This window comes from Haloprofundus salinisoli (assembly GCF_020097815.1).
GTDB lineage: Archaea > Halobacteriota > Halobacteria > Halobacteriales > Haloferacaceae > Haloprofundus > Haloprofundus salinisoli.
The window spans coordinates 1751351-1862667 of sequence record NZ_CP083663.1 but is presented as its reverse complement, the minus strand read 5'-3'; the positions used below and the strand labels follow the sequence as shown (position 1 = coordinate 1862667).

General features: G+C 61.5%; 109 protein-coding genes and 1 tRNA gene (2 of these 110 running past the window's edge). 39 read left to right on the top strand and 71 right to left on the bottom strand.

Annotated features, from left to right (window positions below):
* Positions 1 to 598, bottom strand: the 5' portion of a protein-coding gene (locus tag LAQ73_RS09850; RefSeq protein ID WP_224268116.1) for an archaeosine biosynthesis radical SAM protein RaSEA. It extends 473 nt beyond the left edge of the window; 598 of the gene's 1071 nt are visible here — the first part of the coding sequence; it begins with the start codon at positions 596 to 598; its stop codon lies off the left edge, out of view.
* Positions 599 to 1102: 504 nt separating this feature from the next.
* Here LAQ73_RS09850 and LAQ73_RS09845 point away from each other — a divergent pair.
* Entirely contained in the window at positions 1103 to 2293 is a 1191-nt protein-coding gene (locus LAQ73_RS09845; protein ID WP_224268115.1) for an Ig-like domain-containing protein, read from the top strand.
* A gap of 40 nt (positions 2294 to 2333) precedes the next feature.
* Here the strand turns inward: LAQ73_RS09845 and LAQ73_RS09840 are convergent, their stop codons facing one another.
* Positions 2334 to 2780, bottom strand: coding sequence for a VanZ family protein (locus LAQ73_RS09840; protein ID WP_224268114.1), 447 nt, complete (start codon positions 2778 to 2780; stop codon positions 2334 to 2336).
* A 177-nt stretch (positions 2781 to 2957) separates the two neighbouring features.
* On the opposite strand from LAQ73_RS09840, the gene LAQ73_RS09835 reads away from it, so the two are divergent.
* From LAQ73_RS09835 to LAQ73_RS09825, 3 genes are all read left to right on the top strand, one after another.
* The gene (locus tag LAQ73_RS09835) at positions 2958 to 4889 is read left to right on the top strand and encodes an aldehyde ferredoxin oxidoreductase family protein (protein WP_224268113.1); all 1932 of its coding nucleotides are present in this window, start codon (positions 2958 to 2960) and stop codon (positions 4887 to 4889) included.
* Positions 4890 to 4940: 51 nt separating this feature from the next.
* Positions 4941 to 5174 carry a hypothetical protein gene (locus tag LAQ73_RS09830; RefSeq protein WP_224268112.1) on the top strand — a complete coding sequence of 78 codons (234 nt, stop codon included), beginning with the start codon at positions 4941 to 4943 and terminating at the stop codon, positions 5172 to 5174.
* 80 nt (positions 5175 to 5254) lie between these two features.
* The gene (locus LAQ73_RS09825) at positions 5255 to 5509 is read left to right on the top strand and encodes a DUF8066 domain-containing protein (RefSeq protein ID WP_224268111.1); all 255 of its coding nucleotides are present in this window, start codon (positions 5255 to 5257) and stop codon (positions 5507 to 5509) included.
* Positions 5510 to 5513: 4 nt separating this feature from the next.
* Here LAQ73_RS09825 and LAQ73_RS09820 read toward each other — a convergent pair whose 3' ends face one another.
* Positions 5514 to 5966, bottom strand: coding sequence for an SRPBCC domain-containing protein (locus LAQ73_RS09820; RefSeq protein ID WP_224268110.1), 453 nt, complete (start codon positions 5964 to 5966; stop codon positions 5514 to 5516).
* 161 nt (positions 5967 to 6127) lie between these two features.
* On the opposite strand from LAQ73_RS09820, the gene LAQ73_RS09815 reads away from it, so the two are divergent.
* The gene (locus LAQ73_RS09815; RefSeq protein WP_224268109.1) at positions 6128 to 6766 is read left to right on the top strand and encodes a class I SAM-dependent methyltransferase; all 639 of its coding nucleotides are present in this window, start codon (positions 6128 to 6130) and stop codon (positions 6764 to 6766) included.
* 104 nt (positions 6767 to 6870) lie between these two features.
* On the opposite strand, the gene LAQ73_RS09810 is transcribed toward LAQ73_RS09815, so the two are convergent.
* Positions 6871 to 7236 carry an AzlD domain-containing protein gene (locus tag LAQ73_RS09810; protein WP_224268108.1) on the bottom strand — a complete coding sequence of 122 codons (366 nt, stop codon included), beginning with the start codon at positions 7234 to 7236 and terminating at the stop codon, positions 6871 to 6873.
* Entirely contained in the window at positions 7233 to 7931 is a 699-nt protein-coding gene (locus LAQ73_RS09805) for an AzlC family ABC transporter permease (protein WP_224268107.1), read from the bottom strand. The genes LAQ73_RS09810 and LAQ73_RS09805 overlap by 4 nt, the downstream gene beginning before the upstream one ends.
* 133 nt (positions 7932 to 8064) lie before the next feature.
* On the opposite strand from LAQ73_RS09805, the gene LAQ73_RS09800 reads away from it, so the two are divergent.
* Positions 8065 to 9891: a S9 family peptidase gene (locus LAQ73_RS09800; protein ID WP_224268106.1), complete on the top strand. Its 1827-nt coding sequence runs from the start codon at positions 8065 to 8067 to the stop codon at positions 9889 to 9891.
* A gap of 18 nt (positions 9892 to 9909) precedes the next feature.
* Here LAQ73_RS09800 and LAQ73_RS09795 read toward each other — a convergent pair whose 3' ends face one another.
* The 4 genes from LAQ73_RS09795 to LAQ73_RS09780 all read right to left on the bottom strand — a co-directional run bounded on the left by LAQ73_RS09795 (position 9910) and on the right by LAQ73_RS09780 (position 11232).
* Positions 9910 to 10341 (bottom strand): DUF8048 family protein, encoded by a 432-nt coding sequence (locus LAQ73_RS09795; RefSeq protein WP_224268105.1) that lies wholly within the window; start codon positions 10339 to 10341, stop codon positions 9910 to 9912.
* A gap of 1 nt (position 10342) precedes the next feature.
* Positions 10343 to 10621 (bottom strand): MoaD-like domain-containing protein, encoded by a 279-nt coding sequence (locus tag LAQ73_RS09790; protein ID WP_224268104.1) that lies wholly within the window; start codon positions 10619 to 10621, stop codon positions 10343 to 10345.
* Position 10622: 1 nt separating this feature from the next.
* Positions 10623 to 10901, bottom strand: a complete 279-nt coding sequence (locus tag LAQ73_RS09785) for a ubiquitin-like small modifier protein 1 (protein ID WP_224268103.1) — start codon at positions 10899 to 10901, stop codon at positions 10623 to 10625.
* A gap of 127 nt (positions 10902 to 11028) precedes the next feature.
* Positions 11029 to 11232, bottom strand: coding sequence for a hypothetical protein (locus tag LAQ73_RS09780; RefSeq protein WP_224268102.1), 204 nt, complete (start codon positions 11230 to 11232; stop codon positions 11029 to 11031).
* Positions 11233 to 11375: 143 nt separating this feature from the next.
* Between LAQ73_RS09780 and LAQ73_RS09775 the strand changes: the two genes are divergently transcribed.
* Positions 11376 to 11777 carry a hypothetical protein gene (locus LAQ73_RS09775; protein WP_224268101.1) on the top strand — a complete coding sequence of 134 codons (402 nt, stop codon included), beginning with the start codon at positions 11376 to 11378 and terminating at the stop codon, positions 11775 to 11777.
* An 84-nt stretch (positions 11778 to 11861) separates the two neighbouring features.
* Entirely contained in the window at positions 11862 to 12080 is a 219-nt protein-coding gene (locus LAQ73_RS09770; protein WP_224268100.1) for a hypothetical protein, read from the top strand.
* Positions 12081 to 12299: 219 nt separating this feature from the next.
* Here LAQ73_RS09770 and LAQ73_RS09765 read toward each other — a convergent pair whose 3' ends face one another.
* The 5 genes from LAQ73_RS09765 to LAQ73_RS09745 form a co-directional block, all read right to left on the bottom strand.
* Positions 12300 to 13304, bottom strand: a complete 1005-nt coding sequence (locus LAQ73_RS09765; protein WP_224268099.1) for a cytochrome b/b6 domain-containing protein — start codon at positions 13302 to 13304, stop codon at positions 12300 to 12302.
* Positions 13301 to 13738 (bottom strand): hypothetical protein, encoded by a 438-nt coding sequence (locus tag LAQ73_RS09760; protein ID WP_224268098.1) that lies wholly within the window; start codon positions 13736 to 13738, stop codon positions 13301 to 13303. The genes LAQ73_RS09765 and LAQ73_RS09760 overlap by 4 nt, the downstream gene beginning before the upstream one ends.
* On the bottom strand, positions 13735 to 14406 hold the full coding sequence (locus tag LAQ73_RS09755; RefSeq protein WP_224268097.1) for a 4Fe-4S dicluster domain-containing protein: 672 nt from the start codon (positions 14404 to 14406) through the stop codon (positions 13735 to 13737). The genes LAQ73_RS09760 and LAQ73_RS09755 overlap by 4 nt, the downstream gene beginning before the upstream one ends.
* A gap of 9 nt (positions 14407 to 14415) precedes the next feature.
* The gene (locus tag LAQ73_RS09750; RefSeq protein WP_224268096.1) at positions 14416 to 17610 is read right to left on the bottom strand and encodes a formate dehydrogenase subunit alpha; all 3195 of its coding nucleotides are present in this window, start codon (positions 17608 to 17610) and stop codon (positions 14416 to 14418) included.
* A 370-nt stretch (positions 17611 to 17980) separates the two neighbouring features.
* On the bottom strand, positions 17981 to 18151 hold the full coding sequence (locus LAQ73_RS09745) for a hypothetical protein (RefSeq protein ID WP_224268095.1): 171 nt from the start codon (positions 18149 to 18151) through the stop codon (positions 17981 to 17983).
* Positions 18152 to 18457: 306 nt separating this feature from the next.
* On the opposite strand from LAQ73_RS09745, the gene LAQ73_RS09740 reads away from it, so the two are divergent.
* Both LAQ73_RS09740 and LAQ73_RS09735 read left to right on the top strand, forming a co-directional pair.
* Positions 18458 to 20584: a hydrogenase iron-sulfur subunit gene (locus LAQ73_RS09740; RefSeq protein ID WP_224268094.1), complete on the top strand. Its 2127-nt coding sequence runs from the start codon at positions 18458 to 18460 to the stop codon at positions 20582 to 20584.
* A complete protein-coding gene (locus LAQ73_RS09735) occupies positions 20584 to 21213 on the top strand; it encodes a TorD/DmsD family molecular chaperone (RefSeq protein ID WP_224268093.1) in 630 nt (209 codons plus the stop codon). Before LAQ73_RS09740 ends, LAQ73_RS09735 begins: the two co-directional genes overlap by 1 nt.
* Before the next feature lie 216 nt (positions 21214 to 21429).
* Here LAQ73_RS09735 and LAQ73_RS09730 read toward each other — a convergent pair whose 3' ends face one another.
* From LAQ73_RS09730 to LAQ73_RS09720, 3 genes are read right to left on the bottom strand one after another with little or no spacing between them, the layout of a single operon-like run.
* Positions 21430 to 21666: a hypothetical protein gene (locus tag LAQ73_RS09730; protein WP_224268092.1), complete on the bottom strand. Its 237-nt coding sequence runs from the start codon at positions 21664 to 21666 to the stop codon at positions 21430 to 21432.
* Positions 21659 to 21940: a hypothetical protein gene (locus LAQ73_RS09725; protein WP_224268091.1), complete on the bottom strand. Its 282-nt coding sequence runs from the start codon at positions 21938 to 21940 to the stop codon at positions 21659 to 21661. The genes LAQ73_RS09730 and LAQ73_RS09725 overlap by 8 nt, the downstream gene beginning before the upstream one ends.
* Positions 21937 to 22089, bottom strand: coding sequence for a hypothetical protein (locus LAQ73_RS09720; protein ID WP_224268090.1), 153 nt, complete (start codon positions 22087 to 22089; stop codon positions 21937 to 21939). The genes LAQ73_RS09725 and LAQ73_RS09720 overlap by 4 nt, the downstream gene beginning before the upstream one ends.
* A gap of 130 nt (positions 22090 to 22219) precedes the next feature.
* Between LAQ73_RS09720 and LAQ73_RS09715 the strand changes: the two genes are divergently transcribed.
* Positions 22220 to 23455, top strand: coding sequence for a DUF7405 family protein (locus LAQ73_RS09715; RefSeq protein ID WP_224268089.1), 1236 nt, complete (start codon positions 22220 to 22222; stop codon positions 23453 to 23455).
* 301 nt (positions 23456 to 23756) lie between these two features.
* Here the strand turns inward: LAQ73_RS09715 and LAQ73_RS09710 are convergent, their stop codons facing one another.
* The 5 genes from LAQ73_RS09710 to LAQ73_RS09690 form a co-directional block, all read right to left on the bottom strand.
* Positions 23757 to 24095: a hypothetical protein gene (locus LAQ73_RS09710; protein WP_224268088.1), complete on the bottom strand. Its 339-nt coding sequence runs from the start codon at positions 24093 to 24095 to the stop codon at positions 23757 to 23759.
* A complete protein-coding gene (locus tag LAQ73_RS09705) occupies positions 24092 to 24238 on the bottom strand; it encodes a hypothetical protein (RefSeq protein ID WP_224268087.1) in 147 nt (48 codons plus the stop codon). Before LAQ73_RS09705 ends, LAQ73_RS09710 begins: the two co-directional genes overlap by 4 nt.
* 1 nt (position 24239) lies before the next feature.
* Positions 24240 to 24506, bottom strand: coding sequence for a hypothetical protein (locus LAQ73_RS09700; protein ID WP_224268086.1), 267 nt, complete (start codon positions 24504 to 24506; stop codon positions 24240 to 24242).
* Positions 24507 to 24645: 139 nt separating this feature from the next.
* Positions 24646 to 25437, bottom strand: coding sequence for a DUF7124 domain-containing protein (locus LAQ73_RS09695; protein ID WP_224268085.1), 792 nt, complete (start codon positions 25435 to 25437; stop codon positions 24646 to 24648).
* A complete protein-coding gene (locus LAQ73_RS09690) occupies positions 25427 to 27268 on the bottom strand; it encodes an aldehyde ferredoxin oxidoreductase family protein (RefSeq protein WP_224268084.1) in 1842 nt (613 codons plus the stop codon). Before LAQ73_RS09690 ends, LAQ73_RS09695 begins: the two co-directional genes overlap by 11 nt.
* 128 nt (positions 27269 to 27396) lie before the next feature.
* Here LAQ73_RS09690 and mobA point away from each other — a divergent pair, with 128 nt between their 5' ends.
* Both mobA and LAQ73_RS09680 read left to right on the top strand, forming a co-directional pair.
* Positions 27397 to 28014 (top strand): molybdenum cofactor guanylyltransferase, encoded by a 618-nt coding sequence (gene mobA / locus LAQ73_RS09685; protein WP_224268083.1) that lies wholly within the window; start codon positions 27397 to 27399, stop codon positions 28012 to 28014.
* A 72-nt stretch (positions 28015 to 28086) separates the two neighbouring features.
* Positions 28087 to 29076, top strand: a complete 990-nt coding sequence (locus LAQ73_RS09680; protein WP_224268082.1) for a hypothetical protein — start codon at positions 28087 to 28089, stop codon at positions 29074 to 29076.
* A 27-nt stretch (positions 29077 to 29103) separates the two neighbouring features.
* Here LAQ73_RS09680 and yqeC read toward each other — a convergent pair whose 3' ends face one another.
* The 12 genes from yqeC to trmY all read right to left on the bottom strand — a co-directional run bounded on the left by yqeC (position 29104) and on the right by trmY (position 39610).
* A complete protein-coding gene (yqeC, locus tag LAQ73_RS09675; RefSeq protein WP_224268081.1) occupies positions 29104 to 29850 on the bottom strand; it encodes a selenium cofactor biosynthesis protein YqeC in 747 nt (248 codons plus the stop codon).
* Positions 29851 to 29856: 6 nt separating this feature from the next.
* The gene (locus tag LAQ73_RS09670; RefSeq protein WP_224268080.1) at positions 29857 to 30243 is read right to left on the bottom strand and encodes a DUF7971 family protein; all 387 of its coding nucleotides are present in this window, start codon (positions 30241 to 30243) and stop codon (positions 29857 to 29859) included.
* A 122-nt stretch (positions 30244 to 30365) separates the two neighbouring features.
* Positions 30366 to 30920 (bottom strand): hypothetical protein, encoded by a 555-nt coding sequence (locus tag LAQ73_RS09665; RefSeq protein WP_224268079.1) that lies wholly within the window; start codon positions 30918 to 30920, stop codon positions 30366 to 30368.
* Complete coding sequence (locus LAQ73_RS17625; RefSeq protein WP_255634750.1) at positions 30901 to 31035, bottom strand: hypothetical protein; 135 nt, start codon at positions 31033 to 31035, stop codon at positions 30901 to 30903. The genes LAQ73_RS09665 and LAQ73_RS17625 overlap by 20 nt, the downstream gene beginning before the upstream one ends.
* A gap of 339 nt (positions 31036 to 31374) precedes the next feature.
* Positions 31375 to 33132, bottom strand: a complete 1758-nt coding sequence (gene arcS / locus LAQ73_RS09660; RefSeq protein ID WP_224268078.1) for an archaeosine synthase subunit alpha — start codon at positions 33130 to 33132, stop codon at positions 31375 to 31377.
* A gap of 104 nt (positions 33133 to 33236) precedes the next feature.
* A complete protein-coding gene (tgtA, locus tag LAQ73_RS09655; protein WP_224268077.1) occupies positions 33237 to 34769 on the bottom strand; it encodes a tRNA guanosine(15) transglycosylase TgtA in 1533 nt (510 codons plus the stop codon).
* Positions 34770 to 34852: 83 nt separating this feature from the next.
* The gene (locus LAQ73_RS09650) at positions 34853 to 35434 is read right to left on the bottom strand and encodes an NUDIX hydrolase (protein ID WP_224268076.1); all 582 of its coding nucleotides are present in this window, start codon (positions 35432 to 35434) and stop codon (positions 34853 to 34855) included.
* Between the two features lie 50 nt (positions 35435 to 35484).
* Positions 35485 to 36822, bottom strand: a complete 1338-nt coding sequence (locus LAQ73_RS09645; RefSeq protein WP_224268075.1) for an arylsulfotransferase family protein — start codon at positions 36820 to 36822, stop codon at positions 35485 to 35487.
* A gap of 176 nt (positions 36823 to 36998) precedes the next feature.
* The gene (locus LAQ73_RS09640; RefSeq protein ID WP_224268074.1) at positions 36999 to 38213 is read right to left on the bottom strand and encodes a carboxylate--amine ligase; all 1215 of its coding nucleotides are present in this window, start codon (positions 38211 to 38213) and stop codon (positions 36999 to 37001) included.
* A gap of 299 nt (positions 38214 to 38512) precedes the next feature.
* Positions 38513 to 38585 (bottom strand) — tRNA-Pro (locus LAQ73_RS09635).
* A gap of 57 nt (positions 38586 to 38642) precedes the next feature.
* Positions 38643 to 39014 carry a CHY zinc finger protein gene (locus tag LAQ73_RS09630; protein WP_224268073.1) on the bottom strand — a complete coding sequence of 124 codons (372 nt, stop codon included), beginning with the start codon at positions 39012 to 39014 and terminating at the stop codon, positions 38643 to 38645.
* Positions 39014 to 39610: a tRNA (pseudouridine(54)-N(1))-methyltransferase TrmY gene (gene trmY / locus LAQ73_RS09625; protein ID WP_224268072.1), complete on the bottom strand. Its 597-nt coding sequence runs from the start codon at positions 39608 to 39610 to the stop codon at positions 39014 to 39016. Before trmY ends, LAQ73_RS09630 begins: the two co-directional genes overlap by 1 nt.
* 444 nt (positions 39611 to 40054) lie before the next feature.
* Between trmY and LAQ73_RS09620 the strand changes: the two genes are divergently transcribed.
* The 5 genes from LAQ73_RS09620 (at position 40055) to LAQ73_RS09600 (ending at position 46232) form a co-directional block, all read left to right on the top strand.
* Positions 40055 to 41728 carry an ABC transporter substrate-binding protein gene (locus tag LAQ73_RS09620; RefSeq protein ID WP_224268071.1) on the top strand — a complete coding sequence of 558 codons (1674 nt, stop codon included), beginning with the start codon at positions 40055 to 40057 and terminating at the stop codon, positions 41726 to 41728.
* 104 nt (positions 41729 to 41832) lie between these two features.
* Positions 41833 to 42831, top strand: a complete 999-nt coding sequence (locus LAQ73_RS09615; protein ID WP_224268070.1) for an ABC transporter permease — start codon at positions 41833 to 41835, stop codon at positions 42829 to 42831.
* Between the two features lie 2 nt (positions 42832 to 42833).
* Entirely contained in the window at positions 42834 to 43835 is a 1002-nt protein-coding gene (locus tag LAQ73_RS09610) for an ABC transporter permease (protein ID WP_224268069.1), read from the top strand.
* The gene (locus LAQ73_RS09605) at positions 43835 to 44953 is read left to right on the top strand and encodes an ABC transporter ATP-binding protein (RefSeq protein WP_224268068.1); all 1119 of its coding nucleotides are present in this window, start codon (positions 43835 to 43837) and stop codon (positions 44951 to 44953) included. Before LAQ73_RS09610 ends, LAQ73_RS09605 begins: the two co-directional genes overlap by 1 nt.
* Entirely contained in the window at positions 44946 to 46232 is a 1287-nt protein-coding gene (locus LAQ73_RS09600) for an ABC transporter ATP-binding protein (RefSeq protein ID WP_317988503.1), read from the top strand. Before LAQ73_RS09605 ends, LAQ73_RS09600 begins: the two co-directional genes overlap by 8 nt.
* Positions 46233 to 46265: 33 nt before the next feature.
* On the opposite strand, the gene LAQ73_RS09595 is transcribed toward LAQ73_RS09600, so the two are convergent.
* Together LAQ73_RS09595 and LAQ73_RS09590 are read right to left on the bottom strand one after the other, a co-directional pair.
* A complete protein-coding gene (locus LAQ73_RS09595) occupies positions 46266 to 46757 on the bottom strand; it encodes a DUF7974 family protein (RefSeq protein ID WP_224268067.1) in 492 nt (163 codons plus the stop codon).
* A 51-nt stretch (positions 46758 to 46808) separates the two neighbouring features.
* Positions 46809 to 46988 (bottom strand): hypothetical protein, encoded by a 180-nt coding sequence (locus LAQ73_RS09590; RefSeq protein WP_224268066.1) that lies wholly within the window; start codon positions 46986 to 46988, stop codon positions 46809 to 46811.
* A gap of 121 nt (positions 46989 to 47109) precedes the next feature.
* Between LAQ73_RS09590 and LAQ73_RS09585 the strand changes: the two genes are divergently transcribed.
* The 3 genes from LAQ73_RS09585 (at position 47110) to LAQ73_RS09575 (ending at position 48490) form a co-directional block, all read left to right on the top strand.
* Positions 47110 to 47265, top strand: coding sequence for a hypothetical protein (locus LAQ73_RS09585; RefSeq protein WP_224268065.1), 156 nt, complete (start codon positions 47110 to 47112; stop codon positions 47263 to 47265).
* A gap of 1 nt (position 47266) precedes the next feature.
* Positions 47267 to 48058, top strand: a complete 792-nt coding sequence (locus LAQ73_RS09580) for a hypothetical protein (protein ID WP_224268064.1) — start codon at positions 47267 to 47269, stop codon at positions 48056 to 48058.
* Between the two features lie 63 nt (positions 48059 to 48121).
* Positions 48122 to 48490 carry a hypothetical protein gene (locus LAQ73_RS09575; protein ID WP_224268063.1) on the top strand — a complete coding sequence of 123 codons (369 nt, stop codon included), beginning with the start codon at positions 48122 to 48124 and terminating at the stop codon, positions 48488 to 48490.
* Positions 48491 to 48632: 142 nt separating this feature from the next.
* Here the strand turns inward: LAQ73_RS09575 and LAQ73_RS09570 are convergent, their stop codons facing one another.
* From LAQ73_RS09570 to LAQ73_RS09540, 7 genes are all read right to left on the bottom strand, one after another.
* Positions 48633 to 49037 carry a FlaD/FlaE family flagellar protein gene (locus LAQ73_RS09570; RefSeq protein WP_224268062.1) on the bottom strand — a complete coding sequence of 135 codons (405 nt, stop codon included), beginning with the start codon at positions 49035 to 49037 and terminating at the stop codon, positions 48633 to 48635.
* Between the two features lie 100 nt (positions 49038 to 49137).
* Complete coding sequence (gene flaJ / locus LAQ73_RS09565) at positions 49138 to 50877, bottom strand: archaellar assembly protein FlaJ (protein WP_224268061.1); 1740 nt, start codon at positions 50875 to 50877, stop codon at positions 49138 to 49140.
* 12 nt (positions 50878 to 50889) lie between these two features.
* Positions 50890 to 52572 (bottom strand): type II/IV secretion system ATPase subunit, encoded by a 1683-nt coding sequence (locus LAQ73_RS09560; RefSeq protein ID WP_224268060.1) that lies wholly within the window; start codon positions 52570 to 52572, stop codon positions 50890 to 50892.
* A 1-nt stretch (position 52573) separates the two neighbouring features.
* Entirely contained in the window at positions 52574 to 53323 is a 750-nt protein-coding gene (gene arlH / locus LAQ73_RS09555) for an archaellum protein ArlH (RefSeq protein WP_224268059.1), read from the bottom strand.
* A 17-nt stretch (positions 53324 to 53340) separates the two neighbouring features.
* A complete protein-coding gene (arlG, locus tag LAQ73_RS09550) occupies positions 53341 to 53796 on the bottom strand; it encodes an archaellum stator protein ArlG (protein ID WP_224268058.1) in 456 nt (151 codons plus the stop codon).
* Positions 53797 to 54240: an archaellum stator protein ArlF gene (gene arlF, locus LAQ73_RS09545; RefSeq protein ID WP_224268057.1), complete on the bottom strand. Its 444-nt coding sequence runs from the start codon at positions 54238 to 54240 to the stop codon at positions 53797 to 53799.
* 4 nt (positions 54241 to 54244) lie between these two features.
* A complete protein-coding gene (locus tag LAQ73_RS09540) occupies positions 54245 to 55150 on the bottom strand; it encodes a FlaD/FlaE family flagellar protein (RefSeq protein ID WP_224268056.1) in 906 nt (301 codons plus the stop codon).
* 367 nt (positions 55151 to 55517) lie between these two features.
* Here LAQ73_RS09540 and LAQ73_RS09535 point away from each other — a divergent pair, with 367 nt between their 5' ends.
* The 3 genes from LAQ73_RS09535 to LAQ73_RS09525 all read left to right on the top strand — a co-directional run bounded on the left by LAQ73_RS09535 (position 55518) and on the right by LAQ73_RS09525 (position 56986).
* The gene (locus LAQ73_RS09535; RefSeq protein ID WP_224268055.1) at positions 55518 to 56129 is read left to right on the top strand and encodes an archaellin/type IV pilin N-terminal domain-containing protein; all 612 of its coding nucleotides are present in this window, start codon (positions 55518 to 55520) and stop codon (positions 56127 to 56129) included.
* A gap of 99 nt (positions 56130 to 56228) precedes the next feature.
* Entirely contained in the window at positions 56229 to 56573 is a 345-nt protein-coding gene (locus LAQ73_RS09530; RefSeq protein WP_224268054.1) for a hypothetical protein, read from the top strand.
* Between the two features lie 32 nt (positions 56574 to 56605).
* Positions 56606 to 56986 (top strand): DUF7500 family protein, encoded by a 381-nt coding sequence (locus LAQ73_RS09525; RefSeq protein WP_224268053.1) that lies wholly within the window; start codon positions 56606 to 56608, stop codon positions 56984 to 56986.
* A 111-nt stretch (positions 56987 to 57097) separates the two neighbouring features.
* Here LAQ73_RS09525 and LAQ73_RS09520 read toward each other — a convergent pair whose 3' ends face one another.
* Complete coding sequence (locus LAQ73_RS09520; protein ID WP_224268052.1) at positions 57098 to 57652, bottom strand: hypothetical protein; 555 nt, start codon at positions 57650 to 57652, stop codon at positions 57098 to 57100.
* Positions 57653 to 57664: 12 nt separating this feature from the next.
* A complete protein-coding gene (locus LAQ73_RS09515) occupies positions 57665 to 58060 on the bottom strand; it encodes a DUF8159 domain-containing protein (protein WP_224268051.1) in 396 nt (131 codons plus the stop codon).
* A 319-nt stretch (positions 58061 to 58379) separates the two neighbouring features.
* Here LAQ73_RS09515 and LAQ73_RS09510 point away from each other — a divergent pair, with 319 nt between their 5' ends.
* Both LAQ73_RS09510 and LAQ73_RS09505 read left to right on the top strand, forming a co-directional pair.
* Positions 58380 to 60230: an ABC transporter ATP-binding protein gene (locus LAQ73_RS09510; protein ID WP_224268050.1), complete on the top strand. Its 1851-nt coding sequence runs from the start codon at positions 58380 to 58382 to the stop codon at positions 60228 to 60230.
* Positions 60231 to 60299: 69 nt separating this feature from the next.
* On the top strand, positions 60300 to 60524 hold the full coding sequence (locus LAQ73_RS09505; protein ID WP_224268049.1) for a hypothetical protein: 225 nt from the start codon (positions 60300 to 60302) through the stop codon (positions 60522 to 60524).
* Positions 60525 to 60574: 50 nt separating this feature from the next.
* Here the strand turns inward: LAQ73_RS09505 and LAQ73_RS09500 are convergent, their stop codons facing one another.
* From LAQ73_RS09500 to LAQ73_RS09490, 3 genes are all read right to left on the bottom strand, one after another.
* On the bottom strand, positions 60575 to 62161 hold the full coding sequence (locus LAQ73_RS09500; protein WP_224268048.1) for an ArnT family glycosyltransferase: 1587 nt from the start codon (positions 62159 to 62161) through the stop codon (positions 60575 to 60577).
* 199 nt (positions 62162 to 62360) lie between these two features.
* Positions 62361 to 64028, bottom strand: a complete 1668-nt coding sequence (locus LAQ73_RS09495; protein WP_224268047.1) for a gamma-glutamyltransferase family protein — start codon at positions 64026 to 64028, stop codon at positions 62361 to 62363.
* Positions 64029 to 64184: 156 nt separating this feature from the next.
* The gene (locus LAQ73_RS09490; protein WP_224268046.1) at positions 64185 to 67136 is read right to left on the bottom strand and encodes a PAS domain S-box protein; all 2952 of its coding nucleotides are present in this window, start codon (positions 67134 to 67136) and stop codon (positions 64185 to 64187) included.
* A 336-nt stretch (positions 67137 to 67472) separates the two neighbouring features.
* Here LAQ73_RS09490 and LAQ73_RS09485 point away from each other — a divergent pair, with 336 nt between their 5' ends.
* The gene (locus LAQ73_RS09485; RefSeq protein WP_224268045.1) at positions 67473 to 69020 is read left to right on the top strand and encodes a TrkH family potassium uptake protein; all 1548 of its coding nucleotides are present in this window, start codon (positions 67473 to 67475) and stop codon (positions 69018 to 69020) included.
* A 137-nt stretch (positions 69021 to 69157) separates the two neighbouring features.
* Here LAQ73_RS09485 and LAQ73_RS09480 read toward each other — a convergent pair whose 3' ends face one another.
* From LAQ73_RS09480 to LAQ73_RS09470, 3 genes are all read right to left on the bottom strand, one after another.
* Positions 69158 to 69598 carry a response regulator gene (locus LAQ73_RS09480; protein ID WP_224268044.1) on the bottom strand — a complete coding sequence of 147 codons (441 nt, stop codon included), beginning with the start codon at positions 69596 to 69598 and terminating at the stop codon, positions 69158 to 69160.
* Between the two features lie 868 nt (positions 69599 to 70466).
* Positions 70467 to 71108 carry a pyroglutamyl-peptidase I gene (locus tag LAQ73_RS09475; RefSeq protein ID WP_224268043.1) on the bottom strand — a complete coding sequence of 214 codons (642 nt, stop codon included), beginning with the start codon at positions 71106 to 71108 and terminating at the stop codon, positions 70467 to 70469.
* A complete protein-coding gene (locus tag LAQ73_RS09470; protein ID WP_224268042.1) occupies positions 71108 to 72490 on the bottom strand; it encodes a M28 family peptidase in 1383 nt (460 codons plus the stop codon). The genes LAQ73_RS09475 and LAQ73_RS09470 overlap by 1 nt, the downstream gene beginning before the upstream one ends.
* 191 nt (positions 72491 to 72681) lie before the next feature.
* Between LAQ73_RS09470 and LAQ73_RS09465 the strand changes: the two genes are divergently transcribed.
* Both LAQ73_RS09465 and LAQ73_RS09460 read left to right on the top strand, forming a co-directional pair.
* Positions 72682 to 74172 carry a carotenoid oxygenase family protein gene (locus LAQ73_RS09465; RefSeq protein ID WP_224268041.1) on the top strand — a complete coding sequence of 497 codons (1491 nt, stop codon included), beginning with the start codon at positions 72682 to 72684 and terminating at the stop codon, positions 74170 to 74172.
* Between the two features lie 234 nt (positions 74173 to 74406).
* Positions 74407 to 74547, top strand: coding sequence for a DUF7503 family protein (locus tag LAQ73_RS09460; protein ID WP_224268040.1), 141 nt, complete (start codon positions 74407 to 74409; stop codon positions 74545 to 74547).
* Here LAQ73_RS09460 and LAQ73_RS09455 read toward each other — a convergent pair.
* Positions 74544 to 76619: a CHAT domain-containing protein gene (locus tag LAQ73_RS09455; RefSeq protein ID WP_224268039.1), complete on the bottom strand. Its 2076-nt coding sequence runs from the start codon at positions 76617 to 76619 to the stop codon at positions 74544 to 74546. The genes LAQ73_RS09460 and LAQ73_RS09455 overlap by 4 nt on opposite strands.
* Before the next feature lie 288 nt (positions 76620 to 76907).
* Between LAQ73_RS09455 and LAQ73_RS09450 the strand changes: the two genes are divergently transcribed.
* Both LAQ73_RS09450 and LAQ73_RS09445 read left to right on the top strand, forming a co-directional pair.
* The gene (locus LAQ73_RS09450; RefSeq protein ID WP_224268038.1) at positions 76908 to 77432 is read left to right on the top strand and encodes a hypothetical protein; all 525 of its coding nucleotides are present in this window, start codon (positions 76908 to 76910) and stop codon (positions 77430 to 77432) included.
* A complete protein-coding gene (locus LAQ73_RS09445) occupies positions 77429 to 79366 on the top strand; it encodes a hypothetical protein (protein WP_224268037.1) in 1938 nt (645 codons plus the stop codon). Before LAQ73_RS09450 ends, LAQ73_RS09445 begins: the two co-directional genes overlap by 4 nt.
* A gap of 384 nt (positions 79367 to 79750) precedes the next feature.
* Here LAQ73_RS09445 and LAQ73_RS09440 read toward each other — a convergent pair whose 3' ends face one another.
* The gene (locus LAQ73_RS09440) at positions 79751 to 80083 is read right to left on the bottom strand and encodes a DUF5789 family protein (protein WP_224268036.1); all 333 of its coding nucleotides are present in this window, start codon (positions 80081 to 80083) and stop codon (positions 79751 to 79753) included.
* A 204-nt stretch (positions 80084 to 80287) separates the two neighbouring features.
* Between LAQ73_RS09440 and LAQ73_RS09435 the strand changes: the two genes are divergently transcribed.
* The gene (locus tag LAQ73_RS09435; RefSeq protein WP_224268035.1) at positions 80288 to 81424 is read left to right on the top strand and encodes a DnaJ domain-containing protein; all 1137 of its coding nucleotides are present in this window, start codon (positions 80288 to 80290) and stop codon (positions 81422 to 81424) included.
* Here the strand turns inward: LAQ73_RS09435 and LAQ73_RS09430 are convergent.
* The gene (locus tag LAQ73_RS09430; RefSeq protein WP_224268034.1) at positions 81414 to 82649 is read right to left on the bottom strand and encodes a DnaJ-like cysteine-rich domain-containing protein; all 1236 of its coding nucleotides are present in this window, start codon (positions 82647 to 82649) and stop codon (positions 81414 to 81416) included. The two genes, LAQ73_RS09435 and LAQ73_RS09430, sit on opposite strands and share 11 nt — an antisense overlap.
* A 310-nt stretch (positions 82650 to 82959) precedes the next feature.
* Here LAQ73_RS09430 and LAQ73_RS09425 point away from each other — a divergent pair, with 310 nt between their 5' ends.
* Entirely contained in the window at positions 82960 to 85944 is a 2985-nt protein-coding gene (locus LAQ73_RS09425) for a LamG-like jellyroll fold domain-containing protein (RefSeq protein WP_224268033.1), read from the top strand.
* Positions 85945 to 86050: 106 nt separating this feature from the next.
* On the opposite strand, the gene LAQ73_RS09420 is transcribed toward LAQ73_RS09425, so the two are convergent.
* The 7 genes from LAQ73_RS09420 to LAQ73_RS09390 all read right to left on the bottom strand — a co-directional run bounded on the left by LAQ73_RS09420 (position 86051) and on the right by LAQ73_RS09390 (position 94847).
* On the bottom strand, positions 86051 to 87163 hold the full coding sequence (locus LAQ73_RS09420; protein WP_224268032.1) for a glycosyltransferase: 1113 nt from the start codon (positions 87161 to 87163) through the stop codon (positions 86051 to 86053).
* Positions 87160 to 88341 (bottom strand): glycosyltransferase, encoded by a 1182-nt coding sequence (locus LAQ73_RS09415; RefSeq protein WP_224268031.1) that lies wholly within the window; start codon positions 88339 to 88341, stop codon positions 87160 to 87162. The genes LAQ73_RS09420 and LAQ73_RS09415 overlap by 4 nt, the downstream gene beginning before the upstream one ends.
* Positions 88338 to 89879: an O-antigen ligase family protein gene (locus tag LAQ73_RS09410; RefSeq protein ID WP_224268030.1), complete on the bottom strand. Its 1542-nt coding sequence runs from the start codon at positions 89877 to 89879 to the stop codon at positions 88338 to 88340. Before LAQ73_RS09410 ends, LAQ73_RS09415 begins: the two co-directional genes overlap by 4 nt.
* A 33-nt stretch (positions 89880 to 89912) precedes the next feature.
* Entirely contained in the window at positions 89913 to 90818 is a 906-nt protein-coding gene (locus LAQ73_RS09405) for a glycosyltransferase family 2 protein (protein WP_224268029.1), read from the bottom strand.
* Positions 90819 to 91009: 191 nt separating this feature from the next.
* Positions 91010 to 92098, bottom strand: a complete 1089-nt coding sequence (locus LAQ73_RS09400) for a glycosyltransferase family 4 protein (protein WP_224268028.1) — start codon at positions 92096 to 92098, stop codon at positions 91010 to 91012.
* 118 nt (positions 92099 to 92216) lie between these two features.
* Positions 92217 to 93428 carry a polysaccharide pyruvyl transferase family protein gene (locus tag LAQ73_RS09395; protein WP_224268027.1) on the bottom strand — a complete coding sequence of 404 codons (1212 nt, stop codon included), beginning with the start codon at positions 93426 to 93428 and terminating at the stop codon, positions 92217 to 92219.
* Positions 93429 to 93431: 3 nt separating this feature from the next.
* A complete protein-coding gene (locus LAQ73_RS09390; RefSeq protein WP_224268026.1) occupies positions 93432 to 94847 on the bottom strand; it encodes a flippase in 1416 nt (471 codons plus the stop codon).
* Between the two features lie 202 nt (positions 94848 to 95049).
* Between LAQ73_RS09390 and LAQ73_RS09385 the strand changes: the two genes are divergently transcribed.
* Positions 95050 to 95520 (top strand): cupin domain-containing protein, encoded by a 471-nt coding sequence (locus LAQ73_RS09385; RefSeq protein ID WP_224268025.1) that lies wholly within the window; start codon positions 95050 to 95052, stop codon positions 95518 to 95520.
* Between the two features lie 2 nt (positions 95521 to 95522).
* Positions 95523 to 96596 (top strand): glucose-1-phosphate thymidylyltransferase, encoded by a 1074-nt coding sequence (locus LAQ73_RS09380; RefSeq protein ID WP_224268024.1) that lies wholly within the window; start codon positions 95523 to 95525, stop codon positions 96594 to 96596.
* 169 nt (positions 96597 to 96765) lie between these two features.
* On the opposite strand, the gene LAQ73_RS09375 is transcribed toward LAQ73_RS09380, so the two are convergent.
* On the bottom strand, positions 96766 to 97680 hold the full coding sequence (locus tag LAQ73_RS09375; protein ID WP_224268023.1) for an SDR family oxidoreductase: 915 nt from the start codon (positions 97678 to 97680) through the stop codon (positions 96766 to 96768).
* 55 nt (positions 97681 to 97735) lie between these two features.
* On the opposite strand from LAQ73_RS09375, the gene rfbB reads away from it, so the two are divergent.
* Positions 97736 to 98674 carry a dTDP-glucose 4,6-dehydratase gene (gene rfbB, locus LAQ73_RS09370; protein ID WP_224268022.1) on the top strand — a complete coding sequence of 313 codons (939 nt, stop codon included), beginning with the start codon at positions 97736 to 97738 and terminating at the stop codon, positions 98672 to 98674.
* Positions 98675 to 98763: 89 nt separating this feature from the next.
* Here the strand turns inward: rfbB and LAQ73_RS09365 are convergent, their stop codons facing one another.
* The 5 genes from LAQ73_RS09365 to LAQ73_RS17855 form a co-directional block, all read right to left on the bottom strand.
* Entirely contained in the window at positions 98764 to 100173 is a 1410-nt protein-coding gene (locus LAQ73_RS09365) for a sugar transferase (protein ID WP_224268021.1), read from the bottom strand.
* 694 nt (positions 100174 to 100867) lie between these two features.
* Positions 100868 to 102289 carry a sulfatase-like hydrolase/transferase gene (locus tag LAQ73_RS09360; protein WP_224268020.1) on the bottom strand — a complete coding sequence of 474 codons (1422 nt, stop codon included), beginning with the start codon at positions 102287 to 102289 and terminating at the stop codon, positions 100868 to 100870.
* A 759-nt stretch (positions 102290 to 103048) separates the two neighbouring features.
* A complete protein-coding gene (locus LAQ73_RS09355; protein WP_224268019.1) occupies positions 103049 to 103837 on the bottom strand; it encodes a hypothetical protein in 789 nt (262 codons plus the stop codon).
* A complete protein-coding gene (locus LAQ73_RS17860; RefSeq protein ID WP_486606357.1) occupies positions 103834 to 104184 on the bottom strand; it encodes a DUF8112 family protein in 351 nt (116 codons plus the stop codon). Before LAQ73_RS17860 ends, LAQ73_RS09355 begins: the two co-directional genes overlap by 4 nt.
* Before the next feature lie 176 nt (positions 104185 to 104360).
* Complete coding sequence (locus LAQ73_RS17855; protein WP_486606345.1) at positions 104361 to 104555, bottom strand: DUF8118 domain-containing protein; 195 nt, start codon at positions 104553 to 104555, stop codon at positions 104361 to 104363.
* 201 nt (positions 104556 to 104756) lie between these two features.
* On the opposite strand from LAQ73_RS17855, the gene LAQ73_RS17750 reads away from it, so the two are divergent.
* Positions 104757 to 104954: a hypothetical protein gene (locus LAQ73_RS17750; protein ID WP_224268018.1), complete on the top strand. Its 198-nt coding sequence runs from the start codon at positions 104757 to 104759 to the stop codon at positions 104952 to 104954.
* A gap of 35 nt (positions 104955 to 104989) precedes the next feature.
* On the opposite strand, the gene LAQ73_RS09345 is transcribed toward LAQ73_RS17750, so the two are convergent.
* Positions 104990 to 106216 carry a Cdc6/Cdc18 family protein gene (locus LAQ73_RS09345; protein WP_224268017.1) on the bottom strand — a complete coding sequence of 409 codons (1227 nt, stop codon included), beginning with the start codon at positions 106214 to 106216 and terminating at the stop codon, positions 104990 to 104992.
* 457 nt (positions 106217 to 106673) lie between these two features.
* On the opposite strand from LAQ73_RS09345, the gene LAQ73_RS09340 reads away from it, so the two are divergent.
* Positions 106674 to 106955, top strand: coding sequence for a PadR family transcriptional regulator (locus LAQ73_RS09340; RefSeq protein ID WP_224268016.1), 282 nt, complete (start codon positions 106674 to 106676; stop codon positions 106953 to 106955).
* A gap of 295 nt (positions 106956 to 107250) precedes the next feature.
* Here LAQ73_RS09340 and LAQ73_RS09335 read toward each other — a convergent pair whose 3' ends face one another.
* From LAQ73_RS09335 to LAQ73_RS09325, 3 genes are all read right to left on the bottom strand, one after another.
* Positions 107251 to 107466, bottom strand: a complete 216-nt coding sequence (locus tag LAQ73_RS09335) for a DUF8160 family protein (RefSeq protein WP_224268015.1) — start codon at positions 107464 to 107466, stop codon at positions 107251 to 107253.
* A gap of 496 nt (positions 107467 to 107962) precedes the next feature.
* Entirely contained in the window at positions 107963 to 108760 is a 798-nt protein-coding gene (locus LAQ73_RS09330) for an inositol monophosphatase family protein (protein ID WP_224268014.1), read from the bottom strand.
* A gap of 126 nt (positions 108761 to 108886) precedes the next feature.
* The gene (locus LAQ73_RS09325) at positions 108887 to 110464 is read right to left on the bottom strand and encodes an FGGY-family carbohydrate kinase (protein ID WP_224268013.1); all 1578 of its coding nucleotides are present in this window, start codon (positions 110462 to 110464) and stop codon (positions 108887 to 108889) included.
* 258 nt (positions 110465 to 110722) lie between these two features.
* Here LAQ73_RS09325 and LAQ73_RS09320 point away from each other — a divergent pair, with 258 nt between their 5' ends.
* Positions 110723 to 111317, top strand: the 5' portion of a protein-coding gene (locus LAQ73_RS09320) for a 2-hydroxyacid dehydrogenase (RefSeq protein WP_224268012.1). The gene runs 455 nt beyond the window's last position; only the first 595 of its 1050 coding nucleotides appear in the window; it begins with the start codon at positions 110723 to 110725; its stop codon lies beyond the right edge, outside the window.

Genomic DNA, 111317 nt, shown 5'->3' with positions numbered 1-111317 from the left:
CGACGAAGTCCTCGAAGGCGAAGTACTTGTTCACGCAGTCGCGGCGGACGCGGTCGGTCGCGGTTTCGAGGCCGACGGCGACGTCGGTGTCCAGTCCCCGCGAGACGAAGTCGTCGAGTTTCTCGCGGTCGACGAAGTCCGGCAGCGACTCGACGACGATGCGTTCGCGGTCCGCGAACGTCTCCGCGATGGCGTCTCGGGTCTCGGCGGGCACTTCACGCTCGTCGAGGAACGACCCGGAGGTGTAGATTTTGATGAGCGGCGACTGCTCGTCGGCGCGTTCTTCCTCGTGGTCGAGACAGACCTGAATCTGGTCCATCAGCGCCTCGTGTTCGACGGTGCCGCCTTCGACGGATTCGGCGACGTAGCCGCACATCGTACAGCCGCCGGCGCGCGCCCACCGACAGCCGCCGGTGTTGAGGATGATGGTGAGCGACTGGTAGACGCCGCTCGGCGTGTTGTCCTCGTCGATCCAGACGCGGGTCGGTTCGTGCGGATCGTAGTGTTTCTCCTTCAGGCCTCGAATCTCGCGCATCACCTTGTTGTGCGCGTCCATTCCGCGTCCCCGTTCGTACACGTCGGGACTTGGTTCACTCATTGCGCCGGAGTAATCCGTCCGCGGGTATATCGGCTTCGTCTGGGCGGAGCGTCGACGGTGGTGATTCGGTCGAGCGCCCGCTGCGGCGCGAGGTCCGAGAGCGCTGGAGGAGAGCCGGCGGCGCTACCGGCGGGCGACGAGTTCGACGCTTGGCATGGCGAAGGTGCTCGGAGACTGTATTTAAATTGACACGCCACCTGTGAGTCAGCTCGCAGAACACTCCCGGCGAGCAACCGAGAGGGGCCACAGTTCTCGATTCGGCGGCCGAGACGTCGTCCGCGCTCCGTCCGCCGGCACCCCCTCCACCGGAGCAATTCACACGCGGAACCCTCACCGGACGTATGCGCCGACGCGCGCTCCTCGCAGCGGTCGCCACGATCGCCCCGTGGACGCCCCCGGACGGTACGAACTCACCGTCGAGACGGAGTCGCGCGCGTCGACGACGAACTGTACGCCGGGTAGGTCGACCGCAGATTCATACGCTTCGACCGCCGAGACCGAGATATGCGACGACGTCGACTGCTCGGAGTTCTCGCCGCCGGGTCGGTCGGCGTCCCCGGATGCGGGGAGAGAGCCCACCGCTCGGACGACACGCCGGCGCGACAGCCCGCCCACACCGCCGGCTCGTATCGGGGCGGTGGCCCGATGCTCGCCGAACCACATGGCGTGCGGATTCGAAACGCGGGAGTCGACGAGCGGTACGTGACAGTCGCTATCGACGCTATCGAGCGCACCCGAAGCGCGAGTGGTTCCATCGGTGAGGCGACCGAGGTGTTCAGTACCAGCGAGACGCTCACGCGCGCCGAGTCGGTCGTCTATTCGGGGTTGGTCGGCAGCGCCGGTACGTATCGGTTCTTCGTCGAAACGGCGGACGGGGTGCGAACCGTCTACGACTGGGTCGTCGAGGGCGCGCGGAGCAACCTCGACGTCGCCCTCGACGAGAGCGGAATCCGATTCACGCCGGTCGTCACCTGCGCTCAGGCGTGTCCGCCCGTCTCTCTCCTGCCGCGGCCCGAAGGTGCGCCGGGCACCGAGTCCGACGGAGACGACCCCGAGAGCGACACGACGTCCACCGCGTTCGGACCCGACCCGAGTTTTCGTCTGGAGAACCGAAGCGTCGGGTGGCGAACGGTCCATCTCGCGTTCGCTTCGTCGGTCGAGACCAGCGTCTCGCGGTATCGAGTCCCTCCCGACGCTCGCCTCGTCCTCCCGGTCGGTCGGCGTGAGCGAACCCTCTCGGTGAGGGTCGACAGCGAAACCGCGACCGCACGGGCGAGGTGGCCGACGGTCGTTCCACACCTCCCGGCCGTCGTCGACGAGGAGGCCGTCACCTTCGGGTGCGGCTCGGACAGCAGTCGGTGTCACCTCGTGAACGACGATGACGAGGTACACGACCTGCGAGTTCGCATCGAGCCGCTGGCCGACCGGACGCGAGCGGCGGAACGTCGCTATCGACTCGAACCGGGGGAGACGGCGACGGACGCCGAACTGTTCGCCCGCCTCGGCCCGTTCTCGCTGGTCGTCGAGACCGACCACGGGTCGCGCGAGCGGTACGGGTGGCTCACCTGTCCGGCCGTCGGCCCCTGGTACGTCGTCGTCGACGCCGACGGCCGCGTCAGCGTGTCACAGCCGCCACCGTCGGGGTCGCCGGGATCGCCGGGATCGCCGGGATCGGCGGAGTCGGACCGCCGGTAAACCCCATCGTTACGGAGATTCAAGAAGAACGCTTGACCCTTTAGGGTCGGGATGAGTCCGACTCGCGTCCGACGACCAGTGCGAGACCGAACGCGAAGACGACCCAGAGTCCGGCCCCGAGCGCCGCACCCACACCGTTTGCGACGGCGTCGAGGAGGTCGAACTGGCGAGCGGGGACGAGCCCCTGCACGAGTTCGATACCGAGTCCGTAGACCGACCCACCGACGAAGCCGCCGAGGGACGCGCGCTGGACCCGCGTCGAGAGCGCGTGCGAGAGCGTTCCGGCGACGACTGCGTAGGCGGCGGCGTGTAACCACTTGTCCGCGCCGACGAGCCCGAACGGGCCGAGCGCCGGGACGCCGTCGCTCGGCGGCGTGACGACGGAGGCGACGAAGACGCCGCCGGCGACAACGACGACGGCGGCCCAGCGGAGACGGGGCGGGAGCAGCGACGGGCGAGCGGCGGTGTGCGACGGGGCCGGAGCCATCGCCTCCGAGTGGTTTCGCCGCTCGAATAAGCCTCCCGCTCCGTCGTCGGTAGCGCAAGGAGCAGGTTTCGTGTCTCCGGAAAACCCGCTGACTGCGGCGTGTGTAACCGAATGTAGTTACGCCGTCGTGACAACAGTTAACGAAGTAGGGGCCCATTATAATCATAGTACCTTACAATGACTGAACTCGGCGGATTCCAAGACCACGTAGGACAGGTCGACCTCACATCGGGTGAGGTGGCCTACCGAGGCATCGACGACGAGGACGCGCGCAAGTACATCGGCGCGCGCGGCCTCGGCGTGAAGTACGTCTTCGACGCCGGCCCGGACGTCGACCCGGACGGCCCGGAGAATCGGCTTGCGTTCATGAATGGCCCGCTGACGGGCACTCAGACGGTGATGAGCGGCCGCATCGCCGTCGTCACGAAGTCGCCGCTCACCGGCACGGTGACCGACTCCCACCACGGCGGTTGGTCCGGCGCGCGACTCAAGTGGTCCGGCTTCGACGGCCTCCTGTTCGACGGTAAGGCCGAGAAACCGGTGTACGCGTACGTCGAAGACGGCGAAGTCGAACTCCGCGACGCCTCCCATCTGTGGGGGAAGGGCGTCCACGACACCATCGAAGCCATCGACGAGGAAGTCGACGGCTCCATCGGCAAGAACGTCTCCGTGATGGCAATCGGCCCCGGCGGCGAGAACGGCGTGCGCTACGCCTGCATCGTCAACGAGGACGACCGCGCGTCCGGTCGCGGCGGCACCGGCTGCGTGATGGGGTCGAAGAACCTCAAAGCGGTCGTCGTCAAATCCGGCACCCGGATGCCGAAACCCGCGGACCCCGAGACGTTCCAGAAGGGCTACCAGCAGGGGATGCAGGCCATCCAGGAGTCCGACGTCACCGCGCCGAACGAGGGCGGCCTCTCGATGTACGGGACGAACGTCCTGATGAACATCACCGAGGAGATGGACGGCCTCCCGACGAGAAACGGCAAGTATACCTCGACGCGGAGTTTCTCCGAGAGCGAGGGCACGACCATCGACGCCGAGGAGATCTCCGGCGAGAACGTCCGCGAGAACATCCTCGTCGACGAGCCGACGTGTCACTCCTGTCCCGTCGCCTGTAAGAAGGAAGTCGAGGTGACGACGATGCACAAGGGCGAGGAGATGAACGTCCGCATGGAGTCGTACGAGTACGAGTCGGCGTACGCGCTCGGCCCGAACTCGGGCCACACCGAGCGCGACGACATCGCGCTGATGATCGACCGCTGCAACGACATGGGCATCGACACCATCGAGGTGGGCAACATGATGGCCATGGCGATGGAGATGTCCGAGGAGGGCAAACTCAACGACGTCGGCACGCTCGACTGGGGCGACTCCGAGACGATGGTCGACCTCATCGAGCAGATCTCGCACCGCGAGGAGGGCCTTCCGGACCTGCTCGCCGAGGGTGCAAAGCGCATCGCCGACCAGAAAGGCGCCGAGGACAACTCGCTGGCGGTCAAGGGCCAGACGATTCCGGCGTACGACCCGCGCTGCATGAAGGGGATGGGCATCGCCTACGCCACCTCGAACCGCGGGGCGTGCCACCTGCGCGCCTACACCCCGGCCGCCGAGATTCTCGGCGTCCCGGAGAAGGTCGACCCCTACGCGTGGGAGGGCAAGGGCGAACTCACCGCCACGTTCCAGAACCTCCACGCCATCTCCGACAGCTTCGACATCTGCAAGTTCAACGCCTTCGCGGAGGGCATCGAGGAGTACGTCATGCAGTACAACGGCATGACCGGGCTCGACGTGACCGAAGACGAACTCATCGAGGCGGGCGAGCGCGTCTACAACCTCGAACGTTACTACAACAACCTCGCGGGCTTCGACGGCGCGGACGACTCGCTGCCAGCGCGGTTCCTCGACGGTGAAGGCGGCATCCCCGGACAGGGTGCCTCCGAGGGCGAATTCTGCGAACTCGACGAGATGAAAGAGGAGTACTACAGCCACCGCGGCTGGGTCGACGGCGTCGTCCCCGACGAGAAACTCGACGCGTTGGAGATCGACATCGGTCCCGGCACGGGCGTCAAAAGCGGCAGCGACTCCGCAGCCCCCGCCGACGACTGAGCGAGCTATCAGAAACCGAACTTTTTTGCGCGGTTCGAGCGACCGAGAGCCATGAGTGAACGCCCTCCAGCGGACGACGGAGAGAGCGCGCTGAACGCCACCGAGGCAGTGGCCGCGTACAAGCCACTCGTCGCCGTCCTCGTCGGTCTCGCCGTCGTCGCCCTCGCGGTTGCCAACCCGCCAGTACTACTCGCACTTGCGAGCGTACTCCCACAACTCGTCGTTGCCTACCTGCTGTATCGACTGGTCAAGGAGGTCGCTCGTGTCGCCGACGCGCTCGAATAGGGCGAAAGCATGTCTCGTCCAATTCAGGCCAACGTCTCGGAAAGCGAACGCTTTTGTGACACTCGTCGGACAGTCTGTCCGTGAGCGCAAACACGTCGCCGCCCTCCGTCTACGACCTCCTTAACCGATTCGGCCCGTATCTCACGGTCGCCGTCGTGGTACTGCTCCTGCTCGTCGCCCTCGGGTTCAGAGAGTTCCTCGTTGTCGTCTGGTTCCTCTTCGCGTCGGTGTCACTGTACTTCGTCTACCGCTTCCTGCTCGCGTTCGAGCGAATCGCCGACGCCGCACAGCGATTCGCCGCCGTCCGGGAACGGGAGGCCGACGAACGTCCGTGAACGGTCACGCCTCGGCGGTCCGCTGCGGGTTGAACTGCAGCTCGGCGCGCCGGGCGAGTTCCTGGTTCATCCAGTCGTAGTCCAGCGGCGTCTCCTCGGTGACGACGAAGCGCGCGAGCAGTCCGAAGACGTCCTCGTGGTTGACGAAGCGCGTTCGGTCGTTGCCGAGCGGTTCGAGCTCGAAAGTGTGTCGACCGGTGAACAGCCCGGGAACGCGGAGCCTGCCGACCCACTGGAGTCTGCGTTCGGGGACGACCTCGGTCACGGTACAGCGGAGCGTCGAATCCCGTCGTCCGGTGGGTTCGACGCGGATGGTCACGGTCTCTCCTTCGCTGATCTCCCCGCTGGCTTCGGTGATGTAGGGGTTCCACTCGTGGTAGACGTCGAGGTCGGTGAGCACCTCCCAGACGATCTCGGGCGGTGCCTCGATGTCGATAGCGGTTTGGATGTGTTTCATGAACTACAGACGTAGGCGCTTCGAGAGCATAAACGTCGTGTCGACGGTCGTCGACAGGGGACGAGACGGGAGCGGGCGAGGCAACGACGGCAGCGCCGACGACGGCAGTGACGCTGCTGACAGCAGTACGATTTTTGGTACTCGGTAGCCCACCACGTACTGTGAGCGCAGAGAACTCGGAGCGACCCGGAAAGTCCGTCGACGAGCTCCGGCGCATCTACGGTGACGCCGCGTCGCAGTTCGACCGCGCAGAACCGCTCGACCGTCTGTTTCTGGGTCGAAGTCGCCGCCGGTTGTTCTCGCGGGCCAGCGGCCGCGTGCTCGACGTCGCCTGCGGCACCGGAGCCAACTTCCCGTATCTCCCTGCGGGCGTCTCGGTCGTCGGCGTCGACCTCAGTCCGGAGATGCTCGAGCGGGCGCGGAGGCGGGTCGACGAACTCGGTATCGACGCCGACCTTCGGGAGGCCGACGCCCAGGCGCTTCCCTTCGGCGACGATAGTTTCGATACGGTCGTCTCGTCGCTGTCGACGTGTACGTTTCCCGACCCGGTCGCGGCGCTCGAAGAGATGGCTCGGACCTGCAAGCCCGGCGGACAGATTCTGTTGCTCGAACACGGCCGGAGCCGTGTCGAGCCGTTGGCTCGACTCCAGGACCGCTTCGCGCCGCGGCACTTCGAGCAGATGGGCTGTCGGTGGAACCAGACGCCCGAGCAGGTCGTAACGGAGGCGGGGCTCCGAGTCGACGGCGTCAGTCACCGGTATCTCGGCGTTCTCACCGAACTGATCGCCACGTCCGAGTAGACTGGCTTCGGTTCGCTGCCGGTCACGTCAGTTTCGTTATCCTGCTCCCGACTGCGTTCTCCGCCGCCGGACCCCCTCTGAGGGAAGGAGAGGTCGGAGTCCCCTCAGAGGAGAAACTGCAGTGCCCACAGCGCGCCCATCCCGATGGTGATGGTGGCGAGGACGCTCTCGGTACGCCACGCGACCGCCGCCGCGGCCGCGCCGGCGAGCAGTCGGTCGTTCGAGAGCGTCTCGGCGACTGTCGGCTCTATCGTCACGACAGCCGGGAAGACGAGCGCCGCCAACACCGCGGGCGGAACGTACCGGAGCACTGCGCGGATTCGCGGTGAGACGGTCTCTCCGGCCCCGCTTCGACCCTCTGCGGACCCGGATCCGAACAGGGCGAGAAACGAGAACCGAATGGCGAACGTCAGCACGCCGATGGCGAGAACGACGGCCCACACCGTCGTCGTCGGATACGACGTCGTCACCGACGACCACGCTCCGCGAGGAGGCCGGCGACGATGCCCACCGTCGCTCCGACGAGCAACCCGAGATTCAGCGGGAGCCCGGCGGCGACGACGGCGACGACCCCGCCACAGACGCCCGCCACCGTCGTCGGTACGTCCTTCATCGCCGGAACGAGAAGCGCCAGAAAGACCAGCGGGACGGTGAAGTCGAGTCCCCAACTGTCGGGGACCCCGGTGCCGAGGACAAGTCCGGCGACCGTCCCTAACTGCCAGACGACCCAGAGGCTCACCGCGACGCCGAGGTAGTACCAGCGACGGTCGGAGACGCCCGACGGTTCCGCGTCGGCGAGCGTCCCGTAGCGGGCGACCGAGAGCGCGTACGCCTGGTCGGTGAGAAAGTACGCCAGCACCGCCTTCGACCGGCCGGCGAGCGACCGGAAGTACGGCGCGATGGACGCGGAGTACATCAGCATACGGAGGTTGATGACGACGGCGGTGAGGACGACGACCGGGACGGCGGCGTCGCGGGCGAGCAGGTCGAGCGTCGCCAACTGCGACGCGCCGGCGAAGACGAACACCGAGAGGCCGACGGCCTGCGCGGCCGTCAGTCCGGCGTCGACGGCGGCGACGCCGAAGACGACGGCGAACGGGACGATGCCGAGAAACAGCGGCAACACGTCCCGAACACCCGCACGGAGTTCCGTGGGAACGTTCATGTACACTCTCGGAACACCCGACGTGAAACTCCTGTCTATTCGGCAACGGTCATCGGGTTCGTCCTCTCAGCGGACTGTGTGAACGGCGCTTCGGGAAACCCTTATCAGATATCTCTCCGTGGCATGAACGTCGATGACAGACCACACGTTCACGCCGATGGACCTCGCGCGCCTGCCCTCCTTTCACCACCCGAGACTCTCGCCCGACGGTGACCGGGTAGCGCTGTACTACGACGAAACGGGTCGCAACGAACTCCACCTCGTCGACCTCGACAGCGGCGAGCGCCGACGAATCACCGACGGCGAGGTACCCAGGAACGCCCGCTGGCCGGTGGCGTGGGACTCGACCGGCGAACGCGTCTTCTTCCACCTCGACGCCGACGGCGACGAGCAGAACGATATCTACGCGGTCGGACTCGACGACGGCGAGATGGCCTCGGTCGACCCGGTGGTCGAACTCGACGGGCAGGCGATTCTTGAGGACGTGACCGACGACAGTCGTTACCTGCTGTACAGAAGCGACGCGAACCAACAGATGAACGTCTACCGCTACGACACCGAGTCTGGTGAGACCGAGCAGTTGACCGAGTACGCGTTCCCGGTCGCTCTCGCCTCGTTCTCGCCCGACGGCGACCGAATCGCCTACGCGGCCAACGAGACGGAGAACCTGGAGAACTACGACGCCTACGTGATGAACGCCGACGGGAGCGAGAAGCGCAAACTCGACGTCGGCACCGTCGGCACGGAAGTCGGCCCGTCCGACTGGCACCCCGACGGCGACGCGGTGCTCGTCACCGACAACAGCGGGGACCTCGGCCGCGTCGGCGTCTACGACCTCGACACGGGCGGGGTGACGTGGCTGGGCGACGGCGAACACGAGGAGGCCGCCGTCACCTTCGGCCCCGACGGTGACCGCGTCGTCGCCAAGCGGATGCGCGAAGCCGGGACGCTTCCGGTCGTCTACGACCTCGAAACCGGCGAGAGCGAGGAGTTCGAGTTGCCGGAGGGCGTCGCCAACGTGGGCTCCTCGGTCGCCGACGACGGGACGGTGCTGGTCGCGCACACGACGCCCACCGCGCGGCCGACGCTTCTCGCGTACGACCTCGACAGTCACGAGTCTGAGGCGCTCGTCGAACCCGACTACGGGGACATCGACTCCGAGCGGTTCGTCGACGCCGAGTACGTCACCTACGAGTCGACCGACGGCCTCGACGTCGGTGCGCTGCTGTACGACGCCCGCGAGACGGCCGCCGGGACCGAGCCCTCGCCCGCCGTCGTGATGGTCCACGGCGGGCCACACTCGTGGTCGTCGAAGGCGTTCAACCTCTACGCGCAGTTTCTCGCGGCGAAGGGCTACACCGTTCTCCTCCCGAACTACCGCGGCTCCATCGGCCGCGGCCGCGAGTTCAAAAACGCCATCCACGGCGACTGGGGCGGGATGGAACAGGAGGACGTCGCCGCGGGCGCTCGCTGGCTCGCCGAGAAGGAGTGGGTCGACGCCGACCGACTCGCCGTCTTCGGCGGCTCGTACGGCGGCTACTCGACGTTCATGCAGCTCGTCCAGCGCCCGGAACTGTGGAAGACGGGCGTCGCGTGGGTCGGCATCACCGACCTCCACCTGATGCACGAGGAGGCGATGCCGCACTACCAGACGTTCCTGGAGACGCAGATGGGCGACCCGGAGGAGGATAACGACCTCTGGCGAGAGCGTAGCGCCATCGAGCACGTCGAGGTGGCGGAACCGCCGCTGTACATCGTCCACGGCGTCAACGACGCTCGGTGCCCGATTTCGCAGGCGCGCGTCTTCCGCGACGCGCTGCTCGAACGCGGCTGGTCCGAAGGTGAAGACGGCGAGTTCGAGTACACCGAGTTGGGGGAGGAGGGGCACGGTTCGACCGACATCGACCAGAAGGTTCGGGCGTACTCGTACGTCGGCGACTATCTCGACCGCCGCCTCTGAACAGTCGACTCTCGGTCGCTACAGTCCGACGACGGCCGCTTCCCTGATTTCGAGCGCGGAGTCGAACTCCTCGCGCCGGCCGCTGCGCCGGCCGAGTCGACGCAGCTGCTCCTCGTGGGTTCGCCGGAGCGCGTCGGCCTCCCGCTGATCGAGTCCGAGTCGCTCGCCGACTTCGCCCCAGTGGCCGGTCGGCACGAAGAAGGCGGCGTACTCGTCGGTCTCTGCGACGAGTTCGTAACGGAGGCGGTAGTTCTGAACCCGGCCGCCGAGGTCCGCCTGCGCTCGCGTCAACAGGCCCGGAAGCCGCTCCGGCGGGACGCTCGCCTTCGCGCCCGCGATGAGCATGACCTGGCCCTCGATAGGGACGTCTTCGATGTCGACGACGGCCGACTCGGCGTTGCCGGCGGGTTCATCGGGGTCGTGTTCGCCGTTACCGGGGGAGTCGGGCATTTCATCCACCGGCGCGCATCGCTTTCTGTGAGAACTGCTCTATCAGCGGGACGAGCGTCTCGGCGTCACCCTCGAAGACGAGCGTCACTTCGGTGATGTCGAGCGTTGGCCCGATATCGACCTTCTCCGAGGAGAGCGTCGCCTCCCAGTCGTCGCCGGCGACGCGGTCGTCTTCGACGCGTTCGCCGCCGAGATTCGTCAGATAGTGTGTGGCCAGGCGCTCAGAGATCCCTCGAAACGACTTCTCGACGGTCCTCGTCTCCCCGGTGGTGTCGCTCATCTCACCCTCCGGCGACCGGCGGGAAGACGCTCAGGGTGTCGCCGTCCTCCATCGTCGTCTCGATGCCCTGTATGTGCAGCACCTCGCGGCCGTTCTTCAGGACGTTTATCTGCGGCTTGAGCTCGCCGTTCTCGAGCAACTGGCCTTCGAGGCCGTCGAACTCCGATTCGAGCGCCGAGAGCACGTCGCCGACGACGAGGCCGTCGTCGTACTCTCGATCGATGGTCTTCTGCCCGACGGCTTCGCGGAACGTTGCGAAAAACCGGAGTTGAAGTTGCATGGTCACAGATGGTGTGGGGGCCGTAAAAAGGTGCGCTGGGCGGCAGTTCGCGTCTCTATCGCATCTCCAACGGGTCGGCGACCGAGACGTCGACGCGAGGCGAGCCCCCGTAGTCCGCCGGAGCAGGTCACAGCAGGAGACTCGCCGCCATCGCAATCAGGAAGATCCCGATAGCGGCGACGATGAGCGCGTTCGAGGCGTTCCGAACTCGCGTCGACGACGTGCGCGGGTCCGGCGTGGAGTCTCGCGTCAGCCACATCACGCCGCCGACGCCGCCGATCGCGACGAGCAGTACCGCCACCACGTACACGGTGTTGAGGATTCCAGCCATATGCGAATAGTTCGCATGCGAGACACAAAAACGGTACGGCGACCGGAGACGGTGAGCCGCGAGAGCGGCGCGGCGACCCGAACGCGACACCCACGAACTAACGCCGTGCCAACATATATCGGAGTCGATGGCGGAGTTAAAGTATGCGGATGGAACTCCGGGTGTGTAAACACTGTTTCGAGGGCGAACACGGCAACCCCCAGAAGACGGCCGTCACGAAGGATATGGTGCGCTGCGCTCGCCGCGTCCGCGAGTACAAGGACCTCATCGGTCTCGACTCGCTGTACGTGACGATGGTCGAGGAGGGCGACCCCGGCGGCGCGGAGGAGCTGCGCGCCATCGTCGCCCGCATTGAGAACGACCAGATATCGTTGTCGGACACCCAACTCGTGATGGAGGACGACGACGGCAACATGCTCGTCTACCCCGAACCGAAGGACGTCCTCGAAGTGCTGACGCGCAACATCGACCAGATAAGCCAACACACCAGACAGGACGTGACCGTCGAACTCTCCTCGGAGGGCGCGGAACTATTGTCGGCGTGAGAACGCCGAACACACCCCGCACCGAGTGAATTATCCGAACATTCCGGGCAGAAAACTTATCTGAGATTGGACGAACGCGTAGATATGTACCAAACGCCCTCCCCGACGCACGGGTACGTTCCGGTCGTCGTCGCGTTCTGGCTGTATCTCGCCGCAGCGGGCGTCTCGGCGCTCGGGTCGATGGCGCTCGGCGTCTCCGACAGCGGAGCGCTTCTGGTCTTTCTCGTCGCTGCGGTTCTCCTGCTGAAACTATTCCTCCCCGTCTTTCGACGGTTGACGCCGAGAGCGAGCCACGAAGAGTGAGTACTGCTGGTCGATGGTAACCTGAACAAAGTACGCCGGGTGGCTGAGAAACAGCTACGTCTCGTTACTTACCGTGCGAGAATCGTTCCGCGATTCTCGGCCGACGACCGAACGGAATCCTTGCGAACGTAGTGAGCAAGGGCCCGGGAGAGCTTCGCTCTCCCGCAGGGCGATGAAGCCGCCTCGCAGCGCAAAAGGTGGGCGTCGAAAAGTCGGTGTTCAGTGGTCGTTCACCTGTCCGCCGTCCGTCGCCGCCGTCGTGCGAGCCTCCTCGGCCAACTGCTTCTGCCAGCGGACGCGCAGCAGGTTACCGTACATCTGCAGCGCCATGCCGATGAACAGCACGAGGATGCCGATATTGATGCCGACAGTCAACAACAGGTCCGTCGGACCCCCGCCGACGACGAGTTCGCGCGGGACAGGGTAGCCTTCGTCGAAGATGCTCCCGACGAGAACGCTCACGATGCCGATGACGGTGAGCACGCCCATGACGTTCGTCGCCCACCCCCACGACGGCGCGAGGCCGAGTTGACTGATGCCGGTCGAGTCGTGGTCGGTGTCGGCGTGCTCCTCCGGAATCAGTTTTCGAGGGATAAACGCCTTCACCTCCACCGGGTAGAACGCCGGGTGAAAGCCGTGCTCGAAGATGTGGAACATCACACCCATCAGCATGATGACGCCGAGCAGACCGTGGAAGACGACGAACGCCATCGCCGCCGTTTTGGTGGCGAAGTACTGCATGACGCCGGTCTTGCTCCAGATGAGAAGACCGGAGATGGTCAGAAGCAGCAGTTCGACGGAGAAGATGTAGACGACGCCCTTGCCGACGTACGACAGCAGCGGTACCTCGTCGGAGTTGTAACCCGCGAACTGTCGGGCGTTCGAGTGGCGCTCGTCGGCCATCCCGAGGACGAACTTGATGTCCTGTATCATCGCGGCGATGTCGTCGGGGCCCATCAGAATCTCGCGGAAGTTGCTGCGACCGGTGCTCGTCGTCAGCATCATCAGCATCCAGAAGACGATGAGCGCGACGAGGCCGAGTCCCGCGATGCGGTGGACCGCCGTCACGCCGGTGTTGCCGCCCATCAGCGTGACGAGCCACCAGAGTTCGTCGTTGAACATCATCCCGTACCCCGAGAAGAACAGGATGAACACGTCCAGCGCCAACAGCGTGTGGAACGTCGTCGTCATCCCGGTGAACTTCCCGTGGTCCAAGTTCGTCATCGGTCGTCACCCCGTGGGTCGGGAGCGTCGTCACCGGAGTCCGAGGCCCTGCTGGAGACCGCTCGGCCGCCGTCGGCGACGGCGTCGGATTCGTAGCGCGCCGCTTCGCCGGGTTGGCGCATCCGCGAGGCCAGGCGACGGAACGCGCCCCAGTGGACGAACACCATCACGAGGATGAAGATGCCCATCAGTACGTCGGCCGCGTGGACGAACGCGATGAGGAAGTCCAGCGCCGGAATCGTGTTACCGGCGCGCCAGTCCGCACCGATACCGCCGGCTTCGACGGTTGGACCGACACGGAAAAGCGCCTCTGCGTTGAATGCGAACCCCGACGCCAACCAGACGACGACAGCGGTGACGGCGATGGCGATGACCGCGTTGACGGCGATAGCCAGCCCGCTGTAATCTCTCGTCTCGGGCAGCGAACGGTTCATTGGAACTCCCTCGCGCCCTCCTCACCGAAGATGATCTCCATCGCCTCCTGATTGAAGAACGACGCGCTGCCGCGCTTGTCGAGTTCTTCGGCTATCTGACCGGTCGTCCCGACGAGGATAGCGTCCGTCGCGCACTCCTCGGCGCAGGCCGGACCCTTGCCGACGTCCTGGCGCTCCTCGCACATCGTACACTTGTCCATCGTCCCGCCGGTGCCGAAGAGTTTCGCCGCTCCCTCGTCCGCCTCGGGGAACTGCGGCGCACCGAACGGACACGCCGACAGGCAGTACTGACAGCCGACGCAGAGGTCGTCTCTGACCTCGACGAAGCCGTTGTCCTTCTTCAACAGCGAGTCGGTCGGGCAGACCGAGACGCAGGGGGCGTTCTCGCAGTGGTAGCACTGCATCGGCACGCTCGTCTCACCGGGCGACTGGCCTTGTCTAAGCGCCTGCGCGCTGTTGGCGTTGAGCCCTGCCGCCGCCTCCTGCCCTTCGAGCATCGTCGAGATGCTGATGCGCTGTTCGTCTCGCGGGACGTCCCAGGTTCGTTTGCAGGCGACGACGCAGCCGCCACAGTCGATACACGCCTCTACGTCGGGGAAGATTCGCGCGTCCTCACCGACGCTCATGACGCCTTGGCCCATTACTTGGTTCGAGTTGTTTGTTGACATAGTATCACCTCATTGAACAGTTTTCGAGTCACGGACGTCGAAATCTTTCTGCAGGCCGACGCCATCACGGTCCTGCGGGAACGTGAGGTCGGTATCCATATTCAGCCTCTCGAGTAGGTCGGTAGTCGCCTTCTGGATTTTCACCATCGCAGGCTTCGTTTCCTGCATCTGGGTCTCGACGTCGTACCCGCGAGACGTGATGATATTCACGCTGTCCCCGATGGCGAACGGTGCCATTCCGTCGGGGTACTTCTCCTCTAGGCTCTTCCCGTGGTAGACGCCACCCCAGTGGAACGGCAGGAACGTCTCTTTCTCGTTCGGTCGATGGGTTACCCGCGCCTTCACGAGGATAGACCCCCGGTCTGTCGTCGAAACGACGACCAGGTCGCCACCGTCGATGCCGATTTGCTCGGCCAGATTCGGATGAATTTCGGCGTACATGTGCGGCTGAAGGTCGGCCAGGAAAATGTTCGAGCGCGACTCAGACCCACCACCCTGATGCTCGACCTGGCGTCCGGTCGTCATGATGATGTTCATGCCCTGCTTTTGCGCCGCCGTAGTCGCTCGTTTCTGGACCTCCGCATTGTTCTGGTCGACCCGATAGAAGTTCGTCTGCCGACCGTTCGCGGGCCACTTTTCGACCAGGTCCGGGCGCGGACTCTCGACCGGTTCGCGGTGGACGGGGACGGTGTCCAAGAAGTCCCAGGCGACACCGCGGGCACGCCCTCGACCGGTCGGTGGATCAGGTTGCTTGACGTCGTACGGCTCGTACTCCTTCGGATTGACGTCGGCGCCGCGCTTCTTGAGCTCCTTCGCAGCATCATAGGGCGATTTGTCCGCTCGAAGCGCGTACTCGTACGGAATCGAAAGCGAGTCGGGATTCGCGACATCCTTCGGCCACGCAGTGGAGAAGTTGGGGTACTCCGGAACGCCCTTTATCTCCTTGCCGCCGTACCAGTCGGGTTTGTACGGCGCTCGAAGCATGTCCAGACCTTTCTGGCCTTGCTGCTTCACCGTCTCCTTGAACGGGTACTCTTTCTGAATGCCCTTTGCATCGCTCATCTTCTGCCACTCTTGCGGCGTCGGCGCTTTCGTTCCCCAGCGGGCGCGGAAGTCTTGGCCGCCCTCGCGCGGGTCAATATCATCGCGCCAGATGATGGGCGTACCTGGATGTCCTTCACCCCAGCACGGCCACGGGAGCTGCCAGTACTCACCGCTGACCGGGAGCCCAGGCTTGTCGACCTTCAGGTCTTCCGTGCTGAACGCCCAGTCGTACTCGTATTGGCGCTGGAGACGCTCGGGGTCCTGCTGATAGCCGATGGTGCGCACTCCGAGATTGATTTCGCGGAGCGCATCCTCGTAGGTGGAGCGCCCATTGAACAGGCCGTTGCCGCTGCCCCAGTCGAAATGCTCGCCGAATCCGAGCGCGTCGGCGAACAGCTGGATAATCTCCATGTCCGTCTTGGAGTTGTGGCCCGGCGGCCGGACGGGGTTGCGCCACTGCACCGAGCGGTGGGAGTTGGTAACGGTGCCGTGGTGTTCGTACTGGCTCGACGCCGGTAATAGGATGACGCCGTCGTCGCGGTTGTGCATCACCGACGCCAACGACGGGAACATGTCCACGACGACCAGCAGGTCGAGGTTCTCCAACGCCTTCTTCTGCTTGTCCATCTCGCTGATGGAGTTCGTGGAGTGTCCGTCGTAGATGGCCGCCTTCACCTTGTTCGGCTGGTAGAGTTCGGACTGGTTCAGCCGGTCCTTCTTGTCGAGGGCTGCCTCGAACCACCGGGCGACGGTGAGTCCGCTCTGGAGCATCATCGATCGGCTGTTGACCTCGAGGCCCTCGTTCTCGAAGGTGGACTCGGAGCCGCCCTGCGCCTCGTACTTCTCCTTCGACATCATCTCGAAACGATCGTACATCTCTGACATGGAGATGCTCCCGCTGGTCCACGGGCTCTCGTTCCAGACGTCGGTCCAGTAAGCCCACGACCCCGGCGAGTCATTGGAGTAGTACCCCGGAAGGATGTGGCTGTTCGGGCCGAGGTCGGTCGCGCCCTGGACGTTCGAGTGGCCGCGCATTACCTGCAATCCGCCGCCGCTGCGGGCCGCACAGCCCGACCCGAGGCTCGTCAGCGCGTACGAACGGATGTTCTGGGTCCCGTTGTTGTGCTGGGTTCCGCCCATCGCCCACTCGATTTGGACGTTCGGCTTGTTCTCGATGATGAGGTCGCCGAGTTCCTGGATGTCATCCTTGCTCACCCAAGTGATGTCTTCGACCGTGTCGAGGTCGTATCTGTCGAGTTTGGCGTCGACGTCGGGCCACCCTTGGACTCGGTCGTTGATCATCTGCTGATCGAGTTCGCCCTGCTCGCGGAGGTAGCGGATGATCCCCATCATCAGCGCAACGTCCGTACCGGGACGGATACGGTAGAAGTGGTCAGCGTGTGCCGACGTCTTCGTGTACCGGGCGTCGACCGAGACGATCGTGCCGCCGCGTCTCTGACCCTCGAGGATGTGTTGCATCGCGATTGGGTGAGCCTCGGCGGGGTTCTGCCCGATGATGATGTCGAGGTCGTAGTTCCGGTAGTCATTTATCGTGTTCGTCATCGCACCGTAGCCCCACGTGTTTGCGAGACCGGCGACGGTCGTGGAGTGGCAGATGCGCGCTTGGTGGTCGACGTTGTTCGTTCCGAAAAGCGCGGCGAGTTTACGGAAGGCGTACGCCTCCTCGTTAGCGTGGTGGGCGCTTCCGAGCCACATGACACTATCCGGGCCGTACTCGTCGCGGATACGCAGGAGTTCGTCGCCAATCTCGCCCATTGCTTCGCCCCACGAAATCTTCTTCCACTCGCCCTCTTCGAGTTTCAGGGGGTGTTTCAGTCGTTTCGGCGAGTGTTCACTGCCGTAAATCGCTGCACCTTTCGAACAGAGCGAACCGTTGTTGACTGGGTGTTCGAACCACGGTTCCTGGCCGACGAACGCGTTGCCCTTCCGCTCGCCTTTGAACCCGCAGCCGACGGCGCAGAAGTTACAAATCGTCTTTACAAGTTCCCCTTCCGTATCTGCTCCACCCTCTTCGTCACTTTCGCTCTGAGCGAGCACCTGGCCTGTTGCGCTCCCTCCCAACGCGAGTGCGCCGGCGAGCGCGCTAGCCTTCATGAACGACCGACGGTCGAGATCCAGCGAAACGGGTTCCGAACTCATGATCTCCACCTATCTTTCAACTGCGGTGATTGTCCGCTGTTAGCTATGCACATGCTCAAATATCCAGCATGTTTAATAATGAGTGTTATGGTGGAACTGGGATACAGTCGCCAGATGTTATCGTTCCATCTATTAATCTCTCCAGTAATAGAAAATGCACGAAGCAGATGGCGGCATGAAGAAATGGCGAAAACGGTAGAACTCGCTAATATACGGTTCGGTGACGCGTTTCGGTACCGTTGGCGAACTGAACTCCGAAGGGACCGACTCAGACCGCCTTTGAATCGTGGTCTCACGGGAACACTTGGACCGCTCGCCGTAGGCTAAGCGGTGATCCGCTAGCAAAGAGTCGATTAGGTGTTGAGAGGAGCTACTCTCTCGACCGAACCGCTCGCTCGATTTCCTCCCAGTCGAATTCGATGTCACCGTCGACTTGGGCGTCGTTGATTTTGTGCGGGGCAGAGCCGTGATCCCAGAGCTCGAATCCGGCGTACGTCTGGGTTCCGACACTCGGTCGCCAACCGCTGTCTTTGTGTGTCATAGTTTAACATAGGCCGCCAGTGGTTTAGGCGTTACCCCGTCTTTCAGCGTAATTCAAGGTGGAGCCTCCGACTTCAAAGATCAAGGAGCGAACGTAGCGAGCGAGTAGGGTGGGGTAGTTCACTCGCGGCTCAACGAGCGGTCGGCGGACTCCGACTGCGGCCACCATGACCACCGTGGTTGGCTCAAGGACGTTCCACAAACCACTGAGTTCTTCTGTCAACTATCTCCCTGCAGAGATATTTCCTTTCTTTTGAATCTTGTCGGCGCGCAAAGGCTTTCACGTGTGGTAAGCTATCACACGAGTATGAACGTCGGCGCCTTTGTGTGCTCCTGCGGCGACGCCTGCGACATCGACCTCGAACGAACGCGAGACGGCGTCCGTGACGTGGACATCGTCGCCAGTTCGACGCTACTCTGTGAGGACGGCCTCCCCGCGATGGCGCAGCTCGTCGACGAGTACGAACTCGACCAGTTACTCGTTACCGCCCCGGATTCGGGCTGCCAGCGACGCTTCCGCGCACTCGCCGAAGAGAAGGGACTCCACCCGGAGGCCACCTCGTTCGTCGACCACCGCGCGGGCGCGGGCTGGGTCCACGAACGCGACGCGGCCACCGACAAGACCTCCCGGCTGCTGAACGCGCGCCGCGCCGGACTCGAACACGAGGCGGCGACCCGCACCGTCACCGGCGAGGCGGGTGACGCCGTCGTCGTCGTCGGCGACGCCGAGACGGCCGCCGCGCTCGCAGACTCCGCCGAGGTGACGCTCGTCGCCGACGGCCGCGACTTCCATGACGTCGACGCCGACCTGTCGAACGTGACCGTCGAGCGCGGGCGCGTCGTCGCTGTCGAGGGCGAGTTCGGCGGCTTCGAACTCACGCTCAGGTCCGAAGTGACAGAGGACTGCGTCTCCTGCATGAAGTGCGTAAAGGAGGGTCCCGACGGGATGCTGACGCGCTACCCCGTCGACATCGATCCCGACGCCCCCGGCGGCGAGTGGGAGGAGTGCTGCCCGACCGACGCCATCGACCGCTCGGGCGTCGAGCGAACCGTCGACGCTGACCAGGTGGTCTCTACCGACTCGCCATCCGTCGCGCGGGGCGGCCGACTCGGCTTCTACACCGGCCCCGTCGACGCCGGAACCGTCGCTGCCGTCGAGAGTCTCCTCGGCGGCGTCACGAAGCCGAAGCATCTGGACCTCGAACTCGACGTCTGCGCGGCCGGCGAGTCGAGCCAGCAGGGCTGTACCGCTTGCACCGATGCCTGCCCGCACGACGCGGTCCGGCGACCGACCGTCGACTCCGTCGAGTTCGACGAAGTGGCGTGTCAGGACTGCGGGGCGTGTACGAGCGCCTGCCCGACGGGCGCGACGATGCTCCGCGAACCCTCGAACGAGCGCCTCGCCCGCGAGGTGGAGGCGCTTTTGGACGTCGAAGAACAGGGCAGCGGCTGGTTGTTCAGCCGAGGGAAGCAGGGCATCGAGACGCCGGTCGTCGCGTTCGTCTGCTCGGAACGCGCCGCCGACGCGCTCCGCGCCTACGGTCGGCGCGCCGCCAGCGGCACCGAATTCACCTATCCCCCGATTCTCCCCGTCTCGGTGAACTGCACCGACACCGTCGGCGAAGCGCACGTCCTCCACGCGCTCGCCGCGGGGGCCGACGGCGTCGCCATCGTCGGGTGCGGCGAGAGCTGTCTGCACTCCGGACCGGACCCGAAGGCCGAACTCGTGGAACGGCTGAACCGCGCGACGACCGACCTCGGTCTCGACGAGCGCGTCAGTTTCTTCGCACCCGACCCGGACGACCACGAGTCGTTCGTCGACGACGTGAGCGCGTTCGTCGACGGCCTCTCGGAGACGCCGATTTCGGCGGGCGAACACCGCGCGACGGGCGTCGTCCGCGACGACAAGCCGAATCCGGCGTTCAACACCCACGACTGGGCGCTCGAGAGCGTTCGATCGATCGTCGACCGCACCGACCCCAACCGGGACGTGATTCGGGGCTTGGAGGCGTTCGGTCTGATGGAGGTGAGCGAGGCGTGCAACCTCACGCCGACCTGTTCGACGCTCTGTCCGACCGATGCCATCCGGCGGACGACCGACGGCGACCTGCAGTTCAGTCACGAGGACTGCGTCAACTGCGGACTCTGCGAGGAGGGCTGTCCGGAGACGGCCATCACCATCGAGACGGGTCTGGACCTCTCTCGACTCCCCGAGCGCACCGACGGTGAGCGCTGGGAGACGGTGTTCGAGGGCCAGATGGCCGAGTGCGTCCGCTGCGGCAAGCCGTTCGCCAGTATGGGTTCCATCGAGAAGGTGAAAGGCGAGGTCGGCGACGTCGTCGAAGGAATCGCGCCGAACGCCGAAGCGAGCGTCTTCGATTACTGCGGCGACTGTCGCGCCGGACTGCTATTCGAGCACGGAGGTGGTCGGTGATGGACGACGCTGCCGTCTACGACGCCCGCCTCGAACTGTTGGACTTCGTCGCCGAGGTGTTCTGGGACGTGCCCGACGAGGCGTTTCTAGCGGACCTGCTCGGCGACGGCCTCCAGTTGCCGGACGCGAAGGTGAACGAGTCGTTGGACGCGGGGTTCGACCTGCTCCGGCAGTTCGTCGCCGACAACGAGGGCCGTGACACGGCAGCGGTTCGAGACGAACTGGCGCGAGAGTACACGCGCGTGTTCGTCGGACCGCGCCCGCCCGTCCTGGCGCACGAAACGTACTACCGCGAGGATACCAGCTTCATCGGCGAGGGGTTGGCGAAAGTCGAAGCCAGTTACGCCGCCGCCGGGTGGAAACCGCCCGAGGAGTACGGCGAAGAGAACGACTTCATCGCTGTCGAACTCGCCTTTCTTCGCTATCTCGTCGAACGACAGTACCACGGAGCCGAGGAGGCGTTCGGCTACGAACGCGTCTTCCTCGACGAGCATCTCACGTCGTGGCACGAGGCGTTCGTCGACGACGTGCTCGACGAGACGGAAGAACCCCTGTTCCGGGCGGCGGCGCTCGTCTTCGCGGGTGTCGTCGAGTTCGAGGACGAACTGGTCGCGCAGATGGTCAGATGAGACTCGCGTCGCTCGGAGTGATTCGAGACGTCGGAAAGTACCGATTGTCAGCCAGCGAGTCGAGCACAAGAACGACTTGCTGAGACTCCGCCCCCCATCAGATCCGCAGAGCGGAAGGTGCTGACAATCGAATCGGGGTAAGCCTTCACCTATAGAAAACCTGATTCCATAACAGATTGGGAATCGCCCTTCGAAGGTCCGTTTTGCGCGAACCGGTCAGCGTCGGTCGGCCGCGTAGACGACGCCGAACCCCGAGACAAGGGCGAGGCCGAGAAACGCCATCGTCGCCGGCATCAGCAGGCTCATCGCCTGTTCCATCCGGAAATACCACTCCCAGGTCGCGTACGACTCGGCGACCATGGCGACGACGGCGACACCCAACACAGATAGGACGAGTCCGACGACGGAGACGACGGCGAACCGGCGGAGCACGGTGACGTAGCGGTCACGCATCGAACCACCACCGAGAGACGAAAAGCGCCGCCGTGAGCGGCACGAGCGGTACCATCAGCGCCGCGACGAAGAGGCCCATGTAGCTGATAGTCGATTCGAGGTGTATCGCCCAGTGCCAGGTCCCTTTTAGTTCGGCGATGACCGCGACGGTACCGACGACGAGCAGCGAAAAGCACAGAAGCGACGCGAGGAGGTACACCGTCGCCCGGAGGTAGTAGAGCGTGCGCTCTGCGCTCGGCGCGACGCCGGTCGCTGACCGGGAAGCGCCGCTCACGAGTCGTACTCCCCGTACGCGCGGTAGGCGTCGTACGCGACGAACCCGAGGACGACGGCTCCGAACCCGAGCGAGACAAGCGCGACCTCCAGCGAAATCGGGCCGTTGAGGCCGGTCGCGCCCTGGACGTGGAGCGGTGTCGGAAGCATCGTTATCGAGAGTTGTGCGAGCGGCCGAATAAATGTACGGTCGGTGGGAGTTTCGAACCGACGACGTGACAGTACGCCGAATGGACAGACAGAATTTTTGCGACCGGCAGCATTGAGCTACACAGACGCCGTGGTTTCACGACGCACCGCGCTCAGTCGTATCGCGGTTGCGACAGGAACTGTCGGACTCTCGGGCTGTAGTCGCCTCCTTGACCCGGCGACCGGCCCGGGCGTCGACGGACTCGCTGCCAACCCGCGAAGCGACCGCCTCCCGGACCGCCAGTTCGCCCAGACCGAGTACCTACCGACCGACGACGCGGGAAACCACCTGCAGGCGCGCTATCGGCGCATCCTGCTTTTGGACCTCCAGCGAGAGCCGTCAGTCGAGGACGCGCGGACCGTCGAGCGAGCGATGCGGACGCTCGAAGCGGCGTACGACTGGGACCACGAGGGACTGTTTCACACCCTCGCGTGGGGGACGAACTACTTTGAGCGCATCGGTGAACTCTCGCGTGTCCCCATCTCGCCGCCGCAGGTGCTGTCGCGGACCGATAAACCGAACCTCCAGTCGTTCGACGCCGCGCTCGTCTTGGAGAGCGACATCCCCTCGAACCTCGCGGCGGCCGATAACGCGCTGTTCGGCTCCCGGAACCGACTCGAAGGCGAGTCCGTCGACCAACGCCTCGGCGACGTGTTCGGCGTCCGCGGACGCCGAACCGGGTTCCTCGGCGAGGGCCTCCCGGCCGAACACGCCGACGCAGAGGGTATCCCCGCAGACGCGCTGACCGGCGAGGAACAGATGTTCATGGGCTTCTTCTCGGGGCGCAAGCGCACCCAACCCAGAGAGGGGAGCGTCGCCATCCCCGACGGACGGTTCGCCGACGGAACGACGATGCACCTCAGTCGGCTGACCGTGAACCTCCGCGACTGGTACGGGACGCTGAACGGGAGAGAGCGAATCCGACGGATGTTCTCGCCCGAGTTCACCGAAGACGACGTGGCGAACTTCACCGACGACGTGCCGTTCTCAGACCGAGTCCGCGAACACGCCCGCGACTACGACGTCGTCGGTCACCACGAGAAAGTCGCGCAGGTCCGCCGCGACGACACCGACGAACCGCTGGTGCTCCGGCGCGACTTCAACACCGTCGACGGCGGGAAGCCGGGCGTCCACTTCGTCGCCTTCCAGCGGAAACTCGACGACTTCCGGCGGACGCGGAAGGCGATGAACGGTTGGTACGTCCGCGACGACAGTTCGTCGATAACCGACCGCGAACATAACGGCATCCTCAACTTCATCCGCGTCACCTCGCGGGCGAACTTCTACGTCCCCGCGCGAAACGACCGCTCGTTCCCGCTTCTGTGAGCCCTCGCAGAAAAGTAGTCGTCGGCCGCCGCCCGCGTCACTCCGTCGGTTCGACGTCGTCGTCGAAGACCGAGTTTCTCCTTCGGTTCCCGTGAGAACACCGGTTCGCCGTCGACTTCGCCCTGGTTTATCTCCTGGGGCCGGTCTCGTACCCCCACGTGGCGTAGCCCTTGTACTCGTCCATCGCCGCGGTCGGTCGCCACCCGCTGTCCTTCTTCGCTATGTGCGAACGCCTCGCAATGTGCCGTCATAATAGGTCGTGTACGGAGCAGTGCCGCTCCGGTGAGCTCCGACGAGACGTTCACTTCGGCGGCGCGTTCGAGGGCCGCTTGGCGGCGTCGTCGAGGAAGACGCGGGCGAACAGGTCGACGTGGAGGCCGAGCACCGTCGCCTCGTCGACGCCCGCTCGCTCCGCGTGCGAGGAGAGCAACGCGGCCAACTCGTCGCTGGGTTCGTAGCGAAGTTCGCCGTCTTCGACCGCGAACTCGACTTCGTGCGCGCCCGAGACGAGGTGTTCAACCTCCAGGAGCGCCTGTTCTGCTTTCACTTCGAGGGCGTCTTCAGGGTCCATGAGGCGCGTGTCGGCCCACTCCTCGGACGCCTCGCGGAATCGCTCGCTGATCGGGACGACGAGCGTCAAAAGGACACCCCTCCTTCGTCGGCGAACGCGACGGTCCAGACCGTCTGCTCCTCACAGACCGGACAGCGCATCGTCAGCGTCGACTCGTCGAAGCGGCCGAACCGGCCGAGTTGACCGCACTCGGTACACTCGAACTGCGTCATCTCACTTCTCCGGCGGCCACGCGCTCGGTGCGGGGTCTGACTCGCCGAGTTCGCCGAACAGTACCAAGAGGACGCCGACGAAGACGGCCATCACGACGATACCGACGAGACCCCCCATCGCGCCCGCGCCGATGGTCGGTGTCGTCCACGCCAGCGGCGACTCGATGAGCGAGAACACCCGTATCGCGGTGAGTGTCAACCACGCCATCGCGGCGATGATGCCGAACGTGAGCACCCAGGATTGGCGGAAGCTGTTTCTGAGAGTCATGCTACATGCTAGTGCGTGTCGAGGTCACAAAAATTTACGTACAGCCACAGAGGACACCGAGTTTCGGCGTCGATTCGACTTCCGTCTCGGGGTTAGCGTGGCCGTCTCAGCGCTGGCACAGCCGTGGTCTCGGTTTCGGCTACGTACCTGAGCCGTCGCCGCCGTCCGCTCGGGGGTCACTGGGCTCGTCGGCCAGCGACCACCCGGCCTTCTCGGCTGCCGTCGACAGCGGGACGAACTCCCACCCGCTGTCCTCGGCGATGTACTCGTCGACGCCCGCGACGCCGACGACGGCCATGCGCTCGGCGAAGAACATCGAGTGACCGTCGATACCGGCGAGGCGCTCCGCGGGACCGGTGCCGGTGCCGTTGAAGAAGTCGACGTCGACGACGGACTCGCGCTGGAACTTGGTGATGACGTGGGCGTCCACGTCGCCGACGATGCCCAACCAGTCGGTCCACCCTTCGGCGTCGGCGAAGGCGGCCGCCGGATTCTCCAGTCGTTTCACTGCTTCGTACGTCAGCGCCATCGTCATCTCGGAGGGGCCGCTGCCGTGCGGCCCCGTAGGTTCCGGTTCCGCGTCCGCGTCGGTGTCAGCTTCCTGGTCACTGGCGCTCCCCATCGCCGCGCCGCCCGCGCCGCCACCCTCGATGGGGATACCGACCGGACTGCCGTCGTTAGTACGTGGCACGCGCGGGATGGCGCGGTGGTCGGCCCCGGTATCGGCGTCCGAGTTCACCGAGGCGGTGACGTCGTCGCCGGCCGAACTGGACGAGTCGGGTGACTCGTCGGAGTCGTCGCCCGCGTCGGCGGCGTCAGCTTCGTCGTCAGGGTCGCCTTCGCCCATCCAGAACCAGTCGCCCCGGTTCGGTTTCTCCGCGTCGCTGTCGGTCGATACGTCCAGTTCGTCGAGGTCGATGCTATCTGTCATCTCTGTCGTGTCGGTCGTCGGTGATCGCGGTCGTCTCGCGCTCCGGGTTCGCCGTCGCCGCCTCTTCGGCCAGTGTCGTCGCGTCGTCGACGACGCCTCCGAGGCCGAGTCGCTCGACTGTCGCCTGGGTCGGGTGGCCGTCGGGGCCCCACCCGCGGGTGGCGTAGTAGGCGTCGAGCAGGCGTTCGAACGCTTCGGGGTCGATGGCGCGTCCGGCGGCCGGGCCCTCCGAGAGCGGGCGACGAAGCGTCTCCGGGAGCGCGTCGTCGCTCCGGTCGAACCCCTCGCGGACGTTGAAGAGGCGGACGAGCGTCCAGATGCGCTCGCCGGTTCGGGTCAGTTCGTCGGCGTCGTGGGGCAGTCCGACCGCGTCCAACCACGCCGCACCGAGGTCGTCCCACATCGTCTCGCCGACGAAGTCGTCGGCGACGAGGCTCCAGAGCACCGAGCGAACGATCTGTGCGCCCGCGACGGCGTCGACCACGTCCGCGTCGTCCCACGCCTCGAACACCTCGCGTTCGACCGGTCTAGCGCGGCGGTGGCAGGCACCCCGGTCGCTCGTCGCGTACGCCAGTGCCATCCCGACCGCGCCGCGCGGGTCGTACGACGGCAGTTCCATCGACTTGACTGTCGGGACGAACCCGTCGCCGCCGTAGCGCGCCGCGGCTTCGGCGACGCCGTCTGCGAGCGCGTCGGCCAGTTCGCCGTCGCGCGAGGCGATTGCGGCGAGCAGTCGGCGGGCCGCCTCGTCGTCGCCGAAGCGGGCGTCGGTCTCGACGAGGTCGGCGGCGGCGGCGCGGATGGCCCACGCGACGGCGTTCCCGGCGCTTATCACGTCGACGCCGAGCCGGTCGCAGGTCTCGCCGAGCGCCGCGACGGCGTCGAACTCCTCGACGCCGAGTCCCGCCCCGAGCGTCATCGGCGCGGCCCCCCGCGGGACGCTCTCGCCGTCTTCGGTCCGGACGCGAAAGCCACCGGGGGCGGTCTCGGTGTCGCGTTCGCGTCCGACCGCAGCCTCGCGCGCCGCCTCGATGCCGATGTTCTCGGCCGAGTCGAACTGGCCGCGCTGCCAACCTTCGGTGGCGAGGACGCCGACCTCGTTGGCGAAGTCGACGCTCTCTAAGGTCTCGCCCGCGGCCTGCCAGCGGCCCGTATCGTGGTTCTCGTACTGGCGTTCGTACCGCTCGCGCAGGTCGCGGAGCGCGGACGGCACCTCGGGGGCGTCGCCGCGGGCGACGACGGCTTTCAGTCGCTTCGAACCCATAACCGCCCCCGCGCCGCCGCGTCCGGCGTGGTGGTCGCCGCCGTCGGAGGCGACGGTGGCGTAGGCGACTTCGGACTCGCCGGCCGGCCCGATGCAGGCGACGGCGGCGTCGGGAAATGCCGCGTCCGTCTCGACGGTGTCGCGGCCCCACAGCTCGTCGGCGGGCTCTATCGTCGCCGTTCCGTCTTCGACGACGAGCGTCACCGGTCTCTCGGCGCGGCCGGTGACCAGAAGTCCGAGACAGTCGCCGAGCGACCCTGCGAGGCATTCAGGGAACGACCCGCCGCTGTAGGAGTCGAGAAAGCCGCCGGTGAGCGGCGACTTCGTCACCGCCGCGTAGCGCGTCTCACCCGGGAGATACGCCGACAGCGGGCCGAGCATGAAGGAGAGCAGATTGTCGGGCCCCAGCGGGTCGACGCCGGGGGCGAGGTCGGCGTAGAGGTAGCGCGCGCCCAACCCCTTCCCGCCGAGGTAGTCGCGTCGCCACTCCTCGGGGACGCGCTCTCTCTCGACGGTCTCCGCCGAGAGGTCCACCCGCAGCACGGCGTCGCGCGTGGGAGTCGTCATCTGATTTATAAATGATTCCTCACGGCAATAAGCGTTGGCGGGGCGGTCGGCTAGACGGCGGGAGGCGGTTGACGGACGCGGCGCGTACCGGCGCAAGAAGCATGCTCCGTCGTCTCGAACCGCCACACATGCGCACGGCAGTCATCGTCGCCGGCGGTCGTTCGACCCGCTTCGGCGACGCGGACAAAGCGACCGCCGACCTCGCGGGTACGCCGATGATTCGCCGCGTCGGCGACCGACTCGCGGGCGTCGTCGACTCTCTCGTGGTGAACTGCCGCGCCGACCAGCGCGCGGCGATACGCGACGCGTTCGAGGGATATCCACATCCGGTCTCCGCCGCCGAGGACGAGACGCCCGACGAGGGGCCGATGTCGGGGATCCGAACCGGTCTTCGGGCCGTCTCCGGCGAGTACGCCGTCGTCGTCGCTTGCGACATGCCCTTTGTCGACCCCGATGTCGTCTCGTACCTGTTCGAACGCGCCGAGGGCCACGACGCCGCCGTGCCGCGATTAGATGACGAGTGGTTTCAGACGACGCACGCCGTCTACCGGGCGGACGCGATGGCCGACGCCTGCGACGCGGCGCTCGAAACGGGCGCGCGGAAGATTATCGATCCGCTGTTCGAGTTGGACTACGTCGTCGTCGACGAGTCGGAAGTTTCTGAGCACGGGAGCTTGCGAACGTTCGAGAACCTGAACACGCGCGAGGAGTTCGAGAAAGCGGCCGCGGAGTTGGCGGGAGAGTAGCCCGAGTCCGAGGGTTCGCCGAGAGACGTCACAGGAGTGACTTTTATTACCGACCCGCGAGGCGGTGAGAGCATGCGATGCCGCCAGTTCCTCGCGTCCGCCGCCGCTCTCCTCCCCGCTGCGCTCGGTGGGTGCGCCACCCTCCCCGGAACCGACGTAATGAGCGGAAACGGACAACCAGCGGTCGCCTACGCGCCGACCGCCAGCGTCGATATGACCGCCGTCGGCGACATCGATGTTGCCGAACGAACCACCTACGAACTCGGGCCGCTGGACGCCCCACAGCACCGCTTCGTCGCCGATGTCGTCGAGAACGGGCCGACGACGACCGAGGGGACCGAACCGGAGATTCCGGCCGACGTGCTGGCCGTCTACGACGGGAGCGTCTATCGGCTCGCCCAGACAGTCGAGAATCGCCGACACGCGACAGCGTACTCCGTCCTCATCGACATCGTACAAGGAGCGGTCGAAGAGGACGATATCGTTCAGTTCGGCGACCTACCGGCGGCCGACCGCGAGGTGTTCGCCGCCCGCGGCTTCGACGAGGGCGAGATAATCGGCATCGGGACGGGACTCGTCTACACCGACGAGCAGCGCGATGCGTCGGCGCTCGTCCCGGAACCCGAGCGCACGGTCATCGTCTGGGAAAACGGCGAACGGGCACGGTTCAGCGTGAACGGTTCGCACGAGGTCGAACTGAAGACGTACCGGTACACGGCCGAGACTGTCATGGAAGACGCCGCGGCGTACGGCCGAGAAGTCCGCGAGTCGCACGAGTTCTCGCTGTCGGGGCTCTCGTCGGCCGAGCGGTCCGTCGTCGATGAGGCGGTCGAGTCCGAGCACGGATACACGGTCCCGCACGACGAGTCGCCACCGGACGCGCTCGTCTCGCTCGTCGACCGGTTCCGGCCGCAGGACCCCGTCGAAGGCGGACAGAACGGGCGCGTCAGCGGGTCGTACCTCGTCCGGTACGACGATACGGTCCACTGGACGAGTCTCTACCTGAACGAGAGCGCCTTCGAGAGTCGAGAAGACGACGCGTCGAACGAGAGCGCGTCGTAGCCCGTCGAACAGTCGTCTTCGGCGGGACTACTCCACCACGTCGACGACCGGACGCTCCTCGTCGAGTAATCGAGTGAGCACCACCCGCGCGACCCGATCACCAGCGCGCTCCAGCACCGTCTCCGCGACGTCCCGGGCGGCCGCCACATCGGCCTCGGTGTCGACTTTGTTCACGACCGGAACCGCAGTCGCTTCTTCGGGAACTCGCTTCAACCCCCCGTCGTCGCTGGCGAGCACGGCCGCAACCGTTTCGGCCGTAATCGTGTCACCCACGTTGATGCCGGTAATTTCGGCGACTCGCTCGGGTCGGTGCACCAGCTTCTCGTCTAGGGGTTCGCCGACGACGTGCGCACTGGCGATGGGGAGCACCGTCGCCGTCTCGTCGGGAATCTGCGGTTCGCGGTCGCTCGGGGCTTTGAAATCGCGCATCCGCGCGCCGTCGGCTTTCACGAGCACCGGTCCGTCGTGTGCCGCGGCGAGGCTATCGAGGAGTTCGTTCTCGTAGCCGTGATACCGTATTTCGTCGGCCTGACCGGGAACGAGGCCGAGCGGAAAGTCGTCGGGCGCCGCTTCTTCGAGGGCGGCGAGCGGGTCGTCGGTGACGACGACTTCTTCGACGTTCTCTTCGAGCGACGGTATCGGGATGCGGACTGACGCGGTGACGACGGCCCGGTCGAGACGCGACGCGAGGGCGTACATCGTCGTCTTCTTGCCGCCCGCGCCGACGACGCAGCTCATCCCCTCCCGCGCGGCGAGTGCGTCGGCGAGCTGCATGGGCCGCTATCGCTTCCCGAAGCGGATGCCGTCCTCGACGAGACGGTGGTTCCGCTCGCGGTCGATCTGCTCGGTCAGCCAGTCGATCTCGTACAGTTGAAGCATCAAGTCGGCGTGGAGGTTTCGCCACGCGATGGCGTAGATGGGCGATTGACCCCACGCGCGCAGTTCGGGGACGAACTCGTCGTAGCGTTCGAGCTGCGACTCCAGTCGTTCGAGCGAGTCGGTGACGTACTCGGCGGCCTCGGCTTCGTCCGCTGCCTGATCGATAGCGCGGTTGATGCGTGACTCGATACCGTCGACCGCGCGTTGCATGTCCTGGGCGGCGGCGTCGCTGTCGTCCGGCAGTGAGTCGAGGATGCGACGCGGGACGCCGAGTGAAACGTGCTCCATGGCTCGGAGTCGAGCGGCCGCGTCTAAAAAGCTGGCTTGTCGGCCATCGTTTCAGACCTCCCAACTGTCGTCGAACGGGAGGGTATCGGGCGCGGTGCCCGAGTTCGGGCGGTCGTCAGGCCTCACCCCGTCGAGGAGTTCGGCGCGTTCTGACTGCCGTCGCGCAGGGTGCGACGGAATCGGTGGTCCGCCAGCGACTCCCAGATGTCGTCGGCCGTGCATCGAGACCCGCTGCCCGCCGGGGGCAGGTGGCGGCGAGAACCGCCCGACCCGTCGCTCCCCGCGACGTCCGACGGTTGTCCGCGCGTCTGCCCCCACGTCTCGCATTCGAGGACGTCGGAGCGGGCGGTCAGATGGTCGGCCAGCGCGGCGATGCGCACCGGAATCTCGGTCACCTCGTACTCGCGTTGTTTCGGGTCGGCGGCGGTGTTTATCCACTCCATCGCCTCGACGAACGCCGCGATAGCAGACGAGCGGGTCTGCGTGAAGCCGAGAGTCGTGGTGCTCGTCGCCTCGCCCGCGCTCTCACGACAGTACAGCTCCCACTCTCTGTTCGGGAGCCGAACGGCGTGCAGCGAGAGCCGCCATCGCTCGGGGACGAACTTCACTTCGTCGTCCGAGAGCGTCTCGCACATCCAGCCGTTCGGAACGATGATGTCAGTGGTCGTAGCGACCATCTTCGATCACCCCGTAGGTACGCACCGCTGCGGTCGGCGCGGTCGCCCCCGCGGGACGACTCGAAACGGTACCCTGCTTGTGGAGATCGCTGCCGTGGATTTGGATCGTTGACATGGCTCGTGCGTCGGCCCGGTCCGGAGGCCCGGTTCCGGTGTCCGTGACCCGACGGATGAATCGTACAGCACAGGCTCGAATAAATAGCTACAACCGTCCACCTGATAAATAGACAGTTGGCCGCTCTTATGCACCGATAAAACCACCCGCAAGCGTCGATTTGCCCGTTGAGATGCCGCCGGGGGACTGATTCGCGGCGAGCCACGAACGAGTACGAGTTCGTGACCGTTTCCGAGAAATCTTACATTTCGTGGGTTCTGTCGAAATTTGGTGGATTGAGGGCGTCTGAGCGACGAATTCCTGGGGACCGATTTCGATGTGAACGGTCGTGAACGGTCGCTACTTCTCTTCGACGTGTCGGACTTCGGCGGCGACACCGCGTGTGGATTCGGCCATCTCCGGCCCCGACATCTCGGCGCGGGCGACGGCGAACGCCTTCGGTCCCTCGACGACCACCTCGTCGCCGGGGCGAATCTCCTCGTCGGCGTCGACGACGCCGGGTGCGAGGACGCTGCCGTGCGGGACGAACCGGTCGATCTCGATGCGCTTCGTCGGCGCGTCGGAGGTGTCCCAGACCCGTGCGCCCTCGAGCGTGAACGAGAGGACGCCGTACTGCGGCACCATCGTCGCCAACTGCTCGCCGTCTCCGTCTCTGACCTGCAGTTTCGGATAGCGACTCGTCATCTTGATGTCGACGTCCGCGAACAGCGCGTCGCCCGCCCCGTCGCCGAACTGGTAGTCGGCGATGGCTTGCACCGTGTTGTGCTCGCGCTCGCGCTTTCGGTACTTGGGTTCGCTCGACAGCGTCGACGCCAGATTCGCCAGCGACTCGGTCGTCGTCGGGTGGTCTTCGACGGTGTACTCGAACGGCATCTCTACCGCTTTCTCGACGCGTTCGACGATGTCTCGGTAGCCCTCCGGCGGGACGTGCGCGACGACGCGCGGGTACTCGTTGCGCTGGAGATAGCGCCGCAGCACCTCCGTGACGAATCGCTTTTCGTCCTCGGACCACCGGCCCGTCACGACGGAGTCGTAGTGCTGGGCCGGGTAGGTGAGTTCGAGTTCCTGCGGGACGACGCCGATGGGCGACGTCATCGACACCTGGTGGGCGCGGAACTGGACGGCGTCGTGGTACTGGCCGTGGCTCTGGGACTCGCTATACGGCTTCCGGGCCGAACACGGGACGAGCACGAGCGGCGTGTCGAAGCGATTCCGGTATCTGGTCGTCACCCGCTCGGCGAAGCGCTGAATCTCGACGCGGCGAAGCGAATCTTCGGTCGCCGCCGTGAGCTCCGAGTTCCGGATGACCGGCGTTCGTTCCTCCAGGTAGCCGTACTGCTGGTCGAACTCGCGGAACGCCGCCGTGAGCCACACGTCGTGGCGCGCCTGTCCCTCGACGTAGTCGCGGAGTCGGCCGTCGCGGATGCGGCGACGAACCGTCGCGAGTTCCGCCCTCAGCGCGTTCACGTTGTGTGCGGCGCAGTCCTCGCGGGAGAAGTCGTCGACGCCGCCGAGGCAGGCCGAACAGGCGCAGGGGAGCTCGTCGAGATCTTCGAGGAAGAACTCGGCGTCGCTCGTGAGGTACTTGCCCTCGAACCCCTTCACCCGAGCGCGCTTGGCGTCGACGAGGTCGACGCCCGCGTACGCGAGCGTCGCGGCGTTCGTCGGCGTGGCGACGCCCGAGAGGTAGAGCGCGGTATCGGCCGGAAGCGACTCGTGTGCCTCGATGACGGCGTCCTTGAACGCGGCCGCGTGCCCGACGAAGCCGTGAGCGTCCGAGAGGATGTACGCGTCCGCGCCCACGTCGCGGGCGGCGTCGGCGGCGACGACGGCCGCGCTCGGATAGTCGGTATCGGGGTAGTCGACGGCGAACGACTCCTTGACTTCCTCGCGGGTCCCCGCCGGAAAACCGCGGTGCGGGAGGACGGTCAGGCGGTTCTCGTCGCCCTCGGGGGCGTCGCGTTCGGCGGCCCAGAGGCTTCCGGCGTCCTCGACGACGTCGTCGACGAGCGCGGGCGTGGTGCGCGGCTCCGAGAGACGGAGTTCGCCGAGGCGAGCGGCCCCGTCGCGGGCGTGCACCTCGAAGTAGTCGGTCATAGTCGCCCTCTGCGGCGGAGCGTGAACTATCTTGCTTTGTCGGGTCAGAGCCGCGGTGCGTCACCCCCGTCGCTCGGACCGGACCGAGACGGAGTCCCCCGGCCTCAATCGTCGAGTTCAGCCGTTTCGTCGCCGGATAGGGTCGACTCGTCGCCGACGACGCCAGACAGCGGTTCGAGCGTCACCGACTCGGGGACCGTTTCGAGCGCCGCGGCGGTCCAGTCGTCGTGGGCGAGCGTGAACGACACCTCGGGATTCTCGGCGACGAGCGCCGCGACGCCCTCGGCGGCCGCTCGCCGGGCCGCGTCGTCGAGTCGGCTCGGGACCTGTGCGTTCAGCGGGTACGTATCCGAGAGCGCGCCCGGGAACGGGCCGAAGGGGGGGACGACCTTCCAGACGGCGTCGTACTCGCTCTCGGAGGGCGTCCCGCCCTCGGTCAGCAGCACGTCGCCGTACTCCGCGAGGTCCAGGCGGGCCAGACGACGGTGGTGTCGACGAACTTCGGGTCGCTTCGCGCTCTCGTGGGAGACGTGGAAGAACGACCCTTTCGCGGCGGGGTCGGACTCCTCTAACTGGTCGGCGTGGTCGAGAAGCGCGCGGTAGCCGTCGAGCATCGCCGGGTGACCCCGGGCGCGGACTTCGACGAGTTCGAGGAGGTTGCCCGCGCGAACGGCCTGCTTGATGCGGCGGATCTCCGCGAACGTCACGTGGAGGTTGTGCTCGGCGAGCAGTCGCTCGGTGTCGGCGTCGCTGGCGTTTCGGACCTCGTCGGGCGTGTGCGACGAACAGACCGGACACGAACACGGGAAGTAGTCGAGCTCTTCGAGATGTTCGGTGCCGCGGACGGTGAGATAGCGGCCGTCGCGGGCGTACAGCGCGTAGGCGGCGGAGTCGAAGAGGTCACAGCCCATGGCGACGGCGAGCGCGAACATCATCGGGTGGCCCGCGCCGAAGAGGTGGACCGGGCAGTCCGCCCCGAGGCCCCGCTTGGCGGCGGCGACGGCGTCGACCATGTCGTCGTAGCGGTAGGCGTTCATCAGCGGAACGACCGCCCCGACGGGGAACACGTCGAGCGTCGTCGCGTCGGCGTGACGGGCGGCGCGCTCTCTGAGGTCGGGGTACGTCGATCCCTGGACGGGCGCGTTGACGAGCATCTCGCCCGCGTCGAACGCCTCGGCGTCAGCGAGTGCTTGTTCCGTGAGTTCGAGTTCGTCTTCGACCTGTTCGCGGGGAACGTCCGGCGGCGTCGGGACGTCGACGGGCGTGCCGATGTCCGACCCGATATCCCTCTGGAACTGCAGAATCTCGGTCGTCGTCACGTCGATGTCGCCGTACTCGGCCAACTGGAACGACCCCGAGTCGGTCATGATCGCACCCGAGAAGCCGAGCATCTCGTGGAGACCCACGTCAAGCGCCCGTTCGCGGAGGTCCGCGGTCTTGCGGATGATGTAGGAGTTGGTGATGAGAATCTCCGCGCCGAACTCGGATTCGAGTCGGGCGGGCGGAATCGTCTGGACGTTGGGGTTGACGACGGGAAGAAGCGCCGGCGTCTCGACGGTCACCCCGGCGCGCGGCACGGTGAGTTGGCCGATGCGTCCGGCCGTGTCACCCTGCCGCTGCTCGAAACAGTCGCGCATATATCGCCGCGTTTCGGCGGCGTGTCGGTAAGAGTTGCGTTCCGGCGTCCACAGACGCGGCCCGCGAGCGCCGACGGTAGCGGCTACGGACGCGCGAGTTCGTATTGCAACACGCCGAGCGACGTGCGGCCGTCTCGAATCTCGTTGTCGACGACGGCCGCCAGAAGCTCCTCGTAACCCATCCTCGTCGGACGGATGCTCTCGTTGAAATCCAGTTCCTGCTCGGCGGACGGTTCGCAGCCGCGGGCGACGAAGTAGTGGTGGACCGAGTTGGCGATGCCGTTTGCGGGCTCGGCAACGTAGAATCGCTCCATCGACTGGGCTTCGTACCCCGTCTCCTCTGCGAGCTCGCGGCGCGCGGCGGTCGTCAGGTTGTCGTCTTCGGGTTCGGTGCCGCCCGCCGGGAGCCCGCGGTTGACGTGGTCGACCGCCTGCCGCCACTCCTCTACGAGCACGACGTCGCCGTCGGGGGTAAAGGGGAGAATCACGACGGCGGGCGGTTCGTCGACGTAGTGGAACTCCGTCTTCGTCCCGTCGGGCAGGCGGACGTCGTCCATGCGGATGTCGAACCCCGGACAGGAGTAGTCGATTCGGGAGTCCGTCGTCTCCCATTCGAGGCGGTCCGGGTCGTGGGCGGTGCCGGCGTCTGCGTCGTCGTCGTTCACGTCTCGTGGTTCGGCGGCGAGTCGAAAAATCGTCCGGTCGGCAAGCGCGCTCAGTTGCGTCGCCGCGCCGCGAACGCCGAACGGGCCGCCGTCCCGAGACCGGCGGACACGAGGCCCAGAGAGACCAGCGTGACGACGAGGTGTAGTTCGGTTACCCAGAACGGAAGCGGCATGCTGGTGCGGAGCACCTGCAGGAGAAACGAGATGCCGGGGACGTCGCCGGAGGCGACGCCGGCGGGACTGCCCGCATCGGTACTGTACGGCTGTCCGCCGACCGTTTCGCCCTCGGGGAGACGCTCGGCCTCGTAGGGGATGTACTGCGTCCGGACGCTCCAGACGGTCTCGCCGGACTCGTTGACCTCGACGATGCGCTGGTTCGCGGAGTCGGTGATGAGCGTGTTGCCGTTTTCGAGGCGGTCGGCGTCTCGCGGCCACGCGAAGGCGACGCCCTCGGCTTCGGAGAGCTCCCACCCGACGGTCCACTCGCCGTCACTTCGCTCCGCTCGCGACGAGCCTCCGCTCCCGTTGCTCGCGGAGACGTCGCCGTCGCCGCGCTGGAGTTCGACGACGCGACCGTTCTCGGAGTCGGCGACGAGTATCGTGTTCTTGTTCAACCACTGCGGGTTGTGCTGGCGGTTCAGCACCGACGGGTCGCCGACGCGGCCATCCTCGGGGTTCGGGTCCTCGTTGATTATCTCGACGACGCCCTCGCCGCGTTCGACGATGACCAGTTGGTTCGCGTTGCGGACCGAGACGAGGTAGCGGTCGTCGCCGAGGTGGTCGACGTCGTTGATGTGGAGCCAGTCCTCGCGCGTCGGGTCGTCGGGACCGTCCGTGTAGATGCTGCTGGCGTTCCACTGCCACGTTATCTCGCCGCCCCGGACGGTCATGATGCGTTCGTACTCCATGTCGCTGACGAGGAACTCGCCGGAGGGGAGCAGTTCGACGTCGTGGACTTCACTGTTCGCGCGCGTGCGCACGGGAAAACTGAACTCGCTGACGACTTCCGGACTCTCGCCGGGGTCGATGATTCGGAAGCCGGTGTGGGTACACGGCGACTCGTAGGGGCCGCAATCGGTGTATCCGCTGTCCATGAAGCCCGCCATGACGCTCCCGTTGTCGAGCATCGTCACGTCGAAGTAGCTGTCTGCGTCGTCGAGTCGCCAAGCGACCTCCCCGTCTTCGAGCAGGTAGACGCTGCCGTAGTCGTGCAGGCCCGGTCCGCCGCCCTGCGAACCGACCAGGGTCCGTACCGTCTCGTTCGAACTGCTGTCGTGACTCTGCGTCGCGCCGATCGTCGGTGCAGTAGCGGCGCTGACGACGACCATCCCGACGAAGAGTGCGACACCCGCGAGAACGAGGGTGGCACTCGTGCGTTTCGTAACCATCGAAGTACAGATATCTGTTGCGGGGATCACGATGAACGTTCGGGCAGCGGCGTGGGAGTCCCGTGTTCGGCGTGTCGATTATCGTCGCTCGTCCCGCGGGAGGACGACGCCGGAGAGCGGCGAGGCGGTTCGCATCCGTCACGGGCTACGTTGTGGCCCGGCGGCGCGTTCGACGCTCAGCCGGAGCTTCGGAGTCGGTTTCGGAGCATCCGGTTCGCACCGCTGACGAACAGGCCGAGGTCGTCGACGTGCGTGTAGTCGAAATACGGGTCCTCGCAGAACGACGAGAGCAGCTCTCTGGCCGTCGCGCCGAGCGACGGTCGTTCCACGTGCGGGGACTCGTCTCGAAAGAGGCTGAGTACGTAGCCGAGCTCGCCCCGGAGCGAGTGACTCCCGCTGTCGATGTCGTATCCCGGGTCGATACGGTCGGCTTGGCCGGTCGCCGCCTGCCAGTAGTAGTACGGGAAGTCCGCGCCCGCGTGGACCGTCGCCGGGAGCGACTGCCACATTCGCGGGTTTATCTCGGTAAGTTTGAACTCGCCGGTCTCGGCGTCACGCATATACTCCACGCACGCGAGGCCGTGCCAGTCGAGCTGGCTCAGCAGGTCGTTCGCCACCTGTTCGAGCTCCTCGATGTAGACGGACTTCCGGTAGACGCCGCCGCCGCCGACGTAGGAGTCGCCCCGAATCTGGCGGTGCTGGAACGTCGCCAGCGGTTCGCCGTGGTCGTACAGTCCGGCGAACATGTACTCGTCGGAGCTCGCCACGTACTCCTGGACGATGGGGTCGTGTTCCATCTCCTCGAGGATGGCGTCGACGTCGGGATGTTCGCCCGGCGAGAGATGTTTGATGCTCTTGACTTTCGAGGATTCCTCCGGCGCGTACCCGTCGACGTAGCCGTCCGCGAGGAGGTTGTACCGGGATTTGATGATCAGTTCGGGCTCCCAGTCGTCCACCTCGCTGAGCAGTCGCGTCTCCGGCACCGGCACGCCCGCTTTCTCCGCGGCGGCGGTCAACTGAAGCCTGTCCTGCGAACGTTGGAGCACCTCGAACGAGGGCACGACCATGTCGACGACTTCGTCGAACTCGTCTCTGTAGCGCGAGAGGACGTACGCGTCCTCTTCGCGTGACGGGACGATGGTCCGAACGTCCGGCCGCGACGCGAGACCCAGAAGGGCGTTTTTGTAACCGACGAGGTCGACCTCCGGGGCCGGGACCGAGAGGCGCTCCCCGCAGTGCCGAGAGGCGAACACCGGTGGGTTGTCGTGCTCCGACGCGACGATGGTGTTGATCCCCCGACGTCCGAGCGACCGTATCGTCGGATACGTACGCGACGGTCCGAGTCCGGTGGGAATCAACGCCGATTCCTTCGTCCCACAGCCTTCGTCCATATTCTCCCATTCAATTCTAAAAAACATTAATGTATTGTTGATTTTCACCTGGTACGCCCAACATTACTCAATTACTCATCTCTAAACACCTGCTTTGTTCGAGATTTTCCAGAGGTTGGGTGACCCCGTCAGACACGGGCGTTTCGACTCTCCTCGTCGGTGTCAGACCGACTGAACGACGACAGACACTCCCTGTGGAACGTATGAGCGTCCTAACGAAATCGAAAGTACACCAAAAACACGCCTATCCGGTGGTTAACCGAACTGTGCAGGTTCGTCGGTACGAAATGCGGGAGAAGTGGGCCGGCGCAGATTCGAACTGCGGTTACGGCCACCCGAAGGCCGAAGGATACCAAGCTACCCCACCGGCCCGCACGACTGAGTTGCCCGGGGCGATGTTTAAGGGTTGCGAAAGAAGGGAAAACCGCGTCACTCCGTGTCGAAGTACAGGTGCGCATGCGAGGCACACCCAGGGTTGAACGCCGCCGCACAGGCGGGGCAGGTGTGGTCGGAGTCGAGGTACGCCGCGACCGAGAGACGTTCTCCGCAGACGCCACACAGCACCGCGGGTTCGTCGAACTGGTCGGCGGGCCACCGCCGCGGGTCGTGGTCTGCGAGCGCTTCGTGGCACTCGAAACACGGGTGGTAAACGCCGCAGCACGGGAACTCGATAGCGATGACGTCCTGGTCGGTGTCGTAGTGCTCGCACCGCGTCTCGGCGTCGACGCCGACGCCGCGGAGGGGGACGTCGAACCGGTCGTCGAGCTCGCTGCCCCCGGCACCGTCTCGTCTCGGGGGCATCAGTATCGGGAGTAGCCCTCGGTGTCGAGGTAGCTGTGCGCCACGGTGATGGCGTGGTCGGCGTGGAGGACTCTCGGTCCGAGACGCACGCGTTCGTCCGCGACGGCGTCGAGAAGCGACGCCTCCTCGTCGGTGAAGTCGTGGTGATCCGAGAGGACGAACGCGGGGTTTTCGGGCGGGTCGACGTCGACGACGGGGGTGCCGCCCTCGTGGAGTTGCATCACCGTCGACTCGGCGGCGACGGCGTCGAGCGTCGCCTCGAACCCCATACGGTAGAGCGAGACGCCCGGGCTGCTCTCGGCGGGCATGTGTCCGATAGCTTCCTCGCGTGCGTCGAGCGCCTTCCGAATCAACGCCGCGGTGCTCCGCTCGTCGGGATTCAACCGCCGGAGTTCGGAGCCCTCGAAGCGAACCGTGTACTCGTCGCCGAGGACGAGGTGGGTCCGGACGTCCTCACGGATCGCGTGCGAGAGGAAGAACGCGGAGTTGACGCACCGACAGAGGACGTCAAGACGACCCGCGCCGCCGGCGATGTCGTCCAGCGAGAACTCCGAGGTCGTGGGGGCGTCGTGCCCGATAATGACGAACTGACGCATACCGGAGGTGACGGCGGAGTCGCCTTGGGTCTGTCTACTCGCCGCGTGGCGCTGTCGTTCCCCGGTGTTCGTCGGCGGATCTCGCCTGCGGGTCTCGCCCCTGCCCGGGCCGTGGCTCGATGGGCCCACAAACAACTGTGGTTGAATTTTTCGGCCTACAACCCGATTAGTAGTCACCGTTCGGTCGGAACATCGCCTTGCTTCGGTTCAATCAACGGTTACAATGCCGGTAACTCGGGGGAAACAACCGAACGAGAGTCGAAAAGAGGCAACCTGTAGAACCATTTAGAATACGAAACGACAACTGACGTGGCCGGGAACCTACAATCGTCCAAAACTGGACCTTATTGTTAAACTCTGTTGAGAGATACGTCTTCGGAGCGTTAGGTATTTATATAATCGGCAAAGACGAACTGGTATCCTTCGCGAGTGATGTGACAGCGCATGACGAAAGATAACAACTCCCAACTGATCAACCGACGTCGGATGCTGCAGGGTCTCGGCGTCGCAGGTATCGCAAGCGTAGCAGGCTGCTCAGGCGGCGGTGGCGGCGACGACACCGGCGGTAACCAGAGCGGCGACGGCAACCAGAGCGGTGGCGGCTCCGGCGACGGACAGGCCTCCCAAGGCGGTCAGCTCAAGATGGGTCTCGTCAAGAGTCCCCTCGAGTTCGACCCCATCATGCTCAACGACGTTCCCTCCCAGCAGGTCGCACAGAACATCTTCGAGGGCCTCTACGAGTACAACGAGTCGACCGGTCTCGTCCCCGCGCTCGCGGCCGGCGAACCGGAAGTCAACGGCGACGGTACGCAGTATACGGTCCAGATCGCCGAGAACGCGACGTTCCAGAACGGTGACCCCGTCACCTCCGAGGACGTGAAGTACTCCTTCGAGGCACCGGTCAACGAGGAGACGCAGAACGCCTCCGAGGTGAACATGGTCGAGTCCATCGACACGCCCGACGAGAAGACGGCCGTCTTCAACCTCAAGTACCCCTACGGCGCGTTCGAGACGACGCTCGCGTGGAGCATCGTCCCGAAGTCGGTCCGCGAGAACGACAAAGACGCGTTCAACACGAGCAAGCCCGTCGGCTCCGGTCCGTTCCAGTTCGACGACTGGCAGGAAGGCCAGTTCGTCCGTATCAGCCGCTACGACGACTACTGGGGCGACCAGATGCCGAACCTCGCCCAAGTCGAGTTCGTCCCCGTCGAGGAGGCGACGACCCGCGTGACGACGCTTCGCAACGGCGAGAACGACATCATCGAGGAGATCCCGCCGCAGCTGTACTCCTCGGTCGAACAGATTCAGGACGCCAGCATCGACGAAGTGCCGGGTATCGGTTACTTCTACATGGCGTTCAACTGCGCGGAAGGTCCGACGACGGACCCCAAAGTCCGCGAAGCGGTCGACTACTGCTTCGACATGGACCAGGCGGTCTCGAACTTCGTCGAGCCGACCGGTCTCCGGCAGTACAGCCCGCTCCCGCAGGCGCTCGCCGACGAGTGGGGCTTCGACGTCAGTCAGTGGGAGCAGATCCCGCACGGCAAGGACATCGAGCAGGCCCAACAGCTCTTCGAGGAGGCCGGCGTCAGCCAGGACTACTCGTGGCGCATCATCGTCCCGCCGGACGACAAGCGTGAACAGATCGGCACGACGGTGTCGAACGGGCTGCAGGAAGCCGGCTTCAACGCCGAAGTCCAGCGGCTCGACTGGGGTGCCTTCCTCGACCAGTACGTCTCCGGCAGCGAGGACGACTACAACATGTACACGCTCGGGTGGTCCGGCACGCCCGACCCCGACGCGTTCACCTACTACATGTTCGGCGCGACCGAGGACACCCTCGGCGTCACCGACGGGACGTTCTACCACGACTCCAGCGACCGCGCGGCGGAGGCGACCCAGAAGTTCGTCCAGGCCCGCGAGATGGCCGACCAGGAGCAGCGCAAACAGCTGTACACCGAAGGGATCACGACGGTCCTCGAAGACCGCGCGCACCTGCCGGCGTACAACCTCAAGAACAGCTACGGCGTGAAAGACTACGTCAACGACTTCACGTCGCACCCGGTGGACAGCTTCCACCTCTCGTCGAACCACAACAACGTCTCGGTCGACAAGTAGACTCGCTACAGCCCGAGTCTCTTTCGCTCAGTATTTCGATACTTGCCGTGGAAACCATTCACAACCGTACTGCCGCAGGCTGCAATCAGGGATGACAGACAGCAATGAGTAGACTCAGATACACGATCGGTCGGCTCCTCCAGGCGGTCCCCGTCCTGCTCGGAGTCGTGACTATTACGTTCCTTTTGACCGATGCGATCCCGGGGGACCCGGTGAGCATCATGCTCGGCCCGTCGCCGAGTGCACAGCAGGCCGAAGCCATCCGAGCGAAGTTCGGCCTCGACCAACCACTGTACGTTCGGTACTTCAACTACCTCTTCGACGTTATCCGCCTCGACCTCGGTGAGAGCCTCTACTACAGCGTACCCGTGACGCAGAAGATCATGGAGCGTCTGCCCGTGACGATGCTGCTCATAGTGTCGAGCTTCTCGTTCGCGCTCGCTACCGCGGTGCCGCTGGGGGTCATTTCCGCGAAGCGTCGGAACAAGCCTGCCGACCACGTCTCGCGCGTCGTCGCCCTGCTGGGCGTCAGCACGCCGTCCTTTTGGATCGGCCTGATGCTCATCATCATCTTCTCGTACAACCTCAACGTGCTTCCGGCGACGAGTCTGGTGATGCCGTGGGCCGCCCCAGCGACGGTCGACGGGGCGTCTAATCAGATAGACGTCATCATCACCGCCATTCAACATCTGATACTGCCGACCATCACGCTCGGCACGCTCCAGATGGCGGCGTTCACCCGCATCGAGCGCTCCTCGATGCTCGAAGTGCTGGGCGAAGAGTACGTCAAACTCGCCCGCGCGTACGGCGTCAGCGAGGGGAAAATTCTCCGCAAGCACGCCTTCCGCAACGCACAGCTCCCGCTCATCACCATCGTCGGTCTCCAACTGACGACGGCGCTGGGCGGCGCTGTCCTGACCGAGACCGTCTTCTCCATCAACGGAATGGGACGGCTCGTCATTACGGCGATTCAGAACCAGGACTTCCTCTTGGTGATGGGGACGACGCTGATGTTCGGTGTCGTCTTCGTCGTCGGCGTCATCATCACGGACCTCTCGTATGCGTACGTCGACCCGAGAGTCTCCTTCGACGGAGGTGACTGACCATGGCACCCGACACATCTACTCCACAGAAAATCGACGGCCCGGACGGTGGCGCGGCCGACGAACCGCAGGACGACGAGTTCGAGGCCCGCGTCGGCCTCTGGTACACCGTCTCGCAGATCAAACGCGACCCGACGGCGCTGACCGGGCTAGTCATCGTCGCGATCATGACCGCCATCGCGCTGTTCGCGTACGTCGACGGCGTCTTCCTCGACTTCTGGTTCGCGGAGACGTTCTGGTACCACCCCAACCGGGACCCCTCGCAGGCGGAGATTCTGCTCCCGCCGTACGGGCTAACTAACGAGATCTACCCGATGACGCCCGGAACGCTCGAACACCCGCTCGGCACCGACCACCGCGGCCGTGACATCGCCGTCCGCCTGTTCTACGGCACGCGCATCGCCATCACGGTCGGCATCGTCTCCACCGGCATCGCGCTGGTGCTGGGGACGCTCGTCGGCGCGGTCGCCGGCTACTACGGCGGCTGGATCGACGACGCGCTGATGCGCGCCGCCGAGACCCTGTTCGCCATCCCGTTTCTCGTGCTCGTTATCGCGTTCATGGCCGCCTTCGGGCGCAACCTCACGTTCGCGATGGTCGGCGTCGGCATCGCCACGATTCCGACGTTCGCACGCCTCATCCGCTCGCGGGTGCTGAGCGTCCGCGAGGAAGATTACATCGAGGCGGCGAGAGCCGCTGGCGTACGCGACAGAAACATCATCCTCAGACACATCGTCCCGAACAGTTTCGCGCCGGTACTCGTGCAGGCGACGCTGCAGGTCGGCATCAACATCCTCATCATCGCCGGTCTCTCGTTTCTCGGCTACGGCGCACAGCCCCCGACGCCCTCGTGGGGGCAGATGCTCTCGGCGTCCCGGCAGTACCTGCTGCCGGACCCGTGGTTCAGCATCTGGCCCGGCATCGCTATCCTCATCACGGTGGTCGGCTTCAACCTCGTCGGTGACGGCCTGAGAGACGCACTCGACCCACGGATCAACAACTGATGGCAGACCCACTACTCACCGTCGAAAACTTGCAGACACAGTTCTTCACCGAGGAGGGTGTCGTCCGCGCGGTGGACGGCATCAGCTTCACGGTGAACGAAGGAGAGCTCGTCGGCCTCGTCGGCGAGTCCGGCGCGGGCAAATCCGTCGCCACGAGTTCGATCATGCGGCTCGTCGAGGAACCCGGCGAAGTCGTCGGCGGGACGGTCAAGTACCGCGACAAGGTCATCCTCGACTTCGAGGAGGGCCCGGACGGCGAGCGCCGCCCCTCCGACGAGATGCTGTCGAACAAGCAGATGCGCGAGGAGATTCGCGGCAACGAGATCGCCATCATCTTCCAGGACCCGATGGAGGCGCTCAACCCCGTATTCACCGTCGGCAGCCAACTGAGGGAGTTCATCGAGATCAACCGCGATGTCTCCGGAACGGAGGCCAAGGAGATCGCCGTCGACATGCTCCGGGAGGTCGGCATCCCCGAACCCGAGGAGCGCTACGACAGCTATCCCCACCAGTTCTCCGGCGGGATGCGCCAGCGCGTGCTCATCGCGATGGCGCTCTCCTGCGAACCGAGTCTCATCATCGCCGACGAACCGACGACGGCGCTGGACGTCACCGTTGAGGGCCAGATTCTGGACCTCGTCGACGAGCTCCAGGACAAGTACGGCACGAGTTTCCTCTGGGTGACCCACGACATGGGCGTCGTCGCCGAAATCTGCGACCGCGTCAACGTGATGTATCTCGGCGAGATCATCGAGCAGGCGGAGGTCGACGACCTGTTCTACGAGACGAAACACCCCTACACGGAGGCGCTGCTCGACTCGATGCCGCGTCCCGACGAGACGGTCGACGAACTCAATCCGATAAAGGGCGTGATGCCGGAGGCTATCAATCCGCCGCCGGGCTGTCGGTTCCACACCCGCTGTCCGGACGCCCACGAAGTCTGTCGCCGGACGCGACCCGTCTATCAGGACGTCAGCGGACCGGAGGGCTACCCGCACCGCGTCTCCTGCGTGAAGTACGAGGACGTCGGCTACGAGGACTCCGAACCGCTGGACACGGAGGCGACCGCCGCCTTCGGTGGCGACATCATCGAAACACAAGGTGATTCCAATGAGTAGCACCACGACCAAGACGAACACGCGAGAAGAGGCCGAGACGATTCTCCGCATCGAGGGACTGACCAAACACTACTCACAGGGGTCGGGGCTGCTCGACAGCTTCTTCCCGAAGCCGAAGGTGAGAGCCGTCGACGACGTCTCCTTCGAGATCGAACGCGGCGAGACGCTGGGGCTCGTCGGCGAGTCCGGGTGTGGGAAGTCGACGCTCGCGCGCACCGTGTTGAAGCTCGTCGAGCCCACGGACGGGGCCGTCTACTTCAACGGGCGCAACATCGCCGACCTCTCCGGGGAGCAGCTGCGCCAGCAGCGCGAAGACATGCAGATGATCTTCCAGGACCCCCAGTCCAGCCTCGACCCCCGGATGAAGATCGGGACCATCGTCGAGGAGCCGATGCGCGCGCACGGCCTCTACGAGGGCGAACGCGAGGAACGCGCCCGCGAGCTGCTGGAGAAAGTGGGGCTGGACCCCCAGCACTACAACCGGTATCCCCACCAGTTCTCCGGCGGCCAGCGCCAGCGGGTGAACCTCGCGCGGGCGCTGGCGGTCAACCCCGACTTCATCGTCTGCGACGAACCGGTGTCGGCGCTCGACGTGTCGATTCAAGCGCAGGTGCTGAACACGATGCAGGAACTGCAGGACGAGTTCGGCCTCACCTACCTCTTTATCGCGCACGACCTCTCGGTCATCCGGCACATCTCCGACCGCGTCGCCGTGATGTACCTCGGCCAGATGGTCGAACTCGCCGAGACCGAGGAGCTGTACGAGAACCCCCAGCACCCGTACACCCAGGCGTTGCTCGGGTCGATTCCGGTTCCCGACCCGCGGGTGAAGGGTCGTCGCGGCCTCCTCGAAGGGGACGTCCCCTCGCCCATCAACCCGCCGTCGGGCTGCCGGTTCCGGACCCGATGTCCGAAACTCATCGCGCCCGAGCAGTACGACATGACCGAACCCGAGTGGGCGGGCGTGCGCCGCTTCATGCGGGCGGTCACCCGGCGGACGTTCGAGGTTGAGAACGAGGGACAGTTGCGAAACGAGTTCTTCGAGCAGGGCGTCCCCGGCAGCGAGGCCGGTGACATCGTCGAGACGGCCATCGACTCGCTGCTCGGCGGCGAGTGGGAGCAAGCCGAGGAACTCCTCCGGGAGTCGTTCGCAGAACCGAGCATCTGCGCGCAGGAGAAACCCGACTACACCGTCGAGACGGAGTACGGCACGGGCGTCCACCACGCGGCGTGTCACCTCCACAACGAACGCATCGACAACACCGCCAACGCCGACTGAGACGGACCGTGCGCCCGTCGTCGCGTCACTTTCTCATCCGAGCTCGATTTCGACAGTGTCACGCAAGCGACCGTCTCCGGTTGCGACGAACGCACCGATCTCGTGGACGCCGGGGTCGGGAAGCTCCCACGTCGTCCGGTCGCCGACGCGTTTGAGACGGCCGCTCCACGTCCGTTCGATCACTTTTGTCTCCTTCGCGCGGAAGGCGAACGACCCCGGACTGTCGCTCAGATAGCGCGGTTCGTCGCTTCCCTCCAGCAGGCCGTCGACGGTCCACCCCCAGAGCCGTCGCCTCGGCGTCGCCACCGTCACCGGAACCGGGAGCTGGTTCCGTATCGTGATCGTCAGGTCGATCGGTTCGCCCCGCTCGTAGCGGGTCCGCTCGACGGAGAGCCGAATCGACAACCCGCGGCGCGCCAGCGGTTGGGGGACGAACTGACCGAGTCGATCGGCGAACGACCTGCCGCTCTCCTCGAAGCCGTACCGACTCTCGCCGTCCGACGAGGCGGGCGTTCTCCGTGGCATAGGGGTTCGTATCGAGCGTCGCGCAGATGGCTCTGTCGACTCGTGTGTTCGCTACGTCAGCAACGCGACGAACATCAGCCCGAACCCCGAGACGACCAGGACGGCGGCGAAACAGCCCTCGATGACGCGGAGATACATCGCGTCGGTTCTGTTGGTCCGAACGAGTCGAAGAAACGAGAGACCGACGGTCACGAGACCGAGACCGACGAACAGACCGGTGAGTAGCTGCATCGTTCGATTCGTCCGACCGTACACCCAACGGTCTCATAAATGTTCGTGAGTGTGTTTTAATATGATATAAGGACGATAGCTAGAGAAGTGTTTAAATAGAGTGTACGAATTGCCGTAGATAATGAACGTCAGTTCCGTCTACGCGCTGCTCTCGTCGGCGAGAGCCGACGGTGAACGACAGACCGACCGGGCAGAGGTCCCACTCAACGTCGCGCCGTTGTTGTTGTTCGGACTCATCCTCGTCGTTCTCACGGTCATCGCCGAGGTCAGTCTATAGCGTGGAGCTCCGCGACGAGCGATCGAAGCGGGTCGCCTCGGGCCGTGCGGGCGACACCCCCCGGCCGCCTCAGGCCGCGCGTCCGACGCTCAGGTGGGTCGTCTCGCCGTGGCTGTGGGCGGTCACGGGCATGCTGTTGACCGTGCTCTTCATCGAGATGGCGCTTATCGGCGTCGTGGTGTACGGCGTCTCGCTGCGTTCGACGCTCGCAAGCGCCGCGGCCGACCCCGTCGTCATGCTGGCGACACTTCTCTGCGCGCGGTTTCTGGCGTTTCGACTCTACCAGTGGCGACGCGACTACCTCGCCGAGATGGGCGAGCTCTGGGTTCGTGACTCCGGGTCAGCCGGGGCACTCGTCACCGTCGCTTCCTTCTCGTTGGTCGGCTTAGTGCCGGCGGCGGCGCTGTTCCCGTTCGTCAGCGTCCCCATCTCCGACCAGATGACGATGCTTTCGGCGGCCATCGCCGTCATCACCGTTCCGGCGTGTTACCTCCTCTTGATCTACTACCTGGGCCAGCTATCCGCCGCGGACCGGTACCGGCGGAGATACCGGATCTCGCCGAGCAGCTGGCACTACCTCTGGACGTTCCCCGTGGTGGTGTTCGTCTGGATGGTCGCCTCGGGGACGGTGCTGACGCTCTCGGGGGAGACGCTCGGCCTCTCGGCGGTCGACCACCTCCGAATCGACGGGTGGGTCGTCGGCTACGTCGCACTCTGCGCGCCGACGCTCGCCGCGCTCCTGTACACGCTTCGGCGTCTCGCCGCTCTCTTCTCGCCGCTACCGCGCCGGTGACCGCCTGCGACAACCAGAGAAGTTATCATCTATCACTCACAGCATACATTCAGCTACAGAACAATGTCGACGAAAGATAGTACTTCCCTCCAAGCCAAAGCGCTCAGCGTCTCGAACGGACTGAGCGCGAACCAGAAAGCGGCAGCGATAACGGTAAGCGGCCTGTTCACGGGCGTCCTCCTCGGGGCGATGGGCATGCTCTTCGACTTCAACCGCGACGACGTCATCGTCGGCATCGCCGCCCTCGGCCTCGTCGTGTTCGCCGCGGCCGTGTTCGCCGTCGTCCGCGCGATGATCATCAGCGCCGAGATGAAAGAGGATGGAACGGTTCTCGACGCCGTCCGCCATCCGCTCTTCGCCGCGCTGTTCGTCAGTCTCGCCATCGCCTGCGGCGCGTTTTTGAGCGTCGTCTACCGCTTCGCCATCCTCTAAATCCGAACGCTCGACCGCGCGCGGACGGTCCTCTGCGACCGCGTTCTCCCATGCAGCCGCTTTCCGCTCTCGATAGCCGCTGTTCTCTGCTCTCGATAGCTTCGGCTCCCGTCTCGTTCACCGCGAAAATTGAGAGTGAAACCTATCGGACCGTGTGTTCGTCGGGGTGACGAAGCGAGACGAGGTCCGTCTCGACGTCCGTCCCGGCCATCTTTGCGATGAACTCCAGCGACTTCGCGTGTCGTCTGAACGGCGACTCCTTCAGCGAGTCGAGCGCGGCGTCGATCTCGACGGGGTCGTCGCTGACTCTGTCGAGTTCTTCGAGCGAGAGGCCGCGGACGTGGCGAATCATCATCCGGCGCGCACGCTCGCTGATCCAGTCGATATCCCGGTAGTACGCCAAGGCGTTTATCGCGCCCGTCGGCCCGAACTCGCGGCCGAGATACCGTGCCCACTCCATCGCGGTGACGTTCTCGGCGGCGTCGCGGGGAACGGTGCCGAGATACGGTTTCGTCTGCTCGCTGCCGGCCGAACGGTCTCTTGGCATGTCAGTGTCCTCCCGCGAGTGATTAGGGTGGCCCGTTAAATACGTTTCGTAGGCGAGATTACGTTATTGATGAAATGAACGTCGAGGTCGAACAGCAGCCTCAGAACGCGACGAGCGAACTGACGACTTCGCTCGTGATGACGGCGACGATGGAGCTCGACCAGACGAGCAGCGCGAAATGCGGCAGCGACGTCATCGAGTGCCCGCGGCCGATGACGCGGATGATCATCGACGCGAAAAACGAGTTGACGACGATGGCGACCAAGAGGAGAAACTCGATCTCGGGCATAGTGTACACCGAGGGGTTCAGAAGCGACCCGACGATGTTCGAGTCCACGTCCATCTGCGTCGAGATGTCCTTGAGCACCCGGACGACCTCCAGTGCGACGTAGTAGGCGAACGTACTGGAGAGGACGACGCCGTAGAGCACGCCGAGCACCGTGCCGACTTCCTGTGAACGCTTCCGGCGGAGGTTCAACACGGCGGTCATGTTTCGGCTGATGAGCGTCCCGAGTTGGCGCGGTTCCCCGCCCATCTGTCGGCCCTTGACGTACATGTCGCTGAACTTCTGGATGAGAAACGACCCCGTCTCCGCGGAGAAGTACGTCCACGAGAGCTGCGAGTCGATACGCATGTTCAACCGCCGGTAGAGGTTCGAGATGTTCGCGGTGAGCGCGCCGAAGTCCTTCTTTCGGAGGCTGGCGAGCACCGACGAGGTCGAACTCTGTTTGACGCTCTCGACGGCTCCGAGCGCGCGGATGAACGACGGGAACCCCTCGTCGCGGTTCTTCACGCGTTTCTCCTCTCGCTGCATCACGACCCCTGGGAGAAAAAGCGGCGTAAAGGGTATGGCTACGTACAGCGGCAGCGGAATCTTTCCGGCGTCGATGGGTAACATACCCTGGAGCGCGGCGTAACAGACGGCGGTGAGCGCCAGCGACAACCCCGCGCCGACGACGAGGCTCGTCCGGATGCGGACGTTCCTCTCGAGGGAGATCTCGCTTTGGAACCAGACGGGGTCTTTCGGCGCGATGCTGTTCATCGCGTAGAGGAACATCACTTGGACGAAGATGGACCCGAAGATGACGGCGATGAGCGCCGCCGTCGGGTTGATGCCGATGAGAAACGGGATGACGATGGCGAACACCAGCCCGAACGTCACCGAGAGATTCACCGACATGTAAACGTCCTTGACGAGTCCGAGACGGTCGAGTTGGCTGCCGTAGCGGGTGGTGTAACTCTGGATGATGGAGTCCTGTTCGTTGAGCAGGAACTCACTGATGTGTTGGCCCGCGCCGACGGAGTACGCCAACCGTTCGAGGAAGTCCTCCATCAGCGGGCTGGCGACGAACTTCGCGCGCATCCGGCAGGCGTCGTCGAGACTCTGGTTCCACGTGTCGACGAGCGCGACGATGCGCCCCATCTCCTCGGCGATAGCGCCGTACTCCTCCTCGCGGGCGAGCGTCCGAAAGATCTCGACGCGATCGATGTTCGTCGTCGAGAGGACGGTGATGTGAGTGATAAAGAGGTAGAACTTCTCTCTGGTGTCCTTTCGTTTCCGGTCGTGGACGAGCTGCGGGTAGACGAGGGCGACCCCCGGCACGAAAAATGAAAGCAGGACGAGCGGCGCGCTGACGGCGAGTTCCGGTTCCAACGCGAGGACGGCGATGAACGTCGCCTGCCCGAACAACAGCGCGGGCAACAGCATGAGAAACAGATACCGCTCGTACGGCATCTCCATCGTGTAGTAGCCGCGTTCGAGCGACTCCAACATCTGCTGGAAGTCGAACTGGCTCTCTGACTCCTCGCGCGCGACGTCCCCGCCCGAGCCGCCGTCCATCGTCGCCACGACTTACCGCCCGCCGACCTCGGTCAGTCCGGCGATATCTATCGGCAGCGCCTCGACACCGTCGTTCTGGAACGTCTCGATGGCCTGGTTGACGTCGGCGTACTGCAAGATATCCGAGTCGATGAGCCGCCGGATGATCTCGGCGCGGCGCAGCAGTTCGTCGTAGATCTTCCGCGAGTCCTCGAAACCCAGAAGCGGTGCGATGCGGTCCTCCAGCACGTAGGAGTTGTTCATCCCGGTGAAGATGATGTCGTCCTCGATAGGGTCCCACGTGAATACCTGTCGGGTGACGACGCCACCTTCCTCCTTCGAGTAGCCCTCTATCTCCTGGATGCTCGTGACGCGACGCACCATGTCGTCGCCGAGTTTCACCCGGTTCTGGAAGACACAGAGGTCGCAGTTGCCCATGAACGTCTCCGGGACGGCGATGGGGTCGCCGGTGAAACGCTGGATGAGCGAGACGATGTCGCTGGCGTGGAACGTCAGCATCACGGGGTGGCCGGTCTGGGCGGCCTGAAACGCCATCCGCCCCTCCGCACCACGGACCTCCCCGACGATGATGTAGTCGGGACGCGAACGAAGCGCGGCCGCGACGAGGTCGAACATGTCGACGTCCGTGCTGTCGTCGCTACCCTGTCCTTCGCGGGTGAGCAGTTGCTGCCACGTGCTGTGAGGTGGCAGGACCTCGGCGGTGTCCTCTGCGGTGTATATCTTCGCGTCCCGCGGGATGAACGAGAGGATGGCATTGAGCGTCGTCGTCTTCCCCGACGCCGTCTCGCCGGCGACGAAGATGGTCTGGTCGTTCTCTAAACAGAGCCACAGGTACGCCGACATCTCGGGGCTGAGCGTCCCCCACTTCGTGATCTGGAGGATGGAGAGGGGCACCTCGTTGAACTGCCGAATCGTCAGCGATGGCCCCTTGATACTCACGTCGTCGGAGTAGATGATGTTGATACGCGAGCCGTCGGGGAGCGTCGAGTCGATGACGGGGTTCGAGTCGCTGATGGGCGTGTCCATCCGTTCGCCGAGGTTGCGAAGCCAGTTTTCGAACTCGTCGGGCGACCCGAAGTTGATGCTCGTCGGTAACATCCCGTAGGTGCCGTGGTCGGTGAAACACTCGTGGGGGCCGATGACGTGGATGTCCTCGTTCTCGGGGTCGCCCATAAGCGGCGCGAGCGGGCCGAGACCGACGATGTCGCGCTGGAGGAGATATCGAATCGTGTCGAAGGTCTCCTCGCGGACGGTGATGCGTCCGCTGAGCAGCGATCCGAGGCGGGTCCTCGGCGTGCCGATGTTGACGACCTCGTTCAGCAGTTCGTCGAGGTGGGCCTGAAACTGCTCGATGTCGCCCGGAGCGGGTCGAGAGACACTCTCGTCGAGGATGCGCTGGCGAATTCGACGGTACGTCGCCGCGTCGCCCTCGTCCAGCGACGGTTCGACCGCGTAGTACTTCGTCGGCACGCCGGTGTCGCCGAAGACGTGGCAGAAGACGGGGTGGTCGTTCTTCACTGTCGGGTAGAGAACGTTCGGCCGGCGCACCTCGTGTTCGTCGTCCAGTTCCTCGGTGTACACCGGGTACTCGTTGTACTCGGCGCGGAAGCGCTGGAGGTGTTCGTCCAGATGCGGGTGCTGCTGTGCGAGTGCGCGCAGTTCCCCGGAGAGTTTCGTGGTTCCGAGGTCCGACATCCTAGGCCACCGTCCGACTCACGATGCTGATGCCGCGGCCCGACTGCACGGTGAAGCCGATGTTGTCGTCGACCTGCTCGCCCATGCCGCCGAACTTCCGGACGAGCACGTTGCGGCGAATCTCGCTGCCGACGCTCTTGGTCTCGATGTCGAGGTAGACGTCCGACACCGTCCGCAGCGGGCGGAGCGTGTTCGGACTGAGCGACTCGGGGTTGACGGTGAAGACGACGGTCGTTCCGTCGGTGACGATCTGCCGGAAGAACGTGATGAGGTTCTGCATCAGGTCGTCCTCGTCGTTCTCGTCGCTGATGGCCTCGAAGCGCGGGTCGTGTAGCAAGATGGAGTCGAAGCCGTCGACGATGACGACGTCGCTTCGCCACATCGTCTCCGCGTGCATCAGTCGCGTCAACATCTCGCGGCCGTCGAGACCGGCCGCCTCCCCGTCGATTCGGTCGCGCGTGTCCACGTCCGCGTGCAGGAACAACATCTGCTCGGAGAGCATGTGGCTGACGACGCTGTACGACAGCGAGCGCATCTGCGAGACGAAGCCGGCCGCTTCGAGCTCCGTCGACACGTACGTCACCGAGTGGCCGGTTTCGCAGAAGCCGTAACAGAAGCGCTGGGTGAGCGCGCTCTTGCCCGCGCCGTGGCCGCCCTCGATGAGGACGAGACTGCCCCGCGGCAGTCCGCCGCCGAAGGAGGCGTCGATTCGGTCGCGGTCCGTCAGTCCGAGTGAGTAGTATCCGTTCATGGTTCTTGGTTGGGTTGTCAGATGTGGAACAGCAACTCCGCGGAGTCGCCGTTGACGCGGACGACCGCGCGGTGTTCGCCGGGCGTGAGGGTCTCCGAGACGGTAATGCTCACAGTTTGGCCGGGACGCCACGCAGACGCATCGCTGACAATCTCGATACTCGAGACAGGGACGTACTGTCCGTCGATGAGCACGTCGATGCCTCTGTCCGTCGCAAGCGTCCGCTCGCCGGTGTTCTTGACGAGGAGCGTGACCGTCTCAGCGCCCTCTGTGTCGTCGTAGATCGAGTCGGGACTTCCCGGGTCGCTGATGATCTCGACGTCGGTGTCGATTCCCTCGACGATGGTCTCGCCGCGACTGTCGAGCGAGTTGCTGATGTCGTTGACGTTCGTCGTCAGCGTGGTTGCGACGCCCGCGGCGACGGTCAGCGCCGCGATGAACAGCACGAGTTGGGTAATACCGCTGCTGGACATTCAGGCCGTCCCCTCGACGGACGTCGAGATCTGGACGCCTAATCCGGTGACGACGTTGACGCGGTCCGGTTGTTCGGTGATTCCGTCGACGGTAAACGTGAGCGTCTCACCGGGCACCCACAGCGTTCTGTCGGACGCGCCGTCGACGTCCGTGGCGTACTCGGTCTGAATATTTCCGTCCACGAGGAGGTCGGTCTCGTCGATTCGGAGCGTCGTCGTCCCGATGTTGTTCACGCTGACGACAAGCGTGTTGGTGTCCGGGTCGTACGTTGCACTGTCGAAGGCGATATCGGTGTTTCGTTGGGTGAGAAAGCGGTCGTCTCGGTCGTCGAACGCCTCGGTGTGGGCTTCGAGGTTCTGTTCGACGACCGGGTAGAGAAAGCCGAAGCTCAGCAGAACGCCGATGAAGATGATGGTGGCGGCGGCGCTCGTGCTGAACCCCATCTGTTTAGGTTACGTTCGTCGTCGCTCGGAGGCCGTCGAGTTTCATGATGTACGCGAAACTCTGACTGTGCTCCTCGCTCGTGAGGTCGTCGACGACGCCGTCGGCGGTCAGCGGCGCGGTCTGGACGCCGCCGAGCAGGTCTTCGAGGTGGTTCTTCACCGACTCGTCGATCCAGTTGATGCGCTCGTAGTAGTCGACGGCTTTCATCGCGCCGCCGGGGCCGGCGCTGTCGATGAGCATCGTCATCCACTCCATCAACAGCACTTCTGTGGCGAACGAGGGCGCGAGCCCGCGGAGATACACTTCTGAAGGTACCTGCGCCTGCGGTATCGACTCCGTGGCGTCGACGGGCGGCGCGGGTGGCGTCTCCTCGACCGCCTTGTCGGTCGACTCGTTATCCTCGCGTGCGTGCGTGTCCGTGTGGCCGTTCGTCTCCACGACCGAGCCGTTCGACGACCCGTCGCTGACGGAGACGACGCCGTATCGCGAGTCCCCCTCGCTGGGTCGCCCCTCCGCGGACTGCCGCCACTGCTCGTCGAACGGGTTGACCTCCGCGGTCAGCCGGTCGTACACGCCGAGTAGCTGTGCGGTGTCGTCTTCGAGCCCGTCCAAGCGCGCCACCATGTCGTCGCGTTCGCTCTGGACGGCCCGCAGTTTCGACTGCGTCGTCTCCAGGTCGGCGGCGACCTGGTCGAGTTCGTGCCGGAGATCCTCGATAGCGTCTCCAGACCCGACTCCATCGGCGTCGTCGCCGTCGCGCACGCCCGTCCCTCCTTCCTCGTCGAGTTCTGCGGACTCGTCGACTCCGTCGGCGGCCCCACCGGAGCGGTCGGTCTCCTCTCGCTCCTCCTGTGACACGGGTGCGAGCGCCTCGAGTCCGAGCGAGCGCAGAACGTTTCCGATATCCATACTATGTCTGTTCTTGAAAATTAGTACGTATAAAACCTTTCCATAGATATTAGAGTCCCGATAAATTGGGTGTTTAACAGCACAGGGACGACGAGATGACCGGCTTTGGCGTCTCTCAGGCCACTCCGTAGATTTCGACGTTCTCGGCCGTTAGATGGCTTTTTAGCCCCCTTCTAACACTCCATGTGGCTCGCTCTGTCCGGGCTTGAGAGGTATCTAAGTCAACATTACTTGTCGGAGAGAAATTAACGTATAGATTACATTATTTTGTACCAGACTGTCTTCTAAGGGCAAAGGTTTATGTTCCATTGTATTCTCGGGGTGAATAAGCCGCGTCAAAGCGCGGTTAGCAAGAACCTAACCAACCATGCTACCGTTCAACAAATCCAACGACCGAGGTCAGGTCGGTATCGAGACCCTGATCATCTTCATCGCCATGATTCTCGTGGCGGCAGTCGCCGCCGGTGTTCTCATCAACACCGCCGGCTTCCTGCAAAACCAAGCAACGGCAACCAGTCAAGATTCCAGCGAACAAGTGTCGAACCAGGTGCTCGTCGCCAGTGCTGTTGGTGACGTCGGCGCGGACGATGACGGCAATCCCGCAATCACCGATCTCCACTTCACGGTCATGCAGTCGCCCGGTGCAGGGGAGATTGACATGGGCGACGCCACCGTCGAATTTATCGGCCCAGACGGGAAGACCACGCTTCTGCACGGTGGGGAGGATATCACCAATGTAGAGGGTGATGAATTCAGCGTTAGCGAGTTGAAGGGCGAGAGCACCGTTCCCGTCCTCACGTCCAAGTCGGACCGGTTCGAGGTCGGTATTTCCCTCGACACGAATGGTGGACCAGAGGTCCTCGGAGAGGGTAGCAGCGCGACGGTCCGCTTCGTTACGCAGTCCGGCAGCCAGTACACGTACATCGTGAACGTGCCGGAATCCCTCAGCAGCGCAGAAGGTTCGTCCGTCGAAGTCTAAGCACTTCACCAACCATCGAGGCTGACACACCCCTCGATTCTCGCGGTCGGGGCTGACACACCTCCCGACCCGCGAACACACTTCTCACACCGAATCGCAATGATTGACTCGACGTTTCTGGTACTCGTAGGACTCACCGTCCTCGCGTTCGAGTTCGACACGGCACTGTACGTCGTATGGTGTCGACTCGTCGGCATCGAACCGACGCTCATCGTCGGCTACGCGAACCTCTCGCGCGGCTGGCGCATGGTCGTCGTCACGAGTATCGGCGCATCATTCGGCGTGTTCAGCAGCGTCGTCGACGACCTGTACGTCGGCGCGGCCGCCGTCGTGTTCGGCGCGGCGACGCTGTTCGCCGGAGTGATGTTGTACGAACTGGCACTGCACATCGTAGACGAAGCGAGCACCGCTACGTCTACGACCAGTTCCCGGAGCGAACCGTAACCGTGTTCCGCTCCGACGACAGTCGACGGTCCGTGGACTCCGAAGACGACGACCGACGCCAGTCGGACGCGCGACGGAGCGCGCCGATATCGCGCGGCGTCCTTGAACCCGCGGACCTCGACATCGAAGCGGACGACCACGTCCGAAAGCGCGGCGAACACTCGTTCGTCGTCACAAGCGACGACGACGGAACGAATCAGACGAAGACGTCCGTCACCGACGAGGACGGCCCGCGGTTCGAGGTCGAACTCACCGCGTCGGTCGACGGCCGCGTCTCCCACCGGCGTTTCGTCGCCGACGACGCCGAGGAGTTGCTCGCGTCGCTTGCGACGTGGTTTGCGAACCACGACGACGCGACGCTTCCGGACGCAACGTTTCGAGAACTGGCAGAACGAACGACACGAGAGGAGTAGCGAGCGCACCCGGCGCGCTTTGCGCTCTCGTCTGTCGCAACGATTCACTGGCCGAGCGGCAGCGATGCTGCAACCGGTCGAACTGTGATTTCCTCGAAGGAAGAGAACCCGCTACGCCATCTGATCGAGCGTTCGTCGACCGGTGAGCAACTGCGCGGTTCGCCAGAGCGCCCCGCCGAACGCGAGGACGCTCACGCTGAACAGCGCCGTCTCCGTCAGCGCGAGCAGCGTCGTCTGCTCGGCGAAGACGAGGCCGTAGGCGACGCCCGCGTTGCCCATCACGGCCGCGAGAAACAGCAACATCGCTTTCTTGCGGTTCGAGACGCATTGCTCGTGCGTCTGCGTCGGTTCGTGGAGAAACGAGAGCTCCGAGGAGAGACCGTTCAACCGGTCGGGGTCTTCGAGCGTGCGCGCGAGCGACACGCCGGCGTCGGCGGCGCGGGCGGTGTTCCGGTCCGATTCGGTTCCCTGCCGGGCGACGAACGAGGAGAGTTCGGTCAGCGAACGAAGCTCTGTCGAACCGCCCGAGAGTCGCCGTACTTGCGCTTCCTTCGCTTTCGCCTCGTACTCCGACGGGTAGCCGACGTGTCGGACGAGCACCGCGGCGGCGGCGCTGACGACACCGACCGCCGAAACGAGTGTCAGACTGAGTTCGGATGCGACCATCGAACAGCGCTCCTACCGCGTCCGCTCGGTGCGCGCGACGGTGTTGACGATCTCCATCGAACTCATCTCCTCGTTCAGGTAGGCGTTAGCCCACTCGGCGGTGACGTGGTATTGCGTCTCGACGTCGTCGAAACGGTCGTTCACCTCGGCGACGAGTCGTGCGCCGCCGCCGTCGTTTTGGACGTGACTCACGAACTGACTCGTCACCTCGACGAGTTCGCGGTTGTGCTCGTCGAGCGACGTTGCTCCCGAGGTGTATCGGACGACGAGGTCGTCGCCGTGGCTCACCATCTCTCCGACGTCGATACCCGCGTCGACGAGCAACCAGCGGAGCTCACCCGCCGACGACGTGCCGTCGCCGTTCGGTTCCATCGTCTCGACCGGCCGTTCGCGCTGCTCTCCGCGCACGGTCAACAGACCGACTGCGCCCCCGCCGACGACGGCGGCACCGAACCCACCGACTAGTTGTCTACGTGACCAGTTGTCAAAATTTACTCTCTCTTTCATCGTAACGTCTGCTACAGACACCCCCACCAAAAACGTACTGGCAGACTCCGCGGTCGGCCGCGTTCGATTCGTTTCGCCGCCGCGCAGTTCATCTTCGCTGGCACCGTTACCTTCGGTAAGGGCGTCTTCGGGCGTCGGCCATCCCATGTCACACGCAGCACCCCCAGCCGTCGGTGAGACGAATCCCGACGATGCCAGCCCAGGACGGAAGACGGACCCCATGTTTCGACTCTTTTCGGCTTACGGGCAGAGAGACCGCTGGCTGTTCGCCGTCGGTCTCGTCGCCAGTCTGTTCAGCCGACTCGTCGCGCTCGTTCCCCCACTGGTGCTCGGTATCGCCATCGACGCTCTGTTCACTCCCGGCACCGAGACGGCGTATCGACTCCCCGTCGTCCCCGACGAATCGCTGCCGGCGACGCCCGAAGCCCAACTGTGGCTCTCGCTCGGGCTCATCGTCGGCGCGTCGTTTCTCACCGTTGGGCTCTCGTGGACCCAGGGCGTCTCGCTGTCGCTGTACTCGAACCGCGTCCAGCACGCTATCCGGACCGACACGTACGCGACGATGCAACGGCTCGACGCGGCCTTCTTCGACGACAAGCAGACCGGCGAGGTGATGAGCATCCTCAACAGTGACGTGCGAAACCTTCGGGAGTTCCTCGGGACGACGCTCAGCGGCGCGGTCCAACTCGTCGTCTCCGCGTTCGGCATCGGCGCGGTGCTGTTCTGGCTCAACGCGCAGTTGGCGGCCGTCACGCTCGTCGCGATGCCCGTTCTAATGGTGTTCACCGTCGCGTTCATGCGGACGATTCGACCGCGCTACCGCGCGTTACGGGCGAGCGTCGGCGCACTCAACACGAGGTTGGAGAACAACCTCTCGGGCATCGAGGTCATCAAGACCTCCAACACCGAGGCGTACGAGGACGGCCGCATCGAGGACGCCTCGTGGGACTACTACCTGAAGACATGGGCGGTCGCCAAACTGGAGTACTTCTACCAACCGGGGATGGAACTGGCCGCCAACGTCGCGTTCGCGGCGACGTTCGCCATCGGCGGCTACTGGCTTGTCAGCGGCTCGCCCGGCCCGCTCGGCGGTGAGGCGCTGCAGGTCGGCGAGTTCGTCACGTTCCTCTTCATGACTCAGCGGTTCGTCGACCCGCTGGCGGGCGCGGGCCGCATCGTCAACTCCTACGAGAACGCCCGCGCCTCCGGCGAGCGCATCTTCGGGCTGACCGACCTCCCGGTCACCGTCTCGGACCGCGACGACGCCGTCGACCTCGGCCCCGTCGAGGGAAGAATCGAGTACGACACGGTTTCGTTCGCCTACGAGGAGGGCAGACCCGTCCTCTCGGACGTGAGCTTCGTCGCCGAACCCGGCGAGACCATCGCGCTGGTCGGGCCGACGGGTGCGGGAAAGTCGACGGCCGCGAAGTTGCTGCTCCGACTATATGACGTGACCGAGGGTGCGGTCCGTCTCGACGGCGTCGACGTACGCGACGCGACGCTCGACAGCCTCCGTCGCGCCGTCGGCTACGTCAGCCAAGACGTCTACCTGTTCGACGGCACCGTGCGCGAGAACCTGACCTACGGCGCGTTCGACGCGACGGAGGCGGAGATGGTCGCGGCCGCGAAAGCCGCCGAGGCTCACGAGTTCGTTTCGGAACTGCCGGACGGCTACGACACCCGCATCGGCGAACGCGGCATCAAACTCTCGGGCGGGCAGCGCCAGCGCCTCTCCATCGCCCGCGCGATGCTGCAGGACCCGGACGTGCTCGTGTTGGACGAGGCTACGTCGGCCGTCGACACCGAGACCGAACTCCTCATCCAGCGGGCGCTGACCCGCCTGACCGAAAACCGGACGACGCTCGTCATCGCGCACCGCCTCTCGACGATCCGCCGAGCCGACCAGATTCTCGTCCTCGAAGGCGGGCGCGTCGTCGAACGTGGCACCCACGACGAACTCGTCTCCATTGGCGGTCTGTACGCGACGCTGTGGGGCGTACAAGCGGGCGAGTTCGACCGAATCGACGACGCGGCCGTCGCGCGGTTGGTGCGCGAGGGTGCAGGCGACTAGCGAGATGAGCGAGTGTTCGCAGGGATGGTGTGTCAACGAATTTATCTGTGATGTATCGAGTGTAGGAACATGAACCGAGATATCCGTCGTCGCCTCGACGTGCTCATCTGGCTCTGTGCTTCGCTGCTCGGTATCGTGTTCACGTACCTTCTCTTGAGCTCGCAAACGGGCGTCGGATTTCTCTTTCTCTCGCTTCCGCCGACGATAGTCATCGCAATACTGGCATTCGGGTACGTGAACAGGGCCTCTCCTGCGAAGAACCGAGAGCAAACTAACTACGGTCGAGAAGAGTAGAGACGGCAGTTTTGGCGATTCCCCTCGAAAGGAATGCGTCTTTCTCGCTCTTATGACGACTCCGTCGACACCACGCGGAAGACGACGACGCCGTCGTTCTCGTACGCCGGTTCGTAGCCGTCGGCGAACATCAGCGAATCGACGAGTTCGTCGCCGCCGGCGGTCCGCTTTCCGCGGACGATGTACGTCCCCTTCGGGACGTAGAGGTAGTCGGGCGTCACGTCCGTCTCGCTCAGCGTCTCGGAGACGCAGTCGGCGGAGTCACAGGTCGACACCGTCCGGTACAACCGCACCTGCTCGGCGTACGTCTCCGAACCCTCCCACTCGACGCCCCACAGTCCGACGACCATCGTCCGCTTGCTGACGTCGGGGAACCACTCGGCGGCGTCGCCGACGACGACGAACGTCGCGTCCTCGGGCGTCTCCTCGCTGGCCCACTCCATCGCGGCCACGTCGTCGTCGTCGACGAAGGCGGGGGCGATGGAGGGTTCGGCGACGGTCATCGAGTAGCCGACGACGCCGAGGCCGCCGACCAGCGTCGCGGCGATGGCGACGGCCGCGAGCGTCCGGCGGTTCGGCTGAGGGACCCACTCGACGACCGCGGTGCGAACAGGTGCGAGCGCCAGCGCAATGACGGCGAACGTCCCGACGAAGGCGACGAACCGCGCCTGCTGGAACAGCAGCGCCGCCGCCACGGTCCACACGCCGAGGAACGGCCGCCGGGCGAGAAATAGCGCCGCGGCCAACACGAGCGGCACGGCGAGCCACGGAGTGACCGCGAACCCGCCGCCGATGCCGCCATGCGTTCCGGAGGCGGCGGTGAACACGCTGAGGCCGTGCGTCGAAACGTTCCACAGAAGCCACGGCGTCGCCAGCGCGAACCCGCCGGCGGCAACGACGCCGCCCCGGAGGAAGCCCGCGAGCGACCGGTCGAGCGTGAGCCACAGGATGACGAAACTGCCGACGAAAAACAGCGTGTACGTCGGATGCGTCAGGAGCGTCAGGCCGAAGCAGAGCGAGGCGACGGCGATCCATCGGCGCTCGTAGCCCGTCGTCTCGACGGCGGTGTAGAGTCGGTATCCAGCGTAAATGCCGGAGACGGCAAATAGGAACGCGGGTGCGCGGACGACCCCGCCGGCGGTGATGTGCCACTGGAGCACCTTCGGGTTGAGCGCGACGAGGAGTCCGACGGCCGACGCCGCCGAGCGCGAGGCGAGCACGTCGCGCGCGAGCAGGTACGTCGGCACCAGATACGCAATGGTCACGAGTCCGGGGAAGAACCGCGCCAACGTGAACGGGCCGACGCCGGTCACGTCGCGTATCACGGCGATGACGTAGAACATCAGCGGCGGATACGCGAACGGTACCCCGTCGACGGTGTAGTACGGAATCCACTCCGGCGGCCGGTAGCCGTTGGCCGCGATCTGTTCGCCCATCAGGTTGTAGAGGCCGGCACCGTAGCCCGGGTAGGCGTTGACCGTCAGGTAGAGAAAGTAGACGGCGACACCGGCCAAGAGGACGGGCGAGACGTAGCGAGCGTCCGCGCGAGAGAACAGCCCTGCGACGGCGCTCGGTGGGAACTGCCGGAGTCCGGAGACGACGCCCGAATCGTCGGCGTCACCCATCGGCTGTGTCATGCGATATCACCCCTCGTTCGACACGTGAGGGGGTGAAGAAGGCGGAGAGAGGTCACGACACGCTATTGACGCTCTGGGTGAAAATATGTTCTCGCTGGCCGACGAGTGATGCGACATCGCGCGAGAGTGTTTGCATCGGCTGAGAAATAGTGTTCAGAGTAAGTGAGTTATCGGTATCGTGAAGTGCCGGGTGTGAGCCTCAGTACCCCAGCGCGTTGCCGTCTTTTCGGGGTTCGGTCGCCGCCGAGAGAACGCCCGCGTTGTTGCGGACGAACTGCGCGCCGCCGAACATCAGCGGCGCGAGGATCTGGACCTCGTGGCCCATCCGGGTGAGCGCCGTCGGGACGCCGGTGTCGGAGAACTCCTCGACGGCCAGCTGTCCGTCCTCGCGGTAGCGCCAGCGCGGGCGGTCCAGCGCCGCCTGAATCGAGAGGTCGTAGTCGACGACGTTCGAGATGACCTGAACGTGGCCCTGCGGCTGCATGTAGCCGCCCATCACGCCGAACGCCGCCCAGTCGTCCTCGCCGAGTTTGGCGACGGCCGGAACCAGGGTATGGAACGGCCGCTTGCCCGCTTCGAGGCGGTTCGGATGGTCGGGGTCCAAGGAGAACGACGCGCCGCGATTCTGCAGCGCGATTCCCGTGTCGCCCGCGACGACGCCCGACCCGAAGCCGGCGAACCGGGAGTTGATGTAGGAGACGACGTTGCCCTCGTCGTCGGCGACGCAGAGCAGGACGGTGTCGGCGTCTTCGGCCTGTGCGTCCGGAACTCCGAAACTCACGTCGTGGTTGGCCGTCTCGCCGACGTTCCCGGCGCGCTTCTTCGCCCACTCCTTCGACGCCAGCGGCGGAATCTCCTCGTACACGGGGTCGGTGATGTAGCGGTGGCCGTCGTGGAACGCGAGTTTCATCGCCTCCGCGAAGTAGTGGACGCGCTCTGCGGAGTCGAGCGAACGGTCGGCCGCGCCGAGTTCCTCGGCGATGTTGAGCGCTTCGAGCGCGATGAGTCCCTGATTGTTGGGCGGCAGTTCGTAGATCTCCGCGCCGTTGTACGTCGTCGAGACGGGCTCTACGAACTCCGGTTCGAAGTCCGCGAGGTCGTCGACGGTCATGAAGCCGCCGAGCTCCTGAATCTCGCTCGCGATGGCTTCGGCGATGTCACCCTCGTAGACGACGTCCGCGCCCTCCTCGGCGATGCGCTCCATCGTCGCGCCGAGCTTCGGCAGCGACGCCATATCGCCCGTTTCGGGGGCCTTCCCGTCGAAGAGGTACGCGTCGCGGGCGTGCTCGGACTGGAACAGGTCCTCGCCGTGCTTCCACTGCGCGGCGACGACTTCCGACACCGGGTAGCCGTTTTTCGCGTACTCGATGGCCGGTTGCAGCACCTCGCCGAGCGTCATCCGACCGAGTTCTTCGACAGTGGTCTCCCACCCGCGGGCGGTGCCGGGCACCGTCACCGCGTGCGGGCCGATGAACGGCATGCCCGCCTCCTCCGCGGAATCGACGGCGTAGCCGCGAGATTCGGGATACCACGACGAACGGGTCTCCTCGTCGGCGTCCTCGATGGCCTCACGGACCTTCTCGATGCTGGTGCCCGAAGGCGCACCGCCGCACGAGCGCATCGCACCAACCTCGCCGTCGGCCGTGCGGTAGAGCGCGAACACGTCACCGCCGAGGCCCGTCGACGTGGGTTCGACGACGTTCAGCGCCGCCGCGGTGGCGACGGCCGCGTCGAAGGCGTTACCGCCTTCTTGGAGGGTGGTGATGCCCGCCTGCGCGGCGAGCGGTTGGCTCGTGGAGACGACGCCGCGACGACCGTAGACGGTCGACCGGCGTGAGGTGAAGCTGTCGAGATTGCTGGCGTCCATACCACCCCTTAGCAAATAGTCCTCAAAGACCCACGCGAGTGGGGCGTTCTTGCCGGTGATGGCCGTGACGACGGCGATGTCCACCGACCGCCACATCGACCTCGGCGACCCTGTTGGGTCGGCAGACTGGGAGTCCCACGCCCAAGCCCCACGAGTTTACTCGTGGGTAGGTGACGGCACCGATGAGCTCGCAACCGGAAGCGTGAACGAGAATGTCGATCCCACGTCCGGCTCTGAGTCGACCCAAATCTCGCCACCATGCCGCTCGACTATCCGCTCACAGAGGGCGAGCCCGATGCCGGTTCCCGGGTGCTCGTCGCGGGTGTGGAGACGCTGAAACACGTTAAAGATGCGATTGATGGCATCCGAATCAATGCCGATCCCCTCGTCGCGGACCGAGATTACGTGCATGTCGCCGTCACGCTCGGCGGTGATATGTACGCGCGGCGGCTCGTCGCCCGAGTATTCGATGGCGTTATCGAGGAGATTCTGGAACACTTGGCGGAGCTGGCTGGCGTCGCCCTTAACCCGGGGGAGTGGATCTGTGGTGATCTCCGCGTCGCTCTCCTCAATCTTCATTTGGTGGTCCTCGATTACGTCGTCGAGGACGGGATCTAACTCAACCGGCTTAAACGGGTCTCCTCGCGTCTCCACCCGAGAGTACTCGAGTAAACTGTTGATCATCGCCCGCATGCGCTCGGCGCCGTCGATGGCGAAGCCGATGAACTCCTCGGCGTCTTCATCAAGCTCGTCCCTGTACCGCCGATCGATAAGCTGGAGGTAGCTCGAAACCATCCGCAGTGGTTCCTGGAGGTCGTGGGAGGCCGCGTAGGCGAACTGCTCTAACCGCTCGTTCGACTCCTCTAAGTCGTCGATCAGCCGCTCGAGATCCGCCTGGTACCGATGGCGCTCGATCGCGTCCGCGAGGATATTTGCGACGCTCTGGACGAAGTTAACGTCCTCCTCGGTGAACTCCCGCTGCCGGGTGTCGTGAGTTCCGAGGATTCCCCACGGTTCGTCGACTGACCCGATAATAGTGCTGATACCGCTTGTGACGTCATGCGAGGTGAGAAGTTCGGGACCGGAAAAACGCGTCTCGATGTCGAGATCCTCCACGATGACGGGCTCGTCGGAGAGCAGCGTGTAGCCTGCCTGGGAGTTATCGTCCGCGGCCACGGTGGCGTGCCCGACGATTCCCTCCTGCCAGCCGACGCCCTGCCGTAACAGGAGCTCGCGCTCGTCGGGGTCAAGGTCGAGTACTTTACAGTACACGTTGTCCAGAACGTCCGCAACTCTCCGTGCCGCTTCGTGCATTAGCTCGTCGAGGTCGTCGACCTCCAGAGCGAACTGCCCGAACTCGGCTATGGCTTCCTGCTGGCGGGCTCGGGCTTCGAGTCTCCGCTCGGCTTCCTTGCGCGCGGAGATATCACGAATGACGCCAGTGAAATACCGGTCACCGCGATATGTGATCTCGCTGAACGAGATCGCCAGCGGAATCTCTGTCCCGTTTGCGTGCATCCCGGGCAACTCGACGTAATCCCAATCGAGCGTCCGCTCGCCGGTTTCCAGATACCGCGACATGCCCGCGTAGTGCTGTTCGTGGTACGCTTCGGGCATGAGTTCGGTCAGCGACTCGCCGATCAGTTCGGTCCGGTCGTATCCGAAGATATCGGAGACCGCCGGGTTCACGGAGTTGATGATGCTATCTTCGTCGACCGTCACGATTACGTCGTTAATCGACCCGGTAACCGCGCGGTACTGCTCGCGCAGTTCGGTGATGTCGTCTTCGACGATGACGACTCGATCGAGCGTCCCCTCGTCGCTCTCGATGGGGGCGGCGTCGATCGAGAGCCACTTGTATTTGCCATCGGGGAGTTCGATCTGCGCCGTCCAGTCGTAGACGGGTCGACCGGACTCGCGGACGAGCGCGAACGGACATGCTTCGGCGGGAATCCGAGTGCCCTCCTCGTCGAAAAATACGCGGTCATCGGCATCGAGTTTCGCAGCATCCGGACCAAGGTGGCGAAGGGCCATCGCCTGCTCGTTCATCCGCTCGACCCGGCCATCGGCGGCGTGGACCGAAATCCCGACGGGGGCCGCTTCCATCATCTCCGCGAGCAGTTGCCGTTCGCGGTCGAGTTCGCCTTTGATCTGCTCTCGAGCCACCAGACCCTCGAGGTCGGCTCCGATCGAGCCGACTAGCTCGACGAGGTGGTCGTCTAAGCCGCGCTCTTCCGCCATGTAGAACTCCAGCACTACCGCTACCTCCCCCTCCGCCATTACGGGGACGCCCATCCCCGCTTGAAGACCGAACTGCGCCGCGAGATCTTTGCGTGGATAGGAGGTTTCGGAGATGTCGGTGACGTCGGGGAACCAGACAGGCTCGCCCGATTCGATGACCTGTCCGGGAATTCCCTCGCCAGATTCGAAGGTGAAGTCGCGGGAAGACTCCTCAAACGGCACGTATTTCGGATCCTCGGCGTAGGACACGGGCAATCGCTCGGCAATTCCGTCGTCGGTCAGCATCCACGCTTGCCCGACGACCCAGTCGGTCCGCTCGCAAACCTCTTCGAGCGCCGTCTGGATTCCAGCTTCGAGCGATGTCGCTTCTGCCACCGCCTGACTCACCGACAGGTGGAGCTGATGTTCCTCGCGAGCTCGCTTCCGATCGGTCATGTCGCGCGTGACCTTCGCGAATCCTCTGAGATCACCGTCGTCGTCTCGGATGGTCGTAATCGTCACGTTCGCCCAGAACTGCGACCCGTCCTTCCGCACACGCCAGCCTTCGTCCTCGACGGATCCCCGCTGCGCCGCAGCGGTCAGGTTCTTCTCGGGGACTCCGGCAGCGCGGTCTCCCTCGGTATAGAAGTTCGAGAAATGCTTGCCGACGATCTCCTCCTCAGCATACCCTTTGATATGCGCGGCGCCGGAGTTCCAGCTCGCGACGTAGCCGTCGGGATCGAGGCGGAAAATCGCATACTCTTCGACGGCGTCGACGAGGGCGCGGAACTGGAGGTCACGATCGCCATCCGGGCGTTGGCTGGCATCGGCTGATTCCTTTAACCCCGTCTGTGAAGAGGACGGGCCATCTCCAGCCTCATCTGTCATTACCCTTTGCTGGTTGTATGGGCGGAAAACTCTGGCGGGATTAGACACGGTCGAAAAGAGAAACACTCCCGAATTCCTCTTTTCTCCCTGAATTTAGCTAAATCAATTTTGACGGCAACGAGAGACATTGGTTGGTGATAGAGGAGTGCGTCCGGTACGAGTATAAGAAATATGACCTGAGTGGGGTCACAGGATTTCTCTGTGATAGCTGTGTGGGAGAACGGGACAGAGTCCAAGAACAGCAGTGACCCGACGATGAGACGACAGATCGTCTCTCCGTAGAGCTACCGAACCGAAACGTCCATCCGTGCCTCGTTCGACCACTATAGATGTTCAATGGCCCGCACATCGAGCGTCTATGTCGATTATAGGGTAAGCGTGGCCCTCGTCGGGACCGTTCTCAAATACATCGGCATAACGCCGCTGTTCCCGCTTGTTCTGGCGCTCTTTTACGGTGAAGATCCGATTCCGTTCATCGCCACTAGTGTGCTCATGGTTGGCGGTGGGTCCCTCTTGGAGCGAGTCCGCAACGACGGCGAGTTGAGAAACCGGGAGGCGTTCCTCTTAGTGAGTCTTGTGTGGCTGGTCGTCCCCTTGGTGGGGATGGCTCCGTACCTCGTCGCCGGAACGGGGACCATTGCGAACCCCGTCAACGCCCTGTTCGAGAGCATGAGTGGATTCACGACGACGGGTGCTACTGTTCTCGGGGAGATTTCGGTTGAGCGCCATGGGTACGCGATTCTGATGTGGCGCCAGCTCACCCAGTGGCTCGGTGGTATGGGGATTCTCGTGTTGATGGTCGCCATCCTGCCGGAGCTATCGGTTGGGGGTGCTCAGGTCATGAATCAGGAAGCGCCGGGAATCTCGCTAAAGAAGCTGACGCCGCGCATCCAGCAGACCGCGCGCGGGCTGTGGGGCATCTACGCCGGATTCACCGTCCTCGCGGTTGTCGTCTATTACGGGTTGCATCTGGGTGGTTTGGCACCGAACATGAACCTCTACAATGCGGTTGCGCACGCACTCACGACGCTGCCTACCGGTGGATTCTCTCCGGAGGCACGGAGCATGGAGGCGTTCACGCCTGCCGTCCAGTGGGCAGTGATGCCGTTCATGGTCGTCGCGGGGACGAACTTCGCTCTGTTCTGGTACGTCTTTCAAGGAAAGCCTCGCCGGTTAACCAGCAACACAGAGTTCCGTGCGTACCTACTTGCCATCCTCGGCTTCGGGACCGTTATCTCGGCAGTGCTCTTTCTCGGCGTTGGACTCGCCGAACCGCCGGTGAACCTTGACATCGATCCCGGAAACCTCGAAAATTCGCTCCGGCAGGGACTGTTTCAGGTGATTGCCATCGTGACGACGACTGGGTACGCGAGTATGGATTTCAACACCTGGGATGCCTCTGCACAGACGATACTGTTGTTTGCGTATTTCCTCGGTGGATCTGCGGGATCGGCAGCCGGTTCGATCAAGATCGTTCGGTGGGTTCTCGTCAAAAAAGCCGTCCTCCGGATACTGTTCACGTCTGTCCATCCCGAGGCCGTTAAACCACTACAACTCGACCAGGAAGTCGTCGAGGAGGAGACAGTCCGAGACGTATTCGTGTTCATAATGCTCTTTTTGACGTTATTTGCCCTCTCGACGGTGCTTCTGTATCTCGACAGCTTACGCACATCTGGCGTGTCGTTATCTGGGCTCGAGGCGATGAGCGTCGCCATTGCCACGCTGGGGAACATCGGCCCGGGCTTCGGCGTCGTTGGCCCAATGAACAGCTTCCTGCCGTTCTCGGATGCCGCAAAACTCTACATGGTCTTTCTGATGTGGATCGGTCGCTTGGAAGTACTCTCGGTACTGGTTATCCTCACACCGACGTTTTGGCGGCAGTGACGGCCAGTAGTGGGCACGCTGTTCTCAGAGCACTCTCCCCCGCGAAAGAACTCTCACTAGTGCGTTATCGACAGCAGGTTCTCAGTCGTCACAAAGACCCAGGATGAAAATTCCAGCGCCAATACAAGCGGCATCCGTTACTCCATTCGCATAACGCCTAAGCGAAACTGCTCAAACGACCCGATTACCTTAACGAACTCACCGAGGTCAACCGGCTTTTCGAGGACTCCGTCTTCGTCCGCATCATGATCGAGGTCACGGGATTTGATCAGGTCTTCATCGACTCCGGACAGTACAATTACTGGGGTCTGACTCAGTTCGGGGTGGTGTTTGATCTCGTGGAGAACGTCCTCGCCGTCCACTTTCGGCAGGTGCAGGTCCAGTAGCACAATATCCGGTCGGGGAGCGTCCTCATACTCTCCGCGTTGGTAGATGAAGTCGAGTGCCGCTTGACCATCAGTGACGGTGTGGAGTGTGTTTGCGACGTTGCCATCCGAGAAGGCTTCTTCTAAGAGACGAATATCACCGCGGTTGTCCTCTACTAGCAGTAGTACTGCCTCTGATGGTGCATTCCCCATTGGATGATGATACGGGTCACTGGGGATAAGGGTTCGTAGAGGTTCGAGGAAATAGAGGTCAATTATTAATCGGAGACTATCGCAACTCGCTAGTGTTCGGTAAACACGCGCTACGTAGCGGTTCATTCAGCACTCCTGAGTCGAAATACGCGAGGTTCCGGTGAGAGATACACCCTCTGTATCTTGCACGAGTTTCCGTCATCGGCTGAGAGGTTCACCAGAGCCACATTTCGGTATATCCCTGAGACCCGACTATCGTCGAAGGCGTCGGGCTCGTTTTATCAATAAACCATAATGTATATTTTCAATGATTCTCAGAGTACCTAAACAATTAGCCACATCACTAATACTCGAAAAGTGATTACTCAGTAGTGGCGAGTAATGCTCTCCCAGCAATCGCTCGCCGGTAGGCACCTCAAAAGGTGGTGTGTCAGACCTGAGAGGGTGCGCAGTGGTGTGTCAGAACCTGCGTCATCTCTGGGAGATTCGTAACTCCCTATGCGTGGAGAACCATCCGTTTGATATAAATCTGATTAAATGTGTTCCTCTTTGCCACTTTTGCGGGTATGTTCATTCGTCGCTAGTGAGGCTCTCTCAACCGAGCGCGACGTCCGCTCGTTGTGACGCCATTTCTGGCACTTCTCGCACAGCGACTCGTCGGCTAGGGTCCTCGCCGAGGTCGCGACGCCGCAGCGCTGGCATCGCGGACTGTCCGCGTTCTGTTTGACGCTCCTCGTGGCGTAATTGCCTCCTCGAAATCTATGTCACGTTCTGAGGGTCGCAACAGAGCCACTCGGGCAACTCCGTCGCGAGTGAGGAGTCGAGTAACGCTGATTCAGACGGGACGAAACGCCCCCAGTTCGACGGCTCAGCCGTCGAGTGTCGTCTGGAACGTCAGTTCGACGGCTCGTTTCTGCAGTTCGAGCGGAAGGCTCGCCTTCACCACGCCGCCCGCGGTGGCTTCGCCCTCGCCCGTTTTTTTGGCTGCCATCTTCGGCGTCAACGGCATGTGGACGAACCCCATCGGCGTTTCCAGCCCCTCGCGCTCTACGAGCGCACGGGCGTTGTACAGAATGTTGTTGCAGAGGTGCGTCCCCGCTGTGTTCGAGACACGCGCAGGAATACCGGCGTTCAAGAGCGACTCGACCACCGACACCACGGGAAGCGTCGAGAAGTACGCGTCCGCGCCGTCGGCGTCGATACGTTCGTTTCGAGGCTCTGCATCCGCGTTGTCGGCGACGCCCCCGCAGTCGTTCGTGTTGATGCCGATGCGTTCGACCGAGACGGCGGAGCGACCGGCCGCGAGTCCGGTCGAGACGATTACGTCGGGGTCGTAGTCGGCGACGAGCGTCGCCATCTCGTCGGCGGCGGCGGCGTACTCGACCGGCAGCACGCGGCCGACGACGTCGTGACCGGCGACGGATGCACCGTCGAGGTCTTCGGCGAGCGTCTGCGTCGGGTTCTCGTCGTCGTCGCCGAACGGTTCGTACCCCGTGAGCAGCAGCGTCATCAGCTCTCGTTCGCCCCGCTTCGAGCGTCGTCGTCGTACGGCCAGCGCCCGCCCATCTTCAGTTCGGTGACGTAGCCCTCGTCGATGCTGTCACGAATCTCGTCGCGCGTCTTGTGCGGCGTCTCCACGTCGTCGCTCGCGAGATGGTACGCGGTGCTGGCGAAAATCGTCGCCACGTCGCGCAGGTCGCGCGGGTCGAGTTTGTCCAGCGTGTCCGCGTGGGTGTGACCCCAGCCGCGACCGCTCTGCTCGGAGGTTGAGGAAGCCATCACCGCGGGGACGCCCTCCTGGATGAACACCCACTGGTCGCCGTGCGGCGAGATGGTGTCGCCCGACTGGATGGGGACATCGAGCTCCTCACCGACGGCCTCGAACGCCTCGCCCATCTCGTCGAAGCCGTTGGTGCCGACGCGGACGTTCCGGGAGTTCGCCGGTCCGTCGATGTTGAGGACGCACTTGACCGAATCGAGGTCGTGGCTCTCCGCCCAGTGGTACGCGCCCCAGAGGCCGATCTCCTCGGAGCCGAAGGTGACAAAGCGCACTCGGGAATCGAGGTCGGACTCGACGTTGGCGAGCAACCGCCCGAGTTCGGCGACGAGCGCCGACCCCGCGCCGTTGTCGTTCGCGCCGTCGGCGATGTCGTGGGCGTCGACGTGCGCGGTCACGAGCACCTCTTTGTCGGCGTCGGCGGGACCGAGGACGCCTTCGACGTTTCTCGACGTCGTGGGTTCGTTCCGGCAGTCGACGTCGAGTTCGACGACGAACTCCTCCTCTTCGTCGGCGTAGCGCGCGAGTCGCTCGCCGACCTCCTTGGAGACGCCGACGGCGGGAATCGGCCCGGGTCGGTTGTGGTAGCCGACCTCACCGGTCGGCGGCAGCGACCCTTCGATGTGGTTGCGGAAGAGGAAGCCGACCGCGCCGTGGTCGGCGGCGTTGACGTACTTCTCCATGCGATGGAGCCATCGGTCGGCGTTTTCGGGGGTCGCGCTGGAGACCAATGCGACCGCGCCCTCCAGGTCGTCACCGACCGCGTCGAACTCCTCGTAAGAGCCGTCGCCGACGTCGACGACCCGCCCCGAAACCGTTCCCGACGGCGACCCCGGCAGCGCGAGCACGTCGTGTTGGCTCTCGTGACGGCGCGGGTTCGGCCCGCGGAGTTCGAGCGCGGAACTGCCGCGCCACCACCCCGGAATCTCGAACTCGTCTAGCTTCACGTCGCGGAGTCCCGCCGTCTCGAACGCGTCGGCGACGACCACCGCGCCCGCCTTCTCACCCTCCTGCCCGGCCATTCGGTTGCCGACGTCGACGAGCGACTGGAGCGTCTCCCATCCGAAGGTGCTGGTCTGTGCGTCGCCGACGACGTCGTCGGGAAGTCGTGTCATGGGCTATCCTTCGTCGGGGGTCACAAGAGTCTCCGGGAAGCGGTAGCCGTCGCCAGTCTGTGAGTCTCGAGGTGGCCCAACCACTGCGACCGGGACAAACGCCATCCCGCTGGCGACCGACTCTCTCGTATGGACTGCGGAGTTGCAGTCGAAACAGCGCCTATAGCCGGGCAACCCGTGGAGACGGAGCGATGACCGCCCGAGACCACCGACTCGGCTTGCAACCGGCGACGACCGAGTACACCGAGAAACCGTTACGAGTCGAGGGCGAGATTCCGCCGTGGTTGGACGGGACGCTCGTCCGCAACGGTCCGGGGTCGTTCACCGTCGGCGACCGACGGGTCAACCACTGGTTCGACGGGTTAGCGATGCTTCGTCGCTTCCGAATCGACGACGGTGAGGTTCGATACACGAATCGGTTCCTGCGGAGTCGGCAGTTCCGCCACGTCAGCGACCACGGCAGTCTCCGCCTCCGCGAGTTCGGGACCGACCCAAAGTGGAGCGGACTCGGGCATCTCCGACGGTGCGGGACTCGCGCGGCGACGGACAACGCCTCCGTCACCGTCGTCTACCTCGGCGGTCGCCATCTCGCGGCGACGGAGACGCCGCGGTGGACCGTCTACGACCCCGACACACTTCGGACGCGCGCGCCGAAAGCGTTCGAAGACTCAGACGACGAGGTGGGGCGAGCGGGGCCGCTCGCGCACGTCCAGTACGACCCGTTTCGAGAGGAGACGGTGGGTATCGCGACGCGCTTCGGCCTGCGGAGCGAGTATCTCGTCTACCGCGTTCCCGACGGCCGCGAACGGCGCGAGGTGGTCGCACGGATTCCGATTCGCCAACCCGGATACGTCCACAGTTTCGCCCTGACGCCGAACTACGTCGCGTTGCTCGTCTCGCCGTTTCGGACCACGCCGCTCTCGTTGCTTCGGGATCGTCCGTTCGTCGAGAGCTACCGCTGGCACCCCGAGCGCGGAACGCGCGTCTTCGTCGTCGGCAGAGAGAGCGGCGAACTCGCCGTCGACACGCGAACCGCACCGTGTTTCGTCTTCCACCACGTCAACGCTTTCGAGCGAGACGGCGCACTCCACCTTGACGTCGCGGCGTTCGAAGACGCCAGCGTCGTCGACGCGTTCTCTCTCGATGCGTTCGATTCACCCGAGTTCTCGCCACCGGGCGCGGAACTCCGACGCTTGCAGGTCGACCCCGAGACGGGCCACATCGTCACGCGGACGCTGCATCCCGGCCACGTGGAGTTTCCGACGATTCACTACGCGCGGCACAACACCCGACCGTATCGCTACGTCTACGGCGTCGGCACGGCCGAGCGCTCGCCGAACGGCTACGTCGACCGGATCGTGAAAATCGACCTCGACGAGCGAGCCGGCCGATTTCAGGCGTCGAGAACGTGGACCGAACCGAACGTCTATCCGGGTGAGCCGCTGTTCGTACCCCGAATCTCGCCGGAGGCGGACGAAGACAGCGCAGAGAGCGTCGCGGAGGACGACGGCGTTCTCCTCTCGGTCGTTCTCGACGCCGACGCCGAGCGGTCGTTTCTCACGATACTCGACGCGGCCACGATGACCGAACGCGCTCGGGCGGTGTTCGAGGAACCGATTCCCTTCGACTTCCACGGCCAGTTCTACCGGAGCGGCGAGCGTCCGACGCGCTCGATGGCGTAACGGGCCTCTGGACGAGACCGTCGAGAGGCGGCGCGTCGGTCCTTGTGACCGGTGAATAGCGGAGTTCGAGAGTAGGCGGAAGAACCACATACCTCCCGTGAGAAACGGTAACTTAGTGACTGTCGTGACAGTCGACAAATGGGTTATTCCGTCTATATACTGATATTATATTATTGAATTATCTGTGGGAAGTGTTTAAATATATTCATGGTCGTGAGGGGCGTCGCCTGTAGTATGAGCCAGAACGACTCTACGATGGCGAACTACCTCAAAAACAACCCCCGGATGATCGGCGTCGTTTTCACGATGATGCTGCTTCTCTCACAGGCAGGAAATGCGGCGGCGGCGGCTGGTGGAATTGTCGCTGGACCCTAAAGTTCGTACAACGGAATCTCGTTGCTCCACCGGAGTTCGTGACGGAGACGAACGGGCATCTCTTCTAACTGCAAGAATTCAATCACCTCCGCTTTCGAAACTTCAAACGATAGTTTACTGTTGGAGTTGAGCGTGTATTCATTGTTTTCTGACACGTACGGTATAACGAGACCGCCCATTCCGGAACGGTCGGTCGGAAACCCTCTGACAGTTATCGAATAGCGGTCGTTCGTCTCACATTCCTGTAATTCACACAAAAACGGCGCCCCACTCTCGGCCTGTGCGATGGCGAGGCCACCATCGCCGACGACGACGTACTGGCAACCGACGATACTCTCGCCGCGAGCGATTTCGAGCGCCACCGACAGCGGGAACCCGCCGTTGAGCAGACGGGCGAGCGTCGAACCGATGCGCACCGCACCGCTGTTGATGACGTCCGAGAGCGTGACGATGCCGCCGATAGCGCCCGCCTCGATGAGCGACAGTCCCTGCTCGTAGGAGGTACAGCCGTTTAGCAGGAAGGCGTCGACCCGAACATCTTCGAGTTCGCGCGCGTCGAGTCGTCCGTCGGCGCACTCGAAACCGCCATCGTCGATGTGGCCGATGTAGTGGAGGAACTCCGTTTCTTCGCGGAGTACCTCGGCCAACTCGTCGGTGGTGAGAGAGCGATGGATGCGAACGTCGAACGGGAGTTCGTCGCGCGACCCGTACACCTGGTCGATGTCGTCGCGCTCCTCGCTCATTTCGGCGTCGTTGCAGACGACGACGATGTCGATGTCATCGTCGGCCATCGTTCGACTGAGACGATTGCGGTACGCTTCGATAGTCGCTTTATTCGCGCCGACGGGCGTTCCATCGCCGACCCACGCCTGTTCGACGGAGTCGGCCGATTCGGGTTCGACGAACTCCATCGACGACGGCTGTGACGCCGTACTCCGGGTAAACTCGTCGCCGTCGCGGAGGAATTCCTCGATAGCGTCGACCTGTATCTCCGGTGCGGTTGAGGCCTCTTCCCTTGTCGGCGTGCGCACGATTGCGAGGTCGTCGACGAGAAACGGTAGCAGCTCCGCGCTCTGAGCTGTCGGCGCGACGTGGCTGACGAGCTTCCACTCCGGTTGGTGCGGTTCGAGTTCTGCGTACGGAATCGATAGATACGCTTCGAGACGCTCGTCTGCTGGAAGCTCATAGAGCTGTTCGAAGTCGATGTCGATGTCGACGGTCGATTCGACCGTGCGACGCTCGTGGAGGTCGACTTGGTACAGCCCCTCAGTCCGACAGAGGCAGTCGAGGAAGAACACGTGACGCAACACGCGTTCGAGTTCGCGTTCGACGCCCTCACAGGTGTCGAGTCGGTGTTCAAAGCCCGAATCGGTCACGATGCGAGGAACCGAACTGGGTTCGACACGCGCACAGAGGTAGTACGCCAGCGGTGCCGCCGCGTGGACGTACGAGCGTTCGCGCGGGAGTTCGATGCGGATGCCCGTCTCGGGGGCGACGATGTCGTCGGGGGCCTCGAACGAGTCGCCGAGTTCGACCGTCGGCGGGTGTCCGCGAAGCGTCGGATACGCACGCTCTGGCGACGTCGTCTTCAGCGCCGATCCGAACAGTGAGACGGCGCGCATCAGGTCCTCGACGGAGTCGGTGACGGTGATGGTACCGGCGGGATGTTCGTGGTGCGAACGACTGCCCAGCGATATCGTTGTCTCCCCACCGAAGTCGATACACTGGTTGGTTCGGTCGACGGTGAGTTCGCTCGACACTCGCAGGTACATCTTGATGGGCGTACAGAGCTCGACGGCGTACTCGCCGTCGGGGAGTGTGAGCGAGTCCGAGGGAGTGACGTGTGCGAGCATCGTCCCGTCGGTGTCGCGGACGTAGATCGGAACGACCGTCGGCAGCGTCAGCGACGACGTTCGGAACGAAACGGCGGCGTCGACGGGGAACCGGAACTCGTCGGTGCCGACGGAGACGGGGTCGACCGGGTTGGGCGTACCGAGCACGTACTGGTGACGCTCGACCGGATCGACGACTTCGATGCCGTCGCCGTCGCTGCACCCGAACCGTATCGTCATCGAGAACACCTCCGAACTGAGAACACGGTCGGGTGAGTAGTCATTGCTCTTTGAATTTGGCTGAAAGTATAACAATGTGTCGGCGTCGCCGAAGGTTCGCCGAGCTCTCTTTAAGCAGGGCTTAAACTCGTATCTCGACGCCGCAGATTTGCTTCTCTGCCGGGCAGAATACGCTGTCGTCTGCCGACATTGGGCCGTCGACCACCGGCGACCACGAACGGTTGTGTTAGAGCGTCTGCATTTCAGTTCCGACGCATTTATTCAGTCGCTCTGTCGTTCGCAGTTAGGATGCGAACGTCGGGTACTGTCGTGTGGTTCTCGGTTCTGTTGGTCGCCGCGCTCTCGGTAGCGAGCGGCCCGCTCGTCGGCGGCGTCGACTTCACGCCGGCGGGGGACACGACCAGCGAGAGCGGGTCCGAAGGGTCACTCGGGGCCGGGAACGCGACGGTCACCGACGTTTCACTCGATGCAGCGGGGGTTCGACTCGAACGGGGCGGCTACGGTTCGCAAGCGTACTACCTCCGGGTCCCGGACGCGACGGTCCGTCTCCAGTCGGTGACCGGGCGTCCGCTGCTCAGTTACAACGTTCGGATTCCGGCGCTCGGTATCGAGCGGAGTTCGACCGTCTTTCTGAACGAGTCGTACACCGAGAACGGAGCGACGACGCTCGCACTGACGCTCGACGACGACCCGGTCGACCCCGAGCGAGTGACCGAGTCGAGTTACGAGGCAGAACTGTCGGTGTTGCTGCGGACGGACTCGGGGAGTCGGACGCTTCGAGCGGTCTCACTCACCGTGGAGGTAGCAGAGTGAGCGATCCGAAGCGACGTATCGTTGCCACAGTCTTCGGCGACAGAGCGGGTCTCGCGCTGTTTCTCTTCAGTCTCGCCTTCTTCGGGCTGTTCTGGCGGGTTGGCGTGTTCGTCAACGACACCTACACCGTCGCCAACGCGTTCGTCGGCGTCGCCGACGGTCACCTCTACGTCGACGAACTCCGGTACGGCCCGGCAGACGGCGCGACGCCCGGGATGAACGTCGTCGACGGCCGTCTGTACGGTCGAAACTACGGGCAGATGGCGCTCGCACTCCCGATACTGTGGGCACTCGAACTGAGCGCGCTGGTCGCGGACCCGCGACTCGCCGTCGTCGGCCTGTGGAGTTTCACTGTTCTGGGCGCGTGCGTGGTCATCGGACGGGTCGCCGGTCGTCCGGTGTTGGGCGACGTAATCGGGTCCGTCGCTGCAGTCGTGCTCTTCGCGGTGAATCTCCCCGTCGCAACGCCGCTCGACCCGACGTGGTTTCCGCTGATGGCCCTACAACTTGCGTCGATGGTTGCCGCGGCGCTCGTGGGTGTCGTGATGTATCGATTGCTGGCACGCGTTGCCGGCCGCCGCGCCGGACTCGCCGCGGGGGCGATACTGACGGTTGCGACACCTGTGGGCTTCTGGGCGTCGTTGCCGAAGCGACACGCGACGATGGCACTCGTCGTCGTCGTGGTGCTGTACACCTTCTACCGCAGTCGCGAGTGCGCGGAAACCAACCCTCGACAAGCGCTCGGGTTTCGGGCGATAGCGTACGCGACAATCGGGTTGTCGACGTGGGTCCAACCCGCCGAGGCGCTGACGCTGTTCGTCGCGCTCGTACCAGTCGACCTGTTGACCGCACGGCGCACCGACCGGCGAACGGTTGCCGCCGTCGCGGCCGCGTTCGCGCTCTCGCTGGTGCCGTTTCTGGCGACGAATGCGCTCGTGACCGGGAATCCGCTGTCGCCGCCGCGTCTGTGGACGCGTTTTACCGGCGAGCAGGCGCTCGCGGTGGACCCGACGAGCGGGGCCGGCAGTGAGACCGTCGGCGGTGACACCGCTGGCGGGGGAAGCGAAACTGGAAACGACGGTGGCGCTTCGGACCTCGGCTTTGTCGCGTCCGTCGGCGAAATTCTCGACAGCGCGTTAGCCCGAGCGGCGCTGTTCGGTGAGTTCGTCGGCCGGGGATTGGGCGCGAGCGTCGAACCAGTGCGTCATTATCGCATCTTCGTCCGCAGCGGCTACCTCGCTGGCGTCGCCGGCGACGACGGCGGCGAAGCGGTCAACATGGCGCTTCTGGAGTCCGCGCCCGTCCTCGGCGCACTCGTCGGTGTGGCTCCGCTCGCCGCGCGCGAAGTGCGGAGATACGTCGGGCAGCGGTCGAGTCGAGGGATGTCCCGCGAACGGCTCCTCGAACTCCGTACCGCGCTTCGGTCGCCGACGCGCGCGACGGATCTCCTGGCTGCGGTGAGTTTCTGGACGTTTTCGCTCATCTATCTGCACCGACTGCCGCTGCACGCGATGGTGACGGTTCGGTATCTCGTCCCCCTGATTCCGATACTGGTCTACGCCGCAGTTCGTCTCGGAAGCGTCCGCGACGCGCTCGGCGAGTGGCCGGCGCTCGCGTGGAGCTACGTGGGAACCGTCGCGGTCGGCGGCCAACTGCTGTTGCTCGCGCTGTTGCTCGGCGGCGTTCGACTGGGCGAGGCGATTCAATTGCATGCGCTGGTCCATCTCGCGGCTGCAACGGCGCTGGCGCTGTGGGTTCTCGTCGCCGAAACTCGGGAGAAGACCTATCTGCGCGTCGGAGCCGCGTCGATTGGCGTCGCCTGCGGGTTGACGACGGTGTTTCTCCTGCTCTCTGGATGGGAGTACTTCGGATACGCGGGCGAGTTTGCCCTACCGATGATTCGGACGTTGGCCCGGGCGCTACCGCTGTTCTGACGAGTAGTCAGGTGGATGCACTCACCGCGTCAGCCCCTCGTACTCGATACCGTCGCAGTGGGTGAGGATTGGGCGACGGTCGAGGGTATCGAAAGCGCCGAAGCGTCGCGTCAGGGGCACGGACGCGGTCGTACGCTGTGCGGACGGCGTTAGGTCGAGTATTCTTTGACCTGAACCTCTACGAACGAATCGTTTCCGCACACTCGACACTCTCCCGGTGGTTGATATCGTGCGTAGACGATCGAACACTGCTCGCACGCATGAAGCGGTCGACCGAGCTGACTGTGTTGGTCCGACATTGTGAGAGATACGGCTAATTCTCCAAAAAGCCCTTTGAAACTCTGGGGTCGAATACGAACCGAGTCCGGAGTACGAAGATCACCCTCAGCGCCGTATCAGTCCCTGTATTCGGCTTCGGACGTCGTCGGCGGAGGTGTACGTTCGGTCGTCGGTCTGGATGAGCACTTCCTCGATCGACTTCCAACCCCCCTGCGTTTCGACCTCGCGGTCGCCGAAGGCCTCGATCAGTTCGTCCGTCGTCGCCGGATACTCGTGGTTTTCGAGCGCTTCGTCTAAGTCGCCGAGTCTCTCGCCGGGTTCGTCGTGCACCGGTTCGGCTTCGTCAGCGCGGGTGCGCGCCTCCTGCATCTCCCGCTCTTGTTGGCGTTGCTCTGCATCATCGGCTTTCTTGTCTCGGCCCTTTTTGGTGTCTGCCATCCCCTACCCTACGGGAGTTAACCGTAAAACGCTGTGGTCGCTCATCGTGAAAGCTCCCGATTAGCTGACTCTGTAGATTGATCTGCTCGACTCGACCATGTATCGGATGTTAGGAGGGGTCTCTCAGGAAATCCCGTACGGGGTTCGTCCGCTCTGGAAGCCATCTACAGAACATACATATAATCTAACCTACTGGTACGCGCCATGGTGGACACCTACTACGAGCAGTTGGGGGTCAGCCGGGACGCCTCCTACGCGGAGGTCAAAGCGAAGTTCCGCGAGCGACTGCTCGAGAGACACCCCGACGTCCGCGGCGAGGCGGACGCGCGGCAGTTGACCCGAGAGTTGGTCCACGCCCGAGGTGTGCTCAGAGATTTCCGCGAGGAGTACGACAAAACTCTCGCCGAACTCGGACCCACATACGGGCATCGGACGTTCGAGAAGTGGTGGGATTTCGGGGGCGGCATCTACGACGTCGACGCGTGGATCGAGACACACCGACCCGACAACGTCGACGACCCGAGCACCCTGTTCGTAGACGACCCGAAACCGGAGAGTGCGAAATCGGACGACACTGGACCGGACGATTCGGCGGAGACTACCTACCACGGCCCGAAGTACGAAACCGGAAGCGGCGAGGGCCGAACGGACTGGAGCCGGTACGAGGGGCCGACGGGAGGCGACGAGGAGTCCGAGGTCAGCGGAACGGGAGACGGCGCCTACTGGGAGCGGTGGCGCGACGACTTTCTCGACGAGAGCAGCCCTGGGGCGCGGGGTCGAGCCGAGACCGCAGCGGACCGCGAGTCGGTTCGGTCGGAGGCCCATTCGGCCCGGTCAGCCGCTCGAAGCGGCGATGCGGCAGCCGAATCGGTCTCGCAGTCGACGACTCGGGCGGTGACCGCGGCCGGCGAGTTCTATGACCGTCTCGGCGTCGACCCAGACACGACGCAGGCGGAAATCCGCGACCGGTTCGAGGAGATCGACGCCGCGTACTCGTCGACCGACCGCGCGACCGTCGAGGGCGAAGAACAGTATCAGAAGTACGTGAAAGCCTTCGAGATTCTCGACAACCCCCGGCTCAGGGCGTGGTACGACACACTTGGCCACGAGGAGTTCTCCGGCGGGTGGGCCTCGCTTCGCGGCTGGCCCTCGGGTGTCGACATGGAGGCGTACACGAGCGAGCGCGGATACGACGCCGACGCGGTCGAAGCCGACGTCGAGACCGGGTCGACGTATCGCGTCGAACGGACGTCCTCGAACGGGTCCCTTCGACGTCGACTCGGCTTCGTCCTCGTTGTGCTTGTTGTCCTTGTTCTCGTGTGGTTGTTCTTTATCCCGTGAAGCGACCGCGGAGGCGACTGAACAGCCCCTCGCTTTTCGGTTCGGGAAGCCGCGTATAGTAGAGCTCTCCGCCCATCTGTCGGAGGTTGAACGTCTGTTCGCCGTAGTCGTATCTGACCTCTCGAATCGCGGCGACCGACGGCGTCACCTCGCGACGAACCGTCCCGTCGTCCGCATCGATACTGCAGGCGTCGAACTCTTCCCACTCGGCCGCTTCGATTCCGTGAGGTAGCGAGCCGAACTGCGTCTCCTCGGTTTTCACGGTGTACGCGTCGTGGACAAGGACGTACTGATGCGTCTCGCCGTCACCTGTGCAGGTCTCGCAGGTGAGCGTGCCGATACCGTCGCAGCTCCGACAGGAAACTTCGGTTGTCCCCTCGCAGTCGGAACACTCGCGCGTCCCGCTCTCCTCACAGATCCGACACCACACCTCGCCGTCGTCGCACTCCTCGCAGTCGACGCGTCCCATCGCACAGTCGGGACAGCCGCTCTGAATCGTCTGCTCGCCGGCACCGTTGCAGGAAGTGCACGCCCGCGTGACCGAAACCGTGCTGCGACCGCGGCAGTTGGGACAGCGAACCGACTCCCCGTCGGCGTCGGTCAAACTCCCCTTCCCCTGGCAGTTCGTACAGGTTTCGCGGCTCCTGATCGACCCGGAGGAGTCACACGACGAACACGGCACGGACTGCGACAGATGTCCGTCCCCGTCGCACGTCTCGCATTCGACGGTCACGTCGCCCTTACAGACCGGACACGTGAGCGCGCCCGTCCCCTCGCACGGACTGCAGGGCACCGCCCCGTCGTTGCATCGTTCGCACTCGGAGGTCCCCGTCGCGTCGCAGCTCGAACAGTCGCTGACGGGCGATCCCTCGCAGGTCGTGCAGATGTCGAAGGAGTGCTCCGTCGGTGTTTTGTACTCGCGGTGCTCAAGCGTCTCGGGGTGTCCGTCCGGGCGCTCGGTGAACGCCATCTGGACGAACGCCTTGTCGGGTTGTTCGACCTCCTCGGTGTACCGGAGGTGTTTCAGTTGTCGGTCGACCAACGAGAGTAGCACCGTATCCGAGTGGAGGCGGACGTTCGTCACTTCGGTGAAGAAGTCCTCGGGGAGGGCATCACTCTCCGCGTCCGCCAACAGGTTGACCATATCCTCTGGCCTGTCGAGGTGGGCCGTGAGTTCCGCTCGCGTCCGCCCGGTGTATCCTTCGAGCAGTTCGTCGATATCCATGCTGATTTGAGTGTTCAATCAATCATAAATATCTGTCTGGATACTGCTTTGGCCGACGATGGGCACATTCGGTTCGCTCGCCACATCCAACTCGTCGGGTTCGTTCGATAGCTCCGCCGACAGCGCGAGGAGCGTGCCGACGCGGACGCAATTCGCCTCGACGGCTGGCGCATCAACGTCGGTTAACCCGAGGATAGGGACGAGGCCGAGCAGCGGTTGCAGGAAGAGGCTGTCGGGACGGCGTAGCTCGGGAATCGATACTCGCCGCCCTTCGGAGGATTTTAACCCTTCTTTCGCCGTGTAGCCAGCAATGACAGAGACACGCGAGGCGACGACCGCCCTCCTCGCGGAGCGTCCGAACGCCGAGTCGGCGCTTCGCTCCATCCTCGCCGCCGACGAGAACGGCACCTGGACGTTCGACGACGTGGACGTCGATTCGGGACTGTTCGGCGAGATCGTGGCTGCGGACATCGTCGAGAAGCGAGACGGCGGGTATCGGGTCAATGACCCTGCGGCGGTGCGGGCGGCGCTTGACGGCGAAAAAGCAACTGCGTCAGAGTCGGCGACGACCGCGGAGGTGAAGTCGCAGTCGCTTTCGATACCGTCGCTATCGAACGTGAGCGTCAACCGGACCGCGGCACTCGCGCTCGTCGGGGCGCTCATATTTCTCACGCTCGTCCGACTCATCTCGATTTCGGCGGTGTTTCGCGACGGCGCTATCGTCCTCTCGGCGAACGACCCCTACTTCTACCGGTACTTGGTTGAGACGGTAGCCGCGGAGACGAGCGGTCCCTTCGACTTCGGTGCGTTGGCGTCTTTGCCGCAGCGCGTCACGGCCGGGGAGCCGTTGCTAATCGTGATGCTCTGGTTCTGGACGGAACTGCTCGGCGGCGATGCGAATGCATCGGGCGTCGTCCTCGCCCTCTACCCCGCCGTCTTCGCGGTGTTGACCGGCGCGCTGGTGTATCTGGCGACCCTTCGGCTGACCGACGACCGGCGAGTCGCACTCGCGGCGGTGCTGGCGCTAGCGCTGATTCCCGCGCACGCCTACCGGACGAGTCTCGGGTTCGCCGACCACCACGCGTTCGATTACTTCTGGCTCGCGCTGACCGCGGCGGCGCTGGTGTCGCTCACCGTTCGGTCGGGTCGGATTCGCGACGCGGGGACGGCGTTCTGGAGCGCGGTGTTCGGCGTCGCCGTCGCCGGGCAGACGCTCGCGTGGGAGGCCGGCCCGCTTTTGATTCTCCCGCTGGGTCTCATTGTGGTCGGCTGGGCGACGACGGCCGTTCGGGCGGGGAGGTCGCCGGTTCGGGAGCTGGGCGGCGTGCTTGGAGGGCTTGGCCTCGGCGCGGTGCTGACCGCGGGTACGCACGTCGCGCTTGGATGGCACGGGTCGACGGTTGGGTTCGCACCCGCTGGACTATTCGTCGGCGCTGCGGCTGTGGTGGGCGTCGCTGAACTGGCTTCGCGGCAGAGCTGGTCGGTTCGAGCGCTCGCGGGCGGTGAGGTCGTCGCGGGTGTCGTCGTCTTCGGAATTTTGCCTTTTGTCGTGCCGCAACTGGGTGCCGAACTCCAGAGCGGGATGCAGTTCCTCTTCAAGGCCGAAGGCATCGTCGAGACGCAGTCGCTCGTCAGCGCCGACCAGGGGTCGCTCGTCGGACCGTTCCTTTCGTTCGGCCTCATGATTCTCTTGGGACTGCCGTACGCCGGATGGGCGGTACTCCGAGCCGTTCGAGAGTACGAACCGGAGTGGCTCGCGACGGCGACGTACACGTGGTATTTCCTGGCGCTGGCGCTGATTCAGCTACGGTTTGCTGGTGAGTTGTCGGTTTTCGTCGCGATTTTTGCGGGGTTGGGCTTCGTCCATCTGGCGGCGAAAATCGACGCTATTCGGATGCCGAAGCCGTTCGCCAAGGCGGAGTCGGGGCGGCGCGGGCGTGAACGGGCGAACGAGACGGTCGGTTTGAAACGCCCGGAGCGCCGCGAGGCGATGTCGCTTCTGGGACTCGGGCTGTTCGCCGGGAGCTTCAGTTTCGTCCAGATTCCGGTGAAGACGGGACAATTGCTCGTCTCGGACGGGCTATACGAAGCGGCGACGTGGATGCGCGAGTATTCCGAGGAACAGGGCTGGGAGTATCCGCAGAATTACGTTTTCAGCGAGTGGGGTTGGAATCGAGTCTACAACTACTTCGTGACCGGTAACTCGCAATCATATGGGTTTGCACAGCAGAACTACCGAGAATTCCAGCTCTCAAGTAAGCCAGTAGACTGGTACGAAAAACTGCGTGACAGAGTTGGCTTCATCGTCATGACAAAGGTCGCAGCATCGCCGAAGTCACTGCAGACGCGGCTGTATACTCACTTCGGAAGCGAGACTGACACCGCTGGAGCCCTGAGCCACTACAGAGTTGTCTACGCCCGAGACGGACACAGGGTGTTCACGCTGGTGCCCGGAGCGACGATTGTCGGGGTTCGCGAGAACGCAGAAAAGGTCACTATCGAGACCGACGTCCGTATCAACGACACCGAGTTCACGTATCAGAACACGGTTACTCCTAATCCGTACGGCGTGTACGGTGCGACGGTGCCGTACGAGGGGACGTACCAACTTCCAGCAGGGACTGTCCAGGTCCCATCGAAAGCAGTGACAGATGGGACTAAATTCGTTAGACACGACAGAGGCGGTGTCTTCCACTTCCCATTCGATGTCGGTGAGGGTGACGTTGCGTATAGCCGAGTCAGTACGACGATAGGGCGCATCGTCAATGCGCAGTGGACCGACGACGGCGTGAAAGGTGCTGCACTACAGTTCGACTCGTCGAAGCCGTCGTATCTTGAGACGAACGTTAAGGTGCCACAACAGTTCACCTTCAGCTTCTGGGTCAAACCGACGGAGCTCGATATCGGCCAGGGGAACAACTACCGAGAGTTGCTCACAACACCGAATGAGCTCCCTATCGCGCTCGAAGAGAGCGGTCGAATCACCTTCCGTATCCCCGGCGTAACCAACGAATTCTTCACAGCAGGTACTGCGCCGATCAATAGGTGGACGCACGTAGCCCTAACGTACGACGGGCAGACAAGGCGGATCTTCATCAACGGAGCGCAGCAGGCCACGGATGATGTTGACGGTGGATCAGTGGCGTTCGACAGCCCGCTTCGGTTCGGTAGTCGGTCCGCTGAAGATTCGGCACACGCGTTCGACGGATATCTTGACGAAGTACGTTTGTTCGGCCGAGCACTCCCTCCCGAAACCGTTCGGAAACTGGCCAGGAGTAAATCGAACCGCGATTGAGTGAAAACCTCTTCATATGATATAGTGAAGAGATAAATTTTACTCCGTTTGCAAAGCAGTCTCTTACGTGTACAACTGGCAGCCACTACTGTCAAGGTGAGTTGAATTAGTTAGTGTGAAGAGATTGATACAACCGTCTATACTGTTCCAGCATCCGTGCCTCTGTGAATTTGGATTCAACACGCTTTCTTGCATTTTGGCCGAGACAGTGCCGAAGATCATCGTCGGCGAGGAGTCGTTTTACTGCATCCGCGAGGGCATCTGAATCACGTGGTGGGACTGTAAGTCCGGTTTCGCCGTCTTGACTGACCCAGGGTACCCCTGTTGAGAGATTAGTGTTAATTACTGGAACACCGCGTGCCATTGCCTCTAATTGGACAATTCCAAACGCTTCACTCGGTTCGACCGATGGAAGGACGAAAACATCTGCCTGTCTGTACAGCGCTGCCAGTTGTTCGTCGGAAACTCGACCGAAGAACGTCAGTCGATCGGTCACGCCACGGTCCCTCGCTCTTGCTTCAAGTTCTGCACGCAGATCACCGTCACCGACAATCCCAATATCTGCGTCCACGTCCACAGCGGCGTCAACGAGGTACTGCACCCCTTTGTAGTAACTCAATCGTCCGACGAACAGGACGAACGGGTTCCCTGTGCTCTTGTTGTTACGTTTGGAAGTCTCTATACCGGTAACGTCGATAGCGAGTGGAATGACCTGACACTTTTCGCGGTAGTCGTTGAGGAACGGCGAATGTTTGAGTAGGCGCGGCGAAGTAGTTACGACCTGATCTACGTTTTCCAGAAACCGGCGGAGCACTGGTTCATAGAGTTTGAGGGCAGTCTTCTGACGGATGATGTCGCTATGGTATGTGACGACCGTCGGAACGTTAATTCCTGCAGAAATATGTGAGAGGACAGCAACTGGATTCGGCACATGGTAGTGAACAATGTCGGCCTGACGTGCAGCGCGGCGAAGATACGCCGGGAACAGCGGCGTGAGTGGGACTGACTGGAGTGACCCGAAGCTTCCAACGCGGTGTACTGGAATTTCGTTCACGCGTTCTGATTGTCCGAGGAGATTGGTTCCAGCGGCAAGCACACGGTGGGAGTACCCAGAGCTAGCGTGTCCCTCAGCGAGTTGTCTTACCACCTTCTCAATACCGCCGACTTGGGGGTAGTAAAACTTGCTCGCTTGGAGAACAGTGTGTTTTTCACCGGTCATTGTAACTCCCGGAGATGTAACTCAAAGTCGTCCATAACCGCCTCCCATGCATAGGTAGATCTGACCAGCTTTCGGGCTTGTTGCCCCAGTTCTGTGAACTCGTTAGGTCGGCAGAGAATGTCGGTTACCGCCTGCGCGAATCCGGGCGCGTCGTTGCGGACGAGAACGTGCTCTCCATCAGAGATGTCGATTCCTTCGATTCCGACTGACGTCGTTACAGTCTGATTACCCGCAGCGAGTGCTTCGATGAGCTTTATTTGGATTCCTGTCCCCTCGCGAAGGGGGACAACTGACACGTCTGCGTTTGCAATGTACTCCGTCGTATCCTCGACCTGTCCCGTAACCGTCACACCAGAATGTTTGTTGAGACGCCTAATTTCAGGTACAGGTGCCTTTCCGACAATGAAGAATTCGGCATCTGGAACATTAGCCCGGATTCCCGGGAAGACTTCCTCGACGAACCAAGAGACCGCCTTGACGTTTGGTGGGTATCGCATCGTTCCAGTAAAGACGATACGCGGGCCCGAACCGTTGAACTCGGTCGGTTCAGGAGCAGCATCGAATCGATCTACATCAACGCCAACTGGTGAGTGCCAGGTCCGGTCAGCCATGGACGGATACTTTCGAGAAACGGTTGCGAGTTCGCTTTGAGAAAGAAAGGCGAACGAGTCAGCCTGCGGCGTACCGTAGATATCGCGCTCAAAAACGTACGTTCGTACTGCGTCAGCGAAGTATGCAAGAGATCGCGGAGAGGGAAATAGGCTCACTCCACTTGATAGCATCGACTGGTACTCCAGATTATGGACGCAGAGGCACGTTGGAATCGATATGTCCTCGAAGTACTTCGCGAGGAAGGTGTGTTCGGCAACTATCACATCTAACTTCGAACTTCGTTGACGAAGTGCAGATTCGAGAGTTGGGAGATGTCTACTGGCGACAGGGAATGGAACGTCGTAGCCTCGAAAGTAGACCGACAGTGACCGATCGCGACTAACGTACTCGCATTCAACACAAAGCTCTATGAGTTCCTGTGGGGGGGATGAGTTGTCGCCAACGGTCGCATAGAGATGGATGTCGTGACCGCGTTCCGCGAGGTGCCGGAGGTGATTGTAGGCGACGATTCGTCCACCTTCGTTCGGTGGAAACGGTTCAAATGGTGTGAGAAAACCAATCTTCATTTTACATCTGGAATATACTGACCGAGGCTAATTTGACGGTTTCCATCGGTGAACAGCGTGAGTGCAACAATCGAAATTCCTATGTAGAACCAAAAGCGCATGAGGTAAGGCTGTGATCTAAACACTGAGCTTATGAAAGCAGCAAGGATTATATAAAACAGGATTCGGAGAATTAATTGCTCCTTTGTCAGTGACTGGGGTTGTAGTCCACCGGAAGCATTGAAGAGCCGGAACAAAAGATATCCAGAGAAAGCAAGAAAAAGGCTTAGACCGACGATACCCTGCTCTGCAAGCATCAAAGAATAAACAAATGAAATACCTCCTCCATCGTATCGTGAGTAGAATTGGAAATTGTTTATTCCAACACCTGAAATTGGATGAGTTGACCAAATCTGAAGACTCGACTCAACTTCCTCTACTCGAGTACCGAGGCTGGAACGCTCTGTTTCATTCTGGGATAATAATGAAGCACCTCCGGTTTCCCTTTCTTCATTTGCCGGAGTACTAGTTTCTGTAGCGTCACTTCCAGGCTGACTCGTTTCGACAGCCGTAGTTTCACTTAAGGTTGAGGAGTCCGTCCTTTGGACCCCGTCAGGAACAGCTTCTCGCATAACCTTTTGTGTTAGTTTGAATATTCGAGCCGAAATCACTCTGGTAATGAGACCTTGTTCGGTTACTAAATCAAATATGACAAAGAGCGTAATTGGTGGTGTGACGGCCTTAACCAGGGAGGAGCGGACCTTTGGATAGTCTAGAACGACAAATATCATGAGAGTTATTACGAAAGAGAAATACGCTCCTAGAGAATAAGCAATAATGAAGGCAAGGGAAAGAATCGATAGAATAAGTTTGTTCCAAGAATATTCCGAAAACAGAATTTCTGTGGACATACCGTAAATGATCGGGATTGAAACCACGATGATAGCAGACAGTAGGTAAATTCCAAGCCATGACGGTTCCATGAAGACTGAAGAGACACGGGCGAAAACTCCGTCGGTGTAGTATACACTGCCTACTTGGACATCTACGGGTAATGATGGGTTTGTTAAGTGGAGATATGCGAATGGAAAATCGTACTGTCTCGCAAAAAATTGATAAACAGCGTACAGAGATACTAGCGTAGCAACAAGGGCGAGAATTTGGAAGACTTGAGTTATGTTTTGTTTTTTGAGTCCTAAGTTCGCAAGTGCTACAACGACACCTGTAAAGAAACCAAACCGAGCGACACCAAACAGATACTCACGGATATAAGCACCTTCGCCAGTACTGAGTGGCGCTATCCCAGTCAGGCAAATCCAACCCAACCAGCAGATCAGTAAGATGATCGGAACTGAAAGGGAAAGACACCTCTGCATTGTAACTCTGTAAATAGCTGCAAAAATAATCAGAACGCCAACAATCCACGTGAACTGGATACCGGTATTGCCGACTACGAACGCAGCAAACCCAGATAATGGAGATACGACAACGAAAAAGCATAGTAAGAGGCTAGAAAAATCCCAGTTGTTGAATTTGTGTCTTTGAGTGAGCAACTCCATTAAAAACACCTGTTGGCGGTTGGTTGAATAGCTTTACGGATAGGGTCCTTTGCCTGTCTTCCCCTGCCATCCATCTCTTGTACCCAAAATAAGAGCTGGTAATCCAGAAGGTCGAGAGTTATATCCACAGCGAACAGTTTGCAGAACAAGCCATTGTAGGTAAGTGCGATAGAATGATGTTCTGACCTCACCACTCCAACGTCTAGCGAACAACCACCGGTTGCGAGCGATGTAGTACAAGGAAGTTGGGGAGACTTTCCCACCTGAACTTGATGACTCCTTATGAAATAGATGCGAGTCTGTATCCGTGACCAGTTCGTATCCACTTTCGAGTAACCGTTGACAGAAGTCTGCATCCTCAAGATAAAGAAAATAGTCGTCGGATAACAGTCCTATTTCCTCGAACACAGAAATGGGAAAGAGGGTAGCACAGAAGGGAAGATAGTCGTTGTCTCGGATAAGTCCATCTCCGGCAGTAGCGTCGTTCGCATGCCATGCTGCACCCGCATCAATATTCACTTTTCCGCGGCTAAACCAGAGATCGCTCATATTTGGGTAGCGGTATACGAGGGGTGAAAGAGCACCAATAGAGGTATTTGACTCAGCTTGTTGTACTAGTTGCGTGAGTGTCAGCGGATTAGAAATAAAAGTGTCGTTATTCAAAATCCAGACGTAGTCAGCCCCCTGCTCCAAAGCACGCTCAATTGCTAAATTGTGTCCACCAGCGAATCCGAGGTTCTCGGAGGAGTTTATTAAGGTGATTTGGGGGAATTCATGCTCAAGTTTTTTGCTAGAACCATCAGTGGATCCGTTGTCGATAACCAATAACCTGTGGTTATGATATGATAGTCCCTGGAGTGCTTCAAGGCACGCTGCTGTATCCCTATAGTTGTTCCAGTTAAGAACCGAAGAAACGACACAGGGAGCGCTATCAGACATAGTTAGTGAATCTCATTTTCCTTCTGGCTGAAGATCTGACTTTCGTTTATTGATTTGAGCGGATTTAACGCTGTTTGTTGGAAGTCGAACCACAAAGTATAGGCTGTGAGAAGGAAAGGAGTATCAGGACCAATATCGCTAAAACAATGAAATCCGTTTACTCGTCAATAGAAGACGTAATCAGTCTCTTTTCATTCGTGAATCCCACGGCCTCCAGAACAAACCTTGTATAAGACCTGCTCTAAACACTCAGCTGCATCGTCCCAAGTATATCCTTTGATGTGTTCGTATCCTTGTTGCTGTAGCTGATGTCGTTTTTTGTCGTCCTCTATCAACTCACTCACTGCCTCAATCAGCGCAGAACTGTCTCGTGGTGGAACAACAGAGGCAGTAACTCCGTCCTCTGCGTAGTCTGGCACTGCACCAACATTCGTAGTGACAACTGCACATTTACACGCCATCGCCTCTAAGGGGGGTAATCCGAAGCCTTCAACCCAGGCTGGTAGGATAAAGATGTCCGAGTTAGAGTAAAGATGGCGAAGTGCTTCGTCAGTGATCTTGGAATGATGAGTGACGGTGTCTGGGAGATTCTTGGCCCCAGCTCTGGACCCGTATGTATTGATCTGGACGTTATAGGAATTCTCGATCTCGTTTATGAGGCGTTTCGCTTCCCGCTTTCCTTTCCAAGGCGAATTTCGGTATGGGAGCAAGAGAGAAACCGTCTCGGATTCGATAGTTGGCTCTGGATAGAAGATTGACTGATTTACGCTATTAGTTACAATACCCGCAACATTTTGGTCGAATTTCGTCTCTAAGAGGTTTGCTAGCCAAGATGAAATTGTGATTTTGGAAATTGGTAACTTGTATGAATTGTCAACCAACTTCTTCTGTCGTCGGGCTCGACGATCTGGAGGAACTATCTCGTACATTTCTTTCGGGTACGATGCCGTATCATCCGTTCTTTGAGCTACTCGGGTCCATGCTTCATCGTTATTCCACGTGTCCCAGATCTCATAATGCTGAATAAAATATGATTTTGCGCCTTTCGAGTCGTCCAGTGCAATGACTAGATACGCAGTTTCCCACGCCGTTGCAATAGTCACCTCAGCATCCGGTATGAACTTCTCAGAATATCTACTGAGAGAGGGATTTAACGTCGGAATCTGTCGGATTTCGACATCAACGTCAAACCAATCCACATCCGTTTCTCTCACTAAATGTCTAAGTGTTTCAAATGCTTGAATAAGTCTCGCTTTTGGAGCAAACCATTCACGACCCATTCGAGAGGGGACAGTAGGATAGAGTATAGTTACTTCATGTCCTCGTTTCGAAAGGTGATTTGCATATTCGAAAATGACGCGCATTCCACCGGCGATACCGATACTAGGTAGCACAAAATTAATTCTCATTGGCGTATCTTAGAATCATATTTGCCAGAGTGCCAGCCAGAATTAACAATAACGATCCAACTTGAGCTTTGAGACATCTCTCCGATCTGGAACCGTCTGATATAACCCTTTTTGTTTCTTCAAGAGCGGCTTCCGTGAGCTCTACACACTGTTCTACCTGATTTGTCACTTCTCGGTTCGGATCTTCGCATAAAAGACGTAGATCGTCATAGTTAACCACATCTCTCCCGTAGTTGAGCTTTCCTAAAGCGGGGACCCAAGTAGACAACTGATCCACCTTTGGGGCATATGGAACCGCTATTGTGGGGATATCCGCCAGTAAGGACGTGATCACAAAATGATATCTCATACCAATAGAAACATCACCTCGTTCTAGTATTTTTTCAAACTCTTCCTTGTTCGGTCGTCTATTTAGTATCGTTACAGTTACTCCAGACCTTTCTTTCAACCTTTCCTTCAAATCGGAAAGTATTGGGATATCGCTTGCTCTCTGGAAACCGGTAACTTGGATTGCAGTATCATCAACAAAAGGAACCAAAATTATCTCCGTATATCCCATCTCCACTGATAGCCTCGAGAGGTCATCTGCTAACCTTTCGGTTAATTCATCCCCCATCTCATAATACGTATCTTCATCTACGTAACGAAGGTTAACGATTATCGCATCTGAGTTGCTATTTTGAGCATCCAAATCGTAGGAGAAGATCAAATCTGGGGCTACAATTTGTTCAGTACTCTTCGGCAGTAGCTCTGAAATTAGTTCCATCGACCTATTATCACGCGTATAGACAATTTCTGTCGAACTAAAAGCACATCTGAAGACAGCCCTCCAGAAAGGGGAATTCATACCCACCGAACCGACACCGAGAATATATACTGGTTTGTTTAGAAAGGAACTGCAAAGAAGCGGAAGTACAGAAGTAAAACTTGGGCGGAGAACATCTCCTCCCGCAATAATTACGTAATCGCTATCTCTAATAGCTCCTATAAATCGTGCCAATTCAGAGATATTTGAGCTGATCTCAAAAAGAGGCATCCAACCAAGTATCTGCTCTGTATTCTCTAGGTGTGAACTTAACCTGTGGCTAGCAAGATATAATTCGTACTTTTCTGGTAGAACTTCCTTAATCACGGTTTCCGAAAGCAAATCATCACCGACGTTTAGTCCTGCCCAGTTTATCAGAAAATATGTATCAGTCATGTCCTATAATAGTGGTTTCAACGATGCAGTAAGCCACTTTCGAACCTCTGCGACCAATGTTATTTCAAATACGGCGTAAATCAACAAACTTGTAAGAATCACGAGTGTTAGTTCCATGGTTGTGTCGACCTTTACCTGTGCAAGGAGTATATGAATTCCTACCCCCATTATAACGGAGGAAAGGATTGTTAAAGCGACTTCCTTGTATGGCAGTCTTATATTTATGATGCCATCTGCGTAGTAATACGAGAGGGAATCCCCTATTAAAGAAGCGAGAAGCGTACCTACCGCTGCACCGATGAGGCCAAATGTCGAAATTAAAGCAAGATTCAATACTACATTGGCGATTTGTGCTATAAGTGAGGCTTTAGCTAAGAGATCAGGGCGGTTCAGCCCTCGCAACGTAGAAGAGATCATGTTTTGGCCCCCTTCAAATACCTTTTCAAGTAAAAGTAATGATAGAACGCCACTAGCGATTACGTATTCTTGTCCAAATAATATTCTCAAGATATGAGTAGACAATAAAGTTCCGCCAACGAATCCGGGTATAATGATAACAGCGGACGAAATAAAGGTATAGGGTAGAAGCTGTTCCACCTTCGCAGTCATTTCCGTTGCACTCCATTTACTCAACTGAGGAAATATAGCGCTTGCAACCGAGTTACTAAGCATGATAACCATACCTGTTATCCGCCATGCGATCTCATATGCCCCAACATGCGCCTGCGTGAGGAAAAATCCGATAATTAGCACGTCCATCCAGTTATAAAAGTAGCCACCGACAGAATAGACGATATCATACTTTCCGTAAGCAAAAAGTGAGTGCAGATGCTCTCTTGACGGCTGACCTAAAGTAATGGAACATTTGTACCAGCCTAACACCAACATGAAGACTAGACCAGTCAATAACCCATAAACGAGACTAACCACCCCAAAACCCTGTGAAACAAGTACAACCCCTACTCCAACCCAGGTGACCTGCCGTACCAACTGAAGGACAGCTGTTTCGTCGACTCGAAGTTCGCCCTTCAAGACGGCAACCGTGAGCTGCGCAGCTTCCTGAAGTACGATTGCCACTGCGAGAAAGACAGCAATGTTCGCCCCGAGATATCGGTTAATGAATGATCGCAGAAGCAGTATGCCGAGAACAATTGCAACAACTGGAATAGCTTTGAGTATAACTGCACTGGAAAGGTACTCACTTTGTGATTTACCTTCGCTAATTCGCTTCTCAACAGCCCCACGCAAGCCGAAATCAGCTGGAATGGCAAGAATCCCAAGAAGGGCCTCAAACAAGAAGAACACGCCTATGGGAGTTGCCCCAAGTTCCCGCGCGAAGTAGGTGATCCCAAGGAAACTGACCCCTGCACTTGTGACGTTTGCTATGTAAAGCTTGAGAGACGAGCGTGCGAGATTCATACTATATCTTCAAATAGCGTTCTAGGCCTCTGTTGGAGGCTACACGATAAATGAACAAGAGTAGGTGTTATCAGTATCGAATATCTACAAAGATCTTGTAACACTCTCAATCAAACGGGAAAGAATGTTTGACTAATCAAATCTGACCCTCCATCCGGATCTTCGCCAGAGCTATTAGATTCGAACGAAATTCGTGAAACAGATGAGTCGTATCCACGATGTCGAAGTTCGAGACCTCCAACTCAATGCTGACGAGCGCGGCCACCTAGTTGAAGTTTTCCGTGAGGACTGGGACGAGTACGACCATGAGCCCGCAATGTCCTACTATTCGATGACGTATCCTGGTATTATTCGCGCTTGGCATCGCCACCTCAAAGGTCAGATTGACCACTTCGTCTGTCCAAAGGGACGAATCAAAGTTGGCGTGTACGACGACCGAGAAGATTCGCACACGCAGGGTGAACTCAACACGTTCATCATTGGTGAGCACAACCAGCAAGTGGTCCGAATCCCGGGGGACTGCTGGCATGGGTTCAAAGTCGTTGGAAACGAGCAAGCAATTATGATGAACTTCCCCACGAACCTCTATAACTACGACAACCCTGACGAGGAGCGGCTCCCCTATGACACAGAGAAGATTCCCCTCGACTGGGACGCTGGCCCGCACGAGTAATCATGAAAGGTGTCTTACTTTCCGGCGGAGAAGGCACTCGCCTCCGACCAATAACACATACTGGGCCGAAGCAGCTCGTCCCCGTCGCGAACAAACCAGTTCTCCAGTACGCCGTTGAAGACCTGAAGGAAGCCGGTATCACCGAAATCGGTGTCGTCCTCGGGAATAAGGGACGCGAGGAGGTCCAAGAGTTCCTCGGTGACGGATCGTGCTTTGGCGTCGACGTGACCTACATCGTTCAGGGCGAACCGCTCGGCCTCGCCCACGCGGCGGGCTGTGCACAGGAGTTCGTCGGCGAAGACGACTTTGTGATGTACCTCGGCGACAACATCCTCAACTCAGGCATTACTGACCTCGTGGAAAGCTTCCGGTCCGGCAACTACGCGGCAGGTATCGCTCTGCAGGAGGTCGATAATCCCACTGCGTTCGGCATAGCCAACGTAGACGATGAGGGACAGGTAATCCAACTCGTGGAGAAACCAGACGACCCACCGTCGAGCCTCGCGCTTATCGGCATCTACGCGTTCTCGCCAAAAGTATTCGATGTCATTGAAAATCTCGAACCCTCATGGCGCGGCGAACTTGAGATTACTGACGCCATCCAAGGGCTTCTCGATCGTGGTAATGCCATCGACTCCCACGTGGTTAAAGGCTGGTGGAAGGACACTGGACGTCCGCAGGATATTCTCGACGCAAATCGACTCGTGCTCCAGCGTCACCCCCGAAGTACCGAAGGTACCGTCGAGGACGGTGCCGATGTCACTGGCCACCTCGACCTGCACGAGACAGCGACCATTGAGGCCGGCGCAGTCGTCCGCGGTCCGGTGAGCATTGACGCCGAGACGACGATTAGATCAGGGACGTACATCGGACCCTATACGTCTATCGGCCCCGACTGTACCGTTTGCAACGCCCACGTTGAGAACACAGTGCTCATAGGCGACACGACTGTCACGAGTAATGGTAAGATAGTCGATAGCCTCATCGGCCGTGGGACGACAATCGGGAGTGCAGACGACCTCCTTCCAGAGGGTAGACGACTCATTGTTGGTGAAAACTCGAATCTCAAGCTCTAACCATGCACATCGTCATGACCGCCTGTCCAGAGTGTGGTACCGTCATCGCGGGAAACGTCCTTGAGCGTCACCGCGTCATGGAATGTCCCCGTCTCGGCTGTGAGTACGTCCTCCACTTTAACGACCTGAACGAATCAGACCAAAACCACCTCGTTAATCACCGAGAACGCTATCGGTCTTGACTAGCAAACGCATCAGCGATCGTGTTTAGATCGGTCTCAATCCTCGGTACCCGATGACCGAGTTCGGATTCGATTTTTTCCGTCGCTAAACAGGTATGAGTCGGACGTCTTGCCGCTCGCTCCACGTCACTCTGGGAACTTTGCACTAGTTGGTCCCCACTCGCGTCTGGAACGAAATCTACGATCTTCGTACCGAACTCATAGGGTGAACAACATTCAGACGATGCGACGTGGAACGTTCCAGTCGCGCCCGCGTCGTAAAGATTCAGTATCGTCTCGGCGGCGTAACCGGCACGCGTCGGCGTTGTCCACTGATCCGTGAACAAGGGGGCGTTGTCTTCGGAGTCAAGTCTATCTCGAACCCAGGCCGGAAATCCAGTCAGTACGTCGGTGGTGGCGTGGACACCGTATACAAACGAGAGGCGGACGATAAGCGGTATGGGGTGCGCCCTACAGACAGTACGTTCGCTGAGGTGCTTGGATTGCCCATACACCTGCAGTGGGTTCGCAACATCGTCCTCTCGGTATGAGCGCCGCAAGCGTCCATCAAAGATGTAGTCTGTTGACACGTGAACGAAATGAATGTCTCGAGACGCACAGGCACCGGCGAGCGCTCCAGGGATTTCACCGTTGACCAAGCGAGCGTGATCTGGATTATGTTCGCAACCGTCGACATCAGTCATCGCAGCACAGTTGACGACTAGATCAGGCACTGTTTGCTCCAGAAGACTTCCAAACTGATCGGCGTTACGCAGGTCGAACCTAACACGTTTAGTAGCTGAAGTAGGGACTAGTTCTGGGCAGGATCTGAAAGTCGCACCGACAGAAAGTCCACGGTCAGCGGCCAGGTGGACGACGTTGCTACCCAATAAGCCAGATCCACCGACGACAAGACAGTCCATTGTCTGGCAATCGTGCATGAAAAAGCAAATATCCTTCCGTTATAGGTAATGGAGTATGCACATTCTAGTCACAGGCGGTGCTGGATTCATCGGCTCTAACTTCGTCCACTATCTTCTCAGGTCGGATGTCGACGCTGACGTTGAAGTGACGACGCTTGACGCACTAACCTATGCCGGTGATATTTCTAAACTTGATGGCGTTCGAGACGATCCACGCCATAACTTCATTCGCGGCGACATTCGGGATGAGGCACTCGTAACTGGACTCCTCGAAGAGGCAGACGTGGTGGTCCACTTCGCGGCGCAGTCACACGTTGACCGTTCCATCGACGATGCCCATCCTTTCGTCTCCACCAACGTCGAAGGGACACGAACACTCATCGACGCGGTACGGGAGACGGACCTCGACCGTTTCCTACACGTCTCAACTGATGAGGTGTACGGCGAGGCGCTCTCAGGGGCGTTCACCGAGGAAGACCGCCTCGACCCACGTAACCCCTACGCGGCGACGAAAGCTAGCTCCGACTTGCTTGCGAAGAGCTATTACGAGACCTACGGCGTTCCAGTGACGATCACGCGAGCGTGCAACAACTTTGGCCCGCGTCAACATCCCGAGAAACTGATTCCGAAGTTCATAACCCGCGCCAACGAGGGGAAGTCGCTCCCGCTCTACGGCGATGGGACAAACGTCCGTGAGTGGCTCTTCGTCGAAGACCATTGTCGTGCATTGTGGACGGTCCTCCGTGCGGGAGACATCGGCGAAGTTTACAATATTGGTGGTGGAACTGAACTTGAGAACCGCGAGGTAACTCAGCGAATCGTCGAAGCTGTTGGTGCCACGTCAGACCTTATCGAGTATGTAGAAGACCGCAAAGGCCATGACCGTCGGTATGCCCTTGATGCGTCCAAACTTCAGGCACTTGGGTGGGAACCACAGTGGTCATTCGATGAAGGACTCAGAGCGACAGTTGAATATTACCTGCAACAATCGTAGACGAGGCTCTCCTACAGAGATTACCAGAGCAGGAGAAGGTATAGACCCAACAGTCCCGGAATTGATCCAGGTTACTGGCTTCGACTATCCTATCGAATATGCTCAAATCCGTCTATTGTAACCAGCCACAGTTGGCGAACTACAATTTTCAAATCGTACCAGAACGATTGGCGCCGGATGTACTCTAGGTCGTACCGCAGTTTCGCGTTCGGATCAGTGCTCTTCGCGTTGTTGATTTGTGCTAGCCCCGTCAGCCCAGGCTTCACGAACCACCGCTTGCGCCACATTTCCGTCTCACGCTCTAGCAGCGCTTCCTCATCCGTCCATGCCGCCCGCGGTCCGACAACGCTCATTTGCCCAACCAGAATCGACCAGAGTTGCGGGAGTTCGTCAAGGTGTGTCCGCCGCAGCACACGCCCGATTTCCGTGATACGGTCATTGTCGTCGTCCTCAACTGGAGTCGCAGACTCACCTTCAGGGATCATCGTCCGGAATTTGAATATCTTGAATTTCTCGCCGAGTCCAGCGGTCCGTTCCTGACTATACAGAACAGGTCCCTCGCTATCAAGTTTAATCGCGACTGCGAGGAGAAGCATCAAGGGTGCAAAGATGAGCAACCCGGCCGCTGCAAATGCCACGTCGAATGTCCGCTTCAGCATGTAGTCTTGTACGTCCCACGGTTTGACATCAACGTCCACTAAGGTTCCAGCACTTCCCTCCGCAGTCAATACCGAGTCCGCGTAATCCCGATGTACCTTCACAGCCACGCCGTGTTCGTGACACGCGTCAATCGTGCCGAAGAACTCCGCGCGGTCAGGGCGCATAAACGCAAGCACCGCCGTGTCGACGTCGTGTTCGACGAGTACGTCGTCCAGCTGAGAAAAGCCCCCCAACCGATCTAATTCCACTAACGGTGTCCCGCCGTCAGTTATCGCACCCAGACCATCTATCTCCCCTCGCCACTGGGACGGCAGTGCGCTCGTCGGACAGAGATATCCCAGCACTGGAACCGGAATCTCCTCGGCGATGCGCTTGATGAGTACTGGGTCATCACCAACGATGACCGTCCGCTGTGGATCCGTTGATGGACGCCGTCGCATTTGTACGAACCAGAGCGGCATCGCCACCATCAGCAAGCCGACGACGAGCACTAGCGTCAAACGGGGGAGGCGGTGCGACCACTCAAAGAAGCCGAACGTCGCGAGCGCGAGTCCGGCCGTAAGCACGCGCTTCTGCGTGAGCGCGATGGCGTCAAGCATCCGCCGGGGTCGCGGTTTGTATAGCGGAATCAGACTGCCGAGAACTGCAACGATGCTCACACCCAACGCGTTTTCGAGAGCTGGCCCCTCCAACACAGATGGGTCAAGGCGGTTGAACACCGGCACGTAGGTTGTGAACAGCCACTGCGGGAGGGAGTGATTGGCGACGAGCACTGCAAGCGTGGTGATCGCCGCCGCTCCAAAGACACTCACGATGCGGTATCGCCACCCCGTTAACATTGTATGGTGCACTGAATGGGCCAGTAATAAACACTGCGAATACAGTCTGTTTGAAAGAATACACCGGCTGAAGCCGACTACTAATCCTGTAGGATACTACTTTGTGTGGTTTCCTACCGGCCAGATAATCCCGACGAAAGAAGGCATGACCTCGGCGTTCCAGCAACAGTGCAGATCTAGACTCTGTAACGATGAAGTCATTGGGACTTTTTGAGTCCGAGTGAGGCCGAGTGGTTCCCGGACCCGACTCACACTTTCAGCGATGTGATACAAGGGTGGTGATCTAGCCATGGATTCCAGTAATAGATGGTATGAGAGTCCTCAACCGAGGATAAGAACCAGCTACCAAAGAGGTACCCGATGTACGCCCCTGGTTCTCATCGTCAACCAAACACCCAAATTTTTTCTGAAAAATGCTCTGCTCAGCCCAAGCCATGGAGTTCTCGAAGGGTGACTGCTCGTCTGAGTTATCGGGGCCCGGGTAATTGCCCTCGCCCTTACCGTTACCGTTGTCAAGTTATTGAGTGAGTCTGACTACCGACATCGTACTCAACGCAAATCGGGACGTTCTGTTCGCCCGGTTCGGTGAATCTATCCCTGGTATTTCTGTTGTCTCTCACGGATTTAATCGGTGTTAGATAGCGAGTCCCGTGCTCGCCATACTCAAGCACTTTGACGCATCCCTGCCGCTTATTTAGAGATAGCCGAGTTCAGCTAGCCTCTCGCGCGTCGCATCATCAATATCATCTTGCATCACACCACGCTCCATCTGCCCCTTATATTCGTGAATTCCAACGTCAAATGCATCGTCACATGACGCTGGTAGGTCCTGCAGTTCGCCCCGGCGCTGTTGCCAGTTCGGCCTCTGTCTATCTATTTTGTACTCTTCAATTATTCCCTCGGAATCCCAGACAATCTTCCGGCTATCGTCGTACCAGCATCGGAGCATCCGCTCCCAATACGCTTGTTCCTCTGGGCTAAACCCATCATAATGGACTGCCGTAGTTGTGAGTTCCGCAATGGGGTGTGACGTAAATACGTCGCATGCATCACCCTTCGCGATCCCACCCAAGAGTTCTCCGAGCTGTAACTGCGAAACGAACGCATCTTCAACGTCGTCATATCCAGCAGGTGCGTTTATGACTTCAAGTGGGACGTGGAGTAATCCCTCTGTAAGACTTGCTTCGTGAGAAAAATAATAGTTATCCGGCTTTGTGCCAAGATTCTCTCCGTGGTCTGCAGTAATGATGATACTTGTTTCTTGTTGTTGGTCGGCGAGCGTGTCGATCAGTGATGCAACTTGCCGGTCAATGTAGTCAATCGCCGCCGCATACACTTGCTGATACGTTTCTATGAATTCTTGGTTCTTGTGTACAGTATCATCAACATTGTAGATGAGCTGTTCAAACTCCCTAAACGTGAGTGACGACCATCCCCTCGGTGCGTCGTAGAGTGATTCATCATAGCCGAGAACATGATGCATCGGCCAATGAGCATCCATGATATTCGCGAAGATAAAGGTGTTCTCCGAGCCGCTGACTTCGCGCTCAATTCGGTTACAAATAATCGACGCGCCGTCATCAAAGAGGGTTGGGATAGGAGCCTTTGAAACCATCCGGTCGAATACAGCCTTCAAAGCATTCAGGAAGCTCTGAATTGTGTTCGTTTGCTCGTCAGCTATCGCGTCGCGGACGAACGTGGTGTAGAGGTTGAGTCCGGACCTATTCGATTCATTGACGTACTGGCGAAGGTCAATTCCGCCGGGGAATCGTTTCGTGGAGGAGAGTTCAGTAAATTCGTCGAACATCTGGTCGAACCCAAACGCACTACTGGCAAATGTATTTGAGCTAATGCCGACCGTTCGATAGTCATTGAGCCGTGAGAGAAAGGTAGTGTCAGCGCCAAGACGTGAGTAATCAACATTGTGGCTGTGGATGCCGTGCTGGTGGGGGAGTTGTTCGGTGAAGATGCTAGCATGGCTAGGAACACTACACGAAGACGCTGCTCGGCACTGATTGAACGAAACATCTGACCGACTTTGAATCCGGGGTGAATATCTGTCGAAGTAGTCCTTCCGGACAGTGTCAAGAACGAGAAGTACGATATTGTCAGTCATATCGGTTCTTGACTACTGCTTGCTCAGTAATTAAAATAGAAGGTTCGAAGAGAGTTGTTCCAAAGATGTCAAGAACTGTCGCCTATGCAGTGCGTATCGACTCCGTGCGGGCCAGATATCCGAGATTGGTACAATTCGCGTACTCCATGCCGTCGGTCATCTCCTCCTCGCTGACGGACGTCAACCTACCAGCCTCGTAGTTGACAGAATAATTGTTCCTCAGAAGGATCTGCGCACCTTCTACAGGGTGGTACATAGACTTCTTGCCCTCAACGAGATCGTCACGAACGAGTGGATGACCGAGTTCGCAAAGTTGGCTGTGAAGCGTTCACCGGTATTTTGCTTCGACAAGCCTTTGGCGACCATCCGTTTCAGAGGTCGTCGGTTCGTCGAAGGGCTTCCTACGAGCCACTGTGAGCAGACTACATGGCCAGGCGCAGTACTTGCTGGAGCCACTTAATTCTCTCAGTCCCGCCCATAGCCAACCGATAGCCGGCAGTCTGAGTTACATCTGTTGTAACTCTCGGGTCCTCGGTAACTGTCCCTCGATCTGCCGTCGACTGCCGTTCGAGGTAGTGAACCATCCACTACCGGACCGAGAAATCGATGGTCCAGAGGGTAAACATACGCTGACAACTGTCCTGATTAGGTCAATGGCTAACGGTCGTTGGCACCTCCCTGTACGTGGCTCGACTTACAACGAGTGTGAGTAACCCCAATCTCAAGGAGTGACTCTTGAGGGCTTGCTTCGCCAACCACTCATCCCGTTTCATCATACCGCACCTCCAGTACATAGCGACCCTCGCTCTTCACTCCATCACGTAGTCGAACCTTCCCCTCGGAGATCTTCACTAATTTCTCCATCGCACGATACACTTGCGTCCACTGCAGCGTCTCGTCGCGTTTGGCTTCGAGTTTCTGCTTCAGGTCGTCGCGCTTCGAGCAGAGTCGAATCCGACGGCCGTTCGCGTCGCTGATTCTCATCCCCCACTCGCCGAGATGTAGTCCAATCTCGTGGGCGCGATAGTGGACGGGATACGGTTGGTCGACGACCGCACTCGGACCGTATCGCAGAAACCGCTCCAACCGTGAGAGTTCCCCAGCATCTGCGCCACCTTCGCCGACGGCGACTGCCTCCGGCGGGCTAATTCCAACTTCGTCTTCGACGGTGCTGAGTCGCCGCGCGAGACGCCCGTCTTCACGCCCACGGAGGCGTCGCTCGTCGAGAACCCGCTCTCGATTTCGTTCTACTGTCTCGACTTCCATTTCTAGCGAATCCACCCGCGCGAGAATCGAGTCTTGCTCGTTGAGCATCGCGTCGAACTCGTTGACGCTGTACTCTGTGTCGTACTCGCCGACGACGTACGACCGAAGCGTCGACGCGAGCCGTCGCCCGGCTTTCGCATCTCGTTGGGCCGTTTCGAGTCTCGTTTCGAGCGTCTGTCGTCGCTCTCGTTCGGATGCGAGTTCCGACTCCACCTCCGAGAGTTTCGCTTCGAGTTCGACGAGTCGGCGTCTTTCCGTTTCATCCGCTCCGTCGGTTCTCATCTCGCGCCTCCCGGCGGCCCACACCGTGCGACTCGTTCAATCTCCGACAGGCAGAGTTGATGCCGCTGCTGGCTTGGAACCGACCGAGTACCGAGTCGAGCCAGCGCGAGTAGCTCCGGAAGCGGGCTCTCGTCTCGCTCCTGTCGAGCCTTGTCCTCCAGCGTCGGTGGACAGCTCGAACAGCACAGATGAAGCGGCCGCCAGCGCGCCTCTCGCAAGATCCACGAGACGAGCGCGATGACCGACGCACCCTCTCGCAGTGGTGTCGCACAGCGGGCACAGGAGACAGTCTCCGCCCGGGCGACAGGAAGTCCAGTAAGCACCTGGCTTGCAGACGCTTTGAGCATCGGATTCCGTCGAGCCGACAGCCCCTTTGTCTTCGGGGAGTCTTCCCGTTCTTCATCTTGACATCGGCCCTTGAGAAACGCCTCACAGTCGTGTTCTCCAATTCGCTCGGGCAGTCCAACGGCACCGCAAACCGAACACTCCTCAAGTTCAGGGCCGACCGACAGTTTCTCTTCGCTCATGCGATCGGACACCCCACACGGTGCAGGAGATTACTCACACGCAGTCCCTCGCAACCGCACTCCTCACAGCGGTAGTAGGTGTGTTCACTGCGACCGTACGCGTCGTAGCCGATGTGCGGCCAAGAGATCGAATTCTCTACGTCTTCGTCAGTAACACCAGCGTTTTGGTGTCGTGTTGCTTCCGTACTCATGGGTTCCAACCTGAGAGAACCCTCGGTCGGTGCTGCTACACCGGCCGTTTCTCACGGCACTACCGAATGGTTCCCAAACTCAAGTACAACTCTCTGCTACTTATCTCTTCCCAAATATGGGAAGTTGCCTAATGTGGGAATCATATTCATTTGAATCCCTATCGTATAATGTGATGGCACACATTTCATCAACCAACTAGAATGGCTCGACGGCGCGCGTTACTTACAAATCGTGAGCGTGAATTGATTGCAGAAACTGAAAAGAGTGACCGACGCTACCAAGCCGTTTCACGAGTCCGACGGAAAATTAGCGAAGAACTCACAGAAGACGTCGAACTACTCGCCGAACACCACCCCGACCTCCTCGACGAACTCCGAGACGTCGTCTGCGACGAGTAGGCCGCGATTCGAAGCCCCCCAGACCTTACACCAACTCACTCCTCATCGGTCTCCGCCTGCGTCCGTCGAAGCGCCTCCAAGTACGCCGGCCGTGCTTCGAGTACCCACTCCGGATCGAAGGTCGTCCGAATCTGTTTGACGCGGCCGTCGCGGCCGCGTGAGTCGATCCACGTCTCGACGAGCCCCATTGTCTCCAACTCGGTCACCGTCTCTCGAATCGCGCGCTCGCCGAGCGTTGCCCGCGCCGGTAACTCGAACCTCGAATACGCCTTGTGAATCTGTGCCGTCGTCACCGGTTGGACGATTTCGCCGTCGCTATCTTCGTATCCAGTCACCGCCTGGAGGACGAAATACTGCTGGAACGGCACCTGCAGCAGTTTCTCGATCGTCTCTTCCTTCTCGGTCAACTCGAGGTTGGCGTCGATACAGTCCTCGTCGAGCACTGCCAGCCCACGCTCGTTCGCGGTCTCGCCGGCTCTGCGAAACAGCGTCATCGTCCGTCGCGCATCACCCCACCGCATCGCCGCCTGCCGAACCCCGTACTCGAACACCGCCTCGGGCAACACATCTGCTTTGAACGCCCGATCGACGCGCGGCGCGAGCACCCGTCGCAACCGCGGCTCCGAGTACGGCGGAAAGAAGAGCTGTTCGCCGCTCATCGCGCTCTTGACGCGACTATCCAAACGCAAATCCACCTCCAGTAACTCGTTGCTCAACAGAAACACCGACAGCTGGATGCCTCGTTGCAGCCGCCGTTCCCCGCGCAGCAGTCGGTAGAAGAACTCGTTTGGGTCGTAGTTGGAGTCGTGAGCGACGTGGTCGATCTCGTCGAGAATGAGCACAGTCCACTCGGGATATCCCTCGAGCGCCTCCCAGATGCCGCCGAAGACGCCGTCGAGTCCCTCCCACGCCTGCTTGGACTCGCCCGAAAGCACGCGCAGGAGCTCGTTTGCGACGCTGAATATCGTCCGACACTCCTTGAGGTTGACGTACTCGACGGCCACCTCGTCGTGGCGGGCGGCGAACTCCTCGCAGACTCGCCGCGTCGTCATCGTCTTGCCCGTCCCCGGCGGGCCGTACACCGACACCGTCGGTGGGAGATACCCCTCGTGGACGCCGTTGAGAAGCGTCGCCAGCCGCCGTTCCTGGACGGCGCGCGCGACGATTTCTGCAGAGGGCGTTAGTGGATTCAACGCTGCTTTGTCGGCGAACACGCTGTTCGTCGGGGCAGTCTCGGCGAAGAGGTCGTCGTATTTGCTCATGTACTGGAAGGGAAATCGACTCGTGGAACTGCGGAGATCCAGCGTGTTATCGGGTTGACCGAGCGATTTCCAGCGGAACTACGTGTCTGTATATCTTCAATCCGACGCTCGAACACGGTAGAGTGTCGCAGACCTGACGAAGCCTGAAGCGCCGCAAGAATCTCACAAAAACGCTCTGCGGAGACCAAAGGAGAATCTCGAAATCAAAAATCGGCGAGACAACCAGTTTATTGGCAGCCAGATCTCACGAGATGTCTTCAGTACCCGGTAGAGGATTGGTCAACGTCCACAGCTCCACAGAGTTACTTCGTCTACGGAGGGTGTACTGGCTGTTACCCGTACTTCGGTGGAGCCGAGAGGCTCTCACACTGACCGTCCGGACACCAACGACCCATCCACACGTGTCAGTATATGTGAAGCTACGAACTATTATATACAAATTTGTGGATTATATCATATGCACGACTTGAGTGGCTTCCAGAGAGACCTCTTGTACGTGATTTCTGGGTTTGACAAACCGTCAGGACAGCAGGTCAAAAAAGAACTCGAGCAGTACGTTGATGGGGAAATCAATCACGGACGGCTCTACCCGAACCTCGACACCCTCGTCAACAAAGCGTACGTGGAGAAAGGACCGATAGATCGCCGAACGAACTACTACGCGATTACCGAAAAAGGCAGAGACGCAATTCGTGAGCGACGTTCGTGGGAGGACCAGTACCGGTCGATCGAGGCGTAGCTCGGAACGTCACATCTGGAAGTCCCTCAACCGCTGAGAGAAGAGTACGTCAAGCACTCAGTATCGTCCAGCTCAATTGTTTTCTCCGAGGATAGACGGGATGAATTCGCATTTACACTCTGATTTGCACCAGTATTTACAGAGTTTAAAGAGAGGGATTCGTAGTCCGAGACACCGATTGGGAGAGCTGCATTCGGAGTTCATCGCGTGCGCTCATCCACAGGGTGTTGACGTGTTCTGGATGTTCACGGCGGTACTTGACCGCAGCAGTGATTGCGATGCCCCAGGTATATTTTCACTGTAAGAGACCAAGTTCATCGAGACGCTCGAAGAAGGCGTCTGCGTCCATTGATTCGACGCCTGACACCCCGTCGACGACTACGAGCGGAAGATAGTGTTGGTGTTTGTCTGGCCGCCATCCGAACAGTTGGTTGCATTCACAGACGAGACGGATGAACTCTCGGTCAACGGCTCCCGCAACAGCGTCAGGAACAGCAACGTCGTACTGCATCCACGTCTCCGAATTCCGAGAATCAATGCGAATTCGCTGGTGGCAGACTTCGCACATCGGAACACAGTTCTCAGCCGCCTTGTTCGCTTTTGTACCATCGATATGGTGGACTCGTAGTTTTTCAGTTGCCCCACAGACAGTACATTGCTCGTCAGATACCGCAGGACCGATCTCTTGGGTTTTCCCTCGTTCCCCGTCTTTTCGCTCCTGCATACGTTTCCTTACGATACATTCACGTAATCTGTAATGAATGTGCGGTATTCTACTGGATTAGCGCTCTACTGGGATTTGGTGGATTCAGAGAGACGGGACCCACCCATACTTAGAAGGGCCGAGATAGCGATTCAACCGTCTCCTACCGAAGATAGGTCATGGAGAACCTACTGTGGAGCTGTTCCCTGCTTTGCGCGTGGTCCCTGGGTCTGAGAGATTCTCGTCTGCACGCTCAATTCGTCTGCAGGTTCGCTGAGATGCAATCTGTACGATCGACCGCTTGTTAAGAGGTTTCTGTGAGCGCTGCTCGGACGGCATCGACGACCGCATCGTGGTCAGTTCCATTAGACGCGAGAATTCCTTCGCTACCTGGACCCCACGAATTCCCGTCTAAATCAGTTGCTACACCGCCTGCTTGCGTAACGTGGTGCGCACCGGCGACGGTGTCCCACGGGTTCGGGGACGGGTCGAACGCGACGGTCGCATCCAGAGCGCCGCAGGCGACCATCGAGAGCGACAGTTGTGCCGACCCGGTTCGACGGACTTCGCCGAACCGTTCAATGAGGGTTCGTGAGAGAGACCCGACAACTGCACTGTCGGATGTCCGCCACGGGAGCGTCGGCGCCACGAGGAACGTTTCGGGGTCCGTTCGCTCGCTCACCGAGACAGCCTGCCCATCGCGTGCAGTACCAGCTGCGGTCGATCGATACCGGTCGTCGAGGGCGGGTGCAACGTTGACACAGCTAATCGGCTCAGAATCGTGAACGACGGCGACGCTCGTTACCCATTGCGGAATCCGGTGAACGAAATTCTGCGTTCCGTCGATGGGATCGATTATCCAGGCGTACCCCTCTTCGGGGACTGTTTTTCGCTCGTTGCCTTCTTCTCCGACGATTTCGTCGTCGGGAAACTCGCCTTCGATCACCGAGACGATGTGTCGCTGGGTCATCCGGTCGACATCAGTGACTAAATCTGTCTTTCTCGATTTCTCTTCGACGGCAAGCGTAGTTCGGAAATGTTCGAGTGAGTAGTCCGCTCCGGCCGTGGCCGCATCGACTACTATCGTCTCTCTTGAGGGCATATGGTGTGTTCGTTTTCGGGCGGCAAATAGTCCCGTCTACTCATCTCCTGATGAGAGTAACGCAGTGGAACTTCATCACGACCGTTTTCGCGTCCTTGTCGAGCATTCGATGCAAATCGAGTCTGACTACCCAACCGTATCTTTTCCAGTCACGGACTTCTTCGACGGGTGGTGAGCGCCCTCCTTCGCCATGTATCGGAGGTCTTCGAGCGCCTCGACTCGCTCGTCCCAGATGTCGAACAACGCCTCGTACGCGTCCGTGTAGACGTCGTACCAGCGGCGGTACTGGCGGACCTTTTCGGGATTTGGTTCGAATGCTTTCGCCACCGAGGTTGTGTCTTTGACGGCGGTCTGTAAATCGTCGAACTCGTCGACGCCGACGCCGGCGAGCAACGCCGCACCCTTGGCGCCGAACTCCGAGCCGTTCGGGACGATAATCGTCGCATTCAGGCAGTCGGCGAACATCTGACACCAGAAGTTCGAGTTCGCCCCACCGCCGCTGAGATAGATTTCATCGGCGTCGTACGGGAGATGCGAGTAGCAGTCCCGCATGGCGAGTGAAATTCCCTCGTACACCGCCCTGACGAGGTGGGCCTGTGTGTGTTCTTGGTTCAGCCCGATGAACTCTGCGCGCGCGTTCGGATTCACGAACGGGGCGCGTTCACCCGCCGAACTCAGAAACGGATGGTAGATGATACCGTCGGATCCGACTGGAATTTCCTCGACCTCCTCTTCGATGAGGTTGAACTCGGATTTATCCATGATCTCTTTGATCGCCCAGTCGAGGTTCGGTGTCCCCGTCATCGACGCCATGAACTTCGTCCAGAGTCCCCCTTCGACGCCCAGCGTGAGTGCGATGCCGGTTCGTTCGTCGCCCGCTGGCGGTTCGTCGAGAATCGTCTGATTCAGCGACGTAGTTCCCACCACAGAGGAACCTTCGCCGGGTAGCGCGGCGCCGCTGCCGAACGCGGAGGCGGCGACGTCGATGAACCCGGAGACGACCGGTGTCTCCGCAGGGAGTCCCGTTTCGACCGCGGCGCTTTGCGTGACGGTTCCGACGACGTCCGTCCCGCTACTCAAACGCGGTCGCAATTCTTTGATTTCGGGCATCTCGACGATTTCTAACACCTCGTCGGAGTACTCACCGCTCTCGACGTCGACGTACGGAAGCGATGCGTCGCTTGGGTCGGTCGTAAGCTCGTCTGTGAGTTTGTACTTCAACCAATCTTTACAGTAAAACACCGTGGCTGCGTTCTCGTAGTTCTCCGATTCGTTCTCCCGAAGCCAGTTTAGTATCACCAGACTACTTCCGGGGAACTGCGTTCCGCCGCAGATGTCGTAGACGCGTTCGGAGACTCCATCGTCTTGCCACCGCTGTACGATTTTACCCGCGCGGCTATCCGACCAGAGGATGGCAGGTCGGACTGGGTCTCCATTCTCATCGACAAGCCAACAGCCGTCGCCTTGTCCCGTCACACCCAGCGCGAGTATCTCGTCTTCGTCGTCGAGTTGGTCGACGACTTCGCTTATCGTCTGTGCGGTCTTCTTCCAGGTCGTCGTCATCGATTGCTCCGCCCATCCCGGTTCCGGACGTTCGACGGCGTTTTCGGCGCTACTGTGGCAAATCGCCTCACCGTCGAGGGAGAATGCAACCGACTTGAGAACTGTCGTACCGGCGTCGATGCCGATGAGCACTTTCCCCATAACTATCATGAACGATAATGCGGTGGATAAGCATTTTGTGTATTGGTGACACTTATCACGTAAACTGAACGACACTAGCTATTTACTACCAGTTATCACACCCTCTAGTGTGGCACAGCGCGCGAACAGGCGACTCGCAGTCAACATCGACACCAAGACACGCTAACAGACGGTTTGCCGACTGCAGCGTGAGTTCCTGTTTTGGGTTATGGGTTGGTGATACGGGTCGCGTCGGAGACGGACACGACGAGACAAAGCATGAAAACACTCATTACAGCGAACTTCCAGGACGAATCGCTCGCACGGCTCCGAGACGGACTGGGGATGGACGTGGAGTACATGCCCATCGCCGAGCGCGATGGGCGACTGCCCGAAGACGAGTTTCGAGAACATCTTCGCGACACGAACGTACTCATCGTGGGCTACGAGGGTGTTCCGGCGGAACTCCTCGACGAGGCAGCTGACCTCCAATTAATCGCGTGCACTCGGGGTGGACCGGATGCGAACGTGGACATCGAGGCTGCGACCGACCGTGGCATTCCAGTTCTGTATGCACCGGGTCGAAATGCCGTCAGCGTCGCGGATTTCACGTGGGGCCAGATACTGAGCGCGATGCGGAACATCGCCCACGCTCACCACCTCCTGCACACTGGGACGTACACCGGAGACCCCCAAAGTGACGCTGCCGGTGGTGGGTCGCGCGAGGACGTAACGTGGGGGATGGGACGGGACTCGCCGTATGTGACGTTGAAGGGTCCTGAGCTCGCGGGAAAAACCGTTGGAATCGCCGGTATGGGTGCGGTCGGACGCGAAGTAGCGAAGCGCGCCCGAGGATTCGAGGTCGACCTTCTCG

What these genes read in the sequence shown, in the direction of transcription:
- LAQ73_RS09845 (WP_224268115.1), top strand. Translation starts at nt 1,103, where the DNA reads ATGCGACGACGTCGACTGCTCGGAGTTCTCGCCGCCGGGTCGGTCGGC.
- LAQ73_RS09840 (WP_224268114.1), bottom strand. Translation starts at nt 2,780, where the DNA reads ATGGCTCCGGCCCCGTCGCACACCGCCGCTCGCCCGTCGCTGCTCCCG.
- LAQ73_RS09835 (WP_224268113.1), top strand. Translation starts at nt 2,958, where the DNA reads ATGACTGAACTCGGCGGATTCCAAGACCACGTAGGACAGGTCGACCTC.
- LAQ73_RS09830 (WP_224268112.1), top strand. Translation starts at nt 4,941, where the DNA reads ATGAGTGAACGCCCTCCAGCGGACGACGGAGAGAGCGCGCTGAACGCC.
- LAQ73_RS09820 (WP_224268110.1), bottom strand. Translation starts at nt 5,966, where the DNA reads ATGAAACACATCCAAACCGCTATCGACATCGAGGCACCGCCCGAGATC.
- LAQ73_RS09805 (WP_224268107.1), bottom strand. Translation starts at nt 7,931, where the DNA reads ATGAACGTTCCCACGGAACTCCGTGCGGGTGTTCGGGACGTGTTGCCG.
- LAQ73_RS09800 (WP_224268106.1), top strand. Translation starts at nt 8,065, where the DNA reads ATGACAGACCACACGTTCACGCCGATGGACCTCGCGCGCCTGCCCTCC.
- LAQ73_RS09795 (WP_224268105.1), bottom strand. Translation starts at nt 10,341, where the DNA reads ATGCCCGACTCCCCCGGTAACGGCGAACACGACCCCGATGAACCCGCC.
- LAQ73_RS09790 (WP_224268104.1), bottom strand. Translation starts at nt 10,621, where the DNA reads ATGAGCGACACCACCGGGGAGACGAGGACCGTCGAGAAGTCGTTTCGA.
- LAQ73_RS09785 (WP_224268103.1), bottom strand. Translation starts at nt 10,901, where the DNA reads ATGCAACTTCAACTCCGGTTTTTCGCAACGTTCCGCGAAGCCGTCGGG.
- LAQ73_RS09780 (WP_224268102.1), bottom strand. Translation starts at nt 11,232, where the DNA reads ATGGCTGGAATCCTCAACACCGTGTACGTGGTGGCGGTACTGCTCGTC.
- LAQ73_RS09775 (WP_224268101.1), top strand. Translation starts at nt 11,376, where the DNA reads ATGCGGATGGAACTCCGGGTGTGTAAACACTGTTTCGAGGGCGAACAC.
- LAQ73_RS09770 (WP_224268100.1), top strand. Translation starts at nt 11,862, where the DNA reads ATGTACCAAACGCCCTCCCCGACGCACGGGTACGTTCCGGTCGTCGTC.
- LAQ73_RS09765 (WP_224268099.1), bottom strand. Translation starts at nt 13,304, where the DNA reads ATGACGAACTTGGACCACGGGAAGTTCACCGGGATGACGACGACGTTC.
- LAQ73_RS09760 (WP_224268098.1), bottom strand. Translation starts at nt 13,738, where the DNA reads ATGAACCGTTCGCTGCCCGAGACGAGAGATTACAGCGGGCTGGCTATC.
- LAQ73_RS09755 (WP_224268097.1), bottom strand. Translation starts at nt 14,406, where the DNA reads ATGTCAACAAACAACTCGAACCAAGTAATGGGCCAAGGCGTCATGAGC.
- LAQ73_RS09750 (WP_224268096.1), bottom strand. Translation starts at nt 17,610, where the DNA reads ATGAGTTCGGAACCCGTTTCGCTGGATCTCGACCGTCGGTCGTTCATG.
- LAQ73_RS09745 (WP_224268095.1), bottom strand. Translation starts at nt 18,151, where the DNA reads ATGACACACAAAGACAGCGGTTGGCGACCGAGTGTCGGAACCCAGACG.
- LAQ73_RS09740 (WP_224268094.1), top strand. Translation starts at nt 18,458, where the DNA reads ATGAACGTCGGCGCCTTTGTGTGCTCCTGCGGCGACGCCTGCGACATC.
- LAQ73_RS09735 (WP_224268093.1), top strand. Translation starts at nt 20,584, where the DNA reads ATGGACGACGCTGCCGTCTACGACGCCCGCCTCGAACTGTTGGACTTC.
- LAQ73_RS09730 (WP_224268092.1), bottom strand. Translation starts at nt 21,666, where the DNA reads ATGCGTGACCGCTACGTCACCGTGCTCCGCCGGTTCGCCGTCGTCTCC.
- LAQ73_RS09720 (WP_224268090.1), bottom strand. Translation starts at nt 22,089, where the DNA reads ATGCTTCCGACACCGCTCCACGTCCAGGGCGCGACCGGCCTCAACGGC.
- LAQ73_RS09705 (WP_224268087.1), bottom strand. Translation starts at nt 24,238, where the DNA reads ATGACGCAGTTCGAGTGTACCGAGTGCGGTCAACTCGGCCGGTTCGGC.
- LAQ73_RS09700 (WP_224268086.1), bottom strand. Translation starts at nt 24,506, where the DNA reads ATGACTCTCAGAAACAGCTTCCGCCAATCCTGGGTGCTCACGTTCGGC.
- LAQ73_RS09695 (WP_224268085.1), bottom strand. Translation starts at nt 25,437, where the DNA reads ATGACAGATAGCATCGACCTCGACGAACTGGACGTATCGACCGACAGC.
- LAQ73_RS09690 (WP_224268084.1), bottom strand. Translation starts at nt 27,268, where the DNA reads ATGACGACTCCCACGCGCGACGCCGTGCTGCGGGTGGACCTCTCGGCG.
- mobA (WP_224268083.1), top strand. Translation starts at nt 27,397, where the DNA reads ATGCGCACGGCAGTCATCGTCGCCGGCGGTCGTTCGACCCGCTTCGGC.
- LAQ73_RS09680 (WP_224268082.1), top strand. Translation starts at nt 28,087, where the DNA reads ATGCGATGCCGCCAGTTCCTCGCGTCCGCCGCCGCTCTCCTCCCCGCT.
- yqeC (WP_224268081.1), bottom strand. Translation starts at nt 29,850, where the DNA reads ATGCAGCTCGCCGACGCACTCGCCGCGCGGGAGGGGATGAGCTGCGTC.
- LAQ73_RS09670 (WP_224268080.1), bottom strand. Translation starts at nt 30,243, where the DNA reads ATGGAGCACGTTTCACTCGGCGTCCCGCGTCGCATCCTCGACTCACTG.
- LAQ73_RS09665 (WP_224268079.1), bottom strand. Translation starts at nt 30,920, where the DNA reads ATGGTCGCTACGACCACTGACATCATCGTTCCGAACGGCTGGATGTGC.
- LAQ73_RS17625 (WP_255634750.1), bottom strand. Translation starts at nt 31,035, where the DNA reads ATGTCAACGATCCAAATCCACGGCAGCGATCTCCACAAGCAGGGTACC.
- arcS (WP_224268078.1), bottom strand. Translation starts at nt 33,132, where the DNA reads ATGACCGACTACTTCGAGGTGCACGCCCGCGACGGGGCCGCTCGCCTC.
- tgtA (WP_224268077.1), bottom strand. Translation starts at nt 34,769, where the DNA reads ATGCGCGACTGTTTCGAGCAGCGGCAGGGTGACACGGCCGGACGCATC.
- LAQ73_RS09645 (WP_224268075.1), bottom strand. Translation starts at nt 36,822, where the DNA reads ATGGTTACGAAACGCACGAGTGCCACCCTCGTTCTCGCGGGTGTCGCA.
- LAQ73_RS09640 (WP_224268074.1), bottom strand. Translation starts at nt 38,213, where the DNA reads ATGGACGAAGGCTGTGGGACGAAGGAATCGGCGTTGATTCCCACCGGA.
- LAQ73_RS09630 (WP_224268073.1), bottom strand. Translation starts at nt 39,014, where the DNA reads ATGCCCCCGAGACGAGACGGTGCCGGGGGCAGCGAGCTCGACGACCGG.
- trmY (WP_224268072.1), bottom strand. Translation starts at nt 39,610, where the DNA reads ATGCGTCAGTTCGTCATTATCGGGCACGACGCCCCCACGACCTCGGAG.
- LAQ73_RS09620 (WP_224268071.1), top strand. Translation starts at nt 40,055, where the DNA reads ATGACGAAAGATAACAACTCCCAACTGATCAACCGACGTCGGATGCTG.
- LAQ73_RS09615 (WP_224268070.1), top strand. Translation starts at nt 41,833, where the DNA reads ATGAGTAGACTCAGATACACGATCGGTCGGCTCCTCCAGGCGGTCCCC.
- LAQ73_RS09610 (WP_224268069.1), top strand. Translation starts at nt 42,834, where the DNA reads ATGGCACCCGACACATCTACTCCACAGAAAATCGACGGCCCGGACGGT.
- LAQ73_RS09605 (WP_224268068.1), top strand. Translation starts at nt 43,835, where the DNA reads ATGGCAGACCCACTACTCACCGTCGAAAACTTGCAGACACAGTTCTTC.
- LAQ73_RS09600 (WP_317988503.1), top strand. Translation starts at nt 44,946, where the DNA reads ATGAGTAGCACCACGACCAAGACGAACACGCGAGAAGAGGCCGAGACG.
- LAQ73_RS09595 (WP_224268067.1), bottom strand. Translation starts at nt 46,757, where the DNA reads ATGCCACGGAGAACGCCCGCCTCGTCGGACGGCGAGAGTCGGTACGGC.
- LAQ73_RS09590 (WP_224268066.1), bottom strand. Translation starts at nt 46,988, where the DNA reads ATGCAGCTACTCACCGGTCTGTTCGTCGGTCTCGGTCTCGTGACCGTC.
- LAQ73_RS09585 (WP_224268065.1), top strand. Translation starts at nt 47,110, where the DNA reads ATGAACGTCAGTTCCGTCTACGCGCTGCTCTCGTCGGCGAGAGCCGAC.
- LAQ73_RS09575 (WP_224268063.1), top strand. Translation starts at nt 48,122, where the DNA reads ATGTCGACGAAAGATAGTACTTCCCTCCAAGCCAAAGCGCTCAGCGTC.
- LAQ73_RS09570 (WP_224268062.1), bottom strand. Translation starts at nt 49,037, where the DNA reads ATGCCAAGAGACCGTTCGGCCGGCAGCGAGCAGACGAAACCGTATCTC.
- flaJ (WP_224268061.1), bottom strand. Translation starts at nt 50,877, where the DNA reads ATGGACGGCGGCTCGGGCGGGGACGTCGCGCGCGAGGAGTCAGAGAGC.
- LAQ73_RS09560 (WP_224268060.1), bottom strand. Translation starts at nt 52,572, where the DNA reads ATGTCGGACCTCGGAACCACGAAACTCTCCGGGGAACTGCGCGCACTC.
- arlH (WP_224268059.1), bottom strand. Translation starts at nt 53,323, where the DNA reads ATGAACGGATACTACTCACTCGGACTGACGGACCGCGACCGAATCGAC.
- arlG (WP_224268058.1), bottom strand. Translation starts at nt 53,796, where the DNA reads ATGTCCAGCAGCGGTATTACCCAACTCGTGCTGTTCATCGCGGCGCTG.
- arlF (WP_224268057.1), bottom strand. Translation starts at nt 54,240, where the DNA reads ATGGGGTTCAGCACGAGCGCCGCCGCCACCATCATCTTCATCGGCGTT.
- LAQ73_RS09540 (WP_224268056.1), bottom strand. Translation starts at nt 55,150, where the DNA reads ATGGATATCGGAAACGTTCTGCGCTCGCTCGGACTCGAGGCGCTCGCA.
- LAQ73_RS09535 (WP_224268055.1), top strand. Translation starts at nt 55,518, where the DNA reads ATGCTACCGTTCAACAAATCCAACGACCGAGGTCAGGTCGGTATCGAG.
- LAQ73_RS09530 (WP_224268054.1), top strand. Translation starts at nt 56,229, where the DNA reads ATGATTGACTCGACGTTTCTGGTACTCGTAGGACTCACCGTCCTCGCG.
- LAQ73_RS09520 (WP_224268052.1), bottom strand. Translation starts at nt 57,652, where the DNA reads ATGGTCGCATCCGAACTCAGTCTGACACTCGTTTCGGCGGTCGGTGTC.
- LAQ73_RS09510 (WP_224268050.1), top strand. Translation starts at nt 58,380, where the DNA reads ATGTTTCGACTCTTTTCGGCTTACGGGCAGAGAGACCGCTGGCTGTTC.
- LAQ73_RS09505 (WP_224268049.1), top strand. Translation starts at nt 60,300, where the DNA reads ATGAACCGAGATATCCGTCGTCGCCTCGACGTGCTCATCTGGCTCTGT.
- LAQ73_RS09500 (WP_224268048.1), bottom strand. Translation starts at nt 62,161, where the DNA reads ATGACACAGCCGATGGGTGACGCCGACGATTCGGGCGTCGTCTCCGGA.
- LAQ73_RS09495 (WP_224268047.1), bottom strand. Translation starts at nt 64,028, where the DNA reads ATGGACGCCAGCAATCTCGACAGCTTCACCTCACGCCGGTCGACCGTC.
- LAQ73_RS09490 (WP_224268046.1), bottom strand. Translation starts at nt 67,136, where the DNA reads ATGACAGATGAGGCTGGAGATGGCCCGTCCTCTTCACAGACGGGGTTA.
- LAQ73_RS09485 (WP_224268045.1), top strand. Translation starts at nt 67,473, where the DNA reads ATGGCCCGCACATCGAGCGTCTATGTCGATTATAGGGTAAGCGTGGCC.
- LAQ73_RS09480 (WP_224268044.1), bottom strand. Translation starts at nt 69,598, where the DNA reads ATGGGGAATGCACCATCAGAGGCAGTACTACTGCTAGTAGAGGACAAC.
- LAQ73_RS09475 (WP_224268043.1), bottom strand. Translation starts at nt 71,108, where the DNA reads ATGACGCTGCTGCTCACGGGGTACGAACCGTTCGGCGACGACGACGAG.
- LAQ73_RS09470 (WP_224268042.1), bottom strand. Translation starts at nt 72,490, where the DNA reads ATGACACGACTTCCCGACGACGTCGTCGGCGACGCACAGACCAGCACC.
- LAQ73_RS09465 (WP_224268041.1), top strand. Translation starts at nt 72,682, where the DNA reads ATGACCGCCCGAGACCACCGACTCGGCTTGCAACCGGCGACGACCGAG.
- LAQ73_RS09460 (WP_224268040.1), top strand. Translation starts at nt 74,407, where the DNA reads ATGAGCCAGAACGACTCTACGATGGCGAACTACCTCAAAAACAACCCC.
- LAQ73_RS09455 (WP_224268039.1), bottom strand. Translation starts at nt 76,619, where the DNA reads ATGACGATACGGTTCGGGTGCAGCGACGGCGACGGCATCGAAGTCGTC.
- LAQ73_RS09450 (WP_224268038.1), top strand. Translation starts at nt 76,908, where the DNA reads ATGCGAACGTCGGGTACTGTCGTGTGGTTCTCGGTTCTGTTGGTCGCC.
- LAQ73_RS09440 (WP_224268036.1), bottom strand. Translation starts at nt 80,083, where the DNA reads ATGGCAGACACCAAAAAGGGCCGAGACAAGAAAGCCGATGATGCAGAG.
- LAQ73_RS09435 (WP_224268035.1), top strand. Translation starts at nt 80,288, where the DNA reads ATGGTGGACACCTACTACGAGCAGTTGGGGGTCAGCCGGGACGCCTCC.
- LAQ73_RS09430 (WP_224268034.1), bottom strand. Translation starts at nt 82,649, where the DNA reads ATGGATATCGACGAACTGCTCGAAGGATACACCGGGCGGACGCGAGCG.
- LAQ73_RS09425 (WP_224268033.1), top strand. Translation starts at nt 82,960, where the DNA reads ATGACAGAGACACGCGAGGCGACGACCGCCCTCCTCGCGGAGCGTCCG.
- LAQ73_RS09420 (WP_224268032.1), bottom strand. Translation starts at nt 87,163, where the DNA reads ATGACCGGTGAAAAACACACTGTTCTCCAAGCGAGCAAGTTTTACTAC.
- LAQ73_RS09415 (WP_224268031.1), bottom strand. Translation starts at nt 88,341, where the DNA reads ATGAAGATTGGTTTTCTCACACCATTTGAACCGTTTCCACCGAACGAA.
- LAQ73_RS09410 (WP_224268030.1), bottom strand. Translation starts at nt 89,879, where the DNA reads ATGGAGTTGCTCACTCAAAGACACAAATTCAACAACTGGGATTTTTCT.
- LAQ73_RS09405 (WP_224268029.1), bottom strand. Translation starts at nt 90,818, where the DNA reads ATGTCTGATAGCGCTCCCTGTGTCGTTTCTTCGGTTCTTAACTGGAAC.
- LAQ73_RS09400 (WP_224268028.1), bottom strand. Translation starts at nt 92,098, where the DNA reads ATGGGTCGTGAATGGTTTGCTCCAAAAGCGAGACTTATTCAAGCATTT.
- LAQ73_RS09395 (WP_224268027.1), bottom strand. Translation starts at nt 93,428, where the DNA reads ATGACTGATACATATTTTCTGATAAACTGGGCAGGACTAAACGTCGGT.
- LAQ73_RS09390 (WP_224268026.1), bottom strand. Translation starts at nt 94,847, where the DNA reads ATGAATCTCGCACGCTCGTCTCTCAAGCTTTACATAGCAAACGTCACA.
- LAQ73_RS09385 (WP_224268025.1), top strand. Translation starts at nt 95,050, where the DNA reads ATGAGTCGTATCCACGATGTCGAAGTTCGAGACCTCCAACTCAATGCT.
- LAQ73_RS09380 (WP_224268024.1), top strand. Translation starts at nt 95,523, where the DNA reads ATGAAAGGTGTCTTACTTTCCGGCGGAGAAGGCACTCGCCTCCGACCA.
- LAQ73_RS09375 (WP_224268023.1), bottom strand. Translation starts at nt 97,680, where the DNA reads ATGGACTGTCTTGTCGTCGGTGGATCTGGCTTATTGGGTAGCAACGTC.
- rfbB (WP_224268022.1), top strand. Translation starts at nt 97,736, where the DNA reads ATGCACATTCTAGTCACAGGCGGTGCTGGATTCATCGGCTCTAACTTC.
- LAQ73_RS09365 (WP_224268021.1), bottom strand. Translation starts at nt 100,173, where the DNA reads ATGTTAACGGGGTGGCGATACCGCATCGTGAGTGTCTTTGGAGCGGCG.
- LAQ73_RS09360 (WP_224268020.1), bottom strand. Translation starts at nt 102,289, where the DNA reads ATGACTGACAATATCGTACTTCTCGTTCTTGACACTGTCCGGAAGGAC.
- LAQ73_RS09355 (WP_224268019.1), bottom strand. Translation starts at nt 103,837, where the DNA reads ATGAGAACCGACGGAGCGGATGAAACGGAAAGACGCCGACTCGTCGAA.
- LAQ73_RS17860 (WP_486606357.1), bottom strand. Translation starts at nt 104,184, where the DNA reads ATGCTCAAAGCGTCTGCAAGCCAGGTGCTTACTGGACTTCCTGTCGCC.
- LAQ73_RS17855 (WP_486606345.1), bottom strand. Translation starts at nt 104,555, where the DNA reads ATGAGTACGGAAGCAACACGACACCAAAACGCTGGTGTTACTGACGAA.
- LAQ73_RS17750 (WP_224268018.1), top strand. Translation starts at nt 104,757, where the DNA reads ATGGCTCGACGGCGCGCGTTACTTACAAATCGTGAGCGTGAATTGATT.
- LAQ73_RS09345 (WP_224268017.1), bottom strand. Translation starts at nt 106,216, where the DNA reads ATGAGCAAATACGACGACCTCTTCGCCGAGACTGCCCCGACGAACAGC.
- LAQ73_RS09340 (WP_224268016.1), top strand. Translation starts at nt 106,674, where the DNA reads ATGCACGACTTGAGTGGCTTCCAGAGAGACCTCTTGTACGTGATTTCT.
- LAQ73_RS09335 (WP_224268015.1), bottom strand. Translation starts at nt 107,466, where the DNA reads ATGCAGTACGACGTTGCTGTTCCTGACGCTGTTGCGGGAGCCGTTGAC.
- LAQ73_RS09330 (WP_224268014.1), bottom strand. Translation starts at nt 108,760, where the DNA reads ATGCCCTCAAGAGAGACGATAGTAGTCGATGCGGCCACGGCCGGAGCG.
- LAQ73_RS09325 (WP_224268013.1), bottom strand. Translation starts at nt 110,464, where the DNA reads ATGGGGAAAGTGCTCATCGGCATCGACGCCGGTACGACAGTTCTCAAG.